Source organism: Pseudomonas rustica, from assembly GCF_049959085.1.
Classification (GTDB): Bacteria; Pseudomonadota; Gammaproteobacteria; order Pseudomonadales; family Pseudomonadaceae; genus Aquipseudomonas; species Aquipseudomonas rustica.
Genome location: NZ_CP188200.1, coordinates 4539252 through 4652152 on the forward strand (window position 1 = coordinate 4539252; position 112901 = coordinate 4652152).

General features: G+C 59.3%; 111 protein-coding genes and 1 pseudogene (1 of these 112 only partly in view). 45 read left to right on the forward strand and 67 right to left on the reverse strand.

Annotated elements, in window-relative coordinates:
* The 6 genes from ACP3TY_RS20745 to ACP3TY_RS20770 all read right to left on the reverse strand — a co-directional run.
* Positions 1 to 519, reverse strand: partial view of a TonB-dependent siderophore receptor gene (locus ACP3TY_RS20745; protein ID WP_426618380.1) — the start only. The gene continues 1911 nt to the left of window position 1, outside the view; the window shows 519 of its 2430 coding nt (coding positions 1–519); it begins with the start codon at positions 517 to 519; its stop codon lies off the left edge, out of view.
* A gap of 197 nt (positions 520 to 716) precedes the next feature.
* Positions 717 to 1706 (reverse strand): FecR family protein, encoded by a 990-nt coding sequence (locus tag ACP3TY_RS20750; protein ID WP_426618381.1) that lies wholly within the window; start codon positions 1704 to 1706, stop codon positions 717 to 719.
* On the reverse strand, positions 1703 to 2269 hold the full coding sequence (locus tag ACP3TY_RS20755) for an RNA polymerase sigma factor (RefSeq protein ID WP_053117255.1): 567 nt from the start codon (positions 2267 to 2269) through the stop codon (positions 1703 to 1705). The genes ACP3TY_RS20750 and ACP3TY_RS20755 overlap by 4 nt, the downstream gene beginning before the upstream one ends.
* 1 nt (position 2270) lies before the next feature.
* The gene (locus ACP3TY_RS20760; protein ID WP_426618382.1) at positions 2271 to 2597 is read right to left on the reverse strand and encodes a DUF3325 domain-containing protein; all 327 of its coding nucleotides are present in this window, start codon (positions 2595 to 2597) and stop codon (positions 2271 to 2273) included.
* Complete coding sequence (locus tag ACP3TY_RS20765) at positions 2597 to 4183, reverse strand: PepSY-associated TM helix domain-containing protein (protein ID WP_426618383.1); 1587 nt, start codon at positions 4181 to 4183, stop codon at positions 2597 to 2599. Before ACP3TY_RS20765 ends, ACP3TY_RS20760 begins: the two co-directional genes overlap by 1 nt.
* Positions 4180 to 4485 (reverse strand): DUF3649 domain-containing protein, encoded by a 306-nt coding sequence (locus tag ACP3TY_RS20770; RefSeq protein WP_053117249.1) that lies wholly within the window; start codon positions 4483 to 4485, stop codon positions 4180 to 4182. Before ACP3TY_RS20770 ends, ACP3TY_RS20765 begins: the two co-directional genes overlap by 4 nt.
* 186 nt (positions 4486 to 4671) lie before the next feature.
* Here ACP3TY_RS20770 and ACP3TY_RS20775 point away from each other — a divergent pair, with 186 nt between their 5' ends.
* From ACP3TY_RS20775 to ACP3TY_RS20790, 4 genes are all read left to right on the forward strand, one after another.
* A complete protein-coding gene (locus ACP3TY_RS20775) occupies positions 4672 to 5160 on the forward strand; it encodes a sigma-70 family RNA polymerase sigma factor (RefSeq protein WP_426618384.1) in 489 nt (162 codons plus the stop codon).
* A complete protein-coding gene (locus ACP3TY_RS20780; RefSeq protein ID WP_426618385.1) occupies positions 5157 to 6089 on the forward strand; it encodes a DUF4880 domain-containing protein in 933 nt (310 codons plus the stop codon). Before ACP3TY_RS20775 ends, ACP3TY_RS20780 begins: the two co-directional genes overlap by 4 nt.
* Before the next feature lie 179 nt (positions 6090 to 6268).
* Positions 6269 to 8602, forward strand: a complete 2334-nt coding sequence (gene fecA / locus ACP3TY_RS20785; protein ID WP_426618386.1) for a TonB-dependent Fe(3+) dicitrate receptor FecA — start codon at positions 6269 to 6271, stop codon at positions 8600 to 8602.
* A gap of 208 nt (positions 8603 to 8810) precedes the next feature.
* Positions 8811 to 9179 carry an endonuclease domain-containing protein gene (locus ACP3TY_RS20790; RefSeq protein WP_426618387.1) on the forward strand — a complete coding sequence of 123 codons (369 nt, stop codon included), beginning with the start codon at positions 8811 to 8813 and terminating at the stop codon, positions 9177 to 9179.
* Positions 9180 to 9418: 239 nt separating this feature from the next.
* Here ACP3TY_RS20790 and ACP3TY_RS20795 read toward each other — a convergent pair whose 3' ends face one another.
* Both ACP3TY_RS20795 and ACP3TY_RS20800 read right to left on the reverse strand, forming a co-directional pair.
* Positions 9419 to 9826, reverse strand: a complete 408-nt coding sequence (locus ACP3TY_RS20795; RefSeq protein ID WP_053117239.1) for an HPF/RaiA family ribosome-associated protein — start codon at positions 9824 to 9826, stop codon at positions 9419 to 9421.
* 199 nt (positions 9827 to 10025) lie between these two features.
* Positions 10026 to 10973, reverse strand: coding sequence for a LysR substrate-binding domain-containing protein (locus tag ACP3TY_RS20800; RefSeq protein ID WP_426618388.1), 948 nt, complete (start codon positions 10971 to 10973; stop codon positions 10026 to 10028).
* Between the two features lie 135 nt (positions 10974 to 11108).
* Here ACP3TY_RS20800 and ACP3TY_RS20805 point away from each other — a divergent pair, with 135 nt between their 5' ends.
* Positions 11109 to 12485 carry an L-serine ammonia-lyase gene (locus ACP3TY_RS20805; protein ID WP_426618389.1) on the forward strand — a complete coding sequence of 459 codons (1377 nt, stop codon included), beginning with the start codon at positions 11109 to 11111 and terminating at the stop codon, positions 12483 to 12485.
* Between the two features lie 341 nt (positions 12486 to 12826).
* On the forward strand, positions 12827 to 13144 hold the full coding sequence (locus ACP3TY_RS20810; protein ID WP_212544043.1) for a DUF3509 domain-containing protein: 318 nt from the start codon (positions 12827 to 12829) through the stop codon (positions 13142 to 13144).
* On the opposite strand, the gene ACP3TY_RS20815 is transcribed toward ACP3TY_RS20810, so the two are convergent.
* Positions 13141 to 13641: a phosphate-starvation-inducible protein PsiE gene (locus ACP3TY_RS20815; protein ID WP_053117232.1), complete on the reverse strand. Its 501-nt coding sequence runs from the start codon at positions 13639 to 13641 to the stop codon at positions 13141 to 13143. The two genes, ACP3TY_RS20810 and ACP3TY_RS20815, sit on opposite strands and share 4 nt — an antisense overlap.
* A gap of 337 nt (positions 13642 to 13978) precedes the next feature.
* On the opposite strand from ACP3TY_RS20815, the pseudogene ACP3TY_RS20820 reads away from it, so the two are divergent.
* Positions 13979 to 14233 (forward strand): annotated as a pseudogene (locus ACP3TY_RS20820) (YebG family protein); the annotation flags it as partial.
* 144 nt (positions 14234 to 14377) lie between these two features.
* On the opposite strand, the gene ACP3TY_RS20825 reads toward ACP3TY_RS20820, so the two are convergent.
* Positions 14378 to 15397 (reverse strand): Leu/Phe/Val dehydrogenase, encoded by a 1020-nt coding sequence (locus ACP3TY_RS20825; RefSeq protein ID WP_053117228.1) that lies wholly within the window; start codon positions 15395 to 15397, stop codon positions 14378 to 14380.
* Between the two features lie 185 nt (positions 15398 to 15582).
* Here ACP3TY_RS20825 and ACP3TY_RS20830 point away from each other — a divergent pair, with 185 nt between their 5' ends.
* Entirely contained in the window at positions 15583 to 16386 is an 804-nt protein-coding gene (locus tag ACP3TY_RS20830) for a transglutaminase family protein (protein WP_212549689.1), read from the forward strand.
* Positions 16387 to 16465: 79 nt separating this feature from the next.
* Here ACP3TY_RS20830 and ACP3TY_RS20835 read toward each other — a convergent pair whose 3' ends face one another.
* The 4 genes from ACP3TY_RS20835 to hmgA all read right to left on the reverse strand — a co-directional run bounded on the left by ACP3TY_RS20835 (position 16466) and on the right by hmgA (position 21347).
* A complete protein-coding gene (locus tag ACP3TY_RS20835) occupies positions 16466 to 17821 on the reverse strand; it encodes an MFS transporter (RefSeq protein ID WP_426618390.1) in 1356 nt (451 codons plus the stop codon).
* A gap of 265 nt (positions 17822 to 18086) precedes the next feature.
* Complete coding sequence (gene maiA, locus ACP3TY_RS20840; protein WP_159812185.1) at positions 18087 to 18722, reverse strand: maleylacetoacetate isomerase; 636 nt, start codon at positions 18720 to 18722, stop codon at positions 18087 to 18089.
* Between the two features lie 12 nt (positions 18723 to 18734).
* Entirely contained in the window at positions 18735 to 20039 is a 1305-nt protein-coding gene (fahA, locus tag ACP3TY_RS20845) for a fumarylacetoacetase (RefSeq protein ID WP_426618391.1), read from the reverse strand.
* A 3-nt stretch (positions 20040 to 20042) separates the two neighbouring features.
* Positions 20043 to 21347 (reverse strand): homogentisate 1,2-dioxygenase, encoded by a 1305-nt coding sequence (gene hmgA, locus ACP3TY_RS20850; RefSeq protein ID WP_426618392.1) that lies wholly within the window; start codon positions 21345 to 21347, stop codon positions 20043 to 20045.
* A 164-nt stretch (positions 21348 to 21511) separates the two neighbouring features.
* Between hmgA and ACP3TY_RS20855 the strand changes: the two genes are divergently transcribed.
* Positions 21512 to 22306: an IclR family transcriptional regulator gene (locus ACP3TY_RS20855; protein ID WP_400647878.1), complete on the forward strand. Its 795-nt coding sequence runs from the start codon at positions 21512 to 21514 to the stop codon at positions 22304 to 22306.
* A gap of 44 nt (positions 22307 to 22350) precedes the next feature.
* On the opposite strand, the gene ACP3TY_RS20860 is transcribed toward ACP3TY_RS20855, so the two are convergent.
* The 9 genes from ACP3TY_RS20860 to ACP3TY_RS20900 form a co-directional block, all read right to left on the reverse strand.
* Positions 22351 to 24762, reverse strand: coding sequence for a dermonecrotic toxin domain-containing protein (locus tag ACP3TY_RS20860; RefSeq protein WP_426618393.1), 2412 nt, complete (start codon positions 24760 to 24762; stop codon positions 22351 to 22353).
* 165 nt (positions 24763 to 24927) lie between these two features.
* A complete protein-coding gene (locus tag ACP3TY_RS20865; RefSeq protein ID WP_426618394.1) occupies positions 24928 to 27489 on the reverse strand; it encodes a LuxR C-terminal-related transcriptional regulator in 2562 nt (853 codons plus the stop codon).
* Between the two features lie 139 nt (positions 27490 to 27628).
* Positions 27629 to 28996, reverse strand: coding sequence for a DUF1329 domain-containing protein (locus ACP3TY_RS20870; RefSeq protein ID WP_426618395.1), 1368 nt, complete (start codon positions 28994 to 28996; stop codon positions 27629 to 27631).
* Between the two features lie 23 nt (positions 28997 to 29019).
* A complete protein-coding gene (locus ACP3TY_RS20875; protein ID WP_426618396.1) occupies positions 29020 to 30813 on the reverse strand; it encodes a DUF1302 domain-containing protein in 1794 nt (597 codons plus the stop codon).
* A 528-nt stretch (positions 30814 to 31341) separates the two neighbouring features.
* Positions 31342 to 32253, reverse strand: a complete 912-nt coding sequence (locus ACP3TY_RS20880; RefSeq protein WP_159812177.1) for an SDR family oxidoreductase — start codon at positions 32251 to 32253, stop codon at positions 31342 to 31344.
* 202 nt (positions 32254 to 32455) lie between these two features.
* The gene (locus ACP3TY_RS20885; RefSeq protein ID WP_426618397.1) at positions 32456 to 33358 is read right to left on the reverse strand and encodes an alpha/beta fold hydrolase; all 903 of its coding nucleotides are present in this window, start codon (positions 33356 to 33358) and stop codon (positions 32456 to 32458) included.
* Entirely contained in the window at positions 33358 to 34140 is a 783-nt protein-coding gene (locus ACP3TY_RS20890; protein ID WP_053117200.1) for a class II aldolase/adducin family protein, read from the reverse strand. Before ACP3TY_RS20890 ends, ACP3TY_RS20885 begins: the two co-directional genes overlap by 1 nt.
* A 132-nt stretch (positions 34141 to 34272) precedes the next feature.
* Positions 34273 to 34959 (reverse strand): LrgB family protein, encoded by a 687-nt coding sequence (locus tag ACP3TY_RS20895; protein WP_426618398.1) that lies wholly within the window; start codon positions 34957 to 34959, stop codon positions 34273 to 34275.
* Positions 34949 to 35335, reverse strand: coding sequence for a CidA/LrgA family protein (locus ACP3TY_RS20900; RefSeq protein WP_053117196.1), 387 nt, complete (start codon positions 35333 to 35335; stop codon positions 34949 to 34951). The genes ACP3TY_RS20895 and ACP3TY_RS20900 overlap by 11 nt, the downstream gene beginning before the upstream one ends.
* 97 nt (positions 35336 to 35432) lie before the next feature.
* Here ACP3TY_RS20900 and ACP3TY_RS20905 point away from each other — a divergent pair, with 97 nt between their 5' ends.
* Positions 35433 to 36320 (forward strand): LysR family transcriptional regulator, encoded by an 888-nt coding sequence (locus ACP3TY_RS20905; protein ID WP_401240736.1) that lies wholly within the window; start codon positions 35433 to 35435, stop codon positions 36318 to 36320.
* On the opposite strand, the gene ACP3TY_RS20910 is transcribed toward ACP3TY_RS20905, so the two are convergent.
* Positions 36310 to 36765: a flavodoxin gene (locus tag ACP3TY_RS20910; protein WP_053117192.1), complete on the reverse strand. Its 456-nt coding sequence runs from the start codon at positions 36763 to 36765 to the stop codon at positions 36310 to 36312. The two genes, ACP3TY_RS20905 and ACP3TY_RS20910, sit on opposite strands and share 11 nt — an antisense overlap.
* A gap of 153 nt (positions 36766 to 36918) precedes the next feature.
* Between ACP3TY_RS20910 and ACP3TY_RS20915 the strand changes: the two genes are divergently transcribed.
* Both ACP3TY_RS20915 and ACP3TY_RS20920 read left to right on the forward strand, forming a co-directional pair.
* Positions 36919 to 37395, forward strand: coding sequence for a PAS domain-containing protein (locus ACP3TY_RS20915; protein ID WP_400647852.1), 477 nt, complete (start codon positions 36919 to 36921; stop codon positions 37393 to 37395).
* Between the two features lie 54 nt (positions 37396 to 37449).
* Positions 37450 to 38055: a hypothetical protein gene (locus ACP3TY_RS20920; protein ID WP_053117187.1), complete on the forward strand. Its 606-nt coding sequence runs from the start codon at positions 37450 to 37452 to the stop codon at positions 38053 to 38055.
* 3 nt (positions 38056 to 38058) lie between these two features.
* Here the strand turns inward: ACP3TY_RS20920 and ACP3TY_RS20925 are convergent, their stop codons facing one another.
* A complete protein-coding gene (locus ACP3TY_RS20925) occupies positions 38059 to 39018 on the reverse strand; it encodes a MerR family transcriptional regulator (protein ID WP_426618399.1) in 960 nt (319 codons plus the stop codon).
* 210 nt (positions 39019 to 39228) lie between these two features.
* Between ACP3TY_RS20925 and ACP3TY_RS20930 the strand changes: the two genes are divergently transcribed.
* From ACP3TY_RS20930 to ACP3TY_RS20955, 6 genes are all read left to right on the forward strand, one after another.
* Positions 39229 to 39798 (forward strand): antibiotic biosynthesis monooxygenase, encoded by a 570-nt coding sequence (locus ACP3TY_RS20930; RefSeq protein WP_426618400.1) that lies wholly within the window; start codon positions 39229 to 39231, stop codon positions 39796 to 39798.
* Positions 39799 to 39924: 126 nt separating this feature from the next.
* Entirely contained in the window at positions 39925 to 40635 is a 711-nt protein-coding gene (gene folM, locus ACP3TY_RS20935; protein ID WP_426618401.1) for a dihydromonapterin reductase, read from the forward strand.
* A gap of 21 nt (positions 40636 to 40656) precedes the next feature.
* Positions 40657 to 41217, forward strand: a complete 561-nt coding sequence (gene folE / locus ACP3TY_RS20940; protein WP_053117179.1) for a GTP cyclohydrolase I FolE — start codon at positions 40657 to 40659, stop codon at positions 41215 to 41217.
* Positions 41218 to 41589 (forward strand): dihydroneopterin triphosphate 2'-epimerase, encoded by a 372-nt coding sequence (folX, locus tag ACP3TY_RS20945; protein ID WP_053117178.1) that lies wholly within the window; start codon positions 41218 to 41220, stop codon positions 41587 to 41589.
* A 98-nt stretch (positions 41590 to 41687) separates the two neighbouring features.
* Positions 41688 to 41984 (forward strand): DUF1244 domain-containing protein, encoded by a 297-nt coding sequence (locus ACP3TY_RS20950; protein WP_426618402.1) that lies wholly within the window; start codon positions 41688 to 41690, stop codon positions 41982 to 41984.
* Positions 41977 to 42315, forward strand: a complete 339-nt coding sequence (locus tag ACP3TY_RS20955) for a HopJ type III effector protein (protein WP_102900671.1) — start codon at positions 41977 to 41979, stop codon at positions 42313 to 42315. Before ACP3TY_RS20950 ends, ACP3TY_RS20955 begins: the two co-directional genes overlap by 8 nt.
* Before the next feature lie 188 nt (positions 42316 to 42503).
* On the opposite strand, the gene trxB is transcribed toward ACP3TY_RS20955, so the two are convergent.
* Positions 42504 to 43466: a thioredoxin-disulfide reductase gene (gene trxB, locus ACP3TY_RS20960; protein ID WP_212549706.1), complete on the reverse strand. Its 963-nt coding sequence runs from the start codon at positions 43464 to 43466 to the stop codon at positions 42504 to 42506.
* A gap of 312 nt (positions 43467 to 43778) precedes the next feature.
* On the opposite strand from trxB, the gene cysZ reads away from it, so the two are divergent.
* Positions 43779 to 44531 (forward strand): sulfate transporter CysZ, encoded by a 753-nt coding sequence (gene cysZ, locus ACP3TY_RS20965; protein WP_426618403.1) that lies wholly within the window; start codon positions 43779 to 43781, stop codon positions 44529 to 44531.
* A 42-nt stretch (positions 44532 to 44573) separates the two neighbouring features.
* Positions 44574 to 45773, forward strand: coding sequence for a glycosyltransferase family 4 protein (locus ACP3TY_RS20970; protein ID WP_426618404.1), 1200 nt, complete (start codon positions 44574 to 44576; stop codon positions 45771 to 45773).
* Positions 45774 to 45894: 121 nt separating this feature from the next.
* On the opposite strand, the gene ACP3TY_RS20975 is transcribed toward ACP3TY_RS20970, so the two are convergent.
* The 3 genes from ACP3TY_RS20975 to ACP3TY_RS20985 all read right to left on the reverse strand — a co-directional run bounded on the left by ACP3TY_RS20975 (position 45895) and on the right by ACP3TY_RS20985 (position 48284).
* Positions 45895 to 46998, reverse strand: a complete 1104-nt coding sequence (locus ACP3TY_RS20975) for an NADH:flavin oxidoreductase (protein ID WP_282355775.1) — start codon at positions 46996 to 46998, stop codon at positions 45895 to 45897.
* Between the two features lie 195 nt (positions 46999 to 47193).
* On the reverse strand, positions 47194 to 47676 hold the full coding sequence (locus tag ACP3TY_RS20980; RefSeq protein WP_053117143.1) for a glutathione peroxidase: 483 nt from the start codon (positions 47674 to 47676) through the stop codon (positions 47194 to 47196).
* A 122-nt stretch (positions 47677 to 47798) separates the two neighbouring features.
* Positions 47799 to 48284, reverse strand: coding sequence for an FKBP-type peptidyl-prolyl cis-trans isomerase (locus ACP3TY_RS20985; protein ID WP_053117141.1), 486 nt, complete (start codon positions 48282 to 48284; stop codon positions 47799 to 47801).
* Here ACP3TY_RS20985 and ACP3TY_RS20990 point away from each other — a divergent pair.
* Genes ACP3TY_RS20990 through ACP3TY_RS21000 form a run of 3 tightly spaced genes read left to right on the forward strand, consistent with a single transcriptional unit; the run spans position 48253 to position 51642 of the window.
* A complete protein-coding gene (locus ACP3TY_RS20990) occupies positions 48253 to 48579 on the forward strand; it encodes a DUF3565 domain-containing protein (RefSeq protein WP_082341397.1) in 327 nt (108 codons plus the stop codon). The genes ACP3TY_RS20985 and ACP3TY_RS20990 overlap by 32 nt on opposite strands.
* 60 nt (positions 48580 to 48639) lie before the next feature.
* Positions 48640 to 50739 carry a phosphate acetyltransferase gene (gene pta / locus ACP3TY_RS20995; protein ID WP_426618405.1) on the forward strand — a complete coding sequence of 700 codons (2100 nt, stop codon included), beginning with the start codon at positions 48640 to 48642 and terminating at the stop codon, positions 50737 to 50739.
* The gene (locus ACP3TY_RS21000) at positions 50740 to 51642 is read left to right on the forward strand and encodes an acyltransferase (RefSeq protein ID WP_053117136.1); all 903 of its coding nucleotides are present in this window, start codon (positions 50740 to 50742) and stop codon (positions 51640 to 51642) included.
* A gap of 177 nt (positions 51643 to 51819) precedes the next feature.
* On the opposite strand, the gene cysN is transcribed toward ACP3TY_RS21000, so the two are convergent.
* The 4 genes from cysN to ACP3TY_RS21020 all read right to left on the reverse strand — a co-directional run bounded on the left by cysN (position 51820) and on the right by ACP3TY_RS21020 (position 56130).
* Positions 51820 to 53718 (reverse strand): sulfate adenylyltransferase subunit CysN, encoded by a 1899-nt coding sequence (cysN, locus tag ACP3TY_RS21005; RefSeq protein WP_426618406.1) that lies wholly within the window; start codon positions 53716 to 53718, stop codon positions 51820 to 51822.
* Positions 53719 to 53771: 53 nt separating this feature from the next.
* Entirely contained in the window at positions 53772 to 54113 is a 342-nt protein-coding gene (locus tag ACP3TY_RS21010) for a four helix bundle protein (RefSeq protein WP_150705949.1), read from the reverse strand.
* Between the two features lie 104 nt (positions 54114 to 54217).
* On the reverse strand, positions 54218 to 55135 hold the full coding sequence (cysD, locus tag ACP3TY_RS21015; RefSeq protein ID WP_008085033.1) for a sulfate adenylyltransferase subunit CysD: 918 nt from the start codon (positions 55133 to 55135) through the stop codon (positions 54218 to 54220).
* Positions 55136 to 55371: 236 nt separating this feature from the next.
* Positions 55372 to 56130, reverse strand: a complete 759-nt coding sequence (locus ACP3TY_RS21020; RefSeq protein WP_159812162.1) for a Nif3-like dinuclear metal center hexameric protein — start codon at positions 56128 to 56130, stop codon at positions 55372 to 55374.
* A 103-nt stretch (positions 56131 to 56233) separates the two neighbouring features.
* Here ACP3TY_RS21020 and algW point away from each other — a divergent pair, with 103 nt between their 5' ends.
* The 3 genes from algW to ACP3TY_RS21035 all read left to right on the forward strand — a co-directional run bounded on the left by algW (position 56234) and on the right by ACP3TY_RS21035 (position 60317).
* A complete protein-coding gene (gene algW, locus ACP3TY_RS21025; RefSeq protein WP_159812161.1) occupies positions 56234 to 57391 on the forward strand; it encodes a Do family serine endopeptidase AlgW in 1158 nt (385 codons plus the stop codon).
* Between the two features lie 88 nt (positions 57392 to 57479).
* The gene (locus tag ACP3TY_RS21030) at positions 57480 to 59585 is read left to right on the forward strand and encodes a TonB-dependent siderophore receptor (RefSeq protein WP_426618407.1); all 2106 of its coding nucleotides are present in this window, start codon (positions 57480 to 57482) and stop codon (positions 59583 to 59585) included.
* Between the two features lie 12 nt (positions 59586 to 59597).
* Positions 59598 to 60317, forward strand: coding sequence for a DUF4198 domain-containing protein (locus tag ACP3TY_RS21035; protein WP_426618408.1), 720 nt, complete (start codon positions 59598 to 59600; stop codon positions 60315 to 60317).
* A 193-nt stretch (positions 60318 to 60510) separates the two neighbouring features.
* On the opposite strand, the gene hisC is transcribed toward ACP3TY_RS21035, so the two are convergent.
* The 10 genes from hisC to ACP3TY_RS21085 all read right to left on the reverse strand — a co-directional run bounded on the left by hisC (position 60511) and on the right by ACP3TY_RS21085 (position 68709).
* Entirely contained in the window at positions 60511 to 61563 is a 1053-nt protein-coding gene (hisC, locus tag ACP3TY_RS21040; protein WP_426618409.1) for a histidinol-phosphate transaminase, read from the reverse strand.
* Positions 61564 to 61566: 3 nt separating this feature from the next.
* A complete protein-coding gene (hisD, locus tag ACP3TY_RS21045; RefSeq protein WP_053117120.1) occupies positions 61567 to 62892 on the reverse strand; it encodes a histidinol dehydrogenase in 1326 nt (441 codons plus the stop codon).
* A gap of 377 nt (positions 62893 to 63269) precedes the next feature.
* A complete protein-coding gene (gene hisG, locus ACP3TY_RS21050; protein WP_008085048.1) occupies positions 63270 to 63905 on the reverse strand; it encodes an ATP phosphoribosyltransferase in 636 nt (211 codons plus the stop codon).
* Positions 63906 to 64032: 127 nt separating this feature from the next.
* Complete coding sequence (gene murA / locus ACP3TY_RS21055; protein ID WP_053117117.1) at positions 64033 to 65298, reverse strand: UDP-N-acetylglucosamine 1-carboxyvinyltransferase; 1266 nt, start codon at positions 65296 to 65298, stop codon at positions 64033 to 64035.
* Between the two features lie 22 nt (positions 65299 to 65320).
* A complete protein-coding gene (locus ACP3TY_RS21060) occupies positions 65321 to 65560 on the reverse strand; it encodes a BolA family protein (protein WP_007912386.1) in 240 nt (79 codons plus the stop codon).
* Between the two features lie 115 nt (positions 65561 to 65675).
* Positions 65676 to 65981, reverse strand: a complete 306-nt coding sequence (locus tag ACP3TY_RS21065; protein WP_053117115.1) for an STAS domain-containing protein — start codon at positions 65979 to 65981, stop codon at positions 65676 to 65678.
* Complete coding sequence (locus tag ACP3TY_RS21070) at positions 65978 to 66625, reverse strand: MlaC/ttg2D family ABC transporter substrate-binding protein (protein WP_053117113.1); 648 nt, start codon at positions 66623 to 66625, stop codon at positions 65978 to 65980. The genes ACP3TY_RS21065 and ACP3TY_RS21070 overlap by 4 nt, the downstream gene beginning before the upstream one ends.
* Before the next feature lie 10 nt (positions 66626 to 66635).
* Positions 66636 to 67103 carry an outer membrane lipid asymmetry maintenance protein MlaD gene (gene mlaD, locus ACP3TY_RS21075; RefSeq protein WP_053117111.1) on the reverse strand — a complete coding sequence of 156 codons (468 nt, stop codon included), beginning with the start codon at positions 67101 to 67103 and terminating at the stop codon, positions 66636 to 66638.
* Complete coding sequence (gene mlaE / locus ACP3TY_RS21080) at positions 67103 to 67900, reverse strand: lipid asymmetry maintenance ABC transporter permease subunit MlaE (protein WP_426618410.1); 798 nt, start codon at positions 67898 to 67900, stop codon at positions 67103 to 67105. The genes mlaD and mlaE overlap by 1 nt, the downstream gene beginning before the upstream one ends.
* On the reverse strand, positions 67900 to 68709 hold the full coding sequence (locus tag ACP3TY_RS21085; protein ID WP_159812156.1) for an ATP-binding cassette domain-containing protein: 810 nt from the start codon (positions 68707 to 68709) through the stop codon (positions 67900 to 67902). The genes mlaE and ACP3TY_RS21085 overlap by 1 nt, the downstream gene beginning before the upstream one ends.
* Before the next feature lie 275 nt (positions 68710 to 68984).
* Between ACP3TY_RS21085 and ACP3TY_RS21090 the strand changes: the two genes are divergently transcribed.
* From ACP3TY_RS21090 to ACP3TY_RS21135, 10 genes are all read left to right on the forward strand, one after another.
* The gene (locus tag ACP3TY_RS21090) at positions 68985 to 69959 is read left to right on the forward strand and encodes a KpsF/GutQ family sugar-phosphate isomerase (protein WP_053117105.1); all 975 of its coding nucleotides are present in this window, start codon (positions 68985 to 68987) and stop codon (positions 69957 to 69959) included.
* Positions 69959 to 70483 (forward strand): KdsC family phosphatase, encoded by a 525-nt coding sequence (locus tag ACP3TY_RS21095; protein WP_095119477.1) that lies wholly within the window; start codon positions 69959 to 69961, stop codon positions 70481 to 70483. Before ACP3TY_RS21090 ends, ACP3TY_RS21095 begins: the two co-directional genes overlap by 1 nt.
* Positions 70484 to 70491: 8 nt before the next feature.
* A complete protein-coding gene (gene lptC, locus ACP3TY_RS21100; RefSeq protein ID WP_426618411.1) occupies positions 70492 to 71064 on the forward strand; it encodes an LPS export ABC transporter periplasmic protein LptC in 573 nt (190 codons plus the stop codon).
* Entirely contained in the window at positions 71051 to 71596 is a 546-nt protein-coding gene (lptA, locus tag ACP3TY_RS21105; protein ID WP_053117099.1) for a lipopolysaccharide transport periplasmic protein LptA, read from the forward strand. The genes lptC and lptA overlap by 14 nt, the downstream gene beginning before the upstream one ends.
* The gene (lptB, locus tag ACP3TY_RS21110) at positions 71596 to 72321 is read left to right on the forward strand and encodes an LPS export ABC transporter ATP-binding protein (RefSeq protein WP_053117097.1); all 726 of its coding nucleotides are present in this window, start codon (positions 71596 to 71598) and stop codon (positions 72319 to 72321) included. Before lptA ends, lptB begins: the two co-directional genes overlap by 1 nt.
* 186 nt (positions 72322 to 72507) lie before the next feature.
* Positions 72508 to 73998, forward strand: a complete 1491-nt coding sequence (locus ACP3TY_RS21115; protein ID WP_053117096.1) for an RNA polymerase factor sigma-54 — start codon at positions 72508 to 72510, stop codon at positions 73996 to 73998.
* 73 nt (positions 73999 to 74071) lie between these two features.
* A complete protein-coding gene (hpf, locus tag ACP3TY_RS21120) occupies positions 74072 to 74380 on the forward strand; it encodes a ribosome hibernation-promoting factor, HPF/YfiA family (RefSeq protein ID WP_007912419.1) in 309 nt (102 codons plus the stop codon).
* 11 nt (positions 74381 to 74391) lie between these two features.
* Positions 74392 to 74856, forward strand: coding sequence for a PTS IIA-like nitrogen regulatory protein PtsN (gene ptsN / locus ACP3TY_RS21125; RefSeq protein ID WP_053117095.1), 465 nt, complete (start codon positions 74392 to 74394; stop codon positions 74854 to 74856).
* 2 nt (positions 74857 to 74858) lie between these two features.
* Positions 74859 to 75716 carry an RNase adapter RapZ gene (gene rapZ, locus ACP3TY_RS21130; protein WP_212549716.1) on the forward strand — a complete coding sequence of 286 codons (858 nt, stop codon included), beginning with the start codon at positions 74859 to 74861 and terminating at the stop codon, positions 75714 to 75716.
* Between the two features lie 15 nt (positions 75717 to 75731).
* Complete coding sequence (locus ACP3TY_RS21135) at positions 75732 to 76007, forward strand: HPr family phosphocarrier protein (RefSeq protein ID WP_186624820.1); 276 nt, start codon at positions 75732 to 75734, stop codon at positions 76005 to 76007.
* A 121-nt stretch (positions 76008 to 76128) separates the two neighbouring features.
* On the opposite strand, the gene ACP3TY_RS21140 is transcribed toward ACP3TY_RS21135, so the two are convergent.
* From ACP3TY_RS21140 to pmbA, 6 genes are all read right to left on the reverse strand, one after another.
* A complete protein-coding gene (locus ACP3TY_RS21140) occupies positions 76129 to 77022 on the reverse strand; it encodes a ZIP family metal transporter (RefSeq protein WP_053117093.1) in 894 nt (297 codons plus the stop codon).
* Positions 77023 to 77052: 30 nt separating this feature from the next.
* Positions 77053 to 77664, reverse strand: coding sequence for a superoxide dismutase (locus ACP3TY_RS21145; protein ID WP_053117092.1), 612 nt, complete (start codon positions 77662 to 77664; stop codon positions 77053 to 77055).
* A gap of 1 nt (position 77665) precedes the next feature.
* Positions 77666 to 78106: a hypothetical protein gene (locus ACP3TY_RS21150; RefSeq protein ID WP_016984162.1), complete on the reverse strand. Its 441-nt coding sequence runs from the start codon at positions 78104 to 78106 to the stop codon at positions 77666 to 77668.
* A gap of 27 nt (positions 78107 to 78133) precedes the next feature.
* The gene (locus tag ACP3TY_RS21155; RefSeq protein WP_426618412.1) at positions 78134 to 79510 is read right to left on the reverse strand and encodes a class II fumarate hydratase; all 1377 of its coding nucleotides are present in this window, start codon (positions 79508 to 79510) and stop codon (positions 78134 to 78136) included.
* Positions 79491 to 79898 (reverse strand): FagA protein, encoded by a 408-nt coding sequence (locus ACP3TY_RS21160; protein ID WP_212544072.1) that lies wholly within the window; start codon positions 79896 to 79898, stop codon positions 79491 to 79493. Before ACP3TY_RS21160 ends, ACP3TY_RS21155 begins: the two co-directional genes overlap by 20 nt.
* A 237-nt stretch (positions 79899 to 80135) precedes the next feature.
* Positions 80136 to 81482 (reverse strand): metalloprotease PmbA, encoded by a 1347-nt coding sequence (gene pmbA / locus ACP3TY_RS21165; RefSeq protein WP_053117090.1) that lies wholly within the window; start codon positions 81480 to 81482, stop codon positions 80136 to 80138.
* 108 nt (positions 81483 to 81590) lie between these two features.
* Between pmbA and yjgA the strand changes: the two genes are divergently transcribed.
* The gene (gene yjgA, locus ACP3TY_RS21170; protein WP_007915377.1) at positions 81591 to 82115 is read left to right on the forward strand and encodes a ribosome biogenesis factor YjgA; all 525 of its coding nucleotides are present in this window, start codon (positions 81591 to 81593) and stop codon (positions 82113 to 82115) included.
* An 88-nt stretch (positions 82116 to 82203) separates the two neighbouring features.
* Here yjgA and tldD read toward each other — a convergent pair whose 3' ends face one another.
* The 8 genes from tldD to mreB all read right to left on the reverse strand — a co-directional run bounded on the left by tldD (position 82204) and on the right by mreB (position 93526).
* A complete protein-coding gene (gene tldD / locus ACP3TY_RS21175; RefSeq protein ID WP_008085093.1) occupies positions 82204 to 83646 on the reverse strand; it encodes a metalloprotease TldD in 1443 nt (480 codons plus the stop codon).
* 4 nt (positions 83647 to 83650) lie between these two features.
* Positions 83651 to 84511, reverse strand: coding sequence for a carbon-nitrogen hydrolase family protein (locus tag ACP3TY_RS21180; protein ID WP_053117089.1), 861 nt, complete (start codon positions 84509 to 84511; stop codon positions 83651 to 83653).
* 134 nt (positions 84512 to 84645) lie between these two features.
* Entirely contained in the window at positions 84646 to 88449 is a 3804-nt protein-coding gene (locus ACP3TY_RS21185; RefSeq protein ID WP_426618413.1) for a YhdP family protein, read from the reverse strand.
* A 75-nt stretch (positions 88450 to 88524) separates the two neighbouring features.
* Positions 88525 to 89982 carry a ribonuclease G gene (rng, locus tag ACP3TY_RS21190; protein WP_053117087.1) on the reverse strand — a complete coding sequence of 486 codons (1458 nt, stop codon included), beginning with the start codon at positions 89980 to 89982 and terminating at the stop codon, positions 88525 to 88527.
* Between the two features lie 58 nt (positions 89983 to 90040).
* The gene (locus ACP3TY_RS21195; RefSeq protein ID WP_426618414.1) at positions 90041 to 90637 is read right to left on the reverse strand and encodes a Maf family protein; all 597 of its coding nucleotides are present in this window, start codon (positions 90635 to 90637) and stop codon (positions 90041 to 90043) included.
* Between the two features lie 86 nt (positions 90638 to 90723).
* Complete coding sequence (gene mreD / locus ACP3TY_RS21200; RefSeq protein ID WP_053117085.1) at positions 90724 to 91215, reverse strand: rod shape-determining protein MreD; 492 nt, start codon at positions 91213 to 91215, stop codon at positions 90724 to 90726.
* Positions 91215 to 92345, reverse strand: coding sequence for a rod shape-determining protein MreC (gene mreC, locus ACP3TY_RS21205; protein ID WP_426620509.1), 1131 nt, complete (start codon positions 92343 to 92345; stop codon positions 91215 to 91217). Before mreC ends, mreD begins: the two co-directional genes overlap by 1 nt.
* Positions 92346 to 92488: 143 nt before the next feature.
* Positions 92489 to 93526, reverse strand: a complete 1038-nt coding sequence (gene mreB / locus ACP3TY_RS21210) for a rod shape-determining protein MreB (RefSeq protein WP_002555108.1) — start codon at positions 93524 to 93526, stop codon at positions 92489 to 92491.
* 212 nt (positions 93527 to 93738) lie between these two features.
* On the opposite strand from mreB, the gene gatC reads away from it, so the two are divergent.
* From gatC to ACP3TY_RS21240, 6 genes are all read left to right on the forward strand, one after another.
* Positions 93739 to 94026, forward strand: coding sequence for an Asp-tRNA(Asn)/Glu-tRNA(Gln) amidotransferase subunit GatC (gene gatC / locus ACP3TY_RS21215; RefSeq protein WP_007901429.1), 288 nt, complete (start codon positions 93739 to 93741; stop codon positions 94024 to 94026).
* Positions 94027 to 94042: 16 nt separating this feature from the next.
* On the forward strand, positions 94043 to 95494 hold the full coding sequence (gatA, locus tag ACP3TY_RS21220; protein WP_426618415.1) for an Asp-tRNA(Asn)/Glu-tRNA(Gln) amidotransferase subunit GatA: 1452 nt from the start codon (positions 94043 to 94045) through the stop codon (positions 95492 to 95494).
* A 10-nt stretch (positions 95495 to 95504) separates the two neighbouring features.
* On the forward strand, positions 95505 to 96950 hold the full coding sequence (gene gatB, locus ACP3TY_RS21225) for an Asp-tRNA(Asn)/Glu-tRNA(Gln) amidotransferase subunit GatB (RefSeq protein WP_008085412.1): 1446 nt from the start codon (positions 95505 to 95507) through the stop codon (positions 96948 to 96950).
* 145 nt (positions 96951 to 97095) lie between these two features.
* On the forward strand, positions 97096 to 97467 hold the full coding sequence (locus ACP3TY_RS21230; RefSeq protein ID WP_053117082.1) for a septal ring lytic transglycosylase RlpA family protein: 372 nt from the start codon (positions 97096 to 97098) through the stop codon (positions 97465 to 97467).
* 46 nt (positions 97468 to 97513) lie between these two features.
* Positions 97514 to 98575, forward strand: a complete 1062-nt coding sequence (locus ACP3TY_RS21235; RefSeq protein WP_212544077.1) for a calcium/sodium antiporter — start codon at positions 97514 to 97516, stop codon at positions 98573 to 98575.
* Positions 98572 to 98949, forward strand: coding sequence for a carboxymuconolactone decarboxylase family protein (locus tag ACP3TY_RS21240; protein WP_187676762.1), 378 nt, complete (start codon positions 98572 to 98574; stop codon positions 98947 to 98949). Before ACP3TY_RS21235 ends, ACP3TY_RS21240 begins: the two co-directional genes overlap by 4 nt.
* An 83-nt stretch (positions 98950 to 99032) precedes the next feature.
* On the opposite strand, the gene ACP3TY_RS21245 is transcribed toward ACP3TY_RS21240, so the two are convergent.
* The 5 genes from ACP3TY_RS21245 to kdgD form a co-directional block, all read right to left on the reverse strand.
* The gene (locus ACP3TY_RS21245; protein WP_426618416.1) at positions 99033 to 99974 is read right to left on the reverse strand and encodes an AEC family transporter; all 942 of its coding nucleotides are present in this window, start codon (positions 99972 to 99974) and stop codon (positions 99033 to 99035) included.
* A 253-nt stretch (positions 99975 to 100227) separates the two neighbouring features.
* Complete coding sequence (garD, locus tag ACP3TY_RS21250) at positions 100228 to 101781, reverse strand: galactarate dehydratase (protein WP_053117079.1); 1554 nt, start codon at positions 101779 to 101781, stop codon at positions 100228 to 100230.
* Positions 101782 to 101792: 11 nt separating this feature from the next.
* Positions 101793 to 103157, reverse strand: coding sequence for an MFS transporter (locus tag ACP3TY_RS21255; RefSeq protein WP_426618417.1), 1365 nt, complete (start codon positions 103155 to 103157; stop codon positions 101793 to 101795).
* 289 nt (positions 103158 to 103446) lie between these two features.
* Entirely contained in the window at positions 103447 to 104892 is a 1446-nt protein-coding gene (locus tag ACP3TY_RS21260) for an aldehyde dehydrogenase family protein (protein ID WP_159812144.1), read from the reverse strand.
* 62 nt (positions 104893 to 104954) lie between these two features.
* Positions 104955 to 105866, reverse strand: a complete 912-nt coding sequence (kdgD, locus tag ACP3TY_RS21265) for a 5-dehydro-4-deoxyglucarate dehydratase (RefSeq protein WP_093435890.1) — start codon at positions 105864 to 105866, stop codon at positions 104955 to 104957.
* A 453-nt stretch (positions 105867 to 106319) separates the two neighbouring features.
* Here kdgD and ACP3TY_RS21270 point away from each other — a divergent pair, with 453 nt between their 5' ends.
* Entirely contained in the window at positions 106320 to 106529 is a 210-nt protein-coding gene (locus ACP3TY_RS21270; RefSeq protein WP_426618418.1) for a hypothetical protein, read from the forward strand.
* Positions 106530 to 106538: 9 nt separating this feature from the next.
* Here the strand turns inward: ACP3TY_RS21270 and ACP3TY_RS21275 are convergent, their stop codons facing one another.
* From ACP3TY_RS21275 to ACP3TY_RS21290, 4 genes are all read right to left on the reverse strand, one after another.
* The gene (locus ACP3TY_RS21275) at positions 106539 to 107288 is read right to left on the reverse strand and encodes a FadR/GntR family transcriptional regulator (protein WP_177329666.1); all 750 of its coding nucleotides are present in this window, start codon (positions 107286 to 107288) and stop codon (positions 106539 to 106541) included.
* Positions 107289 to 107463: 175 nt separating this feature from the next.
* The gene (locus ACP3TY_RS21280; RefSeq protein WP_053117074.1) at positions 107464 to 109191 is read right to left on the reverse strand and encodes an ABC transporter ATP-binding protein/permease; all 1728 of its coding nucleotides are present in this window, start codon (positions 109189 to 109191) and stop codon (positions 107464 to 107466) included.
* A 96-nt stretch (positions 109192 to 109287) separates the two neighbouring features.
* On the reverse strand, positions 109288 to 109848 hold the full coding sequence (locus ACP3TY_RS21285) for a response regulator transcription factor (protein WP_003221630.1): 561 nt from the start codon (positions 109846 to 109848) through the stop codon (positions 109288 to 109290).
* The gene (locus ACP3TY_RS21290) at positions 109841 to 111103 is read right to left on the reverse strand and encodes an ATP-binding protein (RefSeq protein WP_426618419.1); all 1263 of its coding nucleotides are present in this window, start codon (positions 111101 to 111103) and stop codon (positions 109841 to 109843) included. Before ACP3TY_RS21290 ends, ACP3TY_RS21285 begins: the two co-directional genes overlap by 8 nt.
* 237 nt (positions 111104 to 111340) lie before the next feature.
* Between ACP3TY_RS21290 and ACP3TY_RS21295 the strand changes: the two genes are divergently transcribed.
* Positions 111341 to 112057, forward strand: coding sequence for an SIMPL domain-containing protein (locus ACP3TY_RS21295; protein ID WP_212544079.1), 717 nt, complete (start codon positions 111341 to 111343; stop codon positions 112055 to 112057).
* A gap of 419 nt (positions 112058 to 112476) precedes the next feature.
* On the opposite strand, the gene ACP3TY_RS21300 is transcribed toward ACP3TY_RS21295, so the two are convergent.
* Complete coding sequence (locus ACP3TY_RS21300; RefSeq protein ID WP_426618420.1) at positions 112477 to 112665, reverse strand: hypothetical protein; 189 nt, start codon at positions 112663 to 112665, stop codon at positions 112477 to 112479.
* Positions 112666 to 112901: the final 236 nt, after the last annotated feature.

Sequence of the window (112901 nt, forward strand, 5' to 3'; positions counted from 1 at the left end):
GCGGATGACCTGCGCCGGGATGACGTTGACGGTCTGCGGGACTTCTTGCAGCGAGGCCGAAGAGCGCATCACCGAACTGGTTTCCGGCGGCTGATAACTCAACGAATCGTCGCGCATCGAAGTGATGGTGGTGGCGCCGAGGTTCAACGCGCCCTCGGTGGGTTGCGGCTCAAGTGCCAGGGTGTGGCTGTCGGTGCGGCGGAAACTCAGACCGGAACCTGTGAGCAACTTTTGCAGGGCCTGTTCCGCGCTCATCTGGCCGTTGACCGCCGGGGCGGTGAGGCCGTACGGCGCTTCGTCGGTGTAGACCACGCTCTGCCCGGTGAGCCGGCTGAAATCGCTCAAGGCTTGCGGCAGCGGTTTGGCGGCCAGGCTGAACGTGAACTGCTTTTGCGGCTGGCTGCTGACGGTTTCAGCGGCGCGCGCCACGCTCATCGGCAACAGCGCCAATGCCGAAAAGCTCAACGCCGACACGCCTAACCACTGTTTGACCGAACCCGATTTTGCCCTGGACTTCATGACTCATGACCTGTGTAGAACCGCAACGGATGCGAATGACTCGCAGTTTCAGTCACTACACGGATGGGGCCTGGGTTTACCTCATCACAATTTGAAAATATTTTTTTAGATCAAAAGATCGCAGCCTTCGGCAGCTCCTACAGGGGATCGCATTTCAATGTAGGAGCTGCCGAAGGCTGCGATCTTTTGACTTTGCCTCAACGCAAAATAATCAGATGCCCCAACACCTGATGCTGCTCAAACCCCAACACCCCCTGCAAAGAATTCAACACCGCCTGCGGATCCTTGCTCGGAAAACTGCCACTGACCTTGCGCGCCGCCAACTCATCATTGAGCAGCACAATCCGCCCCGGATAATACCGGCGCAAATCCTCCACCACGTCCCCCAGCGTCGACTTGTAATACGTCAGCCAACCCTGCCGCCAGGCCAGTTGCGCCTCGCTGTCCACGGCATGCAGTTTTTCCGCCGATCCCGCTCCGTAAGCGACTTGCTGCCCGGCCGTGAGAATCTGCTGTTCGCCATCACGATCCGCCGTCACCCCGACACGCCCGGACAACACCGTCACCTGCGCGCCATGCGCTTGCAGTCGCACCTCGAATTGCGTCCCAAGCACCCGCGCCGAACCTTGTTCGGCCTCGACCACAAACGGCTCACCAGTGTGCGTAACCGTGAAAAATCCAGCGCCACGGCGCAACTGCACATGCCGCTCACCCCGGCTGAAATCCACTGCAATCGCACTGTCAGCATCGAGGGTAACTTGCGATTGATCGGCCAACGTCACCGTGCGAATTTCCCCCGGTGCTGAAACGTAATCCGCCCCCAGATCATCAATCCAGCGCTGCGGCTGCCACCCGGTGCCGAGGCTGATCATCAACAACAGACACGCGGCAATCGCCAGCGCACCCGACCACCGCAACAGCTGCGGACGACGCGGTCGATCCATCGCATCGAGATAATCCTGCAGCGCCAAAGCGTCTTCATCGGCCAATGTTCGCGCCGGGCCTTCGCTCAGCTCCCAGACCACTTGCGCCTGCGCATAAGCCTCGGCGTGCGCCGGATCGGCACGCAGCCATTGGCTGAAGGTGAGTTGATCGCCCGCACTTGGCCGATCATGCAACAGGCTCAGCCAGGCGAATGCAGCCCGCTCCTGAGCCGGTGTCGGGGTGACGTAATCGGTTGGCTTCACGGTGCTTTCCCTGGCAGACGTGGCGCGGGTTCGCGCAGGCTGGCCTTACAGGCCTCGAGGGCGCGCATCATATGTTTTTCCACGGCACTTTGGGACAGGCCCATGGCTTTGGCGATGTCCGCGTACTTGCGACCGTGGATGCGATTGAGCAAAAAGATCTGTCGGGTGCGCTCGGGCAATGCACGCAACGCCGCTTCGACATGACGCAGATCATTGCCCGCTTCGAGCGCTGCTTGCGGCTCGCTGCCGTGGCTGTGCGGCTCATCCGGTTGCCAGCCTTCGTTGACTCGCGAGCGCGTACCTTCGCTGCGCAAATGGTCGATGGCGATGTTGCCGGCGCAACGTAAAAGATAAGTGCTGAGCTCTTCGACTTGCACCAGCGGCCGCCGCCAGAAACGCAAAAACAGATCCTGCACCAGATCCGCCGCTGTCGCCCGGCAGCCGACGCGCCGATTCACCAGCGCTTCCATCTGCGAACGCTGGGACAGAAACACCTGGAGAAAATGCGCACGCGCCCCACGCGGTTCGTCGTCGCGGGATTCCGGAGGGAGACCGATCAGCACGTCAGCACTGCGCCCATGCAGCCACCGGACTGGCCAGCAGACTCAGCCCGGCCAGCACCAACGCCAGCCGCGGGCGATAGGGCAGCAGCAACACCAGCGTCAGCGCACTGAGCATCAGCACGGCGAACCAGTCGACCAGGCCAAAGCTCCAGCCATTGACCCTCACCGCCGCCCACAGCGATAAACACAGCAACAACCAGCCAGCGATTTTCAGCGCCTGACGACGTGCGGCCGAAGGTTTGTGGCCGAGCAATTCATCGTGATGTCGCGGCATCGACAGACACAACGCGGTGAACCCTGCGTAACACAGCAGCAGCGCCAACAGCATCAGTTCGCTCCCTGCTCAAGGGTGATCGCCCGGGCCTTTTCGCGACGAGGATTTTTCACGCTGACAGTGCTGGCGGCGCGTTGCATTTTCCATGCGGCCCACGCCAGAAACAGGCCGGTGGCAAGGCAGGTCAGATCAAAACCGGCGAGCGTCCAATCGCCCTGCGTCAGGGTCACCGCGAGATTCCACGGCGTAGTCAGCGCATTGATTAACGGCACCGTCATAAACAACACGGCGCCCAATAAAAGCTGCTCGACCCAGGCCTTGCGCCCCGGTCGGAACAGCGCGTGAACCACGCTCAAACCCCAGGCGATAAAGAACGCATTCACTTCCCAATCCGCACGTCCGGCCAGACCTGTCGGCAGCAGACGATTGGCCAGGAAAAACACCGCGATCGCCGTCACCAACCCGGCCATGCTGGCGATGTTCAGCACTTCAACCAGCCGCAGTTCGAACGGCATCACACCGCTCTTCGCGTGTTTGAGTTGACGCTTACCGAGCCAGATCACCAGCCCGGTGCCGATCATCGCGGTGCCGGCCAGCCCGCAAATAAAGTACAGCCAACGCAACACCGGCCCGGCGAAGTGGCCCATGTGCAAACCATAGAAAGCGCCGCCGACCGCCATGGCCATCGGCTGATTCGGTGTGCTGCCGAGCATCTGTCCGCTGACCCCGTTGAACGTCACCGCACGGCCGAAATCGTGCACCACGCCGTCGCCGGCACGCGACAGCACCACCGTCGCATTGGCGTCGCCCGGATTGTTCACCGACAGTCGCGCCGTGTGGCCGCCCGACCATTGCTCGCTGGCCTTGGCCAACAGCGGTGCCATGGGCGCCAGCGCCTGCGCAATGTTGGCGCGCTCCGGGGTATTGGAGCCAGGGAATACTTCATCGTAAAACTTGTTCACGTCGCTGCCGTACGACGCCAAAATGCTCGCCGGCATGACCATCGACATGAAAATCACCAGGCTGCTGTAGGTGATCATCAGGTGAAACGGCAGCACCAGCACGCCGACCGCGTTATGCCCGTCGAGCCAGGAACGCTGGCCTTTGCGCGGACGGAAGGTGAAGAAGTCTTTGAAGATTTTTTTGTGGGTGATGATCCCGGTGATCAGCGCAACGAACATCACCATCGCGGCGATTGTCGCCAGCCAGCGCCCCCACGGATAGGGCATTTGCAGCTGAAAGTGGAAGCGGTAGAAGAACTCGCCGCCCATGCTTTCGCGGCCCTGCACTTCGCTGCCGGTTTGCGCGTCGAGGGTTTTCGATTCGAAGCGGCCGCGCTCGCCGGGTTTGCCCGGCGACTGCTGCCAGCGCACGGTCAGGCCGGGATCACGGGCGTCGGGCAAGTCGATCAGCCAGCGTGAGGCGCCGGCGGCATGTTGTTGCAGATAGTCCTGCGCCAGGCCCAGGCTCGCCTCGGCATTCAACGGTCGCGAGGGAATTTCCGGCTGCATCCAGTGCGTGGTTTCATCATTGAAATAGGCCAGCGTGCCGGTCAGAAAAATCGCGAACAGCAACCAGCCGAACACCAGCCCGACCCACGTGTGCAACCAGGCCATGGCCTGGCGAAAACCCTCTTTCATGCAAAGCCCAACCCGCGAGCAGCGCCGGAGATGGTCGCCAGAATCACGCTCGGCACCAGCAAACCGACCCACGCCGACCACGCCGTGCGGCAGGCAAAGCACCACAACACCGCCACCAGATAGACCAGAAACGAGACGGTCATGCCGGTCACCACGGCTTCGGCGCGGTTGAGCGGCAACCACATGGTCAGGGTGACACTGGCCAGCGCCGCGACCAGATAGCCGCCAAACACCGCCGCCAGCACCCGCGAGGTAACGGCCAGACGATAGGACATCGGAAGTGTGGCGAGTTTGGCTTTCATGTTTCGACCCTGAAACGAAAACGTCCGGCCGACAAGCCGAACAACAGTCGAGCAATATTAATGATAAATATTCTCATACGCAAAAGCATCTGATTGCCGGACACCGCCAGCGCACCCTACAATGCGAACAGTTCTTGTTCTCTAACGCACCTCTCTACCGCGTCAACAAAACGCCCGGAGTCATCGTTGTCGTCCGCCCATCCCGTCGAATCGCTCTATCAGGCCCACCACAGCTGGCTGACCGGCTGGCTGCGGCGCAAACTCGGCTGCCCGGACAGCGCGGCGGATCTGGCGCAGGACACCTTCATCAAAGTGCTGACCGCTCGCGAACCGCCGGTGATCATCGAGCCGCGCGCGTTCCTCACCACCCTCGCCAAGCGCGTGTTGTTCAATCACTACCGCCGTCAGGATCTGGAGCGCGCCTACCTCGACACCCTCGCGCAGATGCCGGAAATGCTCGCGCCGTCGGAAGAACACAAAGCGATCATCCTGCAAACCCTGATGGAGCTGGATGAGTTGCTCGACGGCTTGCCGCGCCAGGTCAAACGCGCGTTTTTGCTGGCGCAGGTCGATGGCCTGACTTATCCACAGATCGCCGCTGAACTCGGCATTTCTGTGGCCACGGTCAAACGTCATCTGAACAAAGCGGCGATGCGCTGCTACTTCGCCCTATGAATCGCGCTCCGGATTTTTCTTCGCAGGTGGCCGAACAGGCTGTGCACTGGCTGATGGAAATGCAGCAAGGCGCCCTGAGCCCGCGCCAGCAGACGGCGATGCAGCAATGGCTGGAGGCGCACAGCGAACATCGGCGGGCGTGGGAACACATTCAGCGGGTCAATCAGCGGTTGCGCAGTGTGTCTTCACCGCTGGCGCATGCGGCGTTGAACGGGCCGAAGTCGGGCAGTCGGCGTCAGGCGCTGAAGTTGTTGCTGATTCTTGGCGCTGGTTCGGCTGCGACCTGGGGAATGCGTGAGCACAATCCGCTGCCGTCGTTGCTTGCCGATTACCGCAGTCCGATCGGTCAACGGCGCAAGGTGGCGCTGGGTGCGGGCGATCAATTGCACCTCAACACGGCGAGTGCAGCTGACGTGCGGATTGATCAGCGTCTGATTCGTTTGCTTGAGGGAGAAATGCTCCTGACCGCGTCGCACGCGTTTGAAGTGCGCACGGCGCAGGGTGTTCTGCAAACCCAGGGCGCGCGTCTTAATGTGCGGCAATTGGCCGATCGCACGCAGGTGGCTTTGTTTGAAGGGCGGGTCGAACTAAGCGCCGATGGGCGTGCGCCGATGCTGCTGCCGGTGGCTCGGCAACTCAGTTTTACCTCGACGATTGTTGGTGACGCGAAAGCGCTGGATGCCAACAGTGGCGCCTGGGTCGATGGCATGTTGGTGGCGGCGCATATGCGTCTGGGGGATTTTCTCGATGAGCTCGGTCGCTATCGTCGCGGGCAGCTTAATTGCGACAGGAAGGTTGCTGATTTGTTGATCTCCGGGACGTATCCGCTGGACGATAGTGAGCGGATTCTTGATCTGCTGGAAATCAGTTTGCCGGTGAAGGTGAAGCGCTTTACCCGGTATTGGGTGACCGTTGAGGCGCGGGTGTAAGGAGCAAGATCAAAGGATCGCAGCCTTCGGCAGCTCCTACAGGAGATATGCATTGCAAATGTAGGAGCTGCCGCAGGCTGCGATCTTTTGATCCTTGAAAAATAAATGAGCCGTTTTTCAGATCTGGGGTGACAGAGAAGGAAAGCCCCCTTGATTCAACCTTCTCAGGATCATCCGCCATGCACCCCACCCGCCTCACGCCACTGGCCCGCAGCCTGCGCAATCTCGTCCTCGGCGCCAGCCTGAGCTTCAGCGCCCTGCCCGCCGCAATGGCGGCCGACGCCAAGGCTTATCACATCGCGCCAGCGTCACTGGAAAACGCCCTCAACCAGTTTGGCCGTGAAGCGGGTGTGCTGATTTCTTTCGGTTCACAAATCACCAGCGGCGTACAAAACCGTGGTCTGGAAGGCAGTTACACGCCCGAGCAAGGTTTGAACGCTTTGCTCGAAGGCACCGGTCTGCAAGCACGCGCCGAAGGTAACAACGCGTTCAGCCTGCAACCGATCACCGATGCCGCGCTGGAGCTGGACACCTCGAAAGTCGTCGGCGACTGGCTCGGCGATGCCGCGCAGATCAACGTCTTCGAACACCCCGGCGCGCGCGATGTGATCCGCCGCGAAGAGTTCGAACGCCAGGGCGCGACTCAGGCGCGTGATGTGCTCAACCGCATCCCCGGCGTCAACGCCCCGGAAAACAACGGCACCGGCAGCCACGACATGGCGCTGAACTTCGGCATCCGTGGTTTGAATCCGCGTCTGGCCGCACGCTCGACCGTGTTGATGGACGGCATTCCCGTGCCGTTCGCCCCTTACGGCCAACCGCAGCTTTCGTTCGCGCCGATCAGCATGGGCAACATGGATGCGGTGGACGTGGTGCGCGGCGGCGGCGCGGTGCGTTACGGCCCGCAGAACGTCGGCGGCGTGGTCAACTTCGTCACCCGCGCGATTCCTGACGAGCCAACGGTCAAGGGCGGTTTCCAGACTGAAACCAGCCCTTCCTCGAGCCACGATGGCTTCAAAACCAGCGCCAACCTGGTGGCTGGCGGCACCAACGCCAACGGTCTCGGCGGCGCATTGCTCTACTCCGGCACGCGCGGCGGCGACTGGCGCGAACACAGCGACAGCGAAATCGACGACCTGATCCTCAAGGGCAAATATCAGCTCGACGAGGCCAACAGCTTCAACGCCATGGCGCAGTATTACGAAGGCAAGGCTGACATGCCCGGCGGTCTGAATGTTGCCGATTACGATGCCGATCCGTATCAGTCGACGCGCCCGAAAGACCAGTTCTGGGGCCGTCGCACCATGTTCAACTTCGGCTATCGCTATCAGGAAGATCGCCGCGAATTCACCGCCAATACTTTCTTCACCAAAACCCTGCGCAGCGGTTATCTGGATCAGGGCAGCTTCCTTTCGCTGTCGCCGCGCGAGTATTGGGTACGCGGCCTGGAAACTCGCTTCGCCCAAGGCTTCGACCTCGGCCCGACCAGCCATGAAGTCGGCATCGGCTACCGCTACATCAACGAGGCCGGCCACGAACTGCGCTATCGCACGCCGATCGCCAGCAACGAATACCCGACTACCAACAGCCGCAACGACCGCGATACCCGTGGCGGCACCGAAGCCAATGCGTTCTTCGTCGACGACCGCATCGACATCGGCAAATGGACGATCACCCCGGGCGTGCGCTACGAGATGATCGACTCGCAACAAACCAACAACCTGACCAACGTCAAATATGAAGGCGACTACAACACCGCGCTGCCGGCGTTGAACGTGCTGTATCACCTGACCGACAGTTGGAATCTGTATGCCAACACCGAAGGCTCATTCGGCAGCGTGCAGTACAGCCAGATGCCCAACCGCGTGAGCAGCGGTGAAGTGAAACCGGAAAAGGCCCGCACCTGGGAGCTTGGTACTCGCTATGACAATGGCGCGTTGCGCGCGGAGATTGGTGCGTTCTTGATCAACTTCGATAACCAGTATGAGAGTAATCAGACCAATGATTCGGTGATCGCCCGGGGTGAAACTCGTCATCAGGGCATCGAGACCAGCGTCAACTACGCGCTGGATGACTTGAGCCCGGCGCTGGCGGGTTTCGATGTTTACGCGACTTACGCTTTCGTTGACGCGACTATTCGTGAAGACGGGCCGAACAAAGGTAATCGGGTGCCGTTCTCGTCAAAGCACAAGGGCACGATTGGTATGGGTTACACCGAAGGGGCGTGGAAGTTGAATCTGGACAGCAGTTTCCAGAGTGACCAGTTCGCCGATAATGCCAACACTTCGAAGGAAAGTGCTGACGGCAGTACGGGCAAGATCCCAGGGTACATGCTGTTCAGCAGCCGCGCGGGGTATGACTTTGGGCCGCAGTTGTCGGATCTGAATGTGGCTGTTGGGGTGAAGAACATTTTTAACACGCAGTACTTCACGCGCTCGTTTGATGACAACAACAAAGGCAAGTATGTGGGGGAACCGCGGACGGTTTATGTGCAGACTTCGGTAGCGTTCTGAGGATTGAAGAGCCCCTCACCCTAACCCTCTCCCGGAGGGAGAGGGGACTGACCGCGTTGTTTTGGCGTATTGCGCCGACATGCAATATCGAGCCGAACTCAAGTCTTGATACAACTAAGATCGGCCCCCTCTCCCTCTGGGAGAGGGCTGGGGTGAGGGTTCTCGGCTACAGTGAAATATCAAATCAACTTCACAAGGATCGTGAAGCATGCAAACTCGCCCCACCCTCGTCCAATTCTCCCGCCAGTTACGCGCCCAGCAAACCGACTGCGAACACCTGCTCTGGCAGAGGTTACGCTCCCGCCAGATCGCCAATCTTAAATTCCGCCGACAGTTTCCCTGCCCGCCTTACGTGCTGGATTTTTACTGTGCTGAGCTGAAATTGGCGATTGAGCTGGACGGTGGGCAGCACTTTGAAACGTCGGGATTGATTCATGATCAGCGCCGAACTCTCTACCTGTATCAACAGGGCATTGAAGTCGTGCGCTTCAGCAATCTGGAGGTTCTCCAGCAGATGGATGCCGTACTGGAGCAGATCATACGAATAGCGGCAGCTCGAAAATTGCCCTCCCCCTAACCCTCTCCCGGAGGGAGAGAGGACTGATTGGGGGATGCTTGCGAGTCACGCCGACTTGATTCTGCTTTGCCGAATCCATAATCAACGCGGTCTTTCAGGTCGATGTACCCCGCAAGACACCTCGGTAGGCCCCCTCTCCCTCTGGGAGAGGGCTGGGGTGAGGGGCTGTCCTGCTACAAAAAAAACGGGCCTGCTTCCGCAGACCCGTTCTCATCAGGTTGGCTTATAGAATCAGCGCATCAACTGTTGATCGCTGCCTGTTCGTTCTCGTCAAATTCTTCCGCCAACAGCTTGTCGTTGGCCTTGCCGGTGAAGGGCACTACAGCGGCGCGTGGTTTACCTCGCAGTTTGCCGAAGAGGTGCTCCAGGGCGTGCTCGAGTTTTTCGGCAGCGCCGTCGATCGCCTGTTCCAGCGAATCGGCTTTGTGGGTCACGGAAATCGGTTGATGGCCTTTTGGCCGCGCTTCCAGTTGGCAGCGCATGTCATGCGGTCCTGGTTTGTCACCGTTCTCGTCGCTCAGATGGACTTCGACACGGGTCAGGTCTTCCTCATAACGGTCGAGCGTGCTCTCAATGGTTGTACGTACCCACTCCTCCAGTCGTTTACTGCCTTGAACATGGTTATCGCTGTTGACTTGGATTTGCATAGTTCATCCCTTATTTCAGCTAGCTCGCGAGGGGCCTGAAGTGAATTTCCTGACCCCTTGGTTACAACAATCGGCCCGACTGCCGAACATTTCAACCCCTGAGAAAAGATAAATATTCATTCGCAAAAAAAGCCGGACAACCGAGTAAAGCGCTGGTAAGGTCGGGAGTTGGGTCGCCTCGCAACCCTGCAAAATCTGCTCACAATTGCCCGTCGTTCAACGGGTGCAAGCTGCGAAAAATCCCCGCCTCTTCGACCAGCCAATCATGCACCGCACGCACGCCCCGATGGCTCAGCGCCCCTGGCGCATAGAGCAACACGTAACGTTTGTGATTGGGCACCGACAAGCCAAACGGCACGATCAACGCGCCCCGCTCCAGCTCATCGTTTAGCAATGTGCGCCGGGCAATCGCCACGCCCATGCCGGCAATCGCCGCTTCGATGGTCAGGTGATTGCGGTTGAAGGTGTGCCCGCGCCGTACGTCGGCGCCCTCGAAGCCGATCGCATTGAGATAAAACTCCCACTCCGCGTATTCATAACTGCCGCGCCAGGCGGTGATGTCGTGCAGCAGCGGGAAATGCCCCAGATCCGCCGGCCCGTGCAGCGGTGGGCGCCCGCGTAGCAGGCTCGGCGCGCACACCGGGAAAATCTGCTCATCGAGCAAGGCTGTGGATAACAATCCCGGATAGCTGCCGTCGTTGAGATCGATCGCCAGATCGAAGTCGCCTTCGTGCAACGGCACGCTGCTGTCCTCCGCCACCAGTCGCAACTGAATATCCGGAAAACGCTGTTGCAGGCGCGGCAAGCGTGGCGTCAGCCATTTGCTCAGAAACGATGGAATCGAGCGTACCCGCAGCGTGCCGCTGATCATCCCGGCATCGAGTCGACGTAATTCCGCATCGATGCTGCCGTACGCCTCGTTGACCGTGATCGCCAGCCGCTGCCCTTCCGCGCTCAACTCCACGCCTCGCGCTCGCCGATGGAACAGACGAAAGCCAAGGCGCTCTTCCAGTTGGCGGATTTGCTGGCTGACCGCGCCCGGGGTGATGTGCAGTTCTTCCGCGCACCGGGTGAATGACAGGTGCCGCGCGGCACAGGAAAACACCTGTAGCCAGACATAGGTCTGTGCGTGCAATTGACGACTCATCGTTTAGTCCTGCTAAAGGCTGTCTTAGGAAGTTTCGTTGGTCACGTCAGACCGAGAGAGGCAGTATCGCCGACATTGCGCTTGGCCTACAAAAAATGGCGGCGATTCCTACTCCATGACTTGCAAGGCTTTAGTATGGCTATCAGTGTTTTCGATCTTTTCAAAGTCGGCATCGGCCCGTCCAGTTCCCACACCGTCGGCCCGATGCGCGCCGCCGCGACCTTCGCTCAGGCGCTGATCGACCAGCGGTTACTCAATGATGTGCGGCGCGTGGAAATCCGCCTGTACGGCTCGCTTTCCGCTACTGGCGTCGGTCACGCCACCGATCGCGCCACGGTCATGGGCCTGATGGGCGAATGGCCAGACAGCATTGATCCGTCGACCATCGACCCGCGCATCCAGCAATTGCGTGAGTCAGGCCAACTGTCCCTCGCCGGTCAACGCGCGATTGCCTTCAACTGGCAGGAAGATCTCCTACTGCTCGACGAGAGCCTGCCCTACCACCCCAACGCCATGTCGCTGACAGCCTTTGGCGAAACCGGCGTTCTGCTTGAGCAAACGTACTACTCGGTCGGCGGTGGTTTCATCGTCGAAGCGGCGGAAGCCGAGTCGGGTGTAGCCCCGGCCGGCGACGTGGTACTGCCGTACGATTTTTCCAGCGCCGCCGAACTGCTGTCGTTGTGCAAAAAGCACGGCCTGCGGGTGTCCGAGCTGATGATGGCCAACGAACGCGCCTGGCGCAGCGACGCCGAAATCCGTCAGGGCCTGTTGCATATCTGGTCGGTGATGCGGGAGTGCGTCGAACAAGGTTTGCGCCATGAAGGCATTCTGCCCGGCGGTCTCAATGTGCCGCGTCGTGCGGCGAAATTGCACCGCAGCTTGTTGGAAATCGGCAAACCGAATGTGATCAGCTCGACCCTGTCGGCAATGGAATGGGTGAATCTGTTCGCCCTCGCGGTGAACGAAGAAAACGCTGCAGGCGGACGCATGGTTACTGCGCCGACCAACGGCGCTGCGGGGATCATTCCGGCTGTTCTGCACTACTACATGAAATTCAATCCGGACGCGTCTGACGACGATGTTGTCGCGTTCTTTCTCGGCGCGGCCGCCGTCGGTATTTTGTGTAAGAAAAATGCCTCGATCTCCGGTGCCGAAGTCGGTTGTCAGGGCGAAGTCGGCTCGGCCTGCGCAATGGCCGCTGCGGGTCTGGCTGACGTGCTCGGCGCCACTCCGGAGCAATTGGAAAACGCCGCCGAAATCGGTCTGGAACACAACCTCGGCCTGACCTGCGACCCGGTCGGCGGGCTGGTGCAAGTGCCGTGCATCGAGCGCAACGCGATCGCGGCGGTGAAAGCGATCAACGCCACGCAAATGGCCCTGCGCGGCGACGGCAATCACTTCATCTCCCTGGATCGAGTCATCCGCACCATGCGCGATACCGGCGCCGACATGCACGACAAGTACAAGGAAACGTCGCGCGGCGGCCTGGCGGTGAACTGGGTGGAGTGCTGATCCCGATTGCACTGTCAGCGGTCATCTGCGCAGTTCTGCCCTGAAACCGCGCGATAAAAAAAGGCGAGCCCCGTGGCTCGCCTTTTTTATCGCCGTGTTCATTGTTCGACAATTTTTCCGGCATGTCCCTTGCAAACTCCATGGTAGGAGCTGCCGAAGGCTGCGATCTTTTGATCTTCATGACTGAAATCAAAACACCGAAGATCAAAAGATCGCAGCCTGCGGCAGCTCCTACACGAGCAATTCGCGAATGGCCACGGAATGGCCGGTGATCCGGTTTGGCGAACCAACCCGATCACGGCCGGTCAACAACTGCACGTTCAATCAGGCGGTGACGCATCATGGACAATCCATTTCAGATCATTACCGATGCCTTTGCGCCGGACTATCAGATCAACCTGAGCATTCAAGGGCTGGATGGCAGCATTATGCTGACCCTGTCCAACAACGGCCGGATCGTGGCCAAACGCATGATCAGCGCCGAACAACGCAACGATCCCGTGCGCCTTAAACGCTTGGTGCAGAGCATTCAATTCGGCATCGCCATCGAACAGGGCCACAGCGCCATGGCGATCCTCGAATCGATGACCAGCGGCGACGGACTGACCCCGCCACCGCAAAAAATCATTGATCAGCCCCGACCAGCGGCCGGACTTTAAAGCTCGCCCTTCTCGACCTCGGGATGCTCGCTGGAACCTGTACCGAGGGTGCGCTGTGGTTTCTCGATTTTCACCGAGGGAAATTGTGACGAGGCGTAACGCACTACCAGAATCGCCAACGCCAGCAGCAGAATCCCGCCGCACAGGTAGATGATGCCCATGTCCGGCGGGTTGTGGTGCGAGACGTTGGAGATCAACAGGCGCGTCAGCGCAGTGATCGCCACGTAGATCAGGAAGCGCACCGGCATGTGGTTGGTCTTGAAATAAATCCCGACCATCGCGCCCAATTCGAGATAGATGAACAGCAGCAGAATGTCATCAATCTTGATGTGGCCTTCCTCGAGCATCCCGAGAAACTCCATCACCGCCGCGTATGCCGTCACCGCACCGATGGCAAACAGCGCCAGATAGTGAAAGGTTTCGACGAACAGGTTGCCCAGGGACTCGGCCAGTTGATGCACGTTTTGCCGCAGTTTCTCGGCCCAGTTTATTTTCACGATGATGTTCCTTAGCTCGATGCGAGCGGATGATGCGCGTTGGACGTGACGGTTTTCTGCACGTAACGGTTTTCATGCAGAAAAGAGGCCACGCCATCATGGCGAGCCATCACCAAACCCGCGCCGTGGCGTTTGGTCGCAGGCCTCGGGTTTGCACGATCCCTGTGGGAGCGAGCCTGCTCGCGAATGGCCCCAACACGATCCCACTGCCAAACCCTAAATCCGGTCTACATTAAAATCCCACTACCCATGGCGCAGGGATTCGCTTATCCTTTTCGCTGTATATGGATACAGTAGTCGTCAAGACAACTTAATGTGAAGGCATGTGAGGTGGTGAATGGCCGTCGAAGTGGTATACCGCAGCAGCCGAGATCTGGAGCGCTTGTTCATGGATAAAGCCGAAGCTGACCGTCATGACAAAATGCTCGAACTGGCCGAATATCTGGCCGATGTCCTGCAAAAAGCCGTTCCGTCCCTGACTGAACAGCAAGTGGAAGAAGCCGGGATCTACATGGCGAAGAATCGCGATGTGTTCGCCCGGGCGTTCAAGAGCCAGCCTGACGCGCTGTCGGAGCTGATCAACGCACCGGCCGAGCCTGTCGAGAACGCCGAAGTGGTGGAGGTGGCTGAAGCGCCGGCCAAGCCTGCGAAAGCGGCAAAAGCTGCAAAGTAATCAACAAAGGATCGCAGCCCCTGTAGGAGCTGCCGAAGGCTGCGATCTTTTGATCTTCCCCCATCACCGATACAAAACCCGCTCCGCCAACTCATCCGCCACCCGCGCCGGCGAACGCTTCTCCGCCTGCGCATGAGCAAACACTTCCGTCAGCCGCGAACTGATTTTCGACAGATGCGCGGTAATCGTCGGCAATTCCTCGCCGCGATGCTTCAGCGAGACATAAATCAGCCCACCGGCATTAATCACATAATCCGGCGCATAAAGAATTCCGCGCCGTTCCAATTGATCAGCCACGTCCAGATGCGTCAGTTGATTGTTCGCCGAGCCCGCCACCGCCGAGCAACGCAATTGTGTGACGGTGTGACTGTTGAGCACCCCGCCCAGCCCACACGGCGCAAGAATGTCGCACGGCGTGCTGAGCAACGCATCGTTGGCAATCGGGTGCGCGTTGAGTTGCTCCATCGCCAGTTGCACCTTGCCGTGGTCGATATCGCTGACCAGCAATTCGGCACCCGCCGCGTGTAGTTGCTCCGCCAGCGCATACCCGACGTTGCCCAAACCCTGAATCGCCACGCGCAAACCTTCAAGATTATCGCTGCCCAACCGCGCCATGGCGGTCGCGCGAATGCCGGCGAACACGCCCATTGCCGCATGCGGGGCCGGATCGCCCGCCGAGGTGGTGCTGGTGACGTGTTGGGTTTGTTGAGCGATGCAATCCATGTCCGCCACTGAGGTGCCGCTGTCGATGGCAGTGATGTAACGGCCATCAAGCTGATCGATGCAGCGCCCGAACGCCTCGAACAGCGCCGCGCGATTTTCCACATGCGCCGGCCGCACGATCACCGCAACGCCACCGCCCTGCGGCAATCCCGCCAGCGCGGCTTTGTAGCTCATACCCTGAGCCAGGCGAATGGCATCCTCGATGGCTGATTCATCATTCGGATAGGCAAGGTAACGACACCCGCCCAGGGCTGGCCCGAGGCGACTGTTATGGATGGCAATGACCGCCTTCAACCCTGAAACCGGGTCGACGCTAAGGTGCAGCGAATCCAGGCGAGTGCTTTGCATGAGCGCAAACATTGTTGGGCTCCCGAATCACTTCTTGTAGAACGCCAGTATAGGCTTGCGCCTGAAAATTGCTGGAGCGCACCGGAATAAGCGGCCTCGAAGACAGATGTTTTGCGGCATAACTCAATCGCTGCAAAATCCGCCACTGGACGAATAACACTGACGGGGCTAAAACGAGGCATTCGAGGGAGATTGCGATGAGTCCGCGTCAACGATTTTTCGAGTGCCTGCACCGTTCACCGCCCGCGCTGTTAGAAGCCGCGTTGTGGATTGCTGCCGAGCACGAAAAAGACGTCGACCCGGCGGCGCTGCTGCACGACTTCAAAGAGCTGCAACAGCGCGTGAGTTATGGGCTGCCGATGCTGCCGGTCAGTGAACTGGCGCAACCGTTATTGCGGCGGATGACTGATCTGGGTTTCGCTCAGGATGATTTTTTGCCGTTACGACCGCAGGCGGCGATGCTGCCCAAAGTCATGCAGACCCGTCGCGGTCAGCCTTTGGCGCTGGCGTTGATTGCGCTGGAGTTGGCACAAGGCCTGGAGATTCCGCTGGTCGGGGTCAACTTCCCCGGGCATTTCCTGCTGCGAGTACCGGGGGCTGATCACCTGCTTGATCCCTGCGGCGGTCGACGCCTGTATCCGAATGATTGTCGCGAGTTGTTGCAGCGCCAGTACGGGCCGAACATGAAACTCAACGCCGAGCATTTGCTGACGGCCTCGCCGGTGCAGATGCTGCAACGTTTGTCGCGCAACTTGCGGCAGTTGCACCTGACCCATGAGGACTACATTGCCTCGCTGATCGACGCTGAACGGGTACTCGAACTGGGCGATGCTGCTGCCGCTGATTATCTGGCGCGAGCCAGTTTGTATCAGCGGCTGGATTGCCCGAATGCCGAGCGCTTCGATCTGGAGCGTGCGTTGTTGCTGAGCGATGATCCGATCCAGCGGCTGCGCCTGACCGACCGGCTCAGCCACTTGCCGCCTAATTCTGTCGTCCATTAAAAGCAAAAGATCGCAGCCTGCGGCAGCTCCTACAGATGATCCCATGTAGGAGCTGCCGCAGGCTGCGATCTTTTGATCTTCAAGATTTAAAAGGCGCCGCAACACCCACAACCGAACCACCCTCGGAAGGCGAGCGCACCTGGATGATCAGCAGCGCAGCGATGACCGCCGGAATCGCGCAGAAGAAGAAAATCTGCTCCACGGGAATGTGCATCGCCAACAGCAGACTGCCGAACAATGGCCCGAGAATCGAACCAAAACGCCCTACACCCAATGCCCAACCAGTACCCGTGGCGCGAACGTGCGCCGGATAAAAATTACTCGCGAACGCATTCAACGTCAGCTGCCCGCCGATGATGCAGAACCCCGCCGCAAACACGCAGGCCACCAGATAACGCGGGTTGTCGTGATTAAGGCCGAGCAAAATCGTACACAGCGCCGCGCCGGCCAACACGCCAGACAACAGCCGCACCTTGCGCTTTAAACGGTCGGCAAACCACGCCATGCAAATCGCGCCGAGGGTGCCGGCGAACAGAAACATCGACGTCACCAGATTGGCTTCGTTGAGTGTCAGGCCACTTTCCAGCAGCAACGTCGGCAGCCAGCTGATCATGAAATACAGAAGAATAAGGCTGACAAAAAACGTCGCCCAAATCAGCAGCGTCGGTCGCGCGTAGCCGTTGCGGAACAATTCGACCACGGTCAGTTTGCTGCCCTGCTCGCGTTCGTTTTGCTCGACGCTCGCCACTGGCGGTTGCCAGTCCGGCAACATTCGCGCGGTGACTTTGCGCAGGCGCGCATACGGCGGCGCGTCACGCAGCAAACGCGGCAGCGACTCCGGCAACATCCACCAGAGGAACGGGAACAGCAGCAACGGCGTCACGCCGCCAGCGAGGAACACCGCTTGCCAGCCGAACTGATCGATAAATCCGGCCGCGACAAAACCACCCGCCGCACCACCGAACGAAAAACCGCACGCCGCCAGCGTCACCATCAAAGTACGCAAGCGCGGTGGCGAATATTCCGACATCAACGCCATGGCGCTGGGCATCGCGCCGCCCATGCCGATGCCGCAGATAAAGCGCGCGATCATCAGCGTATTCAGGGAATCGGCGAACACCATCAACACGGTGAGCGTGGCGTAGATCAGCACGCAAGCGAGCAGAATTCGTCGCACGCCGAAACGGTCAGCCAATGGCGTGACCACCAGCGACCCAATGGTCAAACCGAGCAGGTTGGCGCTGAAAACAGGTCCGAATGCGGCTTTTTCCAGACCCCAATCCTGAGCCAGTGCCGGGACAACGTAACCGAGCACCTGCGCGTCGTAGCCGTCGGTGACGAGCAGCAAGGCGAGCAGGATCAAGAGCAACCACTGATAACGGGACACAGGACGGGCGTCGAGTGCCGCACGGAAGCTGGCAATCTGGTTGTGCATCGCAAGGTACCTGTTTTGTTTTTATGATTTTTTGCTGTGGCAACCGGATCGTTCCCACGCTCCGCGTGGGAATGCCGCCGGGGACGCTCTGCGTCCACTGTGACGCAGAGCGTCACGGGATGCGTTCCCACGCAGAGCGTGGGAACGATCATGTGTTGCAAAACACCTGTAGGAGCAAGGCTTGCCCGCGAAGGCGGTGGGTCAGCAACACAATAGATAACTGAACCACCGCTTTCGCGGGCAAGCCTTGCTCCTACAATTTTGGTTACGGGGTGTCAGGTTGATTCGCGGGATGGGCTTTGATGAATGCCGGATGGTCTGCCGCCAGCGCCGCCACTCGGCAGATTCGCGGATAAGCCTCCAACGAAACATTGAACCGCTCAGCCGCATACAACTGCGGAATCAGGTAAACATCCGCCACACACGGCCACTCGCCGAAACAGAAACCGCTATCACCAATCAACTGCTCCACCGTGGCCAAGCCTTGGCTGATCCAGTGACTGATCCACTCAACTACCTGCGGCTCTTCCTGCCCCAACTGGCGCAGGCGATTGAGCACGCTGACGTTGTGCAGCGGATGCACATCGCAACCGATCACCGCCGCGACAGCACGCACATGGGCGCGGGCCGCGAGGTCTTCCGGCAACAACGGCACCTGTGGATAACGTTCCTCCAGGTACTCGATGATCGCCGGCGACTGGATCAACAACTCACCCTCGTCAGTGCGCAAGGCCGGCACCCGGCCTTGTGGATTGATCGCCAGATACGCCGCTTGCCGATGCTCGCCACCGGACGGCGCGATCAGATTGACCGGCAACGCCTGATAATCGAGGCCCTTCAATGCCAGCGCGATCCGCACGCGGTACGACGAGGTCGAACGGTAGTAGGTATAGAGATCCATGAACCGCTCCTGTCAGCGCGCCGCCAACACTTTGCCACGGCATTCGCCGAAGCCGATCGAGGCAAAACCATCACGGGCGCAACGTGCACGCAGGATGATTTCGTCACCGTCTTCAAGGAATTTGCGCACTTCGCCGGACGCCAGTTCGATCGGTTTTTTACCGCCCTCGGTGATTTCCAGCAGGCTGCCGAACTGACCGTTTTCCGGGCCGGACAAGGTACCCGAACCGAACAGATCACCGGCCTGCAACTGGCAACCGTTGACGCTGTGGTGCGCGACCATTTGCGCGACGGTCCAGTACATGTAGCGGGTGTTGCTCAGGGTCAGGCGATGGGCTGGCAGATTCTGTTCGCGCATGGCTTCGGTGAGCAGCAGCACTTCCAGTTCGATGTCGAAAGCACCGCCGTCCTGATCGCGTTGATCGAACAGGTACGGCAGCGGCTGCGGATCACCCTCCGGACGCTTCGGTTGCGCGGTGCGGAATGGCGCCAGCGCTTCTGCTGTTACGACCCACGGCGACACGCTGGTGATGAAACTCTTCGACAGGAACGGGCCCAGCGGTTGGTATTCCCACGCCTGGATATCGCGCGCCGACCAGTCGTTGAGCAGGCAGAAACCGGCGATGTGATCAGCGGCATCGCCGATGGCGATCGAATCGCCCATCTCGTTGCCCTGACCGATCCAGATGCCCAGTTCCAGTTCATAGTCCAGACGTGCGCACGGGCCGAAATTCGGCTCAGTCTGACCGGCCGGCAAGGTCTGACCTTTAGGACGACGCACGTCGGTGCCGGAGGCGCGCACGGTGGAGGCGCGACCGTGATAGCCGATTGGCACATGTTTGTAGTTCGGCAGCAGCGGGTTATCCGGACGGAACAGTTTGCCGACGTTTTGCGCGTGTTCGATGCCGACGTAGAAGTCGGTGTAATCGCTGATGCGTGCCGGCAGGTGCAGTTGGCAATCGGCGGCCAGTGGCAGCAGTTTTGTACCTTGCGCTTCGATGCTGCCACGGTGCGTGCTGCCTTCGCTGAACAGTTCCAGCAAACGCTCACGCAAAGCAACGCGAGCGTCGCGACCGAGTTCGAAGAACGCGTTCAACTGGCCGCCGTGCATGGCTTCGACGGCACTGCGCGCGGCGCCGTCGAACAGCCCTGCTTCCAGCGCGACTTGCAGATCAAAAATCTGTTCGCCAATCGCCACGCCTGCGCGCGGCGCCGAACCGTCCACGCTGAACACACCGAGCGGTAAGTTCTGCAGTGGGAAATCTGCGTGACCGTTGGCTGAAGCGACCCAACTGCGGGTGATGGAATTCTGCGTCATGGGTTATCTCCGGGTCGGGTCGAACGTGGCGGGCAGCGTGGCCCAGCAAGCGTCGTAAGTAGATTGCAGTTGCGGGCAGTCGAGGGCGAAACGGCTTGGGCGCAGCACCTGACTGGTCTCGAACATGAAGGCCATGGTGTTGTCGATTTTCGCCGGTTTGAGCTCGGCGTTGACGGCTTTGGTGCAGGTCTCGCCGTCCGGGCCGTGGGCGCTCATGCAGCTGTGCAGCGAGGCGCCGCCGGGCACGAAGCCTTCAGCCTTGGCGTCGTATTCACCCTGGATCAGGCCCATGAATTCGTTCATCAGGTTGCGGTGGAACCACGGTGGCCGGAAGGTGTTTTCGGCGACCATCCAGCGCGGCGGGAAGATCACGAAGTCGAGGTTGGCCAGACCGTGCACGCTGGTCGGCGAGGTCAGCACGGTGAAGATCGACGGATCGGGATGATCGAAACTGACCGTACCGATGGTGTTGAAACGGCGCAGGTCGTATTTGTACGGCACGTTATTGCCGTGCCAGGCGACCACGTTGAGCGGCGAGTGATTGAGTTCGGTAGCCCACAACTGACCGAGGAATTTCTGCACCAGCGTGGTTGGCTGCTGCAGATTTTCGTAAGCAGCGACCGGCGTCAGGAAGTCGCGCGGATTGGCCAGGCCGTTGCTGCCAATCGGCCCCAGATCCGGCAGACGCAACGGCGCGCCATGGTTCTCGGCGACGTAACCGCGTGCTTGCGGGTCAAGCAGTTCAACGCGGAATTTCAAGCCGCGCGGCAGCACGACGATTTCCAGCGGCGCCACTTCCAGCACGCCCAGCTCGGTGGCGATGCGCAGACGGCCGAGTTGCGGTACTAGCAGCAGTTCGCCGTCGGCATTGAAGAACACGCGTTCCATCGAACGATTGGCGGCATAGTTGTAAATGCTGATGCCGGACGGTTTTTCGGCGGCGGAGTTGGCCACCATGCTCACCAGGCCATCGATGAAATCAGTCGGCTCAGCGGGAATCTCCAGCGGATTCCAGCGCAGGCGATTCGGTGTCACATCGCCCAACGGCCCACCGGCCAATTGCCGTTCCAGTTTGACGAACGCCGGGTGATTGGCCGACGGCTGAATCCGGTACATCCAGGTGCGCCGCGCTTCGCTGCGGGCCATGGTGAACGCGGTGCCGGAAAACAATTCGGTGTAGAGGCCGTACGGGGCTTTTTGCGGGGAGTTCTGGCCGACGGGCAGCGCGCCGGGCAACGCTTCAGTGCTGAATTCGTTGCCGAAACCGGACTGATACGCCAGCGCCTGAGCGGTTGAATCGAGGTTCATGGAGCCTCCTGAACAGGGAGTCGGCAGTGGCCCATCGCTCTGGCTCAGAGGTTTCGGCACGCCGGGGTTGTTATTATCGTAATTCGATTACGCATAACGTAATTTGCTCGCTATCCAGCGTCAAGCTATAAAGACGCCCATTCGTATCGGAACCCGGCCGCACCATGGAAAAAACCAGCGACAGTAACGGCAAACAGAAAGTCCGCTCCGCCGAAGTCGGCACCGACATCCTCAAGGCTTTGGCCGAGTTGTCACCGTCGACCTCGCTGTCGCGTCTGGCCGAACACGTACAGATGCCGGCGAGCAAGGTGCATCGCTATTTACAGGCGTTGATCGCCTCGGGTTTTGCCGAGCAGAACGCCGCCACCAACCATTACGGCCTCGGCCGTGAAGCCTTGCGCGTGGGTCTGGCCGCACTCAACAGTATGGACGTGCTGAAAGTCGCCGCCCTGCCGTTGGCCGAACTGCGCGACGAACTCAACGAGACCTGTTTTTTGGCGGTGTGGGGCAATCAGGGTGCAACCGTGGTGCACATCGAACCGGCGGTGCGTGCGGTGACGGTGGTAACGCAGTTAGGCTCAGTGCTGCCGCTGCTCAGTTCTTCGACGGGACTGGTGTTCAGCGCGTTTCTGCCGCATCGGGAAACCGATGATCTGCGCGAGCAGGAAATCGCCGTTGCCGATCACCCGCTCAAAGACGAAAAGACTTACACAACCCTGTGCGAACAGATCCGCGAACGCGGTCTGCACCATGTTCACGGCTTGCTGATGCCCGGCGTGGACGCGTTGTCCGCGCCGGTGTTCAATGCGGTTGGCCAGGTCGCAGCCGTGCTCACGATCGTCGGCCCGACCTCGTTGTTTCACGCTGACGAAAACGGCCCCGCGGCGCAGCGCTTGTTGGCGGCGACGCGGGCCGTGAGTTGGCGCATGGGCTTTCAAAGCGACGACGTCAGTCGTTGAACGGCGCCATTAGTGTGCGGCGCTGTGACATGGCACGGGACTGGTCAGATAATCGTGGTTTTACTGGTCAGGGCTTGAGAGCTATCCAGGATCTCCTGAATGGCATCCTTTGCCAGATCGGGCAGACTAGGGTGTCCTGTTGCCTGCCTGTAAAAACTCTCGATTTTATAAACGTCACCGATGAGTGAAACGAAGCTACTTTGCATTTTCGACGCGGCGCGCTTACCCGCGCCAGCCTTGCCCAACGAGGCCATTTCCGCAATTGCTTCCACAAAATGCTTCAGCGCTTTCGCCCGATCCCCTTGAACGAGTGCATCCAGCCCGGATACGGCCTCTTTTGTGAACAGCACAACACTCAAGGCAACGCCCACCGGCGGGAATACGAAACTCAGTGCGGTGACGGCCGTGACAACGCCGTCAAAAATCAGCCCAAAAATGATTTCGGCCATGCTTTGGGTTTTTTCATCAACATCGGAAATTACTTTGTAAATCAACTCGCTATAGCACGCTTGGAAGTTCTCGATTCGAGCATAGCGTTCAAGCGCAGGAGCCTCGGTAAAATTGCTTCGTAGTTCGAGTTGGTCTAGATAATCTTTGACCTTGGTTTGATATTTTTCCTCAACTTTTTCATAAAAATACCGACCATAACCGCGAGATTTCACCGCGTCGACAAACTCGGAGAATGGCCAGAGTTCACGACCATCCGGTGCGTCGGGGGCGAAGAGATATTCTTCGACGTGACTGCCCAGCTGTATCCGAAAGACGAACACGCCTACAACCTTTGCTCTCTTGATGTGCAAATTGCACAGCGCGCTGTAACCAATTTGAGAAATATCTTCCATAACCGCTTTGGGTGGATGCTCGCTATCAACGTCCGCAACTACATCAAGTAACTCAGGTAATGCTTGAGCACTTAGTTGTCCACTGAAAAACGCCTGCATGACCGCTATATACATTTTTCGCTTCAAGATCGCCAAATACAGACGGCGATTGAAGGCGCCCGTCACATGCTGTGGATTCAGCTGAACAGTGCGCAACATATCAATGTACTGTTCGCCCGGCCGCAGCCTCTTCGACCAACTGGAGATATTTCGAATATCCAGCGCATTGAGCGGCGGATGACCACCCGTGACAATGAATCTCGGATATTTCGGCTCGCCGACACGGTCGGCATAAAAAGATACTTCACCAACGATCAACTGAGTCAAGGTCAGTTGTTGGTCTTCGCTGATCTCAATCCGGATCTGATCTGGATTGATCGAAACATAGACGCCTTTTTCCGACAAATGCTCTTCAACAAGCCTCTTGATGAGGTCAAAACAGAATTGTTCGTACGAAACAAATCCACCCTGACGCACGCTCACTGCTTGCAATGCCTGTAGTTCAGTATTAACGCGAGCAAACAGCTGACGCTGGACGGCAGTGGCCGAGCGATAGGCATAAGGTGTGACACTTTCCTCCTGCGCCACGATCCATGCGCGCTGGTTGTACACCAGATTCAACATCACTTCCGAACCACGGTAAGAAGTAGGCCCCACCTCCACACCTCGCCACAGTGAGGGTAACTGCAAGACCTTGTTAAGATGACTGGAAAGGGCCTGCCGATCCATTGCATGAGACTGCCACGCGAGATAATCGCATCCTTTTTCGGTCGCGGTCCAGCTTCCGATTTCCAGACCCAGACTGCGCACATCCGGCAGTTCATGCCATTCGTGATCGACTGGAGCGCCCGGCGCATAGAGAAGCCAGCCACCTTGACCTGGCTGCTCAGAACCGATGACGACGAGATCCTTCAGCGGCCGATTGTTGGCTCCCGGCAACTCCAGTCTCAGGCAACTGATAACGAGTCCCGCCTCACCCGCGACCGCGCGCCGAACACGCTCAAGATTGGCTTGATTGAGATGTCCCTGAAGCTGCGCCGAAAAAGCGCTCAGTAACAGCTGCTGTTTTACGAAAGCCGCCATGGCCTCGATGACAGTGCTTTTTTCGTAAGTCTTGCGCAAACTCGCACCGTAATCAGCGCGTAGATCTGAAGTGTCCATGGAGTTTTCAAGCCATTGCTGGTTCATTAGCGCAGGCACGCCTTCGCCCACGCATTCCAGTCGGGCGCGTGACGATTTGTCGTGCAGCCCATACAGCGCAAACTCAGTCAGACTCCGTGAGTTGTCCTGCTGAATAGTGTGCGGGCCTTCTTTGAAAACGTACTGTGAACGAACGGTGATTTGATCAGGATTCAATACCGTACCAAAATCGAGCCTGATCGAACCAGCAATGACAAAGCGCGCATACGACTGGAGATCGGTCAGGTGCCCCAGTTGTCGTTCGAGATGCAGTCGACTGGCAACAAGCTGTTGTTCTAACTGCGCAAACTCGAGCTGCTTATCACCCTCGGCATTTCCCAGCCACTTTGCAGGTTCTTGCACGTTCGCCAAAATTCGCTTATCAAACAAGTTCATTCAATGCCCCTGAGTTACTTCAGAACACAACCAGCCGAATGGCAGGTCAACGGGCAAAAATTACTTCAGTTGGCGAAAACAAAAAAACCGACAAGCAATTCAAAATATGGGCAAAGCATGCAAAACGTCTCAATGACTTCAACGTGCTGTTAGCACGCTTTATTTTTAACTCAGCACGCCTAACAACTTTGCCTTCGCGACCGCCTGAGTCCGGCGCTCTACGCAGAGCTTTACGTTAATACGTCGAGCGTGAGTCTTTACCGTGTGTAACGAGATAAACATTTCATCGGCAATCTGTTGATTCGAATAACCGAGGGCAATCAGCTTTAAAACTTTCAGTTCGCGCTGACTCAACAAAGGCAAACTGGCGGAGTTTTCAAAATCCACATGATGAGCCGATGGCAGCGCCACCGTTTGCAACATCTCGGCCCTGCGCAGACTCAACTCTTGCAACGCCTGACGGCACTGAAAATCCGCCGCCAGCCGCAGCCCCTGTCGCAAGGCTTTATCGGCCTCATCCTTGCGGCCGGCGAGCCACAGCAGCTCGGCGATGACCAGCTGCAATTCCGTGTGCAAGGCGTTCATCGCGCTGGATTGGGCCTGGTTCATCCTGCGCTGCAACTGCGCCAGGTGCTCAGCGTCCATCGGCGAACCGGCAGCGCGAGCAAGGATCAGCAGGTATTCAATTCTCGGGATGAGCAACACGGTTGCTGGCGGAGCCTGCACAGCTTGAGCTCCCTGGTAATGACGCAACACGCGGCTCAGCGCTTCACAAGCGAGATCCTGACGTTGCTGTTGCAACCAGAAATGGCTGCTGACCTGCAGCAACACACCGCGATAGACCGTGTCGGGAATCTGCCGCTGCTGCATCAAGCGTTCAGCCGCCCGGAGCCGATTGAAGGCCAGCTCAAAATCACGCTGATTGGCCGCCAATTGCGCCTGTCCCAAATAGCCGTACAGCACTCGTTTGTCGTGGCTGCGCAGGCAATCATTCAAGCCACTTTGAAACAGTGCCGCCGCGCGTTCGTCCAGCCCCTGATTAAGTGCGAGGCGCCCGCGCAGCAGCGCGATCCTGCCGTGCAAAGGCGTCAGCCGCACAGTGTGCTCGCGAAGCAATTCATCCATGTTGCTCAATAACGCCTCGGCCCGCGCGCTCGCACCGCGCTGTTCGAGCAGGTGCGCATGATCAAGTTCGAGCAGGCCTTCGAAGACCAATGAATCATGCGCCCGCGCCAGGCACAGCGCTTGCCGGTTGAACGCCTGCGCCACGTCGAGTTCACCACGCAGAAATGCCTGCTGAGTCAGCCCCGACAGGCACAGCAGCCGGGTCGGCCACGTCTCGGGGGCCAGTTCGGCCAGCGCATGCTGAAAGTGTTCCTGCGCGGGCTGCATCTGCCCTTGCAAATGCAGGAGCCAACCCTGTTGCGCCTGCCAACGGGCAATTAACTGCCGCTCGGATTGCGCTGACGGTTGTGGCAGGAATCGCGTCATATGCGCAATGCATTGTTCTGCTTGTTCGAAGCGGCCGGCAAATAACAGTGCCCCGGTAAACAGCCCGACCAATTGCGGCGAACTCAAAATCAATTCTTCGCCCTGTTGCTCGTGCAAGCGCAGCAAAAGCACCACGGTCTGCTCTTCAAAAAGATGCTCGAAACTGAAGTGCTGCAACAGGCTGACCGCCACTTCGAATTCTTCGGCGAGCAGCGCTTGCTCGAAGGCAGAACGCCAATCCTTGCCGACGGTAAAAAACTGACAGGCAAGCCGATGCCAGGAACGGCTCGCCGGCCATTGCTCTTCGCGCATGACTTGCGCGAGCGGCGGGAACACTTGCAGCCATTCAGCCGATTCGTGCCACGGCTCGATAAAGCAGCCCAGCGTTTGCAGCGTGCGCAAGAGTTGCGCACCCTCGCCGGCACCGAACAAGTGCTCGCACAGTTCGGCATTGAATCGCGGCAGATGCGCCAACACCCGCCAGGCTTCAGCCAGCTCCGGCGTAAGGCTGCTGAACAGTTCGTGTTGCAGATAATCGAGCAGCGTATCGACCCGTTGTTGCGGTTGCAGACTTTGCGTCCAGTCGCACTTTTGCAGCAGCGCCATGCGCACCCCGGCGCACCAGCCGCCAGTGCGCTGGAAAATTCGCCCGGCCACACTGTTGGCCTGCTCTGCCGTCAAATGCGTCAACGCACAGGCGATTTCGTCTTGGGTCAGAGCGAGGGTCACGCTTTCAGATTCATATAACTCATCGTCGAGCAGCAAACGCGGCCAGTTGCATTGCGGACGTCGGCGCGTGCCGATCCACCACGTGAGTGCCGGGCTGCTGACCGCCAGCAAGCGATCAAGCAACGCATCCAGCGCCGGATCGGGCAGACGACAGTAATCGTCGATAAACAACCAGGTCGGCTCAGCCCAACGTGCCAGCGTCGCGATCAACCGCGCCTCATCCACCCGCTCGGCCAGCCCCAACGTCTGCGCCAGACGCTGGCAGAAGTCGGTGGGACTGAGCGTTGCGCCAGCCAACGGCAACCACCGCACCTCGCTCGCGGGCGGCGCCTGAAACAGACATTCAGCAAGCAATGCACTTTTGCCGCTGCCGGCCGGCGCGCACACCAGCCGCACCCGCGCCACGGATTCGAGCAATGGCGCGCTCAAACGCGTACGCGACTGATGATGGGAAGAAAGCCTGGGCAGAAATCCGCGGCGATCCAGGCAGGGCGTCATGGCGGTCATCGAGTGAGCCTTCTTATCGTTGTGCACTCACCCTAGCCCGCTCCGGGCACCTTGTTGACGAGTATTCAGCGCGCTGATTGCGGCCCATAAAAAAGGCGACCGAGTGGTCGCCTTTTGCCTTGCCGATGTATCCAGACCGTTACCGAACGCCCTCGGCGCGCAAGGCCGATGGCGTGTAATCCGCCGCCTTGGCTTCGAAGCCGAATTCGTAACTGTGTTTCTCTTCGTTCTTCATGCCCAGGGCAATGTAGCGACCGGCAATGATGTCGTAGAGCGCTTCGAGGGTGTAAGCCTGTGCCTGATGCTCGTAGTGATATTCAGAGTGACCTTCGGCCACGCGCCACAATTGACCGCGACCGTCATAGTGATCGACCAGTGCGACTTGCCAGCTGTCTTCATCGATGTACATGTGGCGCTTGGCGTAGATGTGCCGCTCGTTCGGTTTCACCGTACCGATCACCTCCCAGACACGGTGCAGTTCGTAACGGGTCAGATCCTGATTGATGTGCCCGGCCTTGACGATGTCGTCGTATTTCAGGCTCGGCGAATCGAGTTTGTAGCTGTTGTACGGGATGTACATTTCCTTTTTGCCGACCAGTTTCCAGTCGTAGCGATCCGGTGCGCCGGAGAACATGTCGAAGTTGTCCGAAGTACGCAGGCCATCCGCCGCCGTGCCCGGGCCGTCATACGCCACTTGCGGCGCCCGACGAACCCGACGCTGGCCGGCGTTGTAGATCCACGCCAGACGCGGCTCCTTCACCTGATCGAGGGTTTCGTGCACCAGCAGTACGTTGCCGGCCAAACGCGCCGGCGCGGTCACTGACTGTTTGAAAAAGGTCAGCACGTTGGCGGCTTTTTCCGGGTCGATATCCTTGATCAGTTGCGGCACGGCGATCTCTTCTTCGAAGCGGATCGGCGTGAAGCTGCCGTTAGTCTGCGGGGTCACCTGAGTGATGATGCGTTTGACGTTGCCGCCGTGGTAACGGGTGATGTGGTTCCACAACACCTCGACGCCGTTCTTCGGAATCGGGAAGGCGTAGTAGCGATTGCCGGTGAAATTGGCCAGGCCGTTACCGTCGTTGATCGTGGTCACATTGAGCGCACTGCGCTTGGCCGACTCGTAGATTTCCGGCGGCACGGCGACGGTGCGGTGAGTGGTGTAGACCGGAATTTTGTAGGTTTCAGGGTAGCGCTTGAACATCGCCACCTGGCCTTCGGACAGCTTGTCTTTGTACTTGTCGACGTTGGCCGGGGTGATGGTGAACAACGGTTTCTCGTTGACGAACGGGTCGGCGAGGAAACCTTTGCTGTCCACTGCGGCGGCGTTTTTCGGGATACCGCCGGTCCACGCCGGAATCGAGCCATCGGCGTTGCCGGCCTTTTCGGCGCCGAGCGGGGTCAGGCTGGTGCCGAGTTTGTTCGCTTCATCCGGCGACACCGCCGCCATCACGTTGGCCGCCAGCACACTCAGGGCCAGCACACCACATTGCAGAATCATTTTGCGCATTGCAGTCATCCTTCTCGGGCAGATCAGAAGTTCACGCCGAAGCTCAGGGCCACGAAGTCACGGTCTTCGAGGACGTTGTAGTCACCGCCAAAGAAGTCGGTGTAACTGAGGCTCGCGGTGTAGGTGTTGCGGTAGTCGGCATCGACGCCGACGCTGATCGCTTTCGCGCCTTCGTTGAACAGGCCGTTGGGCCCGTAACCGGCGACGTCATGCGACCACGACAGATTGGGTTTGAAGTTGATCCCGCCGACCACGTTGGCGTAATCGAGAATCGCCCGTGCGCGGTAGCCCCACGAGGTCGAGGTGACAAAGCCGTCGGTATCGCCGCCGAAACCGTACTGGCCGTACACCGAGTCGCGGCCATAACGCAGCTGACTGCGCGACTCCAGACCACCGACGTGCACCACCGCCGCTTCGCCGACCACGGTCAGACGTTCAGCGCCCAACATCTGATCGAAGAAGTGCGTGAGGGTGCTCTGCACTTGCGTCACTTCTTTACGGCGATAACCTTTGTTGTCCGCGCCCGGCGACGTCGCCAGTGGCGAGGCCGCACCGCCGGCAATCGGGTTGAGCAGCGCCAGCGTCAAGTCGTTGGTGTTGACCTGCACCGGCGCGTTAGGCCGGTAGCTGATCTCGCCAGTCCACGCGGTACCGGTGGGCAAAGTGGTGGAGAAACTCGCGCCGTACAGGCGAATGTCTTCCGGGTATTCGAGGTAGTACTGACCGCGTCCGAGCATCACGCTCTGCGCCAGCCCCGCACCGCTGCCAGGCGCCAGACCGTTGGCAATGCCGACCATGCCCGGCAATGCCGCCAGCGTCGAAAGCCCCGCCGTGGTGGTGCCCACCGTTGGCGTGCGGCTGTGATAGTTCATGAAATAGAGGCCGTACTCGGTATCGTCGCCGAGCCAGCGCAGCGCTGTGCCCCACTGTCCGGAATCCCGCGCGTCGCGGTCGCCGCCACGGGGAATCACCACCCCTTCGCGAGTGACCTGAATGCCTTGACCGAATGCCTGGGTCAACGGCACAAACGGTGCAATCGCTGGACTGCCGACGGTGTAGCCGTTGTTGCAACCATCCGCCGCAACGTCAACACCAAAGAACGTGCCGCAGTTGTCGAGAACGGTTTGATCCCACTCCAGTTGGTAAAAGCCTTCAACCGTCAGTTGATCGGTCAGACCTTGCGAACCGAACAACATGTTCACCGGAATCAGGCCTTCCTTGATCTCGGCACCGGGACGGCGAAACGCGGAAACGTCGACCGGGTTGATGCTGTTGATCGAGTTGCCGATGAAGGTACTTTCGCCCCAACTCACCACCTGCTTACCGGCGCGCACAGTGCCCGGCAGATCGGCAATGGAATAGTTGTGATAGACGAAGGCATCGAGGATCTGCGCGCCGGACGACTTCGCGCCTTCCTTGCGACCGCTGTCGCTGATTTGCTTGAACTCGCGGTCTTCGTCCTTCAGCTCGAAGTCGTACCAATACTTGCCGCGCACAAACACACCGGTATCGCCGTACTTCAGTTCGAGGTCGTGAATGCCTTTGAAGATCTTCGAAAAGGTCTCGCCCTTCTTGAAGTTCAGGCGCCCGTCATCACCCGTGGAAGATTGCCCGGTACCGCCGTTGACCGTGCCGACCAGCGACTTGTCGGCATCGCGCAGGCCCCAGCTCGCACCGATCGACAAGGACGAGTCGAACGTCCCTTCGATTTCGCCGATGTTGAAAGCGACCGCTTGCGCCTGGGCACAGCAACCCAGAGCCACCGCAGCGGCCAGCGCTTGCGGTGTGAAGATGGCGCGCATTGTTGTTTTTGTCATGCGTCTTCCCCGGTGAGTGACAGAAGGCCCCACCCTACTGCCGCCACCACCTGACGATAAGCGCACCAAGGAGGTATTCACGCTGTCGCTCGAAAGGATGAATGCCCGCACAGCACGGGGCTTTGCGCGATCCATGAGTGAGCTGGATGGACGATCATCAGCACAGCGCATGGTGCATGCCGGGGCACAGCGACTGTTGCATGCTCCGCAACAGTGCATGTCCGGAATCGCTATTTTTCCTGCAGGCCGAACTGCTTATTCTGAGCGGGCTTTCACGGGATACGCCGAAAAGCGCGAAGCACTGGCCATGAGCAACGCTGGCCATTGCTAACAGATTTCAGATGAATCGATAGGTCGGTTTATCGCCCCGGTGTTCACTGACGTTGATTTGTAGCTCCTTGATCCAACGTCTTACCTTGGCCGCTGCGTTTGTAGCGGCCTTTTTTATGGGCGAAGAATTTTGTACCGCGGGGATTTCAGAAGGGGCCGACAGGACTCAGGCAAATCCTGTCGCTTGATGCAGTGGAATCAGAGCGAATACTTCTGCAAATTCGCCATCATTTCCTTCAGCGCTTCAATATTGTCCTTCGGATGCGCCGCCCCTTCGAAATCACAAATCTGCTGCCAATGCGCCGCGACATCTTCCGGCGAGAAACCTACTCGCGGATCAAACCCGGCACCCAGGCTACGCTCCCAACGCACCTTGCCCATCCAGCCGCCGCCGACTTCGAACAGTCCAGAAGTCTCTTGGCATTGCTCGCTGGCCAGGTACACCACCAGCGGGCTGACCAGTTCCGGTTTGAGTTGTTCGAACACTTGCGGCGGGATCAGGCCTTCGGTCATGCGCGTGCCGCCGGTTGGGGCGATGGCGTTGACGAGGATGTTGTTTTTGCGGCCTTCGATGGCCAGGGTGCGGGTCAGGCCGTAGAGGCCGAGTTTGGCCATGCCGTAGTTGGACTGGCCGAAGTTGCCGTAGATGCCCGAGGTCGAGGCGGTGAAGATCACGCGGCCGTAGTTTTGCTCGCGCAGGTGCGGCCATGCGGCGCGGGTGACTTTGTAGGCGCCTTCGACGTGGACGCGGTAAACCAGATCCCAGTCGGCGTCGTCCATTTTGTGGAAGGTTTTGTCGCGTAGGATGCCGGCGTTGTTGACCACGACGTCGACGCGGCCGAAGACGTCGAGGGCGTTTTGCACGAGTTTGTCGCCGTCGGTGACCGAGTCGTGGTTGGCTTCGGCGGTGCCGCCGGCTTCACGGATTTCGGCGACGACGCGGTCGGCAGCGGAGGCATTGGCGCCTTCGCCCTGAGCCGAGCCGCCGAGGTCGTTGACCAGCACTTTCGCGCCCTGTTTGGCGAACAGCAGTGCGTGGGCGCGGCCAAGGCCACCACCGGCTCCGGTGACGATCACGACTTTATCTTCGAAACGCACAGACTCATTCATCGAGGCAACTCCAGCAGGCCAATGGGACATTGATCCCGAGTGTCAGGCACGAGGCGTGGTGTCACAACGAACAGGGCTGGGGCTGAATGGTGTGCGATAAGGTTGGGGGATAGTCAGGTTTGAAAAGCACAAGATCGCAGCCTTCGGCAGCTCCTACAGGGGATCGGTGTAGGAGCTGCCGAAGGCTGCGATCTTTCAATCTTCAGGAACAGGCCACTTTGCGCGGCGGCAGCACCTGACGTTCACGAAATTCCAGATAGTGCTTAAGCACCTGCACCGGTGCTTCGGTTTGCGGGTAGTGACCAATGCCCGGCAACAGCACAGCGTCGGCATCAGCAATCAACTCGCAATAACGCTGCACCATGTGTGCACCAGAGATCGGGTCGACTTCGCCATCGATCACCCGCAGAGGAATTTCACCGCGCTGCATCGCCGCGACCCAACGATCACGCTGCACCCGACGCTCCGGAATATAACTGATCAGTTTGTGCATGATCCGTGGCCCACGATTGGTCTCGACCAAGCTCCAGAAATCATCCAGTTCGCTCTCTGTCGGCCGAGTGTTCGGCCCAAAGATCTGCCGAAAACTTTTCACCAGCGCATCGCGGGTAAACGCGCGGCCGATCATCCAGCCCAGTGGACTCAGCAACAGTTTCTGCATCAACACCGGCCGATGGGTTTCCGGAAACAGGCCACCGTTGAGGAACACGCAACTGGCGATTTCGATGCGATCCTCGTAATGCCGGGCAAGCAGTTCTTGCGCAACGCTGTCGCCGTAATCGTGCGCCAGCACATGCACCGGTTGCTCGACCTGCAAATGCGCGAGCAACGCCTGCTGCAAATCCGCCTGTTCCAGCAAGCTGTAGGTGTGATTGACCGGCTTGGCTGAATCGCCGAAACCGAGCATGTCGCAGGCAATCACCCGATAACGCTGGGCCAGTGGCTGCCACAGGTAATGCCAGTCCCAACTGGCGGTCGGGAAACCGTGGATCAGCAGCAGCGGCTCGCCCTGCCCCGCCGTCCAGTAACGGATCGGCTGACCACGAAAGACAAACGTCCGGCTGCGTTTACGCCAGACACACAGAGGAATCTCGGCAAGTGGCATTAGAGTTTATATCCGGGATCTTGTTTATCGAGTTTGCGCAGCAGCGCCGGCCAGGCCAGCGCGCCACCCATGCCTTGAGCACTTTTGGTGACGCCGGCGATCATCGCTTTGGCGCCTGCCAGAATTTGCGGTTCGATGGCGATGAGTTCAGCGCCCCCGGTTTGCGCCATCACCTGAATGTCGCAAGCGCGCTGGAAGGTGAACATCATCAAAAAAGTGTCGGCGATGGTGCTGCCACAGGTCAGCAGACCGTGGTTGTGCAACATCAGGAAATTGTTTTCGCCGAGGTCGGCCTGCAAACGCGCCTTCTCTTCGTGGTTCAGCGCCACACCTTCGTAGCCGTGATAGGCCAGGCTCGACAGCACGAACAACGATTGTTGGCTGATCGGCAACACGCCCTGCTTTTGCGCCGATACCGCGACACCCGAGGCGGTGTGCGTGTGCAGCACGCAAACCACATCGTGCCGTACTTCGTGCACGGCGCTGTGGATCGTGTAACCGGCGGGGTTGATTTCGTAAGGGCTGTCCATGAGTTTGTTGCCGGCCTGATCGACCTTCACCAGGCTCGACGCGGTGATCTCATGGAACATCAGACCAAACGGATTGATCAGAAAGTCTTCGGTGCCCGGCACCTTGGCGGAAATATGCGTGAAGATCAGGTCGTCCCAGCCATGGGCGGCGACCAGACGATAACAAGCGGCGAGATCGACACGGGTCTGCCATTCCGCAGCACTGACCTGGTCTTTGACGTTAAGGGACGATTGGACGGGGGCTACGCTCACTGTATGCACCTCTGCGTTCTTATTGTTCTGCAACTTGTGAGCAGTCTAGTCAGGTGCAGGCAATCACGTAGTTGCATTGGCAGCCAGCTTGATGACTGACCGGGTCAGTCGTGCAAACAGCTTGGATCCATGTCAAAGCAACGACGCCAACAAAGGTGCAGCAAACAGATTGAGCAACCCGGTGAGCACCATCACCAGCCCGGCGACAGAGCCTTCTTCACCGCCCACTTCATGCGCGCGACTCACGCCGGCACCGTGCGCGCCAACGCCGAACAACGCGCCACGCGCCAAGGCACTGCGCAGCGGCAACCACTTCAACAGCACGCCGCCGAGCATCGCGCCGAACACGCCGGTGAACATCACAAACACCGCGGTCAGCTCCGGCACACCGCCGAGGTTTTGCGCGAGCGGCATGGCGAACGGCGTGGTGATCGAACGCGGTACCAGCGACATCGTCACCGAACTGTCGAGCGCCAATGCCTTGGCCAAGCCGAACGAGGTGCCGATCGATGCCGCACTGCCGGCCACCATGCCGAGCATCAGCGCCGACCAGTGCCGCATCAACAAACGCCGTTGCTGCCAGATCGGCACAGCGAACGCGACCGTCACCGGGCCGAGCACCAACATCAGCCAGTGGGTGTTGCTGGAATATTCGGCATAGGCGGTGTGCAGCGGCACGGCGAGCGCCAGCAGCATCGCCGGCACCAGAATCAGCGGCGACAACACATAACGTCCGGTGCGTCGATAAATCCAGCGGCTGAACAGGTACGCCAACAAAGTGAAGGCGAGCCAGAACATCGGCATCCATTCAAGCTTCATGGGAACGCCTCGCGCGCACGGCCAATTCCACGGTGAATGCGGTCACCAGCATCACCATCAAGGTACTGGCGGCGATCACCAGCAAAATCCGCCAGCCGTCATTGCGCAGCAACGTGCCGTAATCGAGCAGGCTCATCAGCGCCGGGATAAAGAACAACAGCATCTCGGCCATCAACAATCCCGCGCCCAGTTGCAGCGCCGCCGGTTTGACCCAGCCGAATGCGAAGGCCAGCAGCAACAGCGCCATGCCGATCACGCCGCCAGGAATCGGCCAGGCCAGCCACGCGGCGAGTTGGCAGCCGAGCAGGTAGAGACCGAGCAACACGGCGAGTTCGACGAAGAGACGTGAAAGGTGTTTGAAGCGGGCGGCGTTCATGAGATTGGCTCCTTACAGAAGCCTATTTTACGAAGTGGCCTGCCATCCCCGAAGCGAATTGTTAGACTCAAAGCCATTCCAAAACGGAATCAGGCTTATGGAATTCAAACAGCTGCGCAGTTTTGTCGAAGTCATGCATCAGGGCGGTTTCACCCAAGCGGCGAAAACCCTGCACATCAGCCAATCAGCGGTGAGCAAACAAGTCGCGCAACTGGAACAGAGCCTCGGCACGCCGCTGCTGGAACGCCTCGGTTCACAGTTGCGCCTCACCGCCGCCGGCAGCGTGGTGTTGCAGCGCGCCGAAGCGATGCTGCGTTTACGCAACGAATTGCTGGTCGAACTGGACGATCTCAGCCATCTGGCCCGTGGCGAGTTGCGCCTCGGTCTGCCGCTGTTGGGCAGCGATGCTTTGTTCGCCGGGTTGTTTGCCGAATATCGCCGGCGCTACCCGAACATCAGCGTGCAGTTGCTCGAGGGCGGCAGCCGCAACATCGAGCAAGCCGTGCTCAACGGTGAACTGGAGCTGGGAGGCAGTTTGTTGCCGAAGGATCCGCAGTTCGACTGTCAGCCGTTTTGCGATGAGAAACTCGATGCGCTGCTACCGGTCGATCACCCGTTGGCGGATCGCGGCGAGATCGGATTGGAGGAGCTCGCCGATACGCCGTTCCTGCTTTATCAGCGCAGCTTCGTGCTCAACGATCGTTTGCTGCAGGCGTGCCAGCAAATGGGCTTCACACCGAAGGAAGGCGGGCGCAGCGGTCAGGCGGATTTTCTTGCGGCGCTGGTGGCCGCCGGGCAAGGCGTGGTGTTGTTGCCCAGCGTGGTGGCGCGCGGACTGGTGCGGCCAGGCGTGGTGCGTCTGACCTTGCGTGCGCCGGATTATCTGCGCTGGGACATCGCGTTTATCTGGCGTCAGGGCGCCTATTTGTCGAATGCCGCGCAGGCGTGGCTGGCACTCCTGCGCGAGCGGCCGATCAGCCCTTGAGCGCGTCGATCAATTGCGCCAGCCAAGGTTCGGCGTCGGTTTCCGGGGTCACGCTTTCGCTGGCGTCGATGCGCAGCATCTCCAGCACTTCACGCACACCCAGTTCGCCGAACAGTTCACGCATTTGCTCGCCGCCACCGCAGAAGGTGTCGCCATAACTGGCGTCGCCCAAGGCGATGACCGCGCCCGGCAAACCGCGCCACGCGGCTGGCAGTTGATCGCGAATGGTCGAATACAACGGTTGCAGGTTGTCCGGCAGCTCGCCCATGCCAGTGGTCGAGGTTACCGCGAGGAACGCTTCCGGGCCGAACGCTTGAATGTCCGCCAGGCTGGCGCGCGAGTTGTAGAAGGTTTCAAAGCCAGCGGCTTTCAACAGGTTCTGGGCGTGGCGGGCGACTTCTTCGGCGGTGCCGTAAACCGAACCGGAGAGGATGGCGACTTTCATCAATCTGATCCTGAAACTGAAAAAATGAGCGGCGATAGTAGCAGCCCAAGCCGCAAAGCTGCGATTGGATCTCAACTGGCGATAATGGCCAGTAGACAGCGCTGACGGTTTATCTAGAATGCGAACCCTCGGCCATTCTGAACGGACTCACAGATGATCAACGCCAGCCTGCTGCAAATGGTGATCAACGCCTCCAACGATGGAATCGTGGTAGCGGAAAAGGAAGGCGATCAGGACACCATCCTGATTTACGTCAACCCCGCATTCGAACAGCTGACCGGCTACAGCAGCGAAGAGATTCTCTATCAGGACTGCCGCTTCCTGCAGGCTGGTGACCGTGATCAGGCCAGTCTGGAGCGGGTTCGCGAGGTGCTGCGCAACAATGGATCGTGCCGGGAAATCCTGCGTAACTATCGCAAGGACGGTACACCGTTCTGGAACGAACTGTCGCTTTCAACGGTAAAAAGCGCTGACGATGGGCTTACTTATTTCGTCGGCGTGCAGAAAGATGTAACGATTCAGGTCAAGGCTCAGCAACGCGTTGCGCAACTCGAAGAGGAGGTCGCGACACTGAAAGCACAGCTGGCAGAACTGAAAGCGACGAACGGCGCAAACAAATCAGCGAACTAATTGTCATTAACTACAATCACCAATGACTTTGTAACTATATCTTTCGAGCTAGCCATGCAACGCGACGCCCTCCTCACTCAGGATGAGCTGGATTTCATCCAGACCATGCAGCACAACCCGCAACTCAATGTGCGGGATGCGACGTCGAGTCTGCTGGTTAATGGCGGTTCGCAGATCCGTGATTTGCTCACGCGCCTGGCCGCTCACGAACAAGTGACCATTCAGGCCAACTTCGAAAACCAACAGATGACTTTCCCGCTGCATCTGGTGGAAGACGAGTTCCACGCGCTGCATTTGCGTCTAGGTGTGCCAAGCATTTACGAAGACGGCCCGATGGTGCGTCCATGGCGCCTGGCGCTGGACGAGCCGGTGGCGCTGGAAAATGCCAATGGCCAACCGGGGACGTTGTGGGTTCATGAGGTGTCGCACAAAGGCGTGTTGCTGGAAGTGCGCAACAAGACCAAACCACCGAAGCATTTCGCCCTGTGGTTCAGCCCTTCAGGCTATGAGCGAATTTCCCTGCGCGGCAATTTCGAGCGTGAGACCGACAAAGGTTTCTTCGCCTACGAACTGAGCCAGACCGATGCCGATGAAACCGAGCGCCTGCGCCAGTTCATTCTGCAACAACATCGCCTGACCCACCCTGCCCTGCACACCTGATTCTCAGGTATCGAGTTTACCCGCGAGATATTGCGTCAGCCGCTGACGCATGGTCGCGCCTTCATTGCCCAGACAACCGATTGACGATCCGGCCAGAGTTTCCTCTGCCAGATCCGCCGCATCCCCCGCCAGCAACACCTGACAATCCAGACTCAATGCCAAACGGTTCAAACGCCGTGGCAGTTCGACGGCCGGTGCGTGATTGGAAAACAGCACCAGTGCCTGCGGTTTGATCTTTTCGCAGACCAGCGTCAATTCACCGAATGGCTGACCGGTCGTCAATACCCGAACACCCGCATCGCTGCTGCTCAAAAACAGCGCGGCCACCAGCAATTCCAGTTCACGGCACTGACCGGCCAATGCACTGACGAGAATCTTGCGGGGCTGCGTGGTGCGTAACGCGATGATTCGTTGCAGTACGCGGGTTCTAAGGTAGCCGTCGTAGAACAGCCATTCGCTGGTGTGTCCGAAGGCTTCCTGCCCCAGCAGCAATTGCCGCCACAGCGGCAGCAGGATGTCCTGAAAAACCACGGGCAGCGAATAAGAAGAAAAAATCTGGCCGTAGACACGATCCAGTTCAAGATCGTCGAAGGCGCTGATCGCACGCTTTACCTGATGCTGCCACTGCTGGTAATCGGCCTGCACCTGATCATCAGAAATGATGTGCGCCAGTGCTTTTAGCGGTTCGGTTTTAGCGAGGATTTTGCCGACCTTGCTCACGGAGACGCCACGATCGATCCACTCGACAATGCTGCGAACGCGCTCGATTTCGGTCATTGAATACAGCCGATGCCCACTTTCAGTGCGCGTCGGTTCGATCAAACCGTAACGTCGCTCCCAGGCACGCAGCGTGACCGGGTTGACCCCGGTGAGTCGGAACACTTCACGAATGGGAAAAAGGTCTTCGCGCTCGAGCGCGTCAGACGCCCGTGAAACAGGGCTCAGCTCCGTGATGACAGGCATAGTGCGCTCAACGTCCTTGTAAAGTGATTGGATCCATTCTAGCTGCAATGCCCGCTAAAGGTAAAAGCGATGAACTGCGACGAAAGTCTCTGGTTAAATCGCAAAATTCAGGAATAATCCTTGCTTGGCAATAAACGCGGGCCTCTACCCCGGCGCGCGTCTGGCGAAACTCCTACCCGGAGTGCCGCGAACGAAATACGGAGATACACAATGTCTACTTCCCCCGTCACGCTGATGGTCGCGCGTCGCGTCGCCGATGGTCGCTATCAGGATTTGATCGCCTGGTTGCGCGAAGGCGAACAACTGGCCACCGACTTTCCCGGTTATCTCGGCTCTGGCGTGCTCGCTCCGCCGCCCGGTGATAACGAATTTCAAATCATTTTCCGCTTCGTCGATGAACAGACTTTGCATGCGTGGGAGCACTCCGCCTCGCGTACGGCATGGCTGGATCGGGGCAGCGATCTGTTTGCCCATCCGAAGGAACATCGCGTCAGCGGCATCGAAGGCTGGTTCGGCGCGGCCGGTCAACGTCCGCCACGCTGGAAACAGGCGGTGGCGATCTGGCTGGCGTTCTTTCCGGTGTCGATGCTGTTCAACTTTGTGCTGGGCCCGCTGCTCGGCGAAATGAGTCTGTTGCCGCGGGTGTTTATCAGCACGCTGTGCCTGACGCCATTGATGGTTTATTTCTTTATTCCGCTGTCGACGCGATTACTGGCGAATTGGTTGAACAGCACGCCGGTTCGACGCGTGCCTGCCGAAACGTCTACGCAGCACCTTTAAAAGATCGCAGCCTTCGGCAGCTCCTACAGGGAGGCAAGCAGGCCAATGTAGGAGCTGCCGCAGGCTGCGATCTTTTCCGTCGTGTCGCTGTTATAGTTTTTGCTCCCACCGCGATGCGAGCCGTTCATGTCTACTTCCGCAGCCCCGATCCTCATCACCGGCGCCGGCCAGCGTGTCGGTCTGCACTGCGCGCAGCGTTTGCTTGAAGACGGTCATCGCGTCATCTTCACCTACCGCACCGAACGTCCCGGCGTACAAACACTGCGAGATTTGGGCGCCATCGGCCTGTTCGCCGAGTTCTCCAGCGAAGCCGGGATTCTCGCCTTTATCAGCGAACTGAAAAACCACACCGATAGCCTGCGCGCCATTGTGCACAACGCCTCCGAGTGGCTGGCCGAAACCCCGGGCAGCGAGGCCGAAGCCTTCACCCGCATGATCAATCTGCACATGCTCGCGCCTTACCTGATCAACCTGCACTGCGCCGATTTGTTGCAACGCTCGACACCCGCCGACATCATCCACATCAGCGACGATGTCACGCGCAAGGGCAGCAGCAAACACATCGGCTATTGCGCCAGCAAAGCCGGGCTCGACAGCCTGACGCTGTCCTTCGCCGCGCGCTTTGCGCCAGCAATCAAGGTCAACGGCATCGCGCCGGCCCTGCTATTGTTCAATCCCGACGACGACGCGGCGTACCGCACCAAAGCGCTGGCCAAATCGGCGCTGGGCATCGAGCCCGGCAGCGAAGTGATCTACCAGAGCCTGCGCTATCTGCTCGACAACCCTTATGTCACCGGTACGACCCTGACCGTCAACGGCGGGCGGCACGTCAAATAACGCCTAGCTGCGAGGATGTCCATGAGCCTTTCCCTGCCCGAAAACTACCGTGAAATCCTCATCGGTCTCGGCGAAAATCCCGACCGCGAAGGGTTGCTCGACACCCCGGTGCGCGCGGCCAAAGCCATGCAATACCTGTGTCACGGTTACGATCAGAGCGTCGAGCAAATCGTCAACGGCGCGCTGTTTGCTTCGGACAGTGACGAGATGGTCATCGTCGCCGACATCGAGTTGTACTCGTTGTGCGAACATCACCTGCTGCCCTTCATCGGCAAGGCCCATGTGGCTTATATTCCGACGGGCAAGGTGCTGGGATTATCTAAAATCGCGCGGCTGGTCGACATGTTCGCCCGACGCCTGCAGATTCAGGAAAACCTCACCCGGCAAATCGCCGACGCGGTGCAACAGGTCACCGATGCAGCTGGCGTCGCCGTGGTCATCGAAGCCAAACACATGTGCATGATGATGCGCGGCGTGGAAAAACAGAATTCGACGATGAACACCTCGGTCATGCTCGGCGCCTTCCGCGAGTCGAGCAACACCCGTCAGGAGTTCCTGCAATTGATTGGACGGAGCAAGTAAATGCCACAACTTCAACCGGGAATGGCGCGCATCCGGGTCAAGGATCTGCGCTTGCGCACCTTTATCGGGATCAACGAGGACGAGATCCTCAACAAGCAGGATGTGCTGATCAACGTCACCATTCTGTACGCCGCGCAGGAAGCGGTGCGTGACAACGACATCGATCACGCGCTGAACTACCGCACGATCACCAAAGCGATCATCGCTCACGTCGAGGGCAACCGTTTTGCGTTGCTCGAACGTCTGACGCAGGAACTGCTCGATCTGGTGATGAGCAACGGCTCGGTGCTGTACGCCGAAGTCGAAGTCGACAAGCCGCATGCGCTGCGATTTGCCGAATCGGTATCGATCACCCTCGCGGCAAGCCGCTGAGCTTCAAGCTTCGAGCTGCAAGCGTTAAGCTACCGCCACCCACAATCCAAACTTGCAGCTTGAAGCTCGCCGCTTGAAGCTGTCTCGAAGAGACCTCCATGAACGAGCAACAACGCCTCGAACTCGAAGCCGCCGCCTTCCGCCGGCTGGTCGCCCATCTGGACAGCCGCAAGGACGTGCAGAACATCGACCTGATGAACCTCGCCGGGTTCTGCCGCAATTGCCTGTCGAAGTGGTACAAGGCCGAAGCCGACGAGCGCCAGATCGACATCAGCCTCGATGACGCCCGCGAAGTGGTTTACGGCATGCCGTACGCCGAGTGGAAAGCCCAATATCAGCAAGAAGCCAGCGCCGACCAGCAAGCGGCGTTCGCCAAAGGAAAAACCCATGAGTGACCTGAACACCCTGCGCGCCAGCCTGAAAAGCGGCGAGCACGCTTTCGCCGACACCCTGGCTTTCATTGCTGCCGGTTACGACTACCAGCCGCAAGCCTTCAACAACGGTGGCGTGGAAAACGCCGCCGGGCAGAACGAAGGTTCGTGCAAGACCTTGGGTCTGGCGCTGCTGGAAGGCCTGAGCGATGAAGAAGCGCTGCTGGCGTTTGGCGAGCATTACCGCTCGGTAGTGGCGACGCCTGAGGGCAGCGATCACGGCAACATTCGTGCGTTGATCAAACACGGTCTGGCCGGCGTCAAGTTCACCGCACAGCCCCTGACCCGCCGCTGATCCCAGACCCAACCACAATCCCCTGTGGGAGCGAGCCTGCTCGCGAATACGGACTGACATTCAACACTGATGTCGATTGATATACCGCTTTCGCGAGCAGGCTCGCTCCCACATGGGATGTGTGGTGACTTTGATTCTCGGGCACAAAAAAACCGGCCAATCTGGCCGGTTTTTTTGTGCCTGCGATCTTAGAACGATGCGTTCTGCAGACCGTCCAGGTACCGCTCGGTGTCCAGTGCCGCCATGCAGCCGGCGCCGGCCGAGGTGATGGCCTGACGGTAAACGTGGTCAGCCACGTCACCGGCAGCGAAGATGCCTTCGACGCTGGTCGCAGTCGCATTGCCTTCACGGCCGCCGTGCACCACCAGGTAACCGTCTTTCAGGGTCAACTGGCCTTCGAACAGCGAGGTGTTCGGGGTATGGCCGATGGCGATGAACACGCCGTCGACGGTGATTTCGTCGAAGCTGCCATCGTTGTTCTTCAGACGCGCACCGGTCACGCCCATGTTGTCGCCCAGGACTTCATCGAGGTTGGCGTTCAACTTGAGGATGATCTTGCCTTCAGCGACGCGAGCGTTGAGCTTGTCGATCAGAATCTTCTCGGCGCGGAAGGTTTCGCGACGGTGAATCAGGGTCACGGTGCTGGCGATGTTGGCCAGATACAGCGCTTCTTCAACTGCGGTGTTGCCGCCGCCGACCACAGCGACCGGCTTGTTGCGGTAGAAGAAACCGTCGCAGGTTGCGCAGGCCGAAACGCCTTTGCCCATGAACGCTTCTTCCGACGGCAGGCCCAGGTAACGAGCGCTGGCGCCGGTGGCGATGATCAGGGCGTCGCAGGTGTAAACCGCGCTGTCGCCGGTCAGGGTGTAAGGCTTGGCAGCGAAATCCACAGCGTTGATGTGATCGAAAACGATCTCGGTTTCAAAACGCTCGGCGTGCTCGCGCATGCGCTCCATCAGGGCTGGACCGGTCAGGCCGTGAACGTCGCCCGGCCAGTTGTCGACTTCGGTGGTGGTGGTCAGTTGACCGCCGGCCTGCATGCCGGTGATCAGCAGTGGCTTGAGGTTGGCACGGGCCGCGTATACCGCAGCGCTGTAACCGGCAGGGCCGGAACCGAGAATAATCACTCGCGAATGACGGACTTCAGACATGACCTGCTCCTGTTGACCGGGCCGAAAAAACTGGCACGGATCGCCGGACTGCCGGCGGAAATAAAAAAGGACCGTGGAAAACCTTGGGGAAGGCTTGAGCTCGACAGTCCTGTAAAAAGTTGGGTGCAGCGTATCGAGGGGGGCAAGATTAAGGAAATACGGATTAACAATCCAGCTCATAGGTGGTCTCTATGCCGACACACTGACGAGATGGACGTCTTTGTTACAGTGAATGTCGATCGCTCTACCGTGCTTTCGCCGCCGTTGCAAAGTCGGTAAGGTCGGCGCGTTTTCCCTTGCTCGGAGCACCTTATGCCCGCCCCTGTTCTGTCCGGCCCGCAATACCTGCGCGAAGGCCTCAAACTGGTTCTCAGCCCTGGCCTGCGCTTGTTCGTGTTGCTGCCGCTGGCGATCAACCTCTTGCTGTTCGTCGGATTGATCTATCTGGCCGGCCACCAGTTCAGCCTCTGGGTCGACACGCTGATGCCGTCGCTGCCGGAATGGCTGAGCTTCCTCAGCTACATCCTCTGGCCGCTGTTCGTCGTGTTGGTGGCGCTGATGGTGTTTTTCACCTTCACCATGCTCGCCAACGTGATCGCCGCACCGTTCAACGGTTTCCTCGCGGAAAAAGTCGAAGTGGTCGTGCGCGGCACCGATGACTTCCCGGCCTTCAGCTGGGGCGAACTGATTGAGATGGTACCGCGCACCCTCGCCCGGGAAATGCGCAAACTTGGCTTCTTCCTGCCCCGCGCAATCGGCCTGTTCATCCTCTCGTTTATCCCGGTGGTGAACATCATCGCCGCGCCGCTGTGGCTGTTGTTCGGCGTGTGGATGATGGCGATCCAGTACATCGACTACCCGGCGGACAACCACAAACTCGGCTGGAACGAGATGCTCGCCTGGCTGCGGCAGAAGCGCTGGCAGAGCATGAGTTTTGGCGGGATCGTCTATCTGGTGCTGCTGATTCCAGTGGTGAACATTTTGATGATGCCAGCTGCTGTCGCTGGTGCGACGCTGTTCTGGGTGCGTGAGCGTGGCGCCGAGAACCTGGTGACTCAACGCTAACGCGGCGTCACAAATCCATCATCCGAACGTCACAACGACGACATGGCCTCAGCCGACACTGAGGTCATGACGACAGCTCTGCATATCACCCTCATCAGCGAAACCTTCCCACCGGAAATCAACGGCGTGGCCAATACCCTTGGCCGCTTGTGCGATGGACTGCGCGCGCGTGGGCATCAAGTGGATCTGGTGCGCCCGCGTCAGGCCGGCGATCCGCAGCGCAGCGATGACGACGCGCTGCTGTTGTGCCGAGGCTGGCCGCTGCCGGGCTATCCGGGGCTGCAATGGGGACAGTCGTCGATGCACAAATTGCTGCGCCGCTGGAAACGCCAGCGCCCGGATGTGCTGTACATCGCCACGGAAGGCCCGCTGGGTTTATCGGCTTTGCGCGCGGCGCGACGCCTGGGGATTTCGGTGGTCAGCGGCTTTCACACAAATTTTCAGCAATACACCAGTCAGTACGGCCTCGGCCTGCTGACGCGGATGCTCACGCATTATTTGCGCTGGTTTCACAATCGCTCGGCGATGACGCTGGTGCCCAGTCCCAGTCAACGTCTGGAACTGGAGCGTCGGCATTTCGAGCGTTTGGCGTTGTTGTCGCGCGGTGTGGACAGCCAGTTGTTTCACCCGAGCAAACGCCTGAACGCTTTGCGTGAGCAATGGGGACTTCGCGAGCGCGACGTTGCCGTGATTCACGTAGGACGCCTCGCGCCGGAGAAAAACCTGGGCCTGCTCAAGCGCAGCTTCGAAGCACTGCGCAGCGCTTATCCACAGCGCAATCTGAAACTCATCGTGGTCGGCGACGGGCCGCAACGGCTGGCGCTGGAGAAGGATTTGCCTGAGGCGATTTTTTGCGGTGCCCAGCGTGGCGAAGCGTTGGCGGCGCACTATGCGTCGGGGGATGTGTTTTTGTTTCCGAGCCTGACCGAAACCTTTGGCAATGTGGTGCTGGAGGCGTTGGCGTCAGGGTTGGGGGTGGTGGCTTACGATCAGGCTGCGGCGGCGCAGCATATTCGCCATGGCTACAGCGGCGTGCTGGCGATGCCCGGGGACGAAGAGGCGTTTTGCGAGGCGGCGGTGTGGTTATTGGAAGAGGATGAGCGCTTGCGTTGCGTGCGCCTGAATGCGCGGCAGCATGCGAGTCGCCAGGGGTGGGCGGCGATCATCGAGCAGTTTGAGAGCCATTTGCGTGGGGCATGTTTGGGGGAGTTGGTGGTGCCTCAAGTTCAGACACTGCCCTGATTTTTTGCTGAATCTGAAGCCGTCTTCGCGAGCAAGCTTTGCTCCTACAAGACACGTGGCGAAATGCCGTTGATCTTGTAGGAGCAAGGCTTGCCCGCGAAGAGGTCAGTGATAGCGCCGCTTAAACCAGCGACATCAACGCCTCACGGCTGAACGGCAAAATATCCTGCTCACGCCCTTCGCGGACTTTCAGCGCCCAGTCCGGGTCAACCAGCAGCGCACGTCCCACCGCCACCAGATCGAATTCCTCTTTGTTCAGACGCTCCAGCAAGTTCTCCAGACTGGCCGGTTGCGCGACCTTGTCGGTGTTGACCATGAATTGCAGGAACTCGCCATCCAGACCAACGCTGCCAACGGTGATAGTCGGTTTGCCGGTCAGCTTGCGCGTCCAGCCAGCGAGGTTCAGGTCAGAGCCGTCGAACTCCGGCTCCCAGAAACGCCGTGTCGAGCAGTGGAAAATATCCACGCCAGCGTCGGACAACGGCTTGAGGAATTCACCCAGCGCTTCCGGGGTTTGCACCAGACGCGCGGTGTAATCCTGCTGCTTCCACTGCGAGAAGCGGAAGATGATCGGGAAGCCTTCGCCGACCGCAGCACGCACGGCTTGAATCAACTCGATGGCAAAACGCGAACGGTTGGCCAGACTGCCGCCGTATTCGTCGGTGCGCTGGTTGCTGCCTTCCCAGAAGAACTGGTCGACCAGGTAACCGTGGGCGCCGTGGATTTCCACGCCGTCCATGCCGATGCTTTGTGCATCCTTGGCCGCTTGGGCGAACGCAGCGATCACGTCCTGAATATCTTGTTTGGTCATGCCGTGCACCACGACCTGACCGTCCTTGAGTTTTTCCGACGGGCCGTAACCCGGCACGCTGGCGTCCGGTTCGGTGCCGATGCGGCGCACGCTGCCCACGTGCCACAGCTGAGGAACGATCTTGCCGCCTTCAGCGTGAACGGCGTCGACGACTTTTTTCCAGCCGGCCAACGGCGCTTCACCGAAGAACTGCGGCACGTTCGGGTAACCGTTCGAGGCAACGTGGCCAACGGTGGTGCCTTCGGTGATGATCAGGCCAACACCGGCGGCCGCACGACGGCGGTAGTACTCGATGACTTTCGAATTCGGCACGCCACCCGGGGAGAAAGAACGGGTCATCGGCGCCATGACCACGCGGGTCGGCAGTTCGAGGGCACCGAGGTGGAACGGTTTGAACAAGGCTTGAACGGGCATCGAGAGGCTCCACAGAGATGGCTTTATGACGGCGATAATATGGAGAGCCGAAGCCGTTGAACAGCATTATTGATTTCGGTGATTAAGGATCAAAAGACGCAGAGCAAAAGATCGCAGCCTTCGGCAGCTCCTACATGGGATTTTGAGGTCACCTGTAGGAGCTGCCGAAGGCTGCGATCTTTTGATCTTGCTTGATCAGCTCAGCGCTTTTTCAATCGCATGAACAATGGTCGGATCATCCGGCGCCGTACGCGGCGAGAACCGCGCCAGCACCCGACCGTCCTTGCCAAGCAGAAACTTCTCGAAATTCCAGGTGATGTCACCGGGAAACTCCGCGCCCTCGCCCGCCAGCAGACGGTAGAGCTGATGCCGTTCGTGACCGTTGACTTCGAGCTTGCTCGACAAAGGAAACGTCACGCCATAGTTGAGGCTGCAGAAATCCTGAATGTCCTTTTCAGAACCGGGTTCCTGACCGGCAAACTGGTTGCACGGCAGGCCCAGCACGCTGAAGCCTTTGCCTTTGAACTGCTGATAGAGGTTTTCCAGCGCCGCATACTGGGGGGTCAAGCCGCATTTGGAGGCGACGTTGACCACCAGCACGACTTGGCCCTTGAAAGGCGCCAGCGGTAGCTCCTGACCATCCAGGGCTGTCAACTTAAGGTCGTGAAAAGCACTCATGACGAACTCCAAGATTCCCGTGTTCTACTCGAAACAGCCACTTGGCGAGACCACCAAGGACAGCCGCGGACTAAAAAGGCGCCCGCAGGCGCCTCTCCAGTACTCGAAGCTTAGCGCAGAAATCAGTGGTGATGGCCACCTTCGCCATGGACGTGACCATGAGCGATTTCTTCCTGGCTGGCATCACGGATGTCAACGATCTTCACTTTGAAGTTCAAACGCTGGCCGGCCAACGGGTGGTTGCCGTCAACGGTCACGTCGTCGCCGTCGAGGTCACGGATGGTGACGATTTGCATCTGGCCGTCCGGCGCCGAAGCGTGGAACTGCATGCCGACTTCCAGCTCGTCAACGCCTTCGAACATGCTGCGGCTCAGGGTGCTGACCAGCTCAGCGGCGTATTCGCCGTAAGCGTCTTCCGGTTCAACGGAAACGTCCAGCTCGTCACCAACGGTTTTGCCTTCCAGAGCTTTTTCTAGGCCCGGGATGATGTTGCCTGCGCCTTGCAGGTAGACCAGCGGAGCGCCGCCGGCGGAGCTGTCGATGACCTCACCAGCGTCGTTGGTCAGGGTATAGTCGATGGAGACAGCCTTATTGGCGGCGATCAGCATGGGGCGAGACCTTTTGCATAAGAATATAGAAAGGCCAAGTTTAGCGAAGCAATCGCGCGAAAGCGAACACAACCCGGACAAACGGGTTTCGACGATCACAGGCTTCCATCAAGACGAAGAGGGCCATTGGGTGGCCGAGCTTTCCTGTGGCCACACCCAGCACCTGCGCCATCAGCCGCCCTGGCAAACCCGGGCGTGGGTACTCGACCCGGCGCAACGTATTGAAAAAATAGGCCAACCCTTTGCCTGCGGTTGGTGCGCACAAGGCTCGGTTAGCGATAACCTTGGCGACTGAATTTCGGTAGTCAGCCAGACATAAGCTGACACCATTGCCATGCAACTTTAGAGAATTCGCATGCAAACTTTTTTTATCGCACCCACCGATTTTGGCGTGGGTCTGACCTCCATCAGCCTCGGGCTGGTGCGCACGCTGGAGCGAGCGGGCCTGAAAGTCGGTTTCTTCAAACCGATTGCGCAGCCGCACCCGGGCGACACCGGCCCTGAGCGTTCCACCGAACTGGTGGCGCGCACCCACGGCCTGAAACCGCCGCGCCCGCTGGGCCTCGCTCACGTTGAGCGGATGCTCGGCGACGGTCAGCTCGATGAGTTGCTCGAAGAAATCATCACCCTTTACCAGCAAGCCGCCATCGGCAAAGACGTGCTGGTGGTCGAAGGCATGGTGCCGACCCGCAGCGCCAGTTACGCCGCACGGGTCAATTTGCATTTGGCCAAGAGCCTCGACGCCGAAGTGATTCTGGTCTCCGCGCCGGAAAACGAAGTGCTCGCCGAACTCTCCGGGCGTGTCGAATTGCAGGCGCAATTGTTCGGCGGGCCGAAAGACCCGAAAGTCCTCGGCGTGATCCTCAACAAGGTCAAAACCGACGAAAGCATGGACGCCTTCGCCGCGCGCCTGAAGGAGCATTCGCCGTTGCTGCGCAGCGGTGACTTCCGCTTGCTCGGCTGCATTCCGTATCAACCAGAACTTAACGCACCACGCACCCGCGACGTCGCCGATCTGATGGGCGCGCAGGTGCTCAACGCCGGTGATTACGAAACCCGGCGGATGACCAAAATCATCATTTGCGCGCGCACCATGCGCAACACCGTCGAGCTGCTCAAGCCCGGTGTGCTGGTGGTGACGCCAGGCGATCGCGACGACATCATCCTCGCCGTCAGCCTCGCCGCGATCAACGGTGTGCCGCTGGCCGGCCTGTTGCTGACCAGCGACACCCTGCCCGATCCGCGCATCATGGACCTCTGCCGTGGCGCGTTGCAGGCCGGTTTGCCGGTGTTGTCGGTGAGCACTGGCTCCTACGACACCGCCAATCTGCTCAACGGTTTGAACAAAGAAATCCCCATTGATGACCGCGAGCGTGCGGAGATCATCACTGACTTCGTCGCCAGCCACCTCGACGCGAAATGGCTGCACCAGCGCTGCGGCACGCCTCGGGAAATGCGCCTGTCGCCAGCGGTGTTCCGTTATCAATTGATTCAGCGTGCGCAGGCAGCGAACAAGCGCATCGTCCTGCCTGAAGGCAGCGAGCCGTTCACTGTGCAAGCGGCGGCGATCTGTCAGGAACGCGGGATCGCCCGTTGCGTGTTGCTGGCGAAACCGGAAGACGTCGAAGCCGTCGCCCGCGCCCAAGGCATCACATTGCCGCCGGGGCTGGAGATTCTTGATCCGGATCTGATCCGCGAACGCTACGTCGAACCGATGGTGGCCCTGCGCAAAACCAAAAGCCTTAATGCGCCGATGGCCGAGCAGCAACTGGAAGACACCGTGGTGATCGGCACCATGATGCTCGCGCTGGATGAAGTCGACGGCTTGGTTTCGGGCGTGATCAACACCACCGCCAACACCATCCGCCCGGCATTGCAGCTGATTAAAACCGCACCGGGCTGCACGCTGGTGTCGTCGGTGTTCTTCATGCTGTTCCCGGAAGAAGTGCTGGTGTACGGCGACTGCGTGATGAACCCGCACCCGAGCGCCACCGAGCTGGCCGAAATTGCCTTGCAAAGCGCCGATTCGGCTGCGGCGTTCGGCATCACCCCGCGCGTGGCGATGATCAGTTACTCCAGCGGCGAATCGGCCACTGGCGAGGAAGTCGAAAAAGTCCGCGAGGCCACCTTGCTCGCCCACGAACAACAGCACACGCTGCTGATCGACGGCCCGCTGCAATACGATGCTGCGGCCAACGCTGAAGTCGCCCGACAACTGGCGCCGAACAGTCAGGTCGCCGGTCGCGCTACGGTGTTTGTGTTCCCTGACCTGAACACCGGCAACACTACGCACAAAGCCGTGCAACGCAGCGCCGATTGCGTCAGCCTCGGGCCGATGCTGCAAGGCCTGCGCAAACCGGTAAACGACTTGCCGCGCGGCGCGCAAGTCGATGACATCGTCTACACCATCGCCCTCACCGCGATTCAAGCCGCCAACCGACCTATGGATGTGTAAATGCTGGATTTTCTACCTGCACCCGTGCGCGGCGTGATCGCCTCGCTGCTGTTGGCGCTCAACACGATTCTGCTTTGCTCGTTTCTGTTTTGCGTGGCGTTGGTCAAGGCCCTGCCGTTTGCCTTTACCCAGCGCATCGCCGGTTGGCTGATGAGCCACACCCATGAAGCGTGGATCAGCAACAACAAAGGCTGGATGAACCTGGTGCGCCGCACGCGCTGGCACCTCAGCGGCTTGCAAGGCCTCGACTATCAGCACTCGTATCTGATCACCAGCAACCACCAGAGCTGGGTCGATATTCTGGTGCTGCAATACGTGCTCAATCGCCGGATTCAGCCGCTGAAATTCTTCCTCAAGCAGGAGCTGATCTGGGTGCCGGTGATTGGTCTGGCGTGGTGGGCGCTGGGCTTTCCGTTCATGAAGCGTTACTCCAAGGCGTACCTGGCCAAGCACCCGGAGAAGAAAGGCAAAGACCTCGAAACCACGCGTAAAACCTGCGCGAAATTTCGCAATAATCCGGTGGGGATTTTCAACTTCGTCGAGGGCACGCGGTTTACCGAAGGCAAACATGCGCAACAGCAATCGCCGTTCAAATATCTGCTCAAGCCGAAGGCTGGCGGCATTGCGTTTGTACTGGATGCGATGGGCGAACAACTGGAGTCGATCGTCAACGTGACGATTCACTACCCGGCCGGGCGTCCGGGGTTTTGGGATTTGCTCTGCGGCAATGTGCGCGACGTGGTGGTGCACTTTGAAGAGCTGAAGATTCCGCAGCAGTTCATTGGCAAGAATTACGATCAGGACGGTGAATATCGTTTGCAGTTTCAGGGCTGGATCAATCAGCTGTGGCTGGACAAGGATGCGCTGCTGGAACAGATGCACCGCGAATATCCGAAGCATTAAGATCAAAAGATCGCAGCCTCCGGCAGCTCCTACATTGGATTGACGTACATCCTGTAGGAGCTGCCGAAGGCTGCGATCTTTTGACTTTTAAAGGTCACAAAAAAGCCCGCCGATGATCACTCATCGACGGGCTTTTTCTTGCAGCTTGAAGCTAGAAGCTTGTCGCTGCTTTATTGCTTAGATCGCGCCACGCTGACGCAGCAGATCCAGCACTTGCTTGACGCTTTGTTCCAGACTCAGCGTCTGCGTGTCGATCACCAGATCGGCATTCAGCGGCACGTCGTACGGGAAGGATTCGCCCGGGATGTTGTCGCCACCGGCGGCATACAGACCTTGCGGATCACGCTCGGCGCACACGGCCGGCGAGGCCTGTACGTAGACCGTCAGCAGACGATCCTTGCCGATCAGATCCTTGGCCTGTTCACGCCCTTCGGCACTTGGCGCCACGAACGAAGCCAAGGTCAGCAGACCCGCTTCGTTGAACTGACGCGCCACGTGTGCGGCACGACGCCAGTTCTCGGTGCGGCCGATACGATCCTGTGGCAGACCTTTGTTGAGATCCTGACGCAGGTTCTGGCCATCCAGCACAAACACCGCACGGCCCATGTCGAACAGCTTGCGCTCGACCGCATAAGCCAGCGTGCTTTTGCCCGCGCCCGACAGACCGCTGAACAGCACGGTGGCCGGTTGCTGGCCGAAGCGCTGAGCACGTTCCTCAGTCGCAACATGCGCCAGTTTGCCGTGGTGCGTGGCAGTGCCATGGGTCACTGGCTGCGCGACGATCATGCCGGCGCCGACGGTGCCGTTGGTCAGGCGATCGATGATGATGAACGCGCCGGTGGTGCGGTTGCTTTCGTAACCGTCGAGGGCGATTGGCGCATCAAGCGCAATCTTCACCTTGCCGATTTCGTTGAGCTGCAACGCGCTCGCCGGGCCTTCTTCCAGGGTGTTCACGTCAACCTTGTTAACGATGCTGGCAATCGAGCCCGGCACATAACTGGTAGCGCGTTTGATGTCGTATTTCTTGCCCGGCAGCATCGGCTCTTCAGCCATCCACACCAGCATCGCTTCGAAGCTGTCGGTGACTGGCGGCACGTTGTCGGCATGCACCAACAGGTCGCCACGGGAGATGTCGATTTCGTCTTCCATGGTCAGCGTCACTGCCTGACCTGGACCGGCGTGTTCCAGCTCACCTTCGAAGGTGACGATGGATTTCACGCGGCTGCTCTTGCCCGACGGCAGCACCACGACTTCGTCACCCTTGTGCACGATGCCGCTGGCCAGCGTGCCGGCGAAACCACGGAAGTTCAGGTTCGGACGGTTGACGTACTGCACCGGGAAACGCAGATCGGTGAAGTTGCGGTCGCCCGCGACTTCCACGGTCTCGAGAATTTCCATCAGCGACTGGCCTTTGTACCAAGGCGAGCGCTCGGACTTGTTGACCACGTTGTCGCCCTTGAGGGCAGACATCGGCACGAAATGCATGCTGGTCGGCTTCATCTTCAAGCCTTCGGCGAACTTCAGGTAGTCGGCCTTGATCGACTCGAACACGCCTTCGTCGAAGCCCTTCAAGTCCATCTTGTTGATGGCGACGACGATGTGTTTGATCCCCAACAGGGAAGCAATGAAGCTGTGGCGACGGGTCTGGGTCTGCACGCCGTAACGCGCGTCGACCAGGATGATCGCCAGGTCACAGGTGGAGGCACCAGTGGCCATGTTGCGGGTGTACTGCTCATGGCCGGGGGTGTCGGCGATGATGAATTTGCGTTTCGCGGTGGAGAAATAGCGGTAAGCAACATCAATGGTGATGCCCTGCTCACGCTCGGCCTGCAGGCCGTCAACCAGCAATGCCAGGTCGATGTCATCACCGGTGGTGCCGACTTTCTTCGAATCGCGGGTAATCGCTTCCAGATGATCTTCGTAGATCATTTTCGAGTCGTGCAGCAGGCGCCCGATCAGGGTGCTCTTGCCGTCATCGACGTTACCGCAAGTCAAAAAGCGCAGCAGCTCTTTACGTTCGTGCTGGCCCAGGTAGGCGAGGATGTCCTCGCTGATCAAATCAGATACGTGGCTCATTGCATTCAAGCTCCGAGCTGTAAGCTTCAAGCGGCAAGCTTGTCGGCGTACAGCTAGTCAGAAATTTTGTTGATCAACCCGCCCAGCATTCTAGAAAGCTCACGGGTTTCCATAATCCAATTTTCAGCCAGCGGTTCTGCGATGTAAGCGATATCTCGGCCTATCAGGATCTGAGTGCGCAACTCTCCGCAAGAAGCCTTCGCGATCCAAAGAAAGTGCACCTTTTCTTTGCAACTCCGACGCTCCATGCCTTCAGCAATATTGGAAGGCACTGACAGTGCAGAGCGAGTGATCTGATCCTTGAATCCAAAATCCCCGCATCGCGCAAACTCTCTAAAAATCCCCACCGCCAAGCATTTGCTTCGCTGCCAAACAACCAGTTTCTCGAAATCCATTACGAGTCATCCGATTCCGGCTCGCAGCGACCGGCCGCAAGCGCCAAACCGCAAAGTTACGCATACCGCCTTTAACTTGCAGCTTGCCGCTTGTAACTCGAAGCTTAAAAGTACCCTTGACGTTTTTTGTCTTCCATCGAGCCGGCGCCATCGTGGTCGATGACACGGCCCTGGCGCTCGGAAGTTCGCGTCAGAAGCATTTCTTGAATGATGTCCGTCAGCGTTTCGGCTTCGGACTCCACGGCGCCCGTCAACGGGTAGCAGCCAAGGGTGCGGAAACGCACTTTCTTTTTGACGATGCGCGCTTTGTCTTCGTCGGACAGGTGCTCGAGGATGCGCTCGTCGTCGATCATGATCAGCGTGCCGTTCTTCTCGATCACTTCGCGTTCGGCGGCGAAGTACAGCGGCACAATCGGGATGCCTTCGAGGTAGATGTACTGCCAGATGTCCAGTTCGGTCCAGTTCGACAGAGGGAATACACGGATGGATTCGCCCTTGTTGACCTTGCCGTTGTAGACGTTCCACAGTTCTGGACGCTGGTTTTTCGGATCCCAGCGATGCTTGCTGTCGCGGAACGAGTACACGCGCTCTTTGGCGCGGGATTTCTCTTCATCGCGACGGGCGCCGCCGAAGGCTGCGTCGAAACCATGTTTGTCGAGTGCCTGTTTCAGGCCTTCGGTTTTCATGATGTCGGTGTGCTTGGCGCTGCCGTGGGTGAACGGGTTGATGTTCTGCGCCACGCCATCGGGGTTGATGTGGGTGATCAAGTCCAGGCCCAGTTCTTCGACCATCTTGTCGCGGAACTTATACATCTCCTGGAATTTCCAGCGGGTGTCGACGTGCATCACCGGAAACGGCAGCTTGCCCGGGAAGAACGCCTTGCGTGCCAGATGCAGCATCACGGCGGAGTCTTTACCGATGGAGTACAGCATCACCGGGTTATCGAACTCGGCGGCCACCTCGCGGATGATGTGGATGCTTTCCGCCTCCAGCTGTTTCAGATGCGTCAGTTTGTCGACCATGGCTACTCACGAAAACTTTCTTATGAACGGCCAGCGGGCCGTGTTCGAGCGGGGAATCCTAGCACAGCGACCTTCTTCTAATCAGGACGCGGGCTAGAACGAAAGGGCATATGAATATGCCCACCAGTTCGGCCAACCCGCCCCTGTAGGAGCTGCCGAAGGCTGCGATCTTTTGATCTTGTTTTTAAAGATCAAAAGATCGCAGCCTTCGGCAGCTCCTACAGAGGTCGTGTCAGTCAGATCGGGTTGGGGATGTCGATGAAGATGTGTTCGAGGGCGAAGCGTTTTGCCAGGTAGTCGCCCAGTGCCTGCACGCCGTAGCGTTCGGTGGCGTGGTGGCCGGCGGCAATGAAGCTGATGTCGTTTTCGCGAGCGCTGTGAAAAGTCTGCTCGGACGCTTCGCCACTGAGGAACAAATCGACGCCCGCCGCCACGCCGTGATCGATGTAGCCTTGGCCACCGCCTGTGCACCAGCCGACCCGGCGAATCATCGGGCTGCCTTCAATCAGCAGCGGCTCACGGCCCATGACTTCCTGCACTTTGCGGGCGAAGTCGCGTGCGGTCATCGGGTCTTTCAACGAGCCGACCAGGCCAACGATTTTCAGGTTATCCGGATCCAGCGGCCCTTCCACCGTGATGTCCAACTGACGCGCCAGTTGCACGTTATTGCCCACGTCCGGGTGCAGATCCAGCGGCAAGTGATAGGCGAGCAAGCTGATGTCGTGCTTGAGCAGCGTCTTCAACCGGCGCTGTTTCATGCCGGTGATGCACGGGTTTTCGCCCTTCCAGAAGTAACCGTGATGCACCAGCACCAGATCCGCCCCGGCCTCAACGGCAGCGTCGAGCAAGGCCTGACTGGCGGTGACGCCGCTGACAATGCGCATCACCTGCGGCCGGCCTTCGACCTGCAAGCCGTTGGGGCAATAATCGGCGATTTTCGCACTGCCAAGGTAACGGTCGGCTTCTTCGACGAGGGTGCTGAGGGCAACGGCCATGAAAGACTCCTAAATATCCCGTTCAGAGGCACGCGCGGCCTCGTATAATGCGCGACATTATGGGCGGTCTGACCCCGCCTGCAACTTTTCCAGGACGTGCTTAATGTTCAAGGCGCTGCGTTTTATGGGCTGGCCGCTGTTGGCCGGTGTGCTTATCGCTCTGTTGATTATTCAGCGTTACCCGCAATGGGTCGGGCTGCCGAGCCTCGACGTCAACCTGCAACAGGCCCCGCAAACCACCAGCGTGCAGCAGGGCCCGGTGTCCTATGCCGACGCGGTGACCATCGCGGCGCCGTCGGTGGTCAACTTGTACACCACCAAAGTCATCAACAAGCCCAACCATCCGCTGTTTGAGGATCCGCAGTTCCGCCGCTTCTTCGGTGACAACTCGCCGAAGCAGAAGCGTATGGAATCGAGCCTCGGTTCCGGCGTGATCATGAGCCCGGAAGGCTACATCCTCACCAACAACCACGTTACCAGCGGCGCCGATCAGATCGTCGTGGCGTTGAAGGACGGTCGTGAAACCCTCGCCCGCGTCATCGGCAGCGACCCGGAAACCGACCTCGCTGTCCTCAAGATCGATTTGAAAAACCTGCCGGCGATCACCGTCGGCCGCTCTGACAACATCCGCATCGGCGATGTCGCGCTGGCCATCGGCAACCCGTTCGGTGTCGGCCAGACCGTGACCATGGGCATCATCAGTGCCACCGGCCGCAATCAGTTGGGCCTGAACAACTACGAAGACTTCATCCAGACCGACGCGGCGATCAACCCGGGCAACTCCGGCGGCGCACTGGTCGACGCCAACGGCAACCTCACCGGCATCAACACGGCGATCTTCTCCAAGTCCGGCGGCTCGCAGGGCATCGGTTTTGCCATTCCGGTGAAACTGGCGATGGAAGTGATGAAGTCGATCATCGAACACGGTCAGGTGATTCGTGGCTGGCTGGGCATTGAAGTGCAGCCGCTGACCCAGGAACTGGCCGAGTCGTTTGGCTTGTCCGGGCGTCCGGGGATTGTCGTGGCGGGGATCTTCCGCGATGGCCCGGCACAGAAGGCCGGCCTGCAATTGGGTGACGTGATCCTGAGCATTGATGGCGAGCCGGCCGGTGACGGTCGTCGCTCGATGAACCAGGTTGCGCGGATTAAACCGACTGACAAAGTGACGATTCAGGTGATGCGTAACGGTAAAGAGTTGAAGCTGACCGCTGAAATTGGTCTGCGTCCACCACCAGCGCCAGTGCAGGAAAAAGAAGAGTAAAACTTTTTTCGCGCCAGGCGCGCGAATAAAAGACATTCTCAAAAGGCATGTTATATTGTTTCAATTCTATGAATTGGAACAACATAACATGTCGTCTCGAACAAAGGCCTCCCTGCTCGGCCTGAGCCTCGGTTTGCTGGTTGATCCAGCCTTCGCCGAAGAACCGCAACCCCTCGAACTCGACGCCATCAGCGTCATCTCCGATTACGAATCGCCGACCGGCCCGGTCAAGGGTTATCGCGCCACGCGTTCGTCCAGTGCGACCAAAACCGACACGGCGATTCGTGATATCCCGCAGGCGATCAGCGTAGTACCCGCCAGCGTGCTCAAGGATCTGGGCAGCAGCAGTGTTGAGCGCGCATTGGATTTTGCTGGCGGCGTGTCGAAGCAGAACAACTTCGGTGGCCTGACGCTTTACGAGTACAGCGTGCGCGGTTTCACCACCTCTGAGTTCTACAAGGACGGTTTCAGCGCCAATCGCGGTTACCCGAGCACGCCAGATGCGGCCAACATCGAGCGCATTGAGGTGCTCAAAGGCCCGGCGGCCAGCCTGTACGGTCGAGGCGATCCGGGCGGCACGGTGAACATCGTCACCAAGAAACCGCAGCCCGAAGCCTTTACCACGCTGCAAACCAGCGCCGGCAGTTGGGATCGCTATCGCACTGCGCTGGACGTCAACACGCCGCTGGATGATCAGGGCGATGTGCTCTCGCGGATCAACCTCGCGGTCGAGGACAACAACAGTTTTCGCGATCACGTCGACAGCAAGCGCGTGTTCGTCGCGCCTTCGATCAGTTGGCAATTGAACCCGGACACGTCGCTGTTGGTGGAAAGCGAAATCGTCCGTCACAGCTCCACGTTCGATCGCGGCATCGTTGCGCCGAACAACACATGGAGCGGCGTGTCGCGCTCGACCTTCCTCGGTGAACCCAACGACGGCAACATCGACAACCACAACAACCTGCTGCAAGCGACCCTCGAACATCACCTCAACGACAGCTGGAAGTTGCGCCTGGCCAGCCATTACAAGGACGGCAAACTCTGGGGCTTCGCTTCGGAAGCGCGTCCGCTGAGCGCCGACGGCCACACCGTCAACCGCCGCTATCGCGAGCGCGACACCAACTGGCACGACAGCATCACCCAACTGGAGCTGCGCGGGCTGTTCGACCTCGGCCCTTGGCAGCACGAATTGCTGATCGGCAGCGAGTACGAGAACTTCCGCAAGAACGAGCGCGTCACCACGATTGCTGGCGGCCCCTACGCGATTGACATCTACAACCCGATCTACGGCCAGCCGAAACCCAACGGTGCACGTTCGGGCACGGATACGTTCGAACACGTCGAAAGCCATGCGCTGAACCTGCAGGATCAAATCATCTTCACCGACAAACTGCGCGGGATGATCGGTGCGCGTTTCGAACATTTCGATCAACATATCGACGATCACAGCCGCAACGCCACAAGCAACCAACGGCATGACGCCCTCACCCAACGCGCTGGGCTGCTCTATCAACTGACGCCGCAAACCGGTCTGTTCGCCAACGCCTCGACCTCGTTCAAACCGAACAATGGCCTCGACGCGTCCGGCAAATCCTTCGACCCGGAAGAAGGCGTCGGCTACGAAGTCGGCATCAAGAACGAGCTGTTCGACGAGCGCCTGAGCAGCACCCTCGCCTTCTTCCACATCGACAAGGAAAACGTCCTCGCCCTCGACCCGGGCACCGACACCAGCCGCGCGATGGGCAAGGCGCGCAGTCGCGGCTTCGATTGGCAAGTCACCGGGCAAGTCACCGATGCGGTGCGGGTGATCGGTGCCTTCGCTTTTATCGACGCCGAAGTCACTCAGGGTGACGCGGTGATTCCCACCGGCAGCCGCATCCTCGGCGTGGCCAAACGCAGTGGCAGTCTGCTCGGGGTGTATGAGTTTCAGGATGGCCGTTTGCGCGGCTCGGACGTTGGCGCGGCGTTCACTTATGTCGGCGACCGTTCCGGTGAATCCGGCAGCGATTTTGAATTGCCGGCCTATCACACCGTCGACCTGCTGGCCCACTACAAGGCCAGCGACAACGTCACCGTCGGCCTGAACCTGAACAACCTCTTCGACGAAAAATACTACGAGCGCTCGTACAGCAATTACTGGGTCAACCCCGGCGAGCCGCGCAATTTCACCGTCAGCCTGACACTCAATCTGTAAAAGGACGTCACCATGCAATACGGCAAAACCCTCGTGCTCATCGCCGCCCTGTTCGCCGGCCAAGTCTCGGCTCATGGCCTGTGGACCGAACAACGGCGCGGCAATATCGAAGTGATCTACGGCCATGGCGCCGAAGACAACGCGTTCAAGGCGCAGAAAATCAGCGGCGCCTGGGCTTATGACGCGGGCGGCAAGATGATTCCGGTCAGCGTTGAGCGACTCGCCGATCACGCACGTTTGAAACCGCTGAAGTCGCCTGCGGTGATGGCCGTGGCGCTGAATAACGGCATGTGGTCGCAGACGGCTGACAAGAAGTGGGTCAATGAAGGCCGCAGCAAAGTACCGGGCGCTGTCGAGGCGACGGAGACGTTTAAATACAGTCTGGCGATTTATCAGCCGGGGGCGAAGTTGCCGAAGCTGGATCAGATCAAGCTGCTGATTGTGCCGGAGGTTGACCCGTTGACCGTGGGGCCGGGGAAATCATTGCCGGTGCGGGTGTTGCTGAATGGCAAACCGGCGGCGGGGGTGAAGTTGATTGGTGACTATCGCAATGCGCCGAATACGTTGAGCGCCGAGACGGATGAGGATGGCCGTGCGCAGGTATTGGTGAGAAATGAAGGGCTGAATGTGATTGCGGCGCAGGTCGAGGTGCCGGTGAAGGACAGTGCTGATGTGAATAGTCGTGGGTTGTTTAGTTCGCTGACATTCCTTGGCGAGCCGCATCACGAATAAGAGCAGACCCTCACCCCAGCCCTCTCCCGGAGGGAGAGGGAGCCGACCGAGGTGTCGTGTGAGGTACATCGACCTGAAAGACCGAGTCGATTATGGATTCGGTAAAGCAGCATCAGGTCGGTGCAATTCAACAGCATCCCCCAATCAGTCCCCTCTCCCTTTGGGAGAGGGCTAGGGTGAGGGGCTCTTGCCTTTAAAGCTCGCCCAGGCCGTCGATCAGCGCCTGATTCTGCTCCGGCGTGCCAATCGAAATCCGCAGGAACTGCGCAATCCGCTCTTGCTTGAAGTGCCGCACAATCACGCCCTGCTCGCGCAATTTAGCCGCCAGCCCCGCCGCATCATGCTGCGGATGCCGCGCAAAGATGAAGTTCGCCGCCGACGGCAACACCTCAAAACCCTTGGCCTGCAACTGAGCGATCACCCACTCGCGGCTCTCGATCACCAACCGGCAGGTCTTGTCGAAATACTCGCGATCTTCGAACGCGGCAGCAGCACCGACAATCGCCAGACGATCCAGCGGATAGGAGTTGAAGCTGTTCTTGATCCGCTCCAGCGCCTCGATCAAGTCCGGATGCCCCACCGCCAGACCCACGCGCAAACCGGCCAGCGAGCGCGATTTGGACAGGGTCTGCGTCACCAGCAGATTCGGATAACGATCGACCAGACTGATCGCCGTCTCGCCGCCGAAGTCGATATACGCCTCATCAACAACCACCACAGAATCCGGGCTGGCCTTGAGGATTTGCTCGACCGTTTCCAGCGCCAGCAGGCAACCGGTCGGGGCGTTCGGGTTAGGGAAAATGATCCCGCCGTTCGGCTTGGCATAGTCAGCCGGGTCGATCTGGAACTGCGCATCCAGCGGCACCGCATCAAACTTGATGCCGTACAACCCGCAGTAAACCGGATAGAAGCTGTAGCTGATGTCCGGGAACAGCAACGGCTGATCATGCTGCAGCAAACCGTGGAAAATGTGCGCGAGCACTTCGTCCGAACCGTTACCGAGAAACACTTGATTGCTCTGTACGCCGTAGTAGTTGGCGACGGCAGTTTTCAGCAGATCGCTGTTCGGATCCGGGTACAGGCGCAGGTTGTCATTCAGTTCGACCTGCATGGCCGCCAAGGCTTTTGGCGATGGGCCGTACGGGTTTTCGTTGGTGTTGAGCTTGACCAGTTTGGTCAGCTTCGGTTGTTCGCCCGGCACGTATGGCACCAGATCCTTGACGAACGGGCTCCAGAATTTGCTCATTTTTCAGTTTCCCTTCTGTTCGTCTTTGATGCGGTATTCGGCGCTGCGCGCGTGGGCGCTCAGCGATTCGCCACGGGCCAGCACGGAGGCAGTTTTACCCAGCTCGGAAGCACCGGCCTCGGAGCAGAAGATGATCGACGAACGCTTCTGGAAGTCATACACGCCCAGCGGCGACGAAAACCGCGCGGTGCCGGAGGTCGGCAATACGTGGTTCGGGCCCGCGCAGTAATCGCCCAGCGCTTCGGAGGTGTGACGGCCCATAAAGATCGCGCCGGCGTGGCGGATCTGCGGCAACCAGGCCTGTGGGTCAGCGACCGACAACTCCAAGTGTTCCGGGGCGATGCGGTTGGCGACTTCGATGGCTTGGGCCATGTCCTTCACGTGAATCAACGCACCACGGCCATTGATCGAGGTTTCGATGATGGTCGCGCGATCCATGGTCGGCAGCAGTTTGTCGATGCTGGCGGCGACCTTGTCGAGGAACTCGGCGTCCGGGCTGACCAGAATCGCCTGCGCGTCTTCGTCATGCTCGGCTTGCGAGAACAGGTCCATGGCGATCCAGTCCGGATCGGTCTGGCCGTCGCACACCACGAGGATTTCCGAAGGGCCGGCAATCATGTCGATGCCAACCTGACCGAAAACGTGGCGCTTGGCCGTGGCGACATAGATGTTGCCCGGGCCAACCACCTTGTCGACTTTCGGCACGCTTTCGGTGCCATAAGCCAAGGCAGCAACGGCTTGTGCGCCACCGATGGTGAACACGCGGTCGACGCCAGCGATGCACGCCGCCGCCAGCACAAGTTCGTTGATTTCACCACGCGGGGTCGGCACGACCATGACCACTTCGGTCACACCGGCGACCTTGGCCGGAATCGCGTTCATCAATACAGAGGATGGGTACGACGCCTTGCCACCCGGCACGTACAGACCGGCGCGATCCAGCGGCGTGACCTTCTGGCCCAGCACCGTGCCGTCAGCCTCGGTGTAGCTCCAGGAATCCTGCTTCTGTTTTTCGTGGTAGCTGCGCACGCGGGCCGCGGCTTTTTCCAGTGCTTCACGTTGCGGCACGGTGATGCGCGTCAGCGCCAGTTCCAGACGCTCGCGCGGCAGGATCAGGTCGGCCATCGACGCGACTTCGAGGCCGTCGAACTTCTGGGTGAACTCGACCAGCGCCGCGTCACCGCGCTCGCGCACAGCTTTGATGATATCCAGCACCCGCTGATTGACCGAGTCGTCAGACACACTTTCCCAGCTCAGCAGATGATCCAGATGATGCGCGAAATCCGGGTCAGCAGCGTTGAGTCGGCGAATTGCAGTCGTTGCGGTCATAGCGAGAGCCTCATAGGAATGGCAAAAACTCAGGCGCCCGAAGGTGCGCTGACGTTTAATAACGATCGCGTTGGTACTGTGCCCGTACCAGGCAAGGCGCGGGACGAAGGTAAGGGGTTTTTCCTTACCGAGTCCCGCAACGCTGCATGGTGCGGGCACAGTGCCAACCCGTAGGGCCTTGCTTCAAAAGGCTGGCCACTACGCGTTTTTTATACTTCTGAGAAATTGTTCTGCTGCAGTTAGATTGCCTTTTGGAGTAAGGCGCGGTCGTTATTAAACGTCAGCGCACCTTCCCTAGCCAGTCGTTTCCGCTTGGGCACCTGAGATTCTGGCTATGAGGCGGATAGACGGGCGCGACTTAACGTCGCGCAGGTGAATCAGCCGCGGTGTCGAGACTCCACTGCATTGCGCAGGGTGTCGATCAACGCCTGGATTCGGGCGTGTTGCATTTTCATCGAAGCCTTGTTGACCACCAGGCGCGAGCTGATCGTGGCGATCAGTTCCTGAGGTTCCAGGCCGTTGGCGCGCAGGGTGTTACCGGTGTCGACCACGTCGATGATCTTGTCCGCCAGACCGATCAGCGGCGCCAGTTCCATCGAGCCATAGAGCTTGATGATGTCGACCTGACGGCCCTGCTCGGCGTAGTAACGCTTGGCAACGTTGACGAACTTGGTCGCCACGCGCAGACGGCCCTTGGGCTCGGCCGCACCGATCTTGCCGGCGGTCATCAGCTTGCACTGGGCGATTTGCAAGTCCAGTGGCTCGTACAGGCCCTGGCCGGTGTATTCCATCAGCACGTCTTTACCCGCGACGCCGAGGTCGGCCGCGCCATGCTCGACATAGGTCGGCACGTCAGTGGCGCGCACGATCAGCAGACGTACGTCTGGCTGAGTCGTAGGAATAATCAGCTTGCGGCTCTTGTCCGGATTCTCGGTCGGCACGATGCCCGCTTCAGCAAGAAGCGGCAGGGTGTCGTCAAGGATGCGGCCCTTGGACAGTGCGATGGTCAACATGGGAAACGTCAGTCCTTATCAAGGTACTCATGCCCGGTCGCAATCGGCGCCGGACACACATCGAGCCGGAAACCGGCTCGACTCAAAACGAATTCAACGGACACGTCCCTGTGTCCACGTGCAGCAATCAGCCCGGAACGCGACGGATCTTGGCGCCCAGCATCTGCAGTTTTTCTTCGATGCACTCGTAACCACGGTCTATGTGGTAGATGCGGTCGATCAGGGTGTCGCCTTCAGCAACCAGTGCCGAGATCACCAGGCTGGCCGAAGCACGCAGGTCGGTGGCCATGACTGGCGCGCCCTTGAGGACTTCAGTACCGGTAACGATGGCAGTGTTGCCCTCGACCTGGATCTTGGCGCCCATGCGGTGCAGTTCGTATACGTGCATGAAACGGTTTTCGAAGATCGTCTCGATCACCGCACCAGTGCCTTCGGCAATGGCGTTGAGCGAGATGAACTGTGCCTGCATGTCAGTCGGGAAAGCCGGGTACGGCGCGGTGCGCACGTTCACGGCTTTCGGACGTTTGCCGTGCATGTTCAGCTCGATCCAGTCTTCACCGCAGGTGATTTCTGCGCCGGCTTCACGGAGTTTATCCAGAACGGCTTCGAGGATGGTCGGATCGGTGTCCTTGACCTTGACGCGGCCACCGGTCACGGCAGCAGCGACCAGGTAGGTGCCGGTTTCGATACGGTCAGGCATCACCTTGTAGAAGCACGAACCCAGACGCTCGACGCCATCAATGGTGATGGTGTCGGTGCCGGCGCCGGAAACCTTGGCGCCCATGGCGTTGAGGAAGTTCGCCAGGTCAACCACTTCAGGTTCGCGAGCGGCGTTCTGCAACACGCTGCGGCCCTTGGCCAGAGCAGCGGCCATCATGATGTTCTCGGTACCGGTCACACTGACGGTATCGAAGAAGAAGCTTGCACCGCGCAGGCCACCTTCAGGCGCCTTGGCCTTGATGTAGCCGCCTTCGACGTCGATGACCGCGCCCATGGCTTCAAGACCACGGATGTGCAGGTCGACCGGACGCGAACCGATGGCGCAACCGCCAGGCAATGCGACTTCGGCTTCACCGAAACGGGCAACCATCGGGCCCAGTACCAGGATCGACGCACGCATGGTTTTCACCAGTTCGTACGGGGCGATCAGGGTCTTGATGGTGCGCGGGTCGATTTCGACGCTGAGTTTCTCGTCGATCACCGGCTCAATGCCCATGCGACCGAACAGCTCGATCATGGTGGTGATGTCGTGCAGATGCGGCAGGTTGCCAACGGTCACCGGGCCATCGCACAGCAGCGTGGCAGCCAGGATCGGCAGGGCAGAGTTCTTTGCCCCGGAAATGCGGATCTCGCCATCAAGACGAGCGCCACCGGTAATAATCAATTTATCCATAAGAATCTCGACGCCCTTAGGCTCAGGTGCGCTCGGCCCAGGCCGCGCTGCTGAAAAATTTCATAGTGACCGCATGGATGCTGCCATCGGTGATCCATGGGTTCAAATGGGCATAGATCTGCTGCTGACGCTTCACCGGGCTCAACGCCGCCAGTTCATCGCTAATCACGTTCAGCTGGAAATTGCAGCCTTCGCCCTCAACTTCTACCAACGTTCCGGGCAGCTTTCCTTCAAGGAAGCTCTTCACTTCTACGGCCTGCATGCTCAACCTCAATCGGCGCCCTGTGCGCACGGGTCGGACATCATACAAAAAAGCCCCGCGCCTGCGAACCCCGCATGGCAGGACTCTGACGGGGGGCTTCTTTAATGATGCGGGTTCAGGGATGCGCCAACAGCTCGGTCAGTTCGCTGACCTGAGCGATTTCGCGCATGTCTTCGGGCATTGCGCGGATGCTCACAGCCTTGCCGGCCGCTTGCGCATCGCGCATGAAGCACAGCAGCAACGACAGGCCGACGCTGCTGGACTTCTTCACTGCCGAACAATCGATGACCAGCGATGACGCCTTGCTGGACTTGATCAACGCCTGCCCTTCCTTTCGCAAGTCAGGGCCGGTGCGGTAATCCAGCACTCCGCTGAGCAATAGCTCGTCGACATCACTCATACGAACTGCTGCCTCATTCATTGCGCTGGGTTCTTTTCGGTGGATTCCTTGGCCTTGGCCACTTCACCCGCCCAACCGTTGATGGTCTTGTCGAGGTCGTTGCCATTGCGCTGCATCGCGTCAGCGAACTGGTCACGGAACAGTTTGCCAATGTTGATGCCGTTGATGATCACGTTGCGCAGTTTCCACTCGCCGTTGATCTTCTCCAATGTGTACTGCACTGGATAGATCGCGCCGCTGCTGCCTTTTACAACCATGCCAACACTGGTGCGATCGCCCGACTCATCCTTGGCAGGATCGACGGTAATGCCCTGGTTGTTGTATTCGAGCAAGGCGTTGCCGTAGAACTGGAACAGACCTTTCTTGAAGTTTTCTTCGAAGGTCTTCATCTGCGCAGGGGTGGCCTTGCGCGAATACTTGACCGTCATGATGCTTTTGGAGATGCCCTCGGCGTCCACTACCGGCCCGACGATGGTGTTGAGCGCGGTGTAGAAATCGCTCGGATCCTGCTTGTACTTTTCTTTGTTGGCAGCCAGGTCGGCCAGCAACCGGGTGGTTGTGTCCTGAACCAGATCATGTGCCGAAGTCGCAGCAGCAACGGCATTACCCATCAACGGCAGGGCCGCGAGTAATACCAACAGACTGCGTCGCAAGATAGAGATCATTCAAAGCTCCTCATTTGGCATCTTTGCTAACGGTATTGAGCAGGAATTTACCGATCAGGTCTTCCAGTACCAGAGACGACTGCGTGTCGTGGATGGTTCCACCATCTGTCAGCGGCTTGTCTTCGCCACCGACGCTGATACCGATGTACTTCTCGCCCAGCAGACCCGCGGTCAGGATAGACGCTGTGGAGTCAGTCGGCAGGTTGTCGACCTTTTTATCCACTTGCAGGGTCACCCGACCGGTGAAGCTGTCGCGATCCAGATCGATCGCCGTGACCTTGCCGATGGTTACACCGGCCATGGTCACTTTGGCTCTGACCGTCAAACCGGCGATATTGTCAAAGTAGGCATAAAGTTTATACGTGTCGGTGGTCGATGTCGGAGACAGACCACTGACGCGCAGTGCAAGCAGCAGCAAAGCCAGGATCCCTGCCAGCAGGAACAGGCCGACACCGATTTCCAGGGTGCGGTTTTGCATCAGAAATCTCCAAACATCAAAGCGGTCAGAATAAAGTCCAGGCCGAGCACTGCCAGCGAGGCAAATACCACGGTCTTGGTGGTGGCACGACTGATCCCCTCGGAAGTGGGCTCGCAGTCATAGCCTTGGAATACGGCGATCCAGGTGACGACAAAGGCAAAAACTACACTCTTGATGACGCCATTGAGCACATCGCTGGTGAAGTTGACGCTGTTTTGCATGTTCGCCCAGTAGGAACCTTCATACACGCCCAACCAGTCGACAGCCACCCACGAACCGCCCCAGATACCCACCACGCTGAAAATCATCGCCAGCACCGGCATGGAAATGAAACCGGCCCACAGGCGCGGGGCAATGATGTACTTGAGCGGGTCGACGCCGATCATTTCCAGGCTGGACAGCTGCTCGGTGGATTTCATGTTGCCGATTTCTGCAGTCAGCGCAGAACCGGCACGCCCGGCGAACAGTAGAGCAGTGACGACCGGGCCGAGTTCACGCAGCAACGTCAGCGCAACCATCTGCCCGACCGCCTGCTCCGAACCGTAGCTCGACAGAATGCTGAAGCCCTGCAGCGCCAGCACCATGCCGATGAAAATCCCGGAAACAACAATGATCACCAGCGACATCACGCCGACTGAATGCAGCTGTTTGACCAGCAGCCCGAAGCCACCGCTGATACCGCCACGCCCCAGCAAGGCATGAAACAGGAACAACGTTGCCCGACCGAACACCGCGATGGCGTCGATCGCAGCTGCGCCGAAACGGCGTACGCGTTCTATTAATGAAAGTCTGCGCATCAACGCTTCCCCAGAAGATCTGCGCGGTAATCCGTCGCTGGAAAGTGGTACGCCACCGGGCCATCCGGGTTGCCGGTCATGAATTGACGGATACGCGGCTCGTCCGAGTTCATCAACTCGTCCGGCGTGCCCTGCCCCAACACCTGACCATCACCGACGACATAAATGTAGTCGGCGATGCTCGCGGTCTCGGCCAGATCGTGGGAAACCACGATACTGGTGATCCCCAGCGCATCGTTGAGCAGACGGATCAGGCGCACCAACACGCCCATGGCGATTGGATCCTGACCGACGAACGGTTCGTCATACATAAGAATCTGTGGGTCGAGGGCAATGGCGCGGGCCAATGCAACACGACGCTTCATGCCACCGGACAGCTCATCGGGCATCAACTCGATGGCGCCGCGCAAACCCACGGCCTGCAATTTGAGCAGGACGATGTCGCGGATCATTTCTTCCGGCAACTCGGTATGAACGCGCAGGGGGAAAGCGACGTTCTCGAAAACATCGAGATCGGTGAACAGGGCGCCGCTCTGAAACAGCACACCCATGTGCTTGCGCGCGTCGAACAGATCGCTGCGCGAAAGCTTCGGCAGGTTCTGACCGTTGACCCAGACCTCACCGCTGGTTGGACGCAATTGTGCGCCCATCAACCGCAGCAGCGTGGTCTTGCCACACCCGGAAGGCCCCATGATGCCGGTGACCTTGCCGCGCGGGATACGGATATCGACGTTATTGAAAATGCTGCGCGCACCGCGCTTGAAGGAGACTCCCTTCAGCTCGACCGCGTAGGCGTTATCGGCACTCATCTAAACTCCTTGCGATGCAGCCTCTCACTCGGACGCCAGGCTTTCCTGGAAAAGCACATACATCCCGGGCAGGCCGAACTGGCGGCGAACTATATCACTGCAAAGGGCGCGCGCCCAAGGCTTGTGCCGGGCCGTGTTCAACGATATGACAGGGTTACAGACGCTTTTTCGGGCTTTTAGTTACGGCGAATGACAAAGCACGACGAACTTGCGTGAGGCTTTGCCACATAACCGCTATAATCGCCGCCTTTTCATCGGGCTATACGATTTCTGACATGAGCCAAACCAGCGACCTGATTCAATCGGCACAACGCACCATCCGCCTCGAAGTGGAAGCCGTTCAAGGCTTGCTGCCCCATATCGACGCCGATTTCGTACGCGCTTGCGAGATGATTCTGGCCAGTAAGGGCCGTGTAGTCGTGGTCGGCATGGGCAAATCCGGGCACATCGGCAACAAGATTGCCGCCACCCTGGCCAGCACCGGCACCCCTGCATTCTTCGTGCACCCGGCCGAAGCCAGCCACGGCGACATGGGCATGATCACTCGTGATGACGTGATTCTGGCCCTGTCGAACTCCGGCTCGACCAACGAAATCGTCACCCTGCTGCCGTTGATCAAACGCCTGGGCATCCAGTTGATCAGCGTAACCGGCAACCCACAATCGCCGCTGGCCAAGGCTGCCGAGGTCAATCTCAACGTTCACGTCGAGCACGAAGCCTGCCCGCTCAACCTGGCACCGACCTCGTCGACGACGGCTGCACTGGTCATGGGCGATGCCCTGGCGGTGGCGCTGCTCGAAGCTCGCGGTTTTACCGCTGAAGATTTCGCGTTTTCCCATCCCGGTGGCGCATTGGGCCGTCGTCTGCTGCTGAAAGTCGAAAACGTCATGCACGCTGGTCAGGAGCTGCCGCAAGTACAACGCGGCACCCTGCTCAAAGATGCCTTGATGGAAATGACCCGCAAGGGTCTGGGCATGACCGCCATTGTTGAAGCCGACGGTAAACTCGCCGGGATCTTCACCGACGGTGATTTGCGCCGCACGCTGGATCGCAGCATCGATATCCGCAGCGCGACCATCGACCAGGTGATGACCGCTCACGGCAAAACCGCCCGGCCCGACATGCTCGCCGCCGAAGCGCTGAAAATCATGGAAGACCACCGAATCAACGCACTGGTAGTCGTCGATGAGGATGATCGCCCGATTGGCGCCTTCAACCTCTCCGATCTGCTGCGCGCAGGAGTCATGTAATGAGCAACGATCTGCTGCAACGCGGCAAAGCGATCAAACTGGCGGTGTTCGACGTCGATGGCGTCCTCACTGACGGGCGCCTGTACTTCCTTGAAGACGGCAGCGAATTCAAGACGTTTAACACCCTCGACGGTCAGGGCATCAAAATGTTGATGAACGCTGGCGTGCAAACCGCCATCATCAGCGGTCGAAAGACACCAGTGGTTGAACGTCGGGCGAAAAATCTGGGCATCCCGCACCTTTTTCAGGGGCGTGAAGACAAATTGGTCGTTCTCGACGGTCTACTTGAACAACTGGGCCTAAGCTATGAACAGGTCGCCTACCTCGGTGACGACCTTCCTGACCTGCCGGTGATCCGCCGCGTAGGCCTGGGCATGGCGGTTGCCAACGCTGCTGATTTCGTCCGCGAACACGCCCATGGCGTGACCCGGGCCCGAGGCGGCGAAGGCGCTGCCCGCGAATTCTGCGAATTGATCCTGCGCGCCCAGGGCCGCCTCGATGCGGCCAACGCCGCGTACCTGTGAGCCAAACCATGTTCAGCAAAAAATTTCGTAACTTCCTGCTGTTTGGCTGCATCGCTGTGCTGTTTGCTGCGGTCGGCTACTGGAACATCAGCCCGGAACGTTTCCTCGACAATCCGCCGGTTACCACCGTCGACAACCCGATCGACTGGTACGCGACCAAAACGCATACCCTGCAATATTTGCCGGACGGCGGTGTGCAGTATGAAATGACGTCGGAGATAGCCGAGCACGTCAAGGCAACGGACATTACTCTGGTCACCAAACCCGACCTGAACATGTATCGCGGAACCGAGTTTCCGTGGCACGTGACCAGTGAGCACGGCGAAGTGAATGCGGCCGGCACACAGGTAGAACTGATTGATTCGGTGCGCATCAAACGCACCGACGAACAAAACCGCGACCTGCTGGTCACTTCCACGCGCATGACCGTGTTCCCGCAGGAGCAATATGCGCAGACCGAGCAACCCGTTAGAATCGACGGCGCTGGCGGTGTATCAACCGGCGTTGGCATGAAAGCGTACCTGAAGGAAAGCAGGATACACCTGCTATCGAACGTAAGAGGACAGTATGAGGCTCGTTAAAACCCTCCCTATTTTGCTCAGTCTGGGCGCAGCACTGGGAAGCGTGAGCGCCTGGGCTCTGCCGAACGATCAGCAGCAACCTATCCGTATTCAGGCCGACGACGCCCAACTGGACGACAAGAACGGCATCGCCACTTATAAAGGTGATGTGATCATCACCCAGGGTTCGATGATCGTTAAAGGCAATACGGTGACTATCACCCGAACGCCGGCTGGCGATATCGACGTAGTGACGTCGGTGGGTAACCTTGCCTACTTCGAGCAATTGCAAACCCAGGGTGACGCCAAGCCTGTACAGGGCTGGGGCGTAACGATTCAGTACCACGCCGCGCAAAACCGCGTCGTGCTGATCGACAAGGCCAAGGTCGTCGACAAGGACAACAACACGACTCAGGGCGAGAAAATCGTCTATGACACCGTGAAGAAACTGGCCAGCGCCGGTCGCGCTACCGGCAGCAAAGTCACCGAATCGCGTCCGCGTATCGACATGGTGATCCAGCCGAAGAAGAAAACCGACGAGAAGACCCAGTAATGGCAACTCTGAAAGCTCAGCACCTGGCCAAGGCCTATAAAAGCCGCCAGGTCGTGCGTGACGTCAGCCTGTCGATCGACAGCGGCCAGATTGTTGGTTTGCTCGGCCCGAACGGTGCCGGTAAAACCACCTGCTTCTACATGATCGTAGGTTTGGTACAGGCCGATCAGGGCCGCGTGCTGATCGACGATCTGGACGTCAGCCACCAGCCAATGCACGGTCGTGCCAAGGCCGGTATCGGCTATCTGCCGCAAGAAGCGTCGATCTTCCGCAAACTGTCGGTGGCCGACAACATCATGGCCATCCTCGAGACCCGTCAGGAACTCGACAAGGCCGGCCGCCGCAAAGAGCTGGAAAGCCTGTTGCAGGAATTCCACATCACGCACATCCGCGACAACCTCGGCATGAGCCTGTCCGGTGGTGAACGCCGCCGGGTGGAAATCGCTCGCGCGCTGGCCACCGCACCAAAATTCATCCTGCTCGACGAACCGTTCGCCGGTGTCGACCCGATCTCGGTCGGCGACATCAAGCAGATCATCCACCACCTCAAGGCCAAGGGCATCGGTGTTCTGATCACCGACCACAACGTCCGCGAGACGCTGGATATCTGCGAAACCGCTTACATCGTCAACGACGGTCAACTGATCGCCGAAGGTGACGCCGAAACCATCCTGGCCAACGAACTGGTCAAGGAAGTGTATCTGGGTCACGAGTTCCGCCTGTAAGCGTCACAGTGCCCGGTGCGCAGCCGGAGTGCTGTATCGATTCAAGCAGGATTTAATACGCTTAATTGTTACAGCGCTCTAGGCAAACACTTCAGTTTCAGGCATATAATTTGCTTAAGTTTGGCGCTTCGGCGCCCTGTAGTGGATGGCGCATAGCGCCGGCGAATAAGGTGTTAAGCCCCTGCCATGAAACCATCGCTAGTCTTGAGAATGGGCCAGCAGCTGACGATGACACCGCAGCTGCAACAGGCCATCCGCCTGCTCCAATTGTCGACCCTGGATCTGCAACAGGAAATCCAGGAGGCTCTGGAATCCAATCCGATGCTCGAACGCCAGGAAGAAGGCGACGACTTCGACAACTCGGATCCCATGGCCGACAACGCCGAACAGAAGCCCACCGAGATCCAGGAACCTTCCTATCAGGAAGCCGCACCGACCGTCGATAACCTCGAAGACGGCGAATGGAACGAACGCATCCCCAACGAGCTTCCGGTCGACACTGCCTGGGAAGACGTTTACCAGACCAGCGCCAGCAGCCTGCCCAGCAGCGATGATGACGAGTGGGATTTCACCACCCGCACCTCCGCCGGCGAAAGCCTGCAAAGCCACTTGCTGTGGCAACTCAACCTCGCACCGATGTCCGACACCGATCGCCTGATCGCCGTGACCCTGATCGATTGCATCAACAATCAGGGCTACCTGGACGAAACCCTCGAAGAAATTCTCGAGGCGTTCGATCCGGAACTGGACATCGAACTGGACGAGATCGAAGCCGTCCTGCACCGCATCCAGCAATTTGAACCGGCCGGTATCGGCGCGCGCAACCTCAGCGAATGCCTGCTGCTGCAATTGCGTCAGCTGTCGGCCAAGACGCCTTGGCTGGCGGAAGCCAAACGTCTGGTCAGCGATTACATCGATTTGCTCGGCAGCCGTGATTACAGCCAGTTGATGCGCCGTATGAAGCTCAAGGAAGACGAGCTGCGCCAGGTCATCGAACTGGTACAAAGCCTCAATCCGCGTCCGGGCTCGCAGATCGAATCGACCGAAGCCGAATATGTCGTCCCTGACGTCATCGTGCGCAAGGACAACGAGCGCTGGCTGGTCGAGCTGAATCAGGAATCGATGCCACGCCTGCGCGTCAACGCGCAGTACGCCGGCTTTGTGCGTCGCGCCGACACCAGCGCCGACAACACTTTCATGCGCAATCAGTTGCAGGAAGCCCGCTGGTTCATCAAGAGCCTGCAGAGCCGCAACGAAACCCTGATGAAAGTTGCCACCCAGATCGTCGAGCATCAGCGCGGTTTTCTGGAGTACGGCGACGAAGCCATGAAGCCGTTGGTGCTGCACGACATCGCCGAAGCGGTGGGCATGCACGAATCAACGATTTCCCGAGTGACCACGCAGAAATTCATGCATACCCCGCGCGGTATTTATGAACTGAAATACTTTTTCTCCAGCCACGTCAGCACCTCTGAAGGCGGTGAATGCTCGTCCACGGCGATCCGAGCGATCATCAAAAAACTGGTTGCCGCGGAAAATCAGAAAAAGCCGTTGAGTGACAGCAAGATCGCTGGTTTACTGGAGGCACAAGGCATTCAGGTGGCTCGCCGCACCGTCGCCAAGTACCGCGAATCCCTCGGGATCGCGCCTTCGAGCGAACGCAAGCGGTTGATGTAAGCCACGTTACAGCGTTCCAGTGGCAGGCTATCCGGCCTGCCGCTTTATGCACTGGCAACGAAGGAGAAGCTGTATGCAAGTCAACATCAGTGGACACCAACTGGAAGTGACCCAACCTCTGCGTTCCTACATCGAGGAAAAACTCCAACGACTGGAGCGACATTTCGACAAGATCACCAACGTGCAAGTCACGATGTGTGTCGAAAAGCTGAAGCAGAAAATCGAAGCCACCTTGCATATTCCCGGCAGCGAAGTGGTCGCCAACGCAGAAGATACTGATATGTATGCTGCGATCGACTCACTGACCGACAAGCTGGATCGCCAACTCAAAAAGCATAAGGAAAAGACCCAGAGCCTCCTCCAGGGCGCAACCGGTCGATAACCCCCCATTCCATGATCCGACTTGAAAGTATCCTGACCCCCGGCCGTTCCCTCGTGAACGTGCCGGGCGGCAGTAAAAAGAAAGCCCTCGAACAAATTGCCAACCTGATCGCCCGCGAAGTGCCGGATCTGGAGATGCAAGATGTCTTCGAGGCTCTGATTGCCCGTGAAAAACTCGGTTCGACCGGTTTTGGCAACGGCATCGCCATTCCCCATTGCCGCCTGAAAGGTTGTGTAACGCCAATCAGCGCGTTGATGCACCTTCAAGCCCCTATCGATTTCGACGCTATCGACGGCGCGCCGGTTGACCTGCTGTTTGTACTGCTGGTGCCGGAAGCCGCCACCGATGCGCACCTGGAATTGCTGCGCCAGATCGCCAGCATGCTGGATCGCAAGGATGTGCGCGATAAGTTGCGCAGCGCTCCGAGCAACGAAGCCTTGTACCAGGTCGTACTGGACGAGCAAAACGGGCAGTAATCATGCGTTTGATCATCGTCAGTGGCCGTTCCGGCTCGGGTAAAAGCACCGCACTGGATGTCCTTGAGGACAACGGTTATTACTGCATCGACAACCTGCCGGCGGGTTTACTGCCGGAACTGGCCGAACGCGCGCTGATTCACACCGAACTGGCGCAACCGCTGGTCGCCGTGTCGATCGATGCGCGCAACTTGCCGAGCCATCTGACGCGTTTTCCGGAACTGCTCGAAGATGCCCGCGCCAAGCACATCCAGTGCGATGTTCTGTATCTGGATGCTGACGAAGAAACCCTGCTCAAGCGTTTTTCCGAAACCCGCCGCCGCCACCCTCTGAGCAATGCCAACCGCTCGCTGGCCGAGGCGATTCAGGATGAAACCGCCCTGCTCGGCCCGATCGCCGACCTGGCTGATCTGAAGATCAACACCACCAATCTGAACCTGTACCAGTTGCGCGACACCATCAAGCTGCGCCTGCTGAATCAGCCGGAGCCGGGTACGGCGTATCTGGTTGAGTCATTCGGCTTCAAGCGCGGTATGCCGGTGGATGCCGATCTGGTTTTTGATGTGCGCTGCCTGCCCAACCCGTACTGGAAGCCGGAACTGCGTGCGCAATCAGGGCTCGATGCGCCGGTGGCCGAATATCTGGCGGCACAACCTGACGTCGAAGAAATGTTTCAGGACATCTTCACCTACCTGCACAAATGGCTGCCGCGTTTCGCAGCGAGCAACCGCGCCTACGTCACCATTGCCATTGGCTGCACCGGCGGGCATCACCGCTCCGTCTACCTGACCGAACGTCTGGGTCAAGCCCTGCAGAAAACCCTGAAGAACGTCCAGGTTCGCCACCGCGACCTCACTTAAAGGATTCACACCGCGATGCCTGCTCTGGAAATCGAAATCATCAACAAACTGGGCCTGCATGCCCGCGCATCGGCCAAGTTCGTTGGCGTGGCCGGGCAGTATCCGGATTGCACGATCAGAGTGGGCCGCACGCCGGAGACCACGGTTGATGGCAAAAGCATCATGGCGATGATGATGCTGGCGGCTGGCAAGGGCACCAAGATCTATTTGAGTACTGAGGGCGAGAAAGATCAGGAAGCGCTGGATGCGCTGGTGGCGCTGATCAACAACTACTTCGATGAAGGTGGTTGACCGCCAAAGTCAAAAGATCGCAGCCTTCGGCAGCTCCTACATTGGAAGGGGCAATTACGGTTACCCGCGGCGCACATAATCCCTGTAGGAGCTGCCGCAGGCTGCGATCTTTTGATCTGCTTCAACCCAACGCCGTATCCATCACCATCATCAAACAAAACCCGCTCAACAAGCCAAGACTGGCCAGTTTGTCATGACCATTGCGTCGCGACTCGGGGATCACTTCGTGGGTCACCACCAGCAGCATCGCCCCCGCAGCCAGCGCCAACCCTAACGGCAACAACACCTGCGCAAGACTGACCAGCCACGCGCACAACAGCGCAAACACCGGTTCAACCAGTCCAGACGCCGCGCCGATCAAAAACGCTTTGACCCGCGACATCCCCGCCCCGGCCAATACCAACGCAATCACCAGACCTTCCGGCACATCCTGCAAAGCGATGCCCATGGCCAGGCTGTCCGCGTCCGGCATGCCGCCACCGGCAGACACACCGACGGCCATGCCTTCAGGGATGTTATGGGCAATGATGGCGAACACGAACAACCAGATCCGTGGCGGAATCACTGGGCGATCGACAGTGCCGACGAGCATTTCCGGGGACGCGCCCGAGACTTTGAGATCAACCAGATACAACCCGAACGCACCGAGCATGATGCCAAAGCAGATCAGGCCACTGGCGCCCCACGGCGTCAGGCCAAGACTCTCAGCAGCGGCGATGCCCGGCACGATCAGCGAAAACGCCGTCGCCGCCAGCATCACCCCGGCACCAAACCCCAGCAACGTATCGCTGAGTGCCTGCGGCATGCGCCGAATCACCAGCACCGGCACCGCACCAAGCGCCGTGCCGAGCGCGCAGATCGCACCACCCTGCAACGCCCGTAATAGCCTCGGTTCCAGATTCAGCCATGCCAGTCCGTGGGCAACCAGCAAGGTCATGCCCGCCAACAGCAATAGCGATCCCACTGCGTAACGAAACATACGCCCACTTCCGATCGCCAGTGTTTCAGTGCCCATAGTCAGCCTTGGATTGTTTTTATAGATGACTTAAACCAGTGCGGCCTGATAGCGCGCAGCAACTTCCGGCCAATTGATCACGTTGTAGAACGCATTGATGTATTCCGGGCGACGGTTCTGGTAGCGCAGGTAGTAGGCGTGCTCCCAGACGTCGAGACCGAGAATCGGCGTGTTGCCGTTCATCAACGGGCTGTCCTGGTTGCCGCTGCTTTCCACGATCAGTTTTTTCTCCGGGGTCACGCTGAGCCAGGCCCAGCCGCTGCCGAAACGGGTCAGTGCGGCTTTAGTGAAGGCTTCCTTGAAGCTGTCGAGGCCGCCCAGTTGCTCATCGATGGCTTTGGCCAGCGCGCCATCCGGTTTGCCGCCACCGCTTGGCACCATCACCTCCCAGAACAGCGAGTGGTTGGCGTGACCGCCGCCCTGATTGATCACCGCCGCGCGAAGTTTTTCCGGCAGATCCTTAACGCTGGCGACCAGTTTTTCCACCGGCCACTCGGCGTATTCAGTGCCTTCTACCGCCGCGTTGAGGTTGTTGATGTAGGTCTGGTGATGTTTGGTGTAGTGAATCTCCATGGTCTGCGCATCGATATGCGGTTCCAAGGCATCGTAGGCGTAAGGCAAAGCGGGCAAGGTAAAAGCCATTTCAATGGACTCCATGGTGATGTGGGGCAGGCGCGCGGCGCGCATTGCCGGTATCCGGGTGCAGCAGGCGTTGAGTGCGCGGGTATTCGCCGTGTTCGCTGATGAAATTCAGCAGCTCGACATAGGTTTTGCTGCTCTGGCGCAACGCCGCTTCACGCAATGCCAGGCGCTGGCGTTCGTCCTGCATGGTTTGCAACAGCCGTTGATGGATGGCGCAGAGGTATTCGGCGCTCTCCTCCGGCTGATTCAGACGCAGGTGCAAATCCGCGAGGTTGTGGTGGGAGATGACGCAGGCCGCCACCGCTTCGTCGGCGTCCGCCCAGCGTTCGAACAACACTTGCGCCAGGGCCAGGGCTTGCAGGTAAGCCTCACGGGCGTCGATCAGCTCGCCCAACATGAAGCAGCGATTGGCCCGTTCGATCGTGCGTTTCCAGTGCTCCATGGTGAGCCTCCAAAGCGGTTGCGGGGTTTACACGCCGCCGGCGGTGAGCTTCTCGGGATTGAGTAACTCTTCCAGTTGGCTGCGTGACAGATCGGTATGTTCCAGGGCGACGTCGATCACCGGACGGCCTTCTTTGTAAGCCTGCTTGGCGATTTCGGCGGCTTTCTGGTAACCGATGATCGGGTTGAGTGCAGTGACCAGAATCGGGTTGCGCGACAACGCTTCTTTCAAGCGCGATTCGTTGACCTTGAAGCTGGCGATGGCTTTGTCGCCGAGCAGGCGGCTGGAATTGGCCAGCAATTCGATGCTGCTCAACAGGTTCTGCGCGATGATCGGCAGCATCACGTTCAATTCGAAGTTGCCCGACTGGCCGGCGATGGTGATCACCGAATCGTTGCCGATCACCTGCGCGGCGACCATGGCGGTGGCTTCCGGAATCACCGGATTGACCTTGCCCGGCATGATCGACGAGCCCGGTTGCAGAGCTTCCAGTTCGATTTCACCGAGGCCGGCGAGCGGGCCGGAGTTCATCCAGCGCAGGTCATTGGCGACTTTCATCAAAGTGACGGCGATGGCTTTGAGTTGGCCGGAGACGGCGACGGCGGTGTCTTGCGAACCGATCAGCGCGAACAAGTCTTTGCCCGGTGTGAATTGCACGTTGGTCAATTGGCTCAACTGACGGCTGAAACGCGCGGCGAACTCAGGATGTGCGTTGATCCCGGTGCCGACCGCTGTGCCGCCCTGCGCGAGGGATTGCAGGCTCGGCAACAAATCCTGCAGATGAGCGATGTTGGCCTTGAGCTGCTGCGCCCAGCCGTTGAGCACCTGACTCATGCGCACCGGCATAGCGTCCATCAAATGCGTGCGACCGGTTTTAACGTGGTGATGCACTTGCCCGGCCTTGTGCTCGATCACTTGCACCAAGTGCAGCAGCGCCGGCAGCAATTGTTCGTGCAGGGCCAGAGCGGCACTGACGTGGATGGTGGTCGGAATGATGTCGTTGCTGCTCTGGCCGCAGTTGACGTGATCGTTGGCGTTGACCGGCTCGCCGAGCAGGCGACTGGCCAGGGTGGCAATCACTTCATTGGCGTTCATGTTGGAGCTGGTGCCGGAACCGGTCTGGAAAATATCCACCGGAAAATGCTGCATGAAATCGCCTTCGAGCAGGCCTTGCGCGGCGTCGCTGATGGCTTTGCCCTGTGCGGCGCTGATCTGATTAAGCTCAACGTTGGCGCGGGCGGCGGCGGCTTTGGCGAGGATCAGTGCGCGGATGAATTGCGTCGGCATCGGTTTGCCGCTGATCGGGAAGTTATCCACTGCGCGCTGGGTCTGCGCGCCGTAGAGAGCGTCCACCGGCACCTGCAGTTCGCCCATGCTGTCGCGCTCAATACGTGTCTTGGTCATCGGTAAATCCTTGGACTAATTCAATGAGAGGAATCGAGGGAAGCAACTCGCAAGTGGCGAGCTGCCAGGTGTAGCGCTGCCAGCGTTTGAGCCGGCATTTGCACAGGGACAGGCGCTCCATTTCACGCAATGGGCGCCAGGCTTGATCGAGACAGAGGCTGCGCCAGTGCCAGGGCAACGCGATGTCGGTGGCGGTGTCGAGCAGCAAACGGAAGGAGGTTTCGGCGACCGTCCAGGGTGAGGTCGCGGTGCAACAAGACAGGTACCGGCCTTCGGCCAGGTAATGTTCGATCAGGCGCGGTTCGTCAGGATCCATCGCGCAACGGATCTGGCGACTCATCCATCGCCAGCTTTCGAGGTACGGCTGCTCGTGCAAGGCAGAACTCATGATCCGGGGCTCATCCGATAATGAGATTTATTATTAGATGATAATGAGAACCAAAACAAGAGCGCACGCTTTTGTAGGAGCCGAGCTTGCTCGCGAAGGCGTCGTGTCAGTCAACATTGATGTTGATTGATACACCGCTTTCGCGAGCAAGCTCGGCTCCTACAAGGGCTTTGTTGCAGGCATGAAAAAGGCGCGCCATCCGGGTGGATGGCGCGCCTTTTTTGTGACGGTTGGGGCTTAGCTGCCCGCTACCGTCATCCGCTCGATCAACACCGAACCCGTGCGAATGTTGCTGCGCAGTTCCAGGTCGTTACCCACCGCGACGATCTGCTTGAACATGTCGCGCATGTTGCCGGCGATGGTCACTTCCTGCACCGCGAACTGGATTTCGCCGTTCTCGACCCAGAAACCCGCCGCGCCGCGTGAATAGTCGCCGGTGACCATGTTCAAGCCATGGCCCATCAATTCGGTGACGAGCAAACCACGGCCCATGCGCTTCAACAGCGCCGCCTGGTCTTCGTCGCCATGGGTGACGAACAGGTTGTGCACGCCGCCGGCGTTAGCGGTGCTCGGCATGCCGAGTTTGCGCCCGGAATACGTGCCGAGGATGTACGAGACCAATTCGCCCTTTTCGACGAACGGTTTGGCGTACGTCGCCAGACCATCGCCGTCATAGGCCGAACTGCCCATGGCGCGCATCAGGTGTGGACGCTCATCGATGGTCAGCCATTCCGGGAACAGCTTCTGCCCCAGCGTGCCTTCGAGGAACGACGATTTGCGATACAGGCTGCCGCCGGAAATCGCCGAGAGGAAACTGCCGAACAAGCCACCGGCCAGTTCGGCGGAGAACAGCACCGGCACTTCACAGGTTGGCACCGGACGCGCGCCCAAACGGCTCGCCGCCCGCTGCGCCGCACGCTGACCGATGCTTACCGGATCCGCCAGCAACGAGCCCTGACGGCTGACGTCATACCAATAATCGCGCTGCATCTGGCCGTCGGCCTCAGCGATCATCACGCAGCTCAGACTGTGTCGGGTCGACGCGTAACCGCCAATAAAACCGTGGCTGTTGCCATAAACGCGGCAGCCTTGGTGGGTGCTGAGGGTGGTGCCATCGGCATTCTTGATCCGCGCGTCGGCATCAAACGCCGCCGCTTCGCAGATCAGCGCCTTCTCGATCGCCTGCTCCGGGGTGATGTCCCATTCGTGGAACAGGTCGAAATCCTTCAGATCCTTGGCCATCAGCGCGGCATCGGCCAGGCCCGAGGCTTCGTCTTCCGAGGTGTGCTTGGCAATCGCCAACGCCGCCGCGACAGTTTCACGAATCGCTTCTGGCCCGGTGGCTGACGTGCTGGCCGAGCCTTTGCGCTGGCCGACGTACAGGGTGATGCCAAACCCCTGATCGCGGTTGAATTCGACTGTTTCGACTTCGCGCTGACGCACGGACGTGGACAAGCCTTGCTCCAGCGACACCGCGACTTCACAGGCACTGGCGCCCTGACGCTTGGCTTCGGCGATGATCTGCTCGACCTGTTCCTGCAGTGCCGGCAATGCCTGCGGGCCGACGCTTTCAACTGCACTCATGCTCATCTCCACTCAAATTCTGCTTTCGGCTGGGGCCATCGAGCGACCGGGCCGGACAAGCGGCCCCCGACTGGTTATCATGGCGGCGTTTCTTTGCGGACTGCCACCATGGTTGATTCTTACGACGACTCCCTCGATACGGGAGAAAAAAGCAAATCTCAGGTCAAACGCGAGCTGCATGCTCTGGTTGACCTTGGCGAGCGCCTTACAACACTCAAGCCTGACTTGATCGCAAAACTGCCACTGACCGACGCCATGCGCCGGGCCTTGGCCGATGCGCCCAAGCACACCGCGAATATCGCGCGGAAACGGCATTTGCAGTTCATCGGCAAACTGATGCGCGACCAGGACACTGACGCGATTCTGACCTTGCTCGATCAACTCGATGCCTCCACTCGCCAATACAACGAGCGTTTCCATAACCTGGAACGCTGGCGCGATCGCCTGATCGCGGGCGACGATGCCGTGCTGGAAAAATTCGTCGTCGAGTACCCGGACGCCGATCGCCAGCAATTGCGTTCCCTGATCCGTCAGGCTCAGCACGAGGTTGCGCAAAACAAACCTCCTGCTTCCAGCCGCAAGATCTTCAAGTACATCCGTGAGCTGGACGAGACTCAACGCGGTCTGCGTTGATCTCATCCTTGTAGGAGCTGCCGAAGGCTGCGATCTTTGTTTTTAAAATCAAAAGATCGCAGCCTGCGGCAGCTCCTACACACGTTTCTTATGCGCCCGTGCCACCGACGGTGATCGCATCGATTTTCAGCGTCGGCTGACCCACGCCCACCGGCACCGACTGCCCATCCTTGCCGCACGTCCCCACACCGCTGTCCAGCGCCAGATCGTTACCGACCATCGACACCCGGCTCATCGCCTCAGGGCCGTTGCCGATCAACGTCGCGCCTTTGACCGGCGCGGTGATCTTGCCGTCTTCGATCAGGTACGCCTCGCTGGTGGAGAACACAAACTTGCCGCTGGTGATGTCGACCTGACCGCCGCCGAGGTTGGCGCAGTAGATGCCTTTCTTCACCGACGCGATGATTTCCGCCGGATCGCTTTCGCCACCGAGCATGTAGGTGTTGGTCATCCGCGGCATCGGCAAGTGCGCGTAAGATTCACGACGACCATTACCGGTACGGGCCACGCCCATCAGACGCGCGTTGAGCTTGTCCTGCATGTAACCCTTGAGCACGCCGTTTTCGATCAGCGTGGTGCACTCGGTCGGCGTACCTTCGTCGTCGACACTCAGCGAACCGCGACGGCCGCTCAAGGTGCCGTCATCAACGATGGTGCAAAGCTTCGAGGCAACCATTTCGCCCATGCGCCCGCTGTAGGCCGAACTGCCCTTGCGGTTGAAATCGCCTTCCAGACCGTGGCCGACGGCTTCGTGCAACAGCACGCCAGACCAACCCGAACCCAACACCACCGGAAAAGTACCGGCCGGGGCAGGGATCGCTTCCAGATTCACCAGCGCCTGACGCAACGCTTCACGGGCATAGCCCATGGCGCGGTCTTCGGCGAGGAAATAACGGTAGTCGGTACGCCCGCCGCCGCCATGCCCGCCGCGCTCGCGACGACCATTCTGCTCAACGATCACGCTGACGTTGAAACGCACCAAAGGGCGCACATCCGCCGCCAGACCGCCGTCGGTGGACGCGACCAGAATCCGTTCCCAGACACCGGCCATGCTCACGCTGACTTGCTGGATACGCGGGTCGAGCGCGCGAGTCGCGACATCGATGCTCTTGAGCAACTCGACTTTCTCGGCGCGGCTCAGCACTTCCAGCGGGTTATCCGGCGCGTACAACTGGGCGACGTCTTGGCTGGTGAACGCCTGCACCGTGCCGTTTTGCCCGGCACGGGAGATCGAACGTGCCGCGCGAGCCGCTGCGCCGAGGGCTTCGAGGGTGATCGCGTTGCTGTAGGCGAAACCGGTTTTCTCACCGGATTGCGCGCGCACGCCAACGCCCTGATCGAGGTTGAAGCTGCCTTCCTTGACGATGCCATCTTCCAGCGCCCAGGACTCGGAGATCTGTCCCTGGAAATACAGGTCGGCGGCATCGATGCCCGGGCCGGCCAGATCGCCGAGTACGCCTTGCAGGCTCTCGATGGTCACGCCGCCCGGTGCCAACAGGTGATCACTGACTGAGGACAACAACTCGCTCATAGGTTTACGCCTTAAATTCATGTTCTGAAGCAGGTCGCTGTGCGCCCTGCGAGAAAAACCGCCGATGACTCGTCACCGGCATCCGCGCCCTGATGGACGCTTGTTCACTGCTATCGCGTTCGGCCAACAACACCGCTTCGCCTTGATCCTGTTGCGCCAGCACGCGGCCCCACGGGTCGACAATCGCCGCATGACCGAAGGTTTCGCGCGGCCCCGGATGGGTTCCGCCCTGCGCTGCCGCCAACACATAACACTGGGTTTCGATGGCCCGCGCGCGAATCAGTACGTCCCAATGCGCCGCACCGGTCACCGCGGTAAATGCCGACGGTGCGGTAATCAATTCAGCACCAGCCGCGCGCAATTCGCTGTACAGCTCCGGGAAGCGCAGGTCGTAACACACGGTCAGACCCAATTTGCCCACCGGCGTGTCCGCCACCACCACACCACTGCCATAAGCATAGTCATCGGATTCGCGGTAACGGCCGCGATTGTCGGCGACATCGACATCGAACAGGTGCAGCTTGTCATAGCGTGCAACGATTTCGCCGTGTTCGTTGACCAGCAGCGAACAGGCATTGGCCTTCGCCGTCGGTTGATCCACCGGCGGCAACGGCAATGTGCCGGCCACTATCCATAACTTGAGGTCGCGGGCGGTCTGTTTCAACCATGGCAGGATCGGGCCGTCGCCCAATGCCTCGGCGCGGCCGATATCAGCGACGTCGCGACGGCCCATGGCGGCGAAATTTTCCGGCAGCACCGCGAGCTTCGCGCCCCCGGCGGCAGCCTGTTCGAGCAGGCGCCGGGCCTGAGCCAGATTGGCCAGCACGTCACTCTGGCTGACCATTTGAATCACCGCAAAAGACATGGCCGCTCCTCGGAATCTGCATGTGACGGTGTAGGAGCTGCCGCAGGCTGCGATCTTTTGATCTGGCTTTTAAAAAACAACATCAAAAGATCGCAGCCTGCGGCAGCTCCTACACGGGGATAGCGTCATGCTACTCAAAAAGGCTTGTCGAAAGTGATTTTCGGCTCTTTCCATGGGCCTTTGACGGTGTATTTGACGCTGGCGAAGCGCGCCACCTGGTCGCCGATCAGCTTGTCGATCAGGAACAAAGCACCGCCAATCGCCGGGGCTCCGACGATCAGCGCGGCAATCGGCAGGTTGTTGGTCACCGGCAAGGTCACCATCAACTTGGCGTCGACTTGCTCCGCAACCATGTCCAGTTTGCCGTTGAGTTCGATGTTGCTCGACGGCCCGGTCAGGCGAATCGGCTCCTTGGTGTCGTAAACACCATTCGTCGCCACCAGCAGGCCTTTGACCCGGTCGTAGCTCAGGCCTTTGCCGAACAGGTCGGAGAAGTCCAGGCGCAAGCGACGGCCAATCGAGTTGAAGTTGAGCAGACCGAACACGCGCAACGCCTGCGCGCCGCCCTCCACTTCAACGAACTGACCTTTGTTCAGCGAGGCATCAAGGGTGCCGGAGAAGCGCTTGGTCGCCAGCCATGCCGGCGAGCCCGGCCAGCGGCCATCGACGTCCATGTGGAAATTTTCGCTGGTCACGCTCGGCGCATAACCCCAGCCCTTGAGCACATCGGCGAGGTTCTTGCCGCTGATCCGCCCTTTGAACCAGCTGTTGCTCGAACCCGCCGCGCCTTCCCAGCCGCCATTACCTTGCAAGAGGATGCCTTTGAGGCCCATGTCGAGGCTATTCAGGGCAATGCCTTTGGCAGTCGGGCGAATTTTCAGCGACCAGCCACCGACCAGATCCTGGCCCTGGAACAATTGATTGATGGTGATATCCAGCGCGGGGATTTTAGTCGGATCGACCGAGGCCAAAGGATCGGGGGCGTTCTCGTCGGTCTGCACATTCGGATCCGCCGCCGGCAGCTTCACGTATTGCATGTTCACCGAAATCGGCACGCCCTTGGCGTCCGGCAGGCTGGCGGTGCCTTTAGCCTGCTGACTGTCGAGGGCCAACGCCCACGCGCCAGGTTTGCGATTGAGCTGCACCGACGCCTGATCCAGCGTGGTGCCGAACGCTGTCAGCTTGCCGACTTTGATATCCGCGCTGCTGAGCAATTTGTTGGCGCTGCCGCCCGGATCCTGCCCGGCGTACTTGTTGACCAGATCCTGCCACGGCGCGACGTCCAGCTCCGACAGCACACCGCGAATGCGCAAACCCTTGGCACCCGGCAACACCGCCTCGCCCGCCCCGAGGAACAACTCACCGCGACCGTCAGCAAAACCGCTCGATGGCGCGGCATAGGTGAAGTTGGCCAGTTGATCGTAATTGACCCAATAACGCCGCTCCGGCCCTTGCAAGGTCATGCGGAACACCGTGTCGCGTCCGACATCCGCCGCCATGCCGAACGGTGCCGGCAGATCCACCGCCACGCCCTTGAGGTTGGAGCTGACCATTAATTGGCTGTCGGCGCCGTCCAGATTCAATTGCAGTTGATACGGAATCGTCCCGGACACCGGCAACGGTTGCGTCACCGCCAGCCAGTCGGTGAGCTTTTTGACTTCGACCTGGCCTGTCGCCGCAACACGTGTTTTCAGCTTGCCCGGACTGCCGTCGGCAAAAATCTGCGCGGTCACCGGTTTGTCGAAGGCCCGTGCGCTGATGTTCTGCCCGCTGAGGCCCTTGGCGCTGTCGAAGCGGAAATCACCCTTGAGTTGGCTCAGCTCGAGCTTCGGCTCAGCGAGTTTCAACTTCGCATTGGCGGTTTTGAAATCAACGAGGACTTTCGGCTCCTCGCCTTTGCCCAGCGGCACGTCGAGCTTGAGCTTGCCACGAAGATCCCCTGAGCCTTCCCAACCGGCGAAGGTTTCGCCCGTGCCGATCGGCGCATCCTGCAAAATTTTCAAACCATCGCCCAGACCACCGGCGAACGCGCCATCCAGCAGCAAGTGCGAGTTCTGCCCGGACGGCACATGCGGAATATTGACCGAGACATCGCTGACCTGGGTGTCGAGCAACTGACCCTTTCTCGCCAGAATGCGTACGCCGCTGTCCTCGATAAACACATCACCGCTGACCTTGCTGACGTGCGGCCAGCCCGGCTGGAATGCGAGTTCGGCGTCATGCACCTTGAAGAACAGACTGATGCTGCGATCGGCTTCTTTGGCGTCCTTGCTCAGCGAGCCCTGATACTGGAAGAAACCTTCGTCCACCGCGCCTTTGAGGATCGCCGTGCGCAGCCATTCGTCGAGCGCCGGGCTCAAGACTTCCGGCAGGTACTTGGCGGTGTAACGACCGTCGCCGTCGACCAGACCGACACGCAAGTCCATGTAGTCTTCCTGGCTGTGATCGAAATGCAGACGAATCAGGAAGTCGCCGGCAATCTTGCCCTCTTCGCCGAGCACCTTGAGGTACGGCGCGATCAGGGTGAATCCGTCTTTATCAAGTTTCCACGTCAGGCGCGCGTTGGCCTGAATGTATTGCCACGGCTTGGCGAAAATCGGATCGAGATGGAGGACAAAATCTTTGCTGTCCATGCGCAGTTCGCCGCCGTCGAGGTTACCGCTGAGGCTGCCGCTGACATTTCGTGCAGCCGGGGCGCCGTGATAGGCATCGAAGCCGACTTTGTCGAGGTTGGCGGCGAAGCTGAATTTTGTGCCGTCAGTGGCCGCCGGACGGAAATCCAGCAGCACGTTGCGCAGGCCACCGGTCACTTTCAGGTGATCGACCACTTCGGCGAAACCTTTGGGTAACGGCCCGAGCGCGTTGAGCAGTGGCGTGATCGGCGTCAGATCCAGACGATCAGCCTGCAGATGCCAGAGCTCTTCCACTTTGTCGGTGGCGCGGGTCTGTTGCAGTTGGACGCGGGATTCCCAGCGGGTTTCGCCGAAATTCATCGCCAGCGAATCAAACGTCACCGCCGCGCCGTCGCCACCGTCGCGGTAGTACGCGTTGATGGCGAGGTTGTTGATCTGGATAGGCTTGCGCTCGCCATAGGCGCCGGTGACTTGCGGCGCGTTCAAGCGAACAGAGGCGCTTTGCAGCGTGCCCTTGGCCCAATCGATCCAGACCTCACCGCCGGCCTTGATCTCGGAGAAATTCCATTGTTGGGTCAGGCGTTCGGGCAACCATTTCGCCCAATCGCTTTGCGGCAGACTGGCGTAGCCCTCGACCGTGCTGTCCTGCCATTGCTCCGGACGCAGGCGCGTGCGCAGGTTGATCGCCACGGGCTGGCCGTCCGGCAGAGTCAAACGGGCATCGAGACGTTGGCGACTGGCGCCGGTTTTCAGGTTGATGCCGACATAGGTGAGGGTCATCGGCGCGTGATCCTGCGGCTGCAGGGTCACCTGACTGTCGAGCACCGAGAGTTGCTGAATCATTTGCGAACGATTGAACAACTGCTGCGCATCCAGCGGTTGATCGTTCTGCACTGGCAGACCTTCCAGCGCCCAACTGCCGTCCTCGGCTTCCTTGAGGCTGATCTTCAGGCCATTGAGTTCCAGATGGGCAATGCGCACTTCACGGGCCAACAGACTGGCCCAGAGATCAGGCACGGCGCGCACTTGATCCAGACGCAACGCATTGGCGCCGCTGCCGACCATCACATCGCGTGCCAGCAGAATCGGGGCGAAGCCGCTCCAGTTACCTTCCAGCTCGCCGATCTGCAACGGCATGCCAAGGGCGGCGCTGGCCTTGTCTTCGATGTCAGTGCGGTATTCGGCGACCAGCGGGGTCAGCTCGCGGCCGAGGCTGACGTACAACGCCATCAACACCAGAACCAACGCGCACAGGCCCAGCCCCCAACGGGTGAGTGCGGCCAGAATGCGTGTCAGACGCTCCATGTCAGATGGCTCCCATGGCAATAAAACTGCGAAAAGCTGAGGCCAGCCGCGGTAGAAAAAATGTGACGCAGGGGATCAGAGCAGCACCACGTCGTATTGTTCCTGGGAATACATGGTTTCCACCTGGAAACGAATGGTGCGACCGATAAACCCTTCAAGTTCGGCGACGTTACCCGATTCTTCATCGAGCAGTCGATCAACCACTTTCTGGTTGGCCAGTACGCGATAACCCTCGGCCTGATAGGCACGGGCCTCACGCAGAATCTCGCGGAAAATCTCGTAACAGATGGTTTCCGGAGTCTTCAATTTGCCACGGCCCTGACAACTGCTGCACGGCTCGCACAGCACTTGCTCAAGACTTTCGCGGGTGCGCTTGCGGGTCATCTGCACCAAGCCCAACTCGGTGATGCCGATAATGTTGGTCTTGGCGTGATCGCGCTCCAGCTGTTTCTCCAGCGTGCGCAGCACCTGACGCTGGTGCTCTTCATCTTCCATGTCGATGAAGTCGATGATGATGATCCCGCCCAGATTGCGCAGGCGCATCTGCCGGGCAATCGCGGTGGCGGCTTCGAGGTTGGTCTTGAAAATGGTTTCTTCAAGGTTGCGATGACCGACGAACGCGCCAGTGTTGACGTCGATGGTGGTCATGGCTTCCGCCGGATCGATCACCAGATAGCCGCCGGATTTCAGCGGGACCTTGCGCTCAAGGGCGCGCTGGATTTCGTCTTCAACGCCATACAGATCGAAAATCGGCCGCTCGCCCGGGTAATGTTCCAGACGATCGGCGATCTCCGGCATCAGCTCGGCGACGAACTGCGTGGTTTTCTGGAAGGTTTCCCGCGAGTCGATGCGGATCTTCTCGATCTTCGGGCTGACCAAGTCGCGCAGGGTGCGCAAGGCCAGACCGAGGTCTTCGTAGATCACGCTCGGCGCGCCGATGGTTTTGATTTGTTCGTTGATCTGATCCCACAAACGGCGCAGATAACGAATGTCCATGAGGATTTCTTCAGCGCCGGCACCTTCGGCCGCGGTGCGCAGAATAAAGCCGCCCGCCTCCTGAATGCCTTCTTTGGCCACGCAATCGCTGACCACCTTTTTCAGGCGTTCGCGTTCGGCTTCGTCTTCGATTTTCAGGGAAATGCCGACGTGGGCGGTGCGCGGCATGTACACCAGATAGCGCGACGGGATCGACAGTTGTGTGGTCAGGCGTGCGCCTTTAGAGCCGATCGGGTCTTTGGTGACTTGCACCACCAGGCTCTGGCCTTCGTGCACCAGCGCGCTGATGCTTTCAACGGAGGAGCCTTCGCGCAGGGAAATTTCCGAGGCATGAATGAACGCGGCGCGATCCAGGCCGATGTCGACGAATGCCGCCTGCATGCCCGGCAGTACCCGGACGATCTTGCCTTTATAGATGTTGCCGACGATCCCGCGTTTTTGCGTGCGCTCGACATGGACTTCTTGCAGCACACCGTTTTCGACCACCGCCACGCGCGACTCCATCGGCGTGATGTTGATCAGAATCTCTTCACTCATGGCAGGATCTCGTTCAGACATTTTCACGATAATGGCCGCATCTGGTTTCGTACGACGCTCATTGCGCGCTTAGGTTTTGCCAACAGGGTATGCCGAAATGGCCCAGCAGTTCTGCGGTTTCGCAAACAGGCAACCCGACCACCGCCGAGTAACTGCCATTGAGCCCGGCGACAAACACTGCGCCGAGGCCCTGAATGCCATAGCCACCGGCCTTGTCCCGGGGTTCACCGCTGGCCCAGTAGACCGCGGCTTCTTCACGACTGATCGGGCGGAACCGCACCAGACTACGCACCACGCGCGACTCGCAACGCTCGTCGTCGAGCACGGCGATTGCCGTCAGCACTTCATGCTCCTTGCCGGACAACATCATCAGCATGGCGCATGCGTCGGCTTCGTCCACCGGTTTGCCGAGAATTTTACCGTCGAGCACCACAGCGGTATCGGCGCCCAGCACACAATGCTGTTCAGTGGACACGAGCGTGCGTCGCCCGGCCTCGGCTTTGCCGCGCGCCAGACGCTCGACGTAGGCCGAAGGGGATTCGTTGGTTAAAGGGGTTTCATCGATGTCCGCGCTGATGGCGGTGAACGGCACGCCGATCTGCGTGAGCAATTCACGCCGACGCGGCGAACCTGAGGCAAGGTAAAGCGACTTCATCACGACATCTCCCTGTTTAGTGCCCTGCCTCACAAATACTCTTCCCTGTTGGCGGCGTCACCGGTGCGGGCACATGCCTGATCGACTCAATTGATCTTGTAGCGGCGGCGCAATCCACGCAGAGCGAAGCTGATCCACGGCCAGAGCAAGGCGCTGACCAGTGCCGGCAATACCAGCGCCAGCGTCGGTTGACGGTTGCCGGTCAACGCGCTGAGCCACAGCTGCACGAGCTGGGCGAGGCCGAAGATCACCAGAATCACCAGGCACTGCTGCCACATCGGGAACATGCGCAAGCGCTGTTGCAACGAGAGGACAAGGAAAGTAATCAGCGTCAGGATCAAGGCGTTCTGCCCCAGCAGCGTGCCATAGAGCACGTCTTCGGCCAGGCCCAGACAAAACGCGGTGACCATCCCGACCGTCTGCGGCATGTACAGCGCCCAGAATGTCAGGAGCAGCGCCAGCCACAGCGGGCGGAGGATTTCCATGAATTGCGGCAACGGCGAAACACTGAGCAGCAGGCCGATGGCAAAGGTCAGCCAGACGATCCAGCCGTTACGCGAGGCAGTCGCTCCGACCATTATTCTTGTCTCCCGATGGTGGCGGGCGCAGTCACCGGCGGTTTCGCCGCTGGCCGTGCAGCCGGCTGAGCGGCCGGAGGTTTACTGGCGGCGGGCGGTTTAGACGCCGCTGGCGGTTTGCTCGCAGCCGGCTTGGCCGGTGTCGCAGCGGCAGCGGCCGGTGCGGCGGGCGTTGCTGCTGGAGTCGCCGCAGCGGCGGCAGGTGGCGTGACGGTTTTCGGCACAGTGGCCGGAATCACCGGGCCACCGCCCTGCGCGTCGAGATTTTCCTGGGCTTGCGCGGCGTCATTGGCACGCTCTTCCGGCGTGCGGGTGTCGCTGAACACCAGCAGCATGTAGCGGCTGCGGTTCAGTGCTGCCGTCGGTACGGCGCGGACGATGGCGAAGGGCTGACCGGAATCGTGGATCACTTCCTTGACCGTCGCCACCGGGTAACCGGCCGGGAAACGCTGGCCGAGACCGGAGCTGACCAGCAGATCGCCTTCTTTGATGTCGGCGGTGTCGGCAACGTGGCGCAATTCCAGACGTTCCGGGTTACCGGTGCCGCTGGCAATTGCGCGCAAACCGTTACGGTTCACCTGCACAGGAATGCTGTGAGTGGTGTCGGTCAACAGCAATACACGCGAGGTGTAGGGCATCAACTCGACCACCTGGCCCATCAAGCCGCGCGCATCGAGCACCGGTTGACCGAGCACCACGCCATCGCGCTCACCTTTATTGATGATGATGCGATGGGTGAAGGGATTGGGATCCATGCCGATCAACTCGGCCACTTCGACCTTTTCGTTGACCAGTGCGGAAGAATTCAGCAACTCGCGCAGCCGAACGTTCTGCTCGGTGAGGGCGGCAAGCTTTTGCATGCGACCCTGCAGCAGCAGGTTTTCGGTTTTGAGTTTTTCATTTTCGGCGACAAGCTCGGTACGGCTGCCGAATTGACTGGCCACGCCTTCCCATAAACGTCCGGGCAGGTCAGTGATCCAGTAGGCATCCATCAGCACCAGCGACATCTGGCTGCGTGCAGGCTTGAGCAGACTGAAGCGGGCATCGACGACCATCAGCGCGACCGACAGCACGGCCAGCACCAACAGGCGCACACCCAACGAAGGGCCTTTGGCGAAAAGCGGTTTAATAAGCCGCTCCTCCCAGGCAAATGTTCTGTTTATTCATACGGCATCAAACCGGCCTGGATGAAGACTGACAGAAGATAAACGCCAACAGGCAGCACTGCAAAGTGCTGCCTGCGCGCGCTCACCCACGTATTGCAACCCAGCATTTATTCGCTGGAGAGCAGATCCATGGTGTGCTTATCCATCATTTCCAATGCACGGCCACCGCCGCGAGCAACACAGGTCAGCGGATCTTCGGCAACGATCACCGGCAGACCGGTTTCCTGCGCCAGCAACTTGTCGAGGTCACGCAGCAGCGCGCCACCACCGGTCAGCACCAGGCCACGCTCGGCGATGTCGGAAGCCAGTTCCGGCGGCGACTGCTCCAGCGCGCTTTTCACGGCCTGAACGATGGTTGCCAGGGACTCTTGCAGAGCTTCCAGCACTTCGTTGGAGTTCAGGGTGAATGCGCGTGGAACGCCTTCGGCCAGGTTGCGACCGCGAACATCGACTTCGCGCACTTCGCCGCCCGGATAGGCAGTACCGATTTCCTGTTTGATGCGCTCAGCGGTGGATTCACCGATCAGGCTGCCGTAGTTACGGCGCACGTAGGTGATGATCGCTTCGTCGAAGCGGTCGCCGCCAACGCGTACGGATTCGGCATAGACCACACCGTTCAGGGAGATCAGTGCGATTTCAGTGGTACCACCACCGATATCCACGACCATCGAACCGCGCGCTTCTTCGACCGGCAGGCCGGCACCGATCGCAGCAGCCATTGGCTCTTCGATCAGGAACACTTCACGGGCACCGGCACCGAGGGCCGATTCACGGATGGCGCGACGCTCAACCTGGGTGGATTTGCATGGAACGCAGATCAGCACACGAGGGCTAGGCTGCAGAAAGCTGTTTTCGTGAACTTTGTTAATAAAGTATTGCAGCATCTTTTCGCAAACGCTGAAGTCGGCGATCACGCCGTCTTTCATCGGACGAATGGCAGCAATGTTGCCCGGCGTACGACCGAGCATGCGCTTGGCTTCGGTGCCGACAGCGACGACACTTTTCTGATTACCGTGTGTCCGAATAGCCACAACCGATGGCTCATTCAGGACGATACCGCGCTCGCGCACGTAAATAAGGGTGTTGGCAGTGCCCAGGTCAATGGAAAGATCGCTGGAAAACATGCCACGCAGTTTCTTGAACATGGGAAAGGGACCCTAGGCAACGCGTGGGTAAAAAAGTGCGGCAAACTCTAACAACGACAGGGATTTTGGGCAAGGCGCCAATATGTTAAATTGGCCGCTTTTCTGTGCACCAAGCCCCACAATCGCGGCCTTATGACCGTAGAAGTGCGGTAGTGTTCCGAACAATCTAACACACGGACGCCGTGTGTTCTGTTTTCCACTGGAGAATCCCGATGGCGCTAGAACGCTCCGACGTGGAAAAGATTGCTCATCTGGCCTGCCTTGGCCTCAATGATGCTGATCTTCCACACATTACTTCCGCCCTCAACAGCATTCTCGGGCTGGTCGACGAAATGCAGGCTGTTAATACCGACGGTATCGAGCCTCTGGCCCACCCGCTGGAAGCCAGTCAGCGCCTGCGTGCCGACGTCGTGACCGAGACTAATCACCGCGAGGCCTACCAGTCCATCGCACCAGCGGTCGAAAACGGCCTGTATCTGGTTCCGAAAGTCATCGACTAAAGGGAAAGAGCCTGCAATGCATCAAATGACTCTGGCCGAGATCGCCCGCGGTCTCGCCGATAAAAAGTTTTCCTCCGAAGAGCTGACCAAAGTCCTGCTGGCGCGTATCACCCAGCTCGATCCGCAGCTCAATAGTTTCATCAGCCTCACCGAAGAGCTGGCTCTCGAGCAGGCGAAAGCCGCCGATGCCCGCCGCGCCAACGGTGAGAGCGGCGCCCTGCTCGGCGCGCCGATCGCCCACAAAGACCTGTTCTGCACTCAGGGCATTCGCACCAGCTGCGGCTCGAAGATGCTCGACAACTTCAAGGCCCCATACGACGCCACCGTGGTCGCGAAGCTGGCCGCTGCCGGCGCCGTGACCCTGGGCAAGACCAACATGGACGAGTTCGCCATGGGTTCGGCCAACGAGTCGAGCTGGTACGGCGCGGTGAAAAACCCGTGGAATCTGGAACACGTACCGGGCGGTTCGTCCGGCGGCTCGGCGGCCGCAGTTGCCGCTCGTCTGTTGCCTGCGGCGACGGCCACCGATACCGGCGGTTCGATTCGTCAGCCAGCAGCGTTCACCAACCTCACCGGCCTGAAACCGACGTACGGTCGCGTTTCGCGCTGGGGCATGATCGCTTACGCCTCCAGTCTCGATCAGGGCGGCCCGTTGGCGCGCACGGCTGAAGACTGCGCAATTTTGTTGCAAGGTATGGCTGGCTTCGATCAGAACGACTCCACCAGCATCGATGAGCCGGTTCCGGATTACTCCGCAAGCCTCGGCGATTCGCTGCAAGGCCTGCGCATCGGCGTGCCGAAGGAATACTTCAGCGTCGGTCTCGACCCGCGCATCGCCGAACTGATCCAGAACAGCATTAAAGAGCTGCAGAAGCTCGGTGCCGTGATCAAGGAAATCAGCCTGCCGAACATGCAGCACGCGATTCCTGCGTACTACGTGATCGCGCCAGCAGAGGCTTCTTCGAACCTGTCGCGTTTCGACGGCGTGCGTTTCGGCCATCGCTGCGAGCAACCGAAAGACCTGATCGACCTGTACAAGCGCTCCCGTGGCGAAGGCTTCGGCCCGGAAGTCCAGCGCCGGATCATGGTCGGTGCCTACGCGCTGTCCGCCGGTTACTACGACGCCTACTACCTGAAAGCGCAGAAGATCCGTCGTCTGGTGAAGAACGATTTCATGGCTGCCTTTAATGAAGTCGACGTCATCCTCGGCCCAACCACGCCGAACCCGGCCTGGAAACTCGGCGCCAAGAACAGCGACCCGGTCGCTGCCTATCTGGAAGACGTCTACACCATCACCGCCAACCTCGCGGGCCTGCCGGGCCTGTCGATGCCGGCCGGTTTTGTCGACGGTCTGCCGGTGGGCGTGCAGTTGCTTGCGCCGTATTTCCAGGAAGGCCGTTTGCTCAATGTTGCGCACCAGTATCAGCTCAACACTGACTGGCACACCCGCACCCCAACCGGCTTCTGAGGAGACACACATGCAATGGGAAGTCGTGATCGGGCTGGAGATTCACACTCAGCTCACCACCCGGTCGAAAATCTTTTCCGGTAGTTCCACCACATTCGGTTCCGAGCCGAACACCCAGGCCAGCCTGATCGACCTGGGCATGCCCGGCGTTCTTCCGGTGCTGAACCAGGAAGCGGTGCGCATGGCGGTGATGTTCGGTCTGGCGATTGACGCCGAGATCGGTCAGCACAACGTGTTCGCCCGTAAAAACTACTTCTATCCGGACTTGCCTAAGGGCTACCAGATCAGCCAGATGGAATTGCCGATCGTTGGCAAGGGCCACCTGGACATCGCGCTGGAAGACGGCACGGTCAAACGTGTCGGCATCACCCGCGCGCACCTGGAAGAAGACGCCGGCAAGAGCCTGCACGAAGAATTCAATGGTGCCACCGGCATCGACCTGAACCGTGCCGGCACGCCGCTGCTGGAAATCGTTTCCGAGCCGGACATGCGCAGCGCCAAGGAAGCCGTGGCTTACGTCAAGGCGATCCACGCACTGGTGCGTTATCTGGGCATCTGCGACGGCAACATGGCCGAAGGTTCGCTGCGTTGCGACTGCAACGTGTCGATCCGCCCGAAAGGCCAAGTCGAGTTCGGCACGCGTTGCGAGATCAAGAACGTTAACTCGTTCCGCTTCATCGAGAAGGCGATCAACTCCGAGATCCAGCGTCAGATCGAGCTGATCGAAGACGGCGGCAAAGTGATCCAGCAGACCCGTCTGTACGATCCGAACAAGGACGAGACCCGTCCGATGCGTTCGAAAGAGGAAGCCAACGACTACCGTTACTTCCCCGATCCGGATCTGCTGCCGGTGGTCATCGAAGAGTCGTTCCTCGGCGAGGTGCGCGCCACCCTGCCGGAACTGCCTCCGCAGAAACGCGAGCGCTTCCAGGAGCAATTCGGTCTGTCGGTCTACGACGCCAGCGTGCTGGCCACCAGCCGCGAGCAAGCCGATTACTTCGAGAAAGTCGCGAGCATCGGCGGCGACGCCAAACTGGCGGCGAACTGGGTGATGGTCGAGTTGGGCAGCCTGCTCAACAAGCAAGGCCTGGACATCGACGAGTCGCCGGTGTCGGCGGAACTGTTGGGTGGCATGCTGCTGCGCATCAAGGACAACACCATCTCCGGCAAGATCGCCAAGGTGGTGTTTGAAGCGATGGCCAACGGTGAAGGCAGCGCAGACGAGATCATCGAAAAACGTGGCCTGAAACAGGTGACCGACAGCGGCGCGATCTCGGCGGTGCTCGACGAAATGCTTGCGGCCAACGCCGAGCAAGTTGAACAGTATCGTGCGGCGGATGAAGCCAAACGCGGCAAGATGTTCGGCTTCTTTGTCGGTCAGGCGATGAAAGCGTCGAAAGGCAAAGCCAACCCGCAGCAAGTGAACGAACTGCTGAAAAGCAAGCTCGAAGGCTGATTCTGGCCCCGCGCTCGGGGATCGTTCCCACGCTCTGCGTGGGAATGCCGCCCCGGACGCTCCGCGTCCATTGCGGTGTGACGCAGAGCGTCACGGGATGCATTCCCACGCTGGAGCGTGGGAACGATCACTTTGGAGTATCTGAATGAAACGTCTGCTCGGCGCCTGCGCCCTGCTCTCTTTGCTGGCCGGTTGCGCCAGTACCGACACCATCGACCCGCACGGTTACGACCAGACCGGCGTCGCTTCTTATTACGGTGCCAAGCACCACGGTAAACGCACTGCCAGTGGCGAAGCGTTCAACCAGAATTCCCTGACCGCCGCCCACCGCCAGTTGCCCTTTGGCACGCGGGTGAAGGTCACCAACCTGAAAAACGATGAGTCCGTTGTGGTGCGCATTAACGATCGTGGCCCGCATACACGTGGACGCCTGATTGATGTTTCACGCGAAGCCGCCAAACAACTCGGTATGCTCAGCAGCGGTACCGCGCGGGTTCGCGTGCAGGCCCTCGACTGATGGAGCGCTGGCCATTTTCGGACTGACCGATTTACCGCTGATCAGCGTGATCGAATTGCTCGCCGGCCTGTGCCTGCTGATCTTCGGCGCCGAACTGATGGTGCGCGCGGCGGTGCGGCTGGCCGAGCGTCTGCATGTGCGTCCACTGATCATCGGCCTGACCATTGTTGCCCTCGGCAGCAGTGCGCCGCAGATGGCCGTCAGCGTACAAGCCGCGCTGGGGCACAACCCCGACATCGCGGTCAGCAGTGTGGTCGGCAGCAGCATCTTCAACATCCTTGTAACTCTCGGCCTGTCAGCGCTGATCATTCCGCTGCGCGTGTCACGGCAACTGGTGCGTCTCGACATTCCGCTGATGATCGGCGCCAGTCTGCTGGTGTTTGTGTTGGCGTGGAACGAGGAGATCAGCCGCTTCGACGGCATTCTCTTGCTCGGCGCTTTGGCGTTGTATCTCGGCTTGCTGTTGCGCCAGTCACGGCACTCGGCGCGACCGCATTCCGCGCAACCCGACGCGGTAAAAACCTCATGGCTTGCCAGCGTTTTGATGATCATCGTCGGGCTGGCGATGCTGGTATTCGCCGGGCATCTGCTGCTCGGCGCCGCTGTGGTGGTAGCGACGGATCTGGGCTTCTCGGAACGGGTGATCGGTTTGACCGTGGTCGCTGTCGGCACGTCGCTGCCGGAACTGGCGACCTCGCTGATCGCCGCCCTGCGCGGCCAACGCGACATCGCCGTGGGCAACGTGATCGGCGCCAATCTGTTCAACCTGCTCGGCGTGCTCGGCCTCACCGCGCTAATCGCGCCGACACCATTGTCGGTATCGCCGAACGCACTGGATTTCGACCTGCCGGTGATGCTCGGCGTCGCCGCGCTGTGCCTGCCAGTGTTCTACTCCGGCTACCGCGTGACCCGCGCCGAAGGTTTGTTGCTGCTCGGTTTGTATTTGGTCTACGGGCTGCACGTGGTGTCGTTCACCACCGGCATGCCGCTGGCCGGCAAGCTGGAGCGGCTGATGCTGTTTTACGTTCTGCCGCCGCTGCTGGGGTATTTGTTGTTTACGTCCATCCGCGCCTGGCGCCGCCAACACCACAAGAGTGATATGCCATGACCGAATCGAAGAAGTCCGGGGTAGAAGTTCGCCGCCAGGTAATGGGCGATGCATTTGTCGATCGCGCGTTGGGCAACGCCACCGAGTTCACCCAGCCGTTGCAGGATTTCGTTAATGAGCATGCCTGGGGCGGCGTGTGGAATCGCGAAGGTTTGCCGCTGAAGACGCGCAGCTTGATTACGCTTGCCGCGCTGACTGCACTGAAGTGCCCGCAGGAGTTGAAGGGGCATGTACGTGGGGCGTTGAATAACGGCTGCACAGTGGACGAGATTCGTGAGGCGCTGCTGCATTGCGCGGTGTATGCCGGCGTGCCGGCGGCGATTGATGCGTTTCGCGCGGCGCAGGAAGTGATCGATACCTACCAGAAAAGCTAAAAGATCGCAGCCTTCGGCAGCTCCTACAGGAACGCATGCCCATGTAGGAGCTGCCGCAGGCTGCGATCTTTTGATGTTGCCCTTTAGATCCACCCACCCCACTGCAAAACAAAGATCCCGACATTGGTGGTAATCGCCGCCATCAACGTGGTCAGCACAATAATCGCCGCCGCCAACTCATGATTGCCTTGCGCCGCCCGAGCCATGACAAAACTCGCCGCCGCCGTCGGGCTGCCGAAGTACAGAAACAGAATCCCCAACTCCGCCCCACGAAAGCCGCACAACCACGCCCCGAGCGTCGCCAGCACCGGCAAACCGATCATCTTCACCAGACTCGAACTGAGCGCCATGTTGCCGCTCTTGCGCAACGCCGCCAGCGACAGGGTTCCGCCGATGCAAATCAGCGCCAGCGGCAACGTGGTCTGCGCCAGATACTGACCTGACGTCTCCAGCCACCCCGGCAAACCGATCTTGAAATAAGCAAACGGCGCCGCCGCTATCACGCTGATGATCAGCGGGTTGCTGAACACGCTTTTGCAGATGCTCCACGGATCGGACTTGATCACCGGGCTGTACACCGCCAGCACAATCGTCGACAGCGTGTTGTAAAACAGGATCACCAACGTCGCGAGAATCGCCCCGAGGGAAATCCCGTAATCGCCGTACATGCTCGCCGCGAGCGCCAGACCGATCACGCCGTTGTTGCCGCGAAACGCACCCTGCGTGTAGATACCGCGATCTTCACGCGGGCACTTGAAAATCGCCCATCCCCAGGCGATGGCAAAACAGACGAGTGTGGCGACGGAGAAGTAGATCAGCAGCGCTGGTTGCAACGCGGCGTGCAGGTCGGCGTGCAGAATGCCGAGGAACAACAGCGCCGGCATGGTCACGTTGAACACCAGTGCGGAGGCGGTGTGAATGAAGTTGTCGTTGATCCAGTTGATGCGCTTGAGCAACACACCGAGAAACAGCATGGCAAACACCGGCGCGGTGATGTTCAGGGTTTCGAGGAAAATTGCCAGCATGCCGAGGGAGCCTTGGGTGAGCGTCGTTAGGTGGCAATGATAAAGCAAAAGCCCCTCACCCTAGCCCTCTCCCGGAGGGAGAGGGGACTGACCGGGGGATATTCAAAAAATCCGCCGACCTGAAATGACTTCGTTGAATCCATAATCAACTCGGTATTTCAGGTCGATGTATTGCGCAAGACAACTCGGTCGGCCCCCTCTCCCTCCGGGAGAGGTCTGGGGTGAGGGTAGCTTTTGCCCTACCCCAAAACCATCAGGTAATCGGCGCCGGGTTAAACAACGTAATGTCGTTATGCAGCTTGTGCTTCTCCGCCCACGTCTGCTGCTTGCCGCTCGCAACATCCAGATAGTAGTGAAACAACTCCCAACCCAATTCCTCAATCGTCGCGCGCCCGGTGGCAATCCGCCCGGCGTCGATATCAATCAGATCCGGCCAACGCTGCGCCAGCTCCGTGCGCGTCGACACTTTCACCACCGGCGCCATCGCCAATCCGTACGGCGTACCCCGCCCCGTGGTGAACACATGCAAATTCATCCCGGCCGCCAACTGCAGCGTCCCGCAGACAAAATCACTCGCCGGCGTCGCGCAGAAAATCAGCCCCTTCTGCTTGAACCGCTCACCCGGGCCGAGCACGCCATTGATCGCGCTGCTGCCGGATTTGACGATCGAACCCAGCGACTTCTCGACGATGTTCGACAACCCGCCCTTCTTGTTGCCCGGCGTGGTGTTGGCGCTGCGATCCGCCTCGCCCTTGGCCAGATAACGGTCGTACCAGTCCATTTCGCGCACCAGTTCTTCGGCGACGGTTTTGGTTTCGGCACGAGAGGTCAGCAGATAAATCGCATCACGCACTTCGGTGACTTCGGAAAACATCACCGTGGCCCCCGCGCGCAACAACAAGTCGGAGGCATAACCCAGCGCCGGGTTGGCGGTGATCCCGGAGAACGCATCGCTGCCGCCGCACTGCATGCCGAGGATCAACTCGGACGCCGGCACGGTTTCGCGGCGGCGCTGGTCGAGTTTCTTCAAACGGACTTCAGCCAGTTGCATGATCTGCTCGATCATCTCGGTGAAACCGTGACTGGAATCCTGCAAGCGATACAGCCACGGATCACTGAGATCGACCGACGCATCGTCCTCGTGCATCACCTGCCCGGCCTGCAATTTCTCGCAGCCCAGACTGATCACCAACGCCTCGCCGCCGAGGTTCGGGTTGCGCGCCAGATTGCGCACGGTGCGAATCGGGATGTAAGCGTCGGTGGCGGTGATCGCCACGCCGCAGCCGTAACTGTGGGTCAGCGCCACCACGTCATCGACGTGCGGGTACTTCGGCAGCAGCTCATCCTTGATGCGTTTCACCGCGTGATCGAGCACGCCGGTGACGCACTGCACGGTCGTAGTAATGCCGAGAATATTGCGCGTGCCGACGGTGCCGTCAGCATTGCGATAACCCTCGAAGGTGAAGCCTTCCAGCGGTGCCTGCGCGTCCGGCACGTCGGTGGACAGCGGCAAGCTGTCCAGTGGCGGCGCGGTCGGCATGCGCAGTTGATCTTCCTTGACCCAACTGCCCCGGCGGATCGGCTGCAACGCGTAGCCAATCACCTGACCGTAGCGAATCACCTGACCGCCCTCGGCAATGTCTTCGAGGGTGATCTTGTGGCTCTGCGGCACGAATTCCACGGTCACCAGACCATCGGCAAATTCAGTGCCGGCCGGTGCGCCCTGGTCGTTGACCACGACCACCACATTATCCCGCTCGTGCAGGCGGATGTGGCGCGGCGAGTCGGAATGTTCAATCAGCTGCATGACGCCGCTCCTCAGGAATGCGCTTGAGACAATTTACCGCTGGCTTCAACACCGCCGTTGGTTGGCGGCTCTTTGAGTACCACACGTTTGATCGGGCCAACGATGACCAGATAGCTGAACACCGCCACCAGTGCGTTGGCACCGACGAACACCAGCGCCCACTTGAACGAACCGGTGGAGCTGATGATGTAGCCAATCACGATCGGTGTGGTAATCGAAGCAATGTTGCCGAAGGTGTTGAACAGGCCGCCGCTCAGACCGGCAATCTGTTTTGGTGAGGTGTCGGAGACCACCGCCCAACCCAGTGCGCCAACGCCTTTGCCGAAGAAGGCCAGGGCCATGAAGCCGACGACCATCCATTCCACATCAACATAGTTGCAGGCGACGATGCTGCTGGACACCAGCAGACCAGCGATGATCGGCGCTTTGCGGGCGAAGGTCAGCGAGTGGCCCTTGCGCAGCAGGTAATCGGAAATCACCCCGCCGAGCACGCCGCCAATGAAGCCGCAGATCGCCGGCAACGAGGCGATGAAACCGGCCTTGAGAATGGTCATGCCACGCTCTTGCACCAAGTACACCGGGAACCAGGTCAGGAAGAAATAGGTGATGCCGTTGATGCAGTATTGCCCCAGATACACGCCGAGCATCATGCGATTGGTCAGCAACTGACGGATGTAATCCCATTTCGGGCCGTCGGTTTTTTTGCCTTGCTTGACGTCCATGTCGACCATGCCGCCGTTGTCGGCGATGAACTGCACTTCCGCTTCGTTGGCCAGCGGGTGTTGGCGCGGGCTGTGGATAACCTTCAACCAGATCGCCGAGAAGACGATCCCGAACAGGCCCATGACAATGAACACGTGCTCCCAACCGAAGGAGTACACGATCCAGCCCATCAGCGGCGCGAACAACACGGTGGCAAAATATTGCGCCGAGTTGAAGATCGCCGACGCGGTACCGCGCTCAGCGGTCGGGAACCACGCCGCTACGATGCGTGCGTTGCCCGGGAACGATGGCGCTTCAGCCAGACCAACGAGGAAGCGCAGCATAAACAGCGCAACGATCGCCGTGGACATGCCGAACTCACCGACAAAGCCTTGCAGCACGGTGAACAGCGACCAGGTGAAAATGCTCAGGGCGTAAACTTTTTTCGAGCCGAAACGATCGAGCAGCCAGCCACCAGGAATTTGCCCGGCCACGTAGGCCCAACCGAATGCAGAGAAGATGTAGCCGAGGGTGACCGCGTCGATGCCGAGGTCTTTTTGCAGGCTGGAGCCGGCGATGGCGATCGTGGCGCGGTCGGCGTAGTTGATCGTGGTCACGAGGAACAGCATGAGCAAGATCAAATAGCGGACGTGAGTCGGCTTGGACGATTGCATGTAGATGTACTCCCACTGATTATTTTTATGCGCGGGTGAATCTTCTTTGGTGCCCGGTTTTCCGGGTGTCCCTGTATTACGGGATGTCCGTATTTCGGGTTCCCTGTATTACGGGATGTCCGTATTTCGGGTTTCCTGTATTACGGGATGTTCGTATTTCGGGTTCCCTGTAGGAGCTGCCGAAGGCTGCGATCTTTTGATCTTGTTTTTAAGATCAGGATCAAAAGATCGCAGCCTGCGGCAGCTCCTACAGGGATTGCGGTGTCAGGGTCGACACCGCGTGCTGCATTCAGGAGCCGATGTAGCTGGTTTTCACCACGGTGTAGAACTCCTGGGCATAGCGGCCTTGCTCACGTGAGCCATAGGATGAACCTTTACGGCCACCGAACGGAACGTGGTAATCGACGCCGGCGGTCGGCAAGTTGACCATCACCATCCCGGCCTGCGAGTGACGTTTGAAGTGGTTGGCGTACTTCAGCGAGGTGGTAGCAATACCCGCCGACAGACCGAACTCGGTGTCGTTGGCCATCGCCAGCGCTGCGTCGTAATCGGCCACCCGAACGATGTTGGCCACCGGCCCGAAGATCTCTTCACGGCTGATGCGCATCGACGCTTCGCTGTCGGCAAACAGCGTTGGCGCGAGGAAGTAGCCTTCGGTATCGCAAGTCACCAGACCTCCGCCGCTGACCAGACGCGCACCTTCGGACTGACCGATGTCGATGTACTTCATGTCCTGTTCAAGCTGTGCTTGCGAAACCACTGGACCGATGTCGGTGCCGGATTTCAGCGCGTGACCGACTTTGATCGACTTCATGCGCTCGGCCATCGCTTCGACAAATTTGTCGTGAATCCCGGCGGTGACAATCAAGCGGCTCGACGCGGTGCAACGCTGACCGGTGGAGTAAAACGCGCTCTGTACCGACAGCTCGACCGCTTGTTTGAGGTCGGCGTCGTCGAGAATGATCTGCGGGTTTTTGCCGCCCATTTCCAGCTGCACTTTCGCCTGACGCGACACGCAGTTAACGGCGATCTGACGACCCACCCCCACCGAACCGGTGAAGCTGATGCCGTCGACTTTCGGGCTCTGCACCAGCGCATCGCCCACCACACGACCGCTGCCCATCACCAGGTTGAACACGCCGGCCGGGAAGCCCGCGCGGGAGATGATTTCGGCCAGTGCCCAAGCGCAACCCGGCACCAGATCGGCCGGTTTCAGCACGACACAGTTGCCGTAGGCCAGCGCCGGAGCAATCTTCCACGCCGGAATCGCGATCGGGAAGTTCCACGGGGTGATCAGACCGACCACACCCAGCGCTTCGCGGGTGACTTCGACGTTGACGCCCGGGCGCACCGACGGCACGTAGTCGCCAGACAGACGCAGGCATTCACCGGCGAAAAATTTGAAAATGTTGCCGGCGCGCGTTACTTCGCCGATGGCTTCGGGCAGGGTCTTGCCCTCTTCCCGCGCCAGCAAGGTGCCGAGTTCTTCGCGACGAGCGAGGATTTCCGTGCCGACTTTATCCAGCGAATCGTGACGGGCCTGAATGCCCGATGTCGACCAGTTCGGGAACGCAGCGCGCGCCGCGTCGATGGCCGCATGAACCTGAGTCAGATCAGCCTTGGCGTAGTCGCCGATGGTGTCGCTCAATTCGGACGGGTTGATGTTAGCCGAGTAATCGGCACCGGCAACCCATTCACCGTTGATGTAATTGTCGTAACGCTTGGAATCAGTCACAGCCTTTTCTCCTCTCGACGCAAAAGCCGCTGATTGCTCAGCGGCCTCGGTTTGTTCGGGGGTTATTGCGCACCTTGCTTGTCGATCAGCGCGGCGAGCATTTCGTACTCTTCGCCGGTCAGGTCGGTCAGCGGTGCGCGCACCGGGCCGGCGTCATAGCCAGCGATTTTGGCGCCGGCCTTGACGATGCTCACGGCGTAACCGGCCTTGCGGTTGCGGATGTCGAGGTACGGCAGGAAGAAGTCGTCGATGATCTTGCCGACGGTGGCGTGATCTTCGCGAGCGATCGCGTGGTAGAAATCCATCGCGGTTTTCGGAATGAAGTTGAACACCGCCGAGGAGTAAACCGGCACGCCCAGCGCCTTGTAGGCAGCGGCGTAGACTTCGGCGGTCGGCAAGCCACCGAGGTAGCTGAAGCGATCACCGAGGCGGCGTCGGATCGACACCATCAACTCGATATCGCCCAGACCGTCCTTGTAACCGATCAGGTTCGGGCAGCGCTCGGCCAGACGTTCCAGCAGCGGCGCGTTGAGGCGGCAAACGTTGCGGTTGTAGACGACCACACCGATGTTGACCGATTTGCACACCGCTTCAACGTGTGCGGCAACGCCGTCCTGACTGGCTTCGGTCAGGTAGTGCGGCAGCAACAGCAAGCCTTTGGCGCCCAGACGCTCGGCTTCCTGTGCGTATTCGATGGCCTGACGGGTCGAACCGCCGACACCGGCGAGAATCGGCACGCTGGTTTCGCAAGTGTCGACGGCAGTCTTGATGATTTCCGAATATTCGCTGGCGGCCAGGGAGAAGAACTCACCGGTGCCGCCCGCTGCGAACAGAGCCGAAGCGCCGTACGGGGCCAGCCATTCCAGACGCTTGATGTAGCCCGCACGGTTGAAATCACCCTGCGCATTGAAATCGGTAACCGGGAAGGACAGCAGGCCGGCAGAGAGGATGGACTTCAGTTCTTGTGGATTCATTATTCGAACACCCTGGGTAGCAATATTGTTGTGATTGTCACGTTCAGCCTTCGCTGAAGTTGTAGGTCATCGTACAACTTAAAAGATAACCGTCAACTGCATTTCATCGTTGTGGGTGGTTTTTTGTCGGACAGGATTGCTTTTATCGTTATTGAAGGCCGTGGCAGAGCCCTCGAGCAACCATGGAGAAAAGTTAATAGAGCGGAGGTAAGGAGAGATGTTGTCCTAAGACTGAAAAATCTATGACGGCGGCTGGCCCCATCGCGAGCAGGCTCACTCCCACATTGGAACGCATTTCAAGGTAGGAGTGAGCCTGCTCGCGATGGCGATTTCAGGACGATGCAAAGGCGTCAGAAAGCATGACCATTCGTCGAAACTGGTACTTCTTACAGGTGCCGGCTTCTGAAAAAGCAGGCCGAATCGGAGAAATTTCCAGCCCAGGAAGCCCCCGACATGAAGACCATGCATCGCTTCAACTTCTCTCCCGATTCACGAGTTGCTCCGCTGGAGATCCCCCGAGAATTCGACCTGCACGTTCAGATCAACGACTTTGTCGAATTCGAAGCTCTGCCCGATCAACGCTTTGTCATTGTCGAAAAAACCTTCAAATTACTGTTCGACGGACAAATCGAGTACATCGACTATGAAGCCGATGAGCTTTGATCTTTCCCTTTATCCCCGCTGCGCCTGCGCCTCTTCATGAGCCTGGCGCAGCCTTTCGCGGCTGTTGGTCAGATGCAACCGCATCGCCGCTCTCGCTGCATCGGAATCCTGCCGGGCAATCGCCTGATAAATCTCTTCATGCTCGCGGCTGACGCGATTCATGTAGTGCTGCTGATCGTCATGGGCCAGACGTGCTGAGTTCAGCCGCGTGCGCGGAATGATGCTGGTGCCGAGGTGGGTCATGATGTCGGTGAAGTAGCGGTTGCCGGTCGACAGCGCGATTTCCAGGTGGAAGGCGAAATCGGACGCGACGGCATCGCTGGCGTGGGCGACGCTGTCGTTCAGTGCATCGAGGGCGGCGCGCATGGTTGCCAGTTGCTCCGGACTGCGGCGTTGCGCGGCGAGGCCGGCGGACTCGACTTCGAGGCTGATGCGCAATTCGAGAATCGCCAATACGTCACGCAAGGTGACGACGGTGGCCGGATCGATGCGAAAGCCGCTCGGGCTCGGTGTGTCGAGGACAAACGTGCCGATGCCGTGGCGGGTTTCCACTTGCCCGGCGGCTTGCAGACGGGAGATCGCCTCGCGCACCACGGTGCGGCTGACGCCGTGCTCCTGCATGATCGCCGACTCGGTGGGCAACTTATCGCCCCGTTTGAGCAGACCGTCACGGATCTGCTCGGTCAGCACCGTCACCAGTTCCTGTGCCAGGCTGCGGCGCTTGCGCGGGAAGCGTGGGGTGTCGATCAGGTTTTCCATGGTCTGCATTTTGTCTCGAAAATTCGGCTTGAGGCCATCATAGCTCAAGCGGGTTGTACGATCACTGTCAACGCGACCTCCTTGTAAGAGCTGCCGAAGGCTGCGATCTTTTGATTTTATGGATCAAGATCAAAAGATCGCAGCCTCCGGCAGCTCCTACAAGGGCTCCGGGGGGTCAGGCGGTGACGGGTTGCTCCACCAGATGGCCGCTGTCGATGCGTACATGTCTAGGGTGAAAGCGTTTCAGGCTGCTGCGGTGGCCGACGCTGACAATGCTCAGCCCCGGCAATTGATCGATCAACGCCTGATACAACGTCGCCTCATCCTCTTCATCCATCGCCGATGTGGCTTCGTCCATGTACAGCCAATGCGGCGCATAAAGCAGCGCGCGGGCGAAGGCCAGTCGTTGCTGCTCACCCGGCGACAGCATGCGCTGCCAGTGATTGGCTTCGTCCAGTCGCGCCACCAGATGCGGCAAGCGGCAGGTTTCCAGCACCTCGGCATAACGCTCAGGCGCGTAGGTCTCGCTCGGTTGTGGATAACTCAATGCTTCGCGCAACGTGCCGATCGGCAGATACGGTTTTTGCGGCAGGAACAGGTAACGCGCCGCCGGCAGACGAATGTTGCCGTGCCCCGCTGGCCACAAATGTCCCATCGCGCGCAGCAGTGTCGATTTACCACTGCCGGAACGCCCGCTCAGCATCACTCGATCACCCGGTTCAACGGTCATGTCGGCGCTGGTCAGCAGATGACGACCGTCGGCCAGATCCAGACCGAGGTTGTGCACCTTCAATTCGCTGCCCTGATTCTGCACATCGATCGCAGGCTTGCGCTCTTCGTTATCGGTCATCGCCTGGCGGAAACTCAGCAGACGATCACACGTGGCGCGCCACGAAGCGAGGCTCTGATAGGCACTGATGAACCAGCTGAAACTCTCCTGCACGTTGCCGAACGCCGAGCTGATCTGCATCAGCTCACCGAGCTCGATCTTGCCGGCAAGGTAACGCGGCGAAGCGACAATAAACGGGAAAATGATCGCCGCCTGGCTGTAACCGGCGGTGAAGAACGTCAGGCGCTTGGACACTTTCATGATGTCCCAGAAGTTGTGCCAGACATTGCCGAAGCGCCCGCTCAAGCGACGATTTTCATTTGGTTCGCCGTTGTACAACGCGATGCTTTCAGCATTCTCACGAATCCGCACCATGGAAAAACGCAGGTCGGCTTCGAAACGTTGTTGTTGGTTGTTCAGGCCGATCAAGCGACGACCGATCAAATGCGTCAGCCAACTGCCGACGATCGCGTAAACCAGCACACACCAGAACATGTAGCCGGGAATGGTCACGCCATAGACTTCGATACTGCCCGACACGCCCCACAAAATGATCGAGAACGACACCAGACTGACAATATTGCGCAGCAGGCCGATGCCTAGCTCGAGGGTGTTGGAAGTGAAGTTATTGAGGTCTTCAGAAATCCGCTGATCCGGGTTATCGGTATAACCGCCCTGCTCCAGCTGGTAGTAATTCTTGTCGGAAAGCCAACGCGAGAAATGCTTTTCGGTGAGCCAGGCCCGCCAGCGAATCGTCAGCATCTGCGTCAGATACAGCCGATACACCGCGCCGATAATCGCCACGGCGGCAATGCCGCAGAAGTACAGAATCAATTGCCAAAACGCCGCCTCGTCTTTCTTTTGCAGCGCGTTATAAAAGTCTTTGTACCAGGTGTTGAACCACACCGAGATGCCCACGCTGAGCAGCGAGAGCGCAATCACGGCAATCAACAGCGTCCAGGCCTTGCCCTTCTCTTCACTGCGCCAATACGGCGTGATGATCGCCCACACCTTGCGAAAAAACTGCCCGCGCACAGCATCGTTGACCGCGGAATATTCAGCGTTCTGATTCATGGAAAAGGCTCGATATAGAAAAGAACAGACACGCACCGATCATAGTTGATCGGTGCGTTTTATCGCGAGGGCTGGCGATAGTCGTTCAGCGCAGGTTCAGCGACGAACCGGGCGCTTCTGCAGTTTGCGCTGCAGGGTGCGGCGGTGCATGCCCAGGGCGCGGGCAGTGGCGGAGATGTTGCCTTCGTGTTCGGTGAGCACGCGCTGGATGTGTTCCCACTGCAGCCGGTCGACCGACATCGGGTTTTCCGGCACCAGACTGTCGAGGTCGGCGTGCTCGGAGAGCAGCGCGGCCAGCACGTCGTCGGCGTCGGCCGGTTTGCACAGGTAGTTGCAGGCGCCGCGTTTGATCGCTTCGACCGCGGTGGCAATGCTCGAGTAACCGGTGAGGATCACCACGCGCATTTCCGGATCCAGCTCCAGCAGCTTGGGCAGCAGCACCAGACCGGAGTCGCCGTCCATTTTCAGGTCGAGCGCAGCGTAGTCCGGCAGATCGGCCTGGGCGATGGTCAGGCCTTCTTCGGCGGAACCGGCGGTGCTGACGCGAAAGCCACGGCGAGCCATGGCGCGGGCCATGACGCGGGTGAATGTTGCGTCGTCATCGACCAGCAGCAAATGCGGCAGTTCTTCGCCTTCGACTTGGATTTCGTCACTCATGTTGGTCTCCTCGGGCGCCGTGGGGCAGGCGCAGCTCGGTGAGCGTGCCGCCTTCCTCATGACTATAGAGTTTCACTGAGCCGCCTGCGCGTGTCACGCTGGCCTTGCTCAAAAACAGGCCCAGGCCGAAACCTTTGCCCTTGGTGGTAAAAAACGGTTTGCCGATCTGCTCGGCGATGGCCAGCGGCACACCGGCGCCGTGGTCACGAATACTGATGGTGACGTCTTCGGCATCCCAATCCAAGGTTACCTGAAGGTTTTCCGGGCAGGCGTCGGCGGCGTTGTTCAGCAGATTGAGCAGCGCCTGGGTCAAATCCGGCGGCGGTGCCATGCGCGGCACCGTGCCTTGGCCGAGACGATGGAAACGGTAACTTGCCTCGGGACGCATCAGGTGCCAGCGATTGAGTGCCTCGTCGAGCCAGTCGGTGACGTCTTGCATATCGATCGCCAGACGACGATTGGCTTCGGCGGCGCGCACCAGTTGCTGCAGGGTTTCCTTGCAGAGTTTGACCTGATCTTGCAGCACTTTCAGATCGTCCTGCAGCAGTGGATTGGGGTGATCCTGCTGCATCTCTTTGAGCAGCACGCTCATGGTCGCCAGCGGCGTGCCGAGTTCATGGGCAGCGCCGGCGGCTTGCGTCGCAACAGCGAGCAGCTGTTGATCGCGCAGACCTTCTTCACGGCGAATCGCTCGCAGTTCCTCCTGACGACGCAGCTCTTCGGCCATGCGCGCAGCGAAGAAGGTGATGACCGCAGCGGCGAGTGCGAAGCTCAGCCACATGCCGTAGACCTGCAGGTTTTCACGGGCGATCGGCAAGGTTTCCAGCGGATAGAACCGCGTCAGCATCACCGTGTACAAGGCCAGCGCGATACCCGACAGCACCACCGAATAACGCCATGGCAGCGTCACCGCAGCGATGGTCAGCGGCACCAGATAATAGGAAACGAACGGGTTGGTCGAACCGCCGGAGAAATACAGCAGCGCACTGTGGATCACCAGATCACAGGCCAGTTGCAGCGCGTATTCGAGCTCGGTCACCGGCCACGAGGTGCGCAGGCGCACGGCGGTGAACACGCAGAGCAGCGTCGAGCAGCCGAGGGTCATCGCCAGTTGCACCCACGGCAACGGCAACAGCTGCAGCCAGTAGGCCAAGCCTACGGAGCCAGCCTGCGCGGCGAGCACCAAGGTGCGGATGAACGTCAACCGCCAGAGGTTCTGGCGAGTGGCGGAAGTCAGTTGTACGGGGGCGAGCATGAGCTCTCCTGATGAGCGCTCCAGGCGGATCGCACGGAGTATAACCAAGCCGCGGGCTTGAGAGGCGAAAGTGCGGCAAACGACCACACCACCTCAGCGGCGAGTTACAAGCCTCAAGCTGCAAGTAAAAGCTTTTGGCTTGCAGCTTGAGGCTTGCAACTTGAAGCTGCTTTCTGGAGTCTGATGGTTTCACGCAGGCCCCCGAACCATCACCTGCGCCCTCATCAAGGAGCTTTCATGCACACATTTCGCCGCAGCGCCGCCCTTCTCGCCCTGACCGTCGGCAGCGTCGCCAGCCTCCCGGCCCTGGCCGCCGATGAGCTGCACTACAACCAGATCTCCCTGCGCGCCGAAGTCAGCACGGAAGTCGCCCGCGACCTGATGATCGTCACCCTCTACACCGAAGAACAAAACACCGACCCGGCCAAACTCGCCGCCGACATCAGCACCGCCATGAACAAGGCCCTCGGCCAGGCCAAACAAGTCAAAGACATCACCCTGCGCCAGGGCAGCCGCAACAGCTACCCGATCTACGACACCAAAGGCCAAAAGATCACCGGCTGGCGTGAACGCGCCGAACTGCGCCTGGAAAGCTCCGACTTCGCCGCCCTGTCCAAACTCACCGGCGAACTTTTGGGCGACCTGAAAATGGGCGGCATGGACTTCGCCATCGCCGACCCGACCCGCAAGGCCAGCGAAGACAAACTCCTCAAAGAAGCCGTCACCGCCTTCAAAAACCGCGCCCAACTGGCCACCGACGCACTCGGCGGCAAGGGCTACAAAATCGTCAACCTGAACCTCAACAGCAACGGTTACCCACAACCGTACCTGCGCGCCCCGATGATGATGAAAGCGGCGGCGATGGATGCAGCGCCGGTGACGCCGGAAGTTGAAGCGGGCACAAGCCAGGTCAGCATGACGGCGGATGGCGCGATTGAAGTATTGATGCAGTGATTTGATTTTGGGTTGAATGAAAAACCGGCGATCAGCAGTGATTGCCGGTTTTTTATCGTTGAGACATTGAGCAACCCGTCGCGATTGAAAGGACACTCAGTTAGTGGCTTAAACCAACAAAGAGATAAACTCTATCCGCGCAAGCTACCTTTTACCAAGCGACGATCGACGATCGATTTGCGCTTTCGCGTCACGTAACGTTTTATCCAACCCTCCTAAGGGTTCCCCGTTCGGGTGGCACGCTTGAAAAGAGCTCGCCTGGTATTGCGGGTCATACTCTCTAATCAAGTAACCCTTGTATTCGATATCTTTCGGATAAGCCATGACCATTCCTCTCTCTATTAATAAAATTCCAATACAAAACCTCATATCCAATCTTAATCACCCTGCATTAACGGCTGGGCTGCCTGACAACAAAGTCAGCCATCCGGACGGCCGCTGTACGCGCGGCTAGCATCAATCAGGTGCTCGACCTCGACTTTAGATTTGCAAAGACCTGTAAATGGCCGGCCGTCCGAATAAAACCCTTGAAAATGATCACCGACATCGCTTGGATTATTTTCATGAATCTTAAAGCCTTTGTATTCAGTAATAATTGGGTAAGTCATATCATCTCTTCCTGTAGATGCTCTGTAATCGCAGTGGCATTCAACCCAACATCAGAAAATCCGTCTACTGTCAGAAGTAACAGGCAGCCGTCGAAATACGTAAAGTTCGGAGAACCATTCGAAATAAATATCTTCGGTTTTATATTTAAAAACAGTGAGCGAAAGTAAGTCCTTCCAGTGCACTAGAGTCTGAACGCGCCCCTGAAACGCGGATGCAAACTTAAACAGCCAAAAGC

Coding starts and splice junctions, on each gene's coding strand:
- ACP3TY_RS20760 (WP_426618382.1), bottom strand. CDS start 2,597: ATGCTGTTGGCGCTGCTGCTGTGTTACGCAGGGTTCACCGCGTTGTGT.
- ACP3TY_RS20765 (WP_426618383.1), bottom strand. CDS start 4,183: ATGAAAGAGGGTTTTCGCCAGGCCATGGCCTGGTTGCACACGTGGGTC.
- ACP3TY_RS20770 (WP_053117249.1), bottom strand. CDS start 4,485: ATGAAAGCCAAACTCGCCACACTTCCGATGTCCTATCGTCTGGCCGTT.
- ACP3TY_RS20780 (WP_426618385.1), top strand. CDS start 5,157: ATGAATCGCGCTCCGGATTTTTCTTCGCAGGTGGCCGAACAGGCTGTG.
- fecA (WP_426618386.1), top strand. CDS start 6,269: ATGCACCCCACCCGCCTCACGCCACTGGCCCGCAGCCTGCGCAATCTC.
- ACP3TY_RS20790 (WP_426618387.1), top strand. CDS start 8,811: ATGCAAACTCGCCCCACCCTCGTCCAATTCTCCCGCCAGTTACGCGCC.
- ACP3TY_RS20795 (WP_053117239.1), bottom strand. CDS start 9,826: ATGCAAATCCAAGTCAACAGCGATAACCATGTTCAAGGCAGTAAACGA.
- ACP3TY_RS20800 (WP_426618388.1), bottom strand. CDS start 10,973: ATGAGTCGTCAATTGCACGCACAGACCTATGTCTGGCTACAGGTGTTT.
- ACP3TY_RS20805 (WP_426618389.1), top strand. CDS start 11,109: ATGGCTATCAGTGTTTTCGATCTTTTCAAAGTCGGCATCGGCCCGTCC.
- ACP3TY_RS20810 (WP_212544043.1), top strand. CDS start 12,827: ATGGACAATCCATTTCAGATCATTACCGATGCCTTTGCGCCGGACTAT.
- ACP3TY_RS20825 (WP_053117228.1), bottom strand. CDS start 15,397: ATGTTTGCGCTCATGCAAAGCACTCGCCTGGATTCGCTGCACCTTAGC.
- ACP3TY_RS20830 (WP_212549689.1), top strand. CDS start 15,583: ATGAGTCCGCGTCAACGATTTTTCGAGTGCCTGCACCGTTCACCGCCC.
- ACP3TY_RS20835 (WP_426618390.1), bottom strand. CDS start 17,821: ATGCACAACCAGATTGCCAGCTTCCGTGCGGCACTCGACGCCCGTCCT.
- maiA (WP_159812185.1), bottom strand. CDS start 18,722: ATGGATCTCTATACCTACTACCGTTCGACCTCGTCGTACCGCGTGCGG.
- fahA (WP_426618391.1), bottom strand. CDS start 20,039: ATGACGCAGAATTCCATCACCCGCAGTTGGGTCGCTTCAGCCAACGGT.
- hmgA (WP_426618392.1), bottom strand. CDS start 21,347: ATGAACCTCGATTCAACCGCTCAGGCGCTGGCGTATCAGTCCGGTTTC.
- ACP3TY_RS20855 (WP_400647878.1), top strand. CDS start 21,512: ATGGAAAAAACCAGCGACAGTAACGGCAAACAGAAAGTCCGCTCCGCC.
- ACP3TY_RS20860 (WP_426618393.1), bottom strand. CDS start 24,762: ATGAACTTGTTTGATAAGCGAATTTTGGCGAACGTGCAAGAACCTGCA.
- ACP3TY_RS20865 (WP_426618394.1), bottom strand. CDS start 27,489: ATGACCGCCATGACGCCCTGCCTGGATCGCCGCGGATTTCTGCCCAGG.
- ACP3TY_RS20870 (WP_426618395.1), bottom strand. CDS start 28,996: ATGCGCAAAATGATTCTGCAATGTGGTGTGCTGGCCCTGAGTGTGCTG.
- ACP3TY_RS20875 (WP_426618396.1), bottom strand. CDS start 30,813: ATGACAAAAACAACAATGCGCGCCATCTTCACACCGCAAGCGCTGGCC.
- ACP3TY_RS20880 (WP_159812177.1), bottom strand. CDS start 32,253: ATGAATGAGTCTGTGCGTTTCGAAGATAAAGTCGTGATCGTCACCGGA.
- ACP3TY_RS20885 (WP_426618397.1), bottom strand. CDS start 33,358: ATGCCACTTGCCGAGATTCCTCTGTGTGTCTGGCGTAAACGCAGCCGG.
- ACP3TY_RS20895 (WP_426618398.1), bottom strand. CDS start 34,959: ATGAAGCTTGAATGGATGCCGATGTTCTGGCTCGCCTTCACTTTGTTG.
- ACP3TY_RS20900 (WP_053117196.1), bottom strand. CDS start 35,335: ATGAACGCCGCCCGCTTCAAACACCTTTCACGTCTCTTCGTCGAACTC.
- ACP3TY_RS20905 (WP_401240736.1), top strand. CDS start 35,433: ATGGAATTCAAACAGCTGCGCAGTTTTGTCGAAGTCATGCATCAGGGC.
- ACP3TY_RS20910 (WP_053117192.1), bottom strand. CDS start 36,765: ATGAAAGTCGCCATCCTCTCCGGTTCGGTTTACGGCACCGCCGAAGAA.
- ACP3TY_RS20915 (WP_400647852.1), top strand. CDS start 36,919: ATGATCAACGCCAGCCTGCTGCAAATGGTGATCAACGCCTCCAACGAT.
- ACP3TY_RS20920 (WP_053117187.1), top strand. CDS start 37,450: ATGCAACGCGACGCCCTCCTCACTCAGGATGAGCTGGATTTCATCCAG.
- ACP3TY_RS20925 (WP_426618399.1), bottom strand. CDS start 39,018: ATGCCTGTCATCACGGAGCTGAGCCCTGTTTCACGGGCGTCTGACGCG.
- ACP3TY_RS20930 (WP_426618400.1), top strand. CDS start 39,229: ATGTCTACTTCCCCCGTCACGCTGATGGTCGCGCGTCGCGTCGCCGAT.
- folM (WP_426618401.1), top strand. CDS start 39,925: ATGTCTACTTCCGCAGCCCCGATCCTCATCACCGGCGCCGGCCAGCGT.
- folE (WP_053117179.1), top strand. CDS start 40,657: ATGAGCCTTTCCCTGCCCGAAAACTACCGTGAAATCCTCATCGGTCTC.
- folX (WP_053117178.1), top strand. CDS start 41,218: ATGCCACAACTTCAACCGGGAATGGCGCGCATCCGGGTCAAGGATCTG.
- ACP3TY_RS20950 (WP_426618402.1), top strand. CDS start 41,688: ATGAACGAGCAACAACGCCTCGAACTCGAAGCCGCCGCCTTCCGCCGG.
- ACP3TY_RS20955 (WP_102900671.1), top strand. CDS start 41,977: ATGAGTGACCTGAACACCCTGCGCGCCAGCCTGAAAAGCGGCGAGCAC.
- trxB (WP_212549706.1), bottom strand. CDS start 43,466: ATGTCTGAAGTCCGTCATTCGCGAGTGATTATTCTCGGTTCCGGCCCT.
- cysZ (WP_426618403.1), top strand. CDS start 43,779: ATGCCCGCCCCTGTTCTGTCCGGCCCGCAATACCTGCGCGAAGGCCTC.
- ACP3TY_RS20970 (WP_426618404.1), top strand. CDS start 44,574: ATGGCCTCAGCCGACACTGAGGTCATGACGACAGCTCTGCATATCACC.
- ACP3TY_RS20975 (WP_282355775.1), bottom strand. CDS start 46,998: ATGCCCGTTCAAGCCTTGTTCAAACCGTTCCACCTCGGTGCCCTCGAA.
- ACP3TY_RS20980 (WP_053117143.1), bottom strand. CDS start 47,676: ATGAGTGCTTTTCACGACCTTAAGTTGACAGCCCTGGATGGTCAGGAG.
- ACP3TY_RS20990 (WP_082341397.1), top strand. CDS start 48,253: ATGGAGACAGCCTTATTGGCGGCGATCAGCATGGGGCGAGACCTTTTG.
- ACP3TY_RS20985 (WP_053117141.1), bottom strand. CDS start 48,284: ATGCTGATCGCCGCCAATAAGGCTGTCTCCATCGACTATACCCTGACC.
- pta (WP_426618405.1), top strand. CDS start 48,640: ATGCAAACTTTTTTTATCGCACCCACCGATTTTGGCGTGGGTCTGACC.
- ACP3TY_RS21000 (WP_053117136.1), top strand. CDS start 50,740: ATGCTGGATTTTCTACCTGCACCCGTGCGCGGCGTGATCGCCTCGCTG.
- cysN (WP_426618406.1), bottom strand. CDS start 53,718: ATGAGCCACGTATCTGATTTGATCAGCGAGGACATCCTCGCCTACCTG.
- ACP3TY_RS21010 (WP_150705949.1), bottom strand. CDS start 54,113: ATGGATTTCGAGAAACTGGTTGTTTGGCAGCGAAGCAAATGCTTGGCG.
- cysD (WP_008085033.1), bottom strand. CDS start 55,135: ATGGTCGACAAACTGACGCATCTGAAACAGCTGGAGGCGGAAAGCATC.
- ACP3TY_RS21020 (WP_159812162.1), bottom strand. CDS start 56,130: ATGGCCGTTGCCCTCAGCACCCTCGTCGAAGAAGCCGACCGTTACCTT.
- algW (WP_159812161.1), top strand. CDS start 56,234: ATGTTCAAGGCGCTGCGTTTTATGGGCTGGCCGCTGTTGGCCGGTGTG.
- ACP3TY_RS21030 (WP_426618407.1), top strand. CDS start 57,480: ATGTCGTCTCGAACAAAGGCCTCCCTGCTCGGCCTGAGCCTCGGTTTG.
- ACP3TY_RS21035 (WP_426618408.1), top strand. CDS start 59,598: ATGCAATACGGCAAAACCCTCGTGCTCATCGCCGCCCTGTTCGCCGGC.
- hisC (WP_426618409.1), bottom strand. CDS start 61,563: ATGAGCAAATTCTGGAGCCCGTTCGTCAAGGATCTGGTGCCATACGTG.
- hisD (WP_053117120.1), bottom strand. CDS start 62,892: ATGACCGCAACGACTGCAATTCGCCGACTCAACGCTGCTGACCCGGAT.
- hisG (WP_008085048.1), bottom strand. CDS start 63,905: ATGTTGACCATCGCACTGTCCAAGGGCCGCATCCTTGACGACACCCTG.
- murA (WP_053117117.1), bottom strand. CDS start 65,298: ATGGATAAATTGATTATTACCGGTGGCGCTCGTCTTGATGGCGAGATC.
- ACP3TY_RS21060 (WP_007912386.1), bottom strand. CDS start 65,560: ATGCAGGCCGTAGAAGTGAAGAGCTTCCTTGAAGGAAAGCTGCCCGGA.
- ACP3TY_RS21065 (WP_053117115.1), bottom strand. CDS start 65,981: ATGAATGAGGCAGCAGTTCGTATGAGTGATGTCGACGAGCTATTGCTC.
- ACP3TY_RS21070 (WP_053117113.1), bottom strand. CDS start 66,625: ATGATCTCTATCTTGCGACGCAGTCTGTTGGTATTACTCGCGGCCCTG.
- mlaD (WP_053117111.1), bottom strand. CDS start 67,103: ATGCAAAACCGCACCCTGGAAATCGGTGTCGGCCTGTTCCTGCTGGCA.
- mlaE (WP_426618410.1), bottom strand. CDS start 67,900: ATGCGCAGACTTTCATTAATAGAACGCGTACGCCGTTTCGGCGCAGCT.
- ACP3TY_RS21085 (WP_159812156.1), bottom strand. CDS start 68,709: ATGAGTGCCGATAACGCCTACGCGGTCGAGCTGAAGGGAGTCTCCTTC.
- ACP3TY_RS21090 (WP_053117105.1), top strand. CDS start 68,985: ATGAGCCAAACCAGCGACCTGATTCAATCGGCACAACGCACCATCCGC.
- ACP3TY_RS21095 (WP_095119477.1), top strand. CDS start 69,959: ATGAGCAACGATCTGCTGCAACGCGGCAAAGCGATCAAACTGGCGGTG.
- lptC (WP_426618411.1), top strand. CDS start 70,492: ATGTTCAGCAAAAAATTTCGTAACTTCCTGCTGTTTGGCTGCATCGCT.
- lptA (WP_053117099.1), top strand. CDS start 71,051: ATGAGGCTCGTTAAAACCCTCCCTATTTTGCTCAGTCTGGGCGCAGCA.
- lptB (WP_053117097.1), top strand. CDS start 71,596: ATGGCAACTCTGAAAGCTCAGCACCTGGCCAAGGCCTATAAAAGCCGC.
- ACP3TY_RS21115 (WP_053117096.1), top strand. CDS start 72,508: ATGAAACCATCGCTAGTCTTGAGAATGGGCCAGCAGCTGACGATGACA.
- hpf (WP_007912419.1), top strand. CDS start 74,072: ATGCAAGTCAACATCAGTGGACACCAACTGGAAGTGACCCAACCTCTG.
- ptsN (WP_053117095.1), top strand. CDS start 74,392: ATGATCCGACTTGAAAGTATCCTGACCCCCGGCCGTTCCCTCGTGAAC.
- rapZ (WP_212549716.1), top strand. CDS start 74,859: ATGCGTTTGATCATCGTCAGTGGCCGTTCCGGCTCGGGTAAAAGCACC.
- ACP3TY_RS21135 (WP_186624820.1), top strand. CDS start 75,732: ATGCCTGCTCTGGAAATCGAAATCATCAACAAACTGGGCCTGCATGCC.
- ACP3TY_RS21140 (WP_053117093.1), bottom strand. CDS start 77,022: ATGGGCACTGAAACACTGGCGATCGGAAGTGGGCGTATGTTTCGTTAC.
- ACP3TY_RS21145 (WP_053117092.1), bottom strand. CDS start 77,664: ATGGCTTTTACCTTGCCCGCTTTGCCTTACGCCTACGATGCCTTGGAA.
- ACP3TY_RS21150 (WP_016984162.1), bottom strand. CDS start 78,106: ATGGAGCACTGGAAACGCACGATCGAACGGGCCAATCGCTGCTTCATG.
- ACP3TY_RS21155 (WP_426618412.1), bottom strand. CDS start 79,510: ATGACCAAGACACGTATTGAGCGCGACAGCATGGGCGAACTGCAGGTG.
- ACP3TY_RS21160 (WP_212544072.1), bottom strand. CDS start 79,898: ATGAGTTCTGCCTTGCACGAGCAGCCGTACCTCGAAAGCTGGCGATGG.
- pmbA (WP_053117090.1), bottom strand. CDS start 81,482: ATGAGTGCAGTTGAAAGCGTCGGCCCGCAGGCATTGCCGGCACTGCAG.
- yjgA (WP_007915377.1), top strand. CDS start 81,591: ATGGTTGATTCTTACGACGACTCCCTCGATACGGGAGAAAAAAGCAAA.
- tldD (WP_008085093.1), bottom strand. CDS start 83,646: ATGAGCGAGTTGTTGTCCTCAGTCAGTGATCACCTGTTGGCACCGGGC.
- ACP3TY_RS21180 (WP_053117089.1), bottom strand. CDS start 84,511: ATGTCTTTTGCGGTGATTCAAATGGTCAGCCAGAGTGACGTGCTGGCC.
- ACP3TY_RS21185 (WP_426618413.1), bottom strand. CDS start 88,449: ATGGAGCGTCTGACACGCATTCTGGCCGCACTCACCCGTTGGGGGCTG.
- rng (WP_053117087.1), bottom strand. CDS start 89,982: ATGAGTGAAGAGATTCTGATCAACATCACGCCGATGGAGTCGCGCGTG.
- ACP3TY_RS21195 (WP_426618414.1), bottom strand. CDS start 90,637: ATGAAGTCGCTTTACCTTGCCTCAGGTTCGCCGCGTCGGCGTGAATTG.
- mreD (WP_053117085.1), bottom strand. CDS start 91,215: ATGGTCGGAGCGACTGCCTCGCGTAACGGCTGGATCGTCTGGCTGACC.
- mreB (WP_002555108.1), bottom strand. CDS start 93,526: ATGTTCAAGAAACTGCGTGGCATGTTTTCCAGCGATCTTTCCATTGAC.
- gatC (WP_007901429.1), top strand. CDS start 93,739: ATGGCGCTAGAACGCTCCGACGTGGAAAAGATTGCTCATCTGGCCTGC.
- gatA (WP_426618415.1), top strand. CDS start 94,043: ATGCATCAAATGACTCTGGCCGAGATCGCCCGCGGTCTCGCCGATAAA.
- gatB (WP_008085412.1), top strand. CDS start 95,505: ATGCAATGGGAAGTCGTGATCGGGCTGGAGATTCACACTCAGCTCACC.
- ACP3TY_RS21230 (WP_053117082.1), top strand. CDS start 97,096: ATGAAACGTCTGCTCGGCGCCTGCGCCCTGCTCTCTTTGCTGGCCGGT.
- ACP3TY_RS21240 (WP_187676762.1), top strand. CDS start 98,572: ATGACCGAATCGAAGAAGTCCGGGGTAGAAGTTCGCCGCCAGGTAATG.
- ACP3TY_RS21245 (WP_426618416.1), bottom strand. CDS start 99,974: ATGCTGGCAATTTTCCTCGAAACCCTGAACATCACCGCGCCGGTGTTT.
- garD (WP_053117079.1), bottom strand. CDS start 101,781: ATGCAGCTGATTGAACATTCCGACTCGCCGCGCCACATCCGCCTGCAC.
- ACP3TY_RS21255 (WP_426618417.1), bottom strand. CDS start 103,157: ATGCAATCGTCCAAGCCGACTCACGTCCGCTATTTGATCTTGCTCATG.
- kdgD (WP_093435890.1), bottom strand. CDS start 105,866: ATGAATCCACAAGAACTGAAGTCCATCCTCTCTGCCGGCCTGCTGTCC.
- ACP3TY_RS21270 (WP_426618418.1), top strand. CDS start 106,320: ATGAAGACCATGCATCGCTTCAACTTCTCTCCCGATTCACGAGTTGCT.
- ACP3TY_RS21275 (WP_177329666.1), bottom strand. CDS start 107,288: ATGGAAAACCTGATCGACACCCCACGCTTCCCGCGCAAGCGCCGCAGC.
- ACP3TY_RS21280 (WP_053117074.1), bottom strand. CDS start 109,191: ATGAATCAGAACGCTGAATATTCCGCGGTCAACGATGCTGTGCGCGGG.
- ACP3TY_RS21285 (WP_003221630.1), bottom strand. CDS start 109,848: ATGAGTGACGAAATCCAAGTCGAAGGCGAAGAACTGCCGCATTTGCTG.
- ACP3TY_RS21290 (WP_426618419.1), bottom strand. CDS start 111,103: ATGCTCGCCCCCGTACAACTGACTTCCGCCACTCGCCAGAACCTCTGG.
- ACP3TY_RS21295 (WP_212544079.1), top strand. CDS start 111,341: ATGCACACATTTCGCCGCAGCGCCGCCCTTCTCGCCCTGACCGTCGGC.
- ACP3TY_RS21300 (WP_426618420.1), bottom strand. CDS start 112,665: ATGACTTACCCAATTATTACTGAATACAAAGGCTTTAAGATTCATGAA.